Genomic DNA, 107927 nt, shown 5'->3' with positions numbered 1-107927 from the left:
CTTTATGTGCCCCGTTTTCTCTATTCTCACTTAACGGGGCAGATATCATTACTTTATGTGCCCCGTTATTCCCTTTCCTCCCTTAACCGGGCACATATCTTTTCTTTATGTGCCCCGTTTTCTCTATCCTCACTTAACGGGGCAGATATCATTACTTTATGTGCCCCGTTATTCCCTTTCCTCCCTTAACCGGGCACATATCTTTCTTTATGTGCCCCGTTATTCTCTATCCTCCCTTAACCGGGCACATTACTCTTCTATATGTGCCCCCTTTTTCAGAATGCGAGAAAAGAGGTCACCAATGAGCCGTATTGGCTCCGTTTTTTATGAATTCTGTCCCCATTCAAGCTAGATCATTGTTTATTCGGGCAGTGAAAGACCATTTCAGTTCCCTTACGAGCTCGATTCATGCTAGTTCGAGCGTTGAAACCCGATTTCAGATCCCCTTGAAGCTCAATTTCTGTTAGTTCAGGAAAATAATCTTGCTATTACTGGTTATCCAAAAATGTAATAATAGGAAAAGCGTGAAAAATCATATAAAATATAATCATTCACAAATTTGTCACAAGGGGTAAAGAGAATGGGTCAGACAGTTGCGCAGCAAGAACGGAAGCTTCTTGGAAAAATATTATCACTTTATAAACTTATTCAGACTAATAATGATGAGGATACAGCAGAAAAGGTAAGAGAGCTTGGAAGGAAAGCGATTGAAGAAGAATTTTCAATCGCTTTTTGCGGCCATTTTTCAGCAGGGAAATCGAGTATGATCAACAGGCTGATCGGCGATAACATCCTGCCATCAAGCCCAATTCCAACAAGCGCAAATTTGGTGAGGATAAAATCGGGCGATGAATATGCAAAAGTCTTTTTCAAACATGGAGGATCAAGGATTTATCCAGCCCCCTATGATTATGAAACGGTTAAATCATACTGCAAAGACGGTGATCAAATCCATGCTATAGAAATCAGCCATAACGGCGCTGAATTTCTGGAAGAAGCAGTCATCATGGATACGCCAGGAATTGATTCGACTGATGACGCTCACCGAATTGCTACTGAATCGGCATTGCACCTGTCAGACATAGTGTTTTATGTGATGGATTATAATCATGTCCAGTCTGAGTTGAACTTCCTGTTTACGAAAGAATTGACAGACGCTGGGAAAGAGCTGTACTTGATCATTAACCAAATCGATAAACACCAGGATGCTGAACTGTCATTTGAACAGTTCAGAGAAAGTGTTAAAACTTCTTTTGCTGATTGGGGAGTCAGACATTCAGGAATCTTTTACACTTCTTTAAGGGATGAGACTTCACCATACAATCAGTATACGGAGCTCAATAATTTCATCATAGATCGAAAGAGCAAGAGGAAAGAAATCCTGCCAGTGTCAATATTCAAATCAATGGAAAAATTGGTAGAGGACCATTTGGCACACATGCACCAACAGGTTGAGGAAATGCTTAGGGAACTTGAGTCCGTCCTTGAAGGCGTTCCAGAAAGCGAGCGTCAGCAGCTTTCAATAAAGCTTGAGGAGATACGAGAGAAAAAGCAAAAGCTGGAACAAGAAAGAAATCCGGAGATGGAATTTGTATCCGGAATCAACAACATTCTTAAAAATGCTTATTTGATGCCATTCCAGACTAGGGAGCTGGCTGAAGCTTATCTTCAAGCTCGGCAGCCGGATTTTAAAGTTGGCTTGTTTTTCTCGAAACAGAAAACGGAACAAGAAAGAATAACCAGGTTGGAAAGTTTTTATCAAGACCTTGAAGAAAAAGTGCAATCCCAGCTGGATTGGCATATCAAAGACTTTTTGACCAAACTCTTCAGGAAGCATAATCTTAACCAAGCAGAGCTGCAAAGGATGGTTAGTGGCTTCCAGGTGGAGTTTGATAAAGAATTGCTTTCCAACTCAGAAAAGCCAGGAGCAAGATTGTCTGGCGAATATCTATTGAACTATACAAATGATGTTGCAGAAGCGTTGAAGAATCTCGCCCGCAGAAAACTTGAACCAATAAAGAAAGCCTTCCTCAACAATGTGAAAGTAAATGATGATGAAGAACTAGAAACACTTTCAAATAAAGAAACTGAACTAGAGAAACTGTTGGCTGCATGGGAAGGATTAAGGAGAATACGAGATGTGCTTAATGAACAAAGACGTAATGTAACCGAGTTATTATATGGCGATGTAATCATTGAGGATAGGAAGGAAGATTATAGTATTTTCCAGCCAATAGATAGTGAATCAGAAGTTGTCACAACTATTGATCCAGCCGAGGCAGATATTGAAGTGAAGCGTCCCAAATCAGATGATGCCAGTCAAGCTGCCGAGGAAAAACATGTTAACGGAATCGATCATTACCATGAAAAACATCAGCACTTATTAGATAAGCTGGAAGTTACATCGGCAGAGATAGAAAATATCCCGGGATTGAAAAAAATTGCACGGGAATTGAAAGAAAAGGCAGCCAGAATAAAGGAAAAAGAATTCACTGTAGCCCTGTTCGGTGCTTTCAGTGCAGGGAAGTCGTCTTTTGCCAATGCCCTTGTAGGTGAAAGGATATTGCCCGTATCACCGAATCCGACGACAGCAGCGATTAATAAAATAAAGCCCGTAACAAAACAGAATCCACATGGAAGCGTGATTGTCAAAATCAAGAATGGCGATACCATACTAAAAGAGGTTGAGCGTTCGCTCGGTTTGTTCGGCCAGTCATCACGAGATTTCCAGCATGCTCTTGAACAAATAAATGGCCTGAAATGGGAAGATACCGGCTTCAGTGCTGTTGAAAAGACCAACTATGCGTTCCTGCAGGCATTTGCAAAAGGCTTTGCTGATTTTAAAGACCTTTTTGGAGAAACGTTATTTGTGGATCTGGATTCCTTCAGAGGATATGTGGCGGAAGAAGAGAAATCTTGTTTTGTTGAATGGATAGAAGTTTATTATGACTGTGAACTGACGAGGGAAGGAATCACCCTTGTTGATACTCCTGGAGCGGACTCCATCAATGCCCGCCATACTGGGGTCGCATTCGATTATATCAAAAACTCGGATGCAATATTATTCGTTACTTACTATAACCATGCATTCTCGAAAGCAGACCGAGAATTCCTGATTCAATTAGGGAGGGTCAAGGACACCTTTGAGCTTGATAAAATGTTCTTCATTGTCAACGCGGTTGATTTAGCGTATTCCGATGAAGAGCAGCAAGCCGTCCTTGATTATGTTGAGGGCCAGCTCGTTCAATACGGGATCAGGAAACCTCATCTATTCCCTGTTTCCAGCTTGAAGGGGTTGAATGCAAAACTTGAATCAGCATCTGGCGGGGACCAGCTTTTTAATCGGTTTGAACAAGCATTTTATTCGTTTATCGCCCAAGACCTTATGAATATGGCTGTTGAAGCTGCTGAGGGAAAGTGGCAGCAAGCCGTTCATTTAATAGAGGAAATGATCAGGTCTGCCAAAGAAGACAATGCAGCCAAGGCTGAAAAACAAAGAAAGCTGAAGTCTGAACAAGAAGAAATGCATAATATTTTATCCAGAAAGACGGCGGATCTATTAGGAGAGCGCCTCGTTCAGGAAGCGGATGAACTGGCATTTTATATTCGCCAGCGGGTGTTCATCCGATTTGGAGACTTTTTCCGGGAATCCTTTAACCCTGCTCTCCTGAAGGATGATGGCCGTAATTTAAAAAGAGCCTTAGAGACTGCGCTTGATGAATTGATCGAAAGCATCGGCTTTGACCTGGCTCAGGAAATGAGGGCGACTTCTTTAAGAGTTGAAGCGTTCATTGACCGCAATTTAAAGGAACTTCAGCAGGCTTTTATTGCGGAACTATTAAAAATCAATCAAACTGTTTCGATCACATTAATAGATAATAAATCATTTGCAGGACTCGAATTTGAGACTGCCTTCCAAAAAATTGACCGCGGTCAATTCAAAAAAGCACTCGCTATGTTCAAAAATCCTAAATCATTCTTTGAGAAAAATGAAAAGAGATTAATGGCTGAAGAACTGGAAAGGCTTTTACAGCACCCGGTCGAAGATTATCTAGAGACAGAGAATCTGAAGTTAAAAAACCACTATATCCAAGAATTGAGCTCTGCTTTTGAAAAAATTCAGGAAGATTTTTCGGAGCAAATCAATGAATATTTCGAAGGAATTACTACTGCGCTGGAGAACAATTTTTCAATTGACGAGGTTAAATCAGCACTGGAAAAGATTAAAAATGATTGATGAGGGTTGTATTGTAGGATGAACAATGACCGATTCCATGCGTGTGCTACCTGCATTAATTTTCGGACGGAAAAGGCTGAAGGGCGAATGAAGTATTTTTGCGGCAGGCTTGGATTTGAAACAAAAACCACTTATCGATTCGACTGCTGGGATCCAAAAGAAAACGTTAAAAGATTAATGGCGAAAAATAACCCGAAAACAGGGGAGTGATTTCCATGCAATACTATGTAGATTCAGACTGGTTAAAAGAGCATCTCGAAGACAGCGATGTAAGAGTCATAGACTGCAGATTCCAGCTTGGCAATCCTGATGCAGGCAGGGTTCAGTATGAACATAGCCATATAACTGGCGCTGTATATTTTGACCTTGAAAAAGACCTTTCGGGAACCGTTGGAACACATGGGGGCAGGCATCCTCTGCCAAATTTCAGCCAATTGAAAGCCAGGCTGGAAGAGTCAGGGATTAATAATGATACGACTCTCGTGGCATACGATGCGAAGGAAAGTGCATTTGCATCAAGATTCTGGTGGCTGTTGAAGTATCTTGGCCACGATAAGGTATATATTCTGAACGGTGGTTTTGAAGCATGGACGAAGGCTGGAAATCCAGTTAATGACCAGATTCCAAAATACTCACGTTCTGAATTCATCATCTCGAAAAATAAGGAAATGCTTGCTTCATATGAAGAAGTGAAAGATCTCGCCCTCAATGGGAGTAAATCTGCAATCCTTATAGATTCACGGGAAAATAAGCGCTTCCTGGGCATAGAGGAACCGATTGACAGAATCGCTGGCCATATACCGACGGCCATTAACAAGCCGTGGATGGAAGGTTTGGAAAATGGATATTTGAAATCAAAACTACAACAGGAAGAAAGATTTGCTGGTCTTGATAAAGAGCAGCCAGTCATCGTATATTGCGGATCAGGTGTAACTGCGACGCCAAATTTCATTGCTTTAAAAGAAGCAGGTTTCAAGAATGTCAGGCTTTATGCTGGAAGCTACAGCGATTGGGTTTCATATGAAGATAACCCAGTAGGGAAGGGAAATGCAGGGAGCTGAGGGTTTTGAAAAAAATAGCGGAAGTTTTATGTTATAATAGAAAAGTTGAGCCACATGAGAGTCTGCCGGTTTATGGCACCGGAAGGCCGATTCGGAAAATTAATCATAGATGGAGGTTTCAGCTTGGAAACTAATAATAAAACTTCACTTATGCTCGTAGACGGAATGGCACTATTATTCAGAGCATTTTTTGCCACAGCCGTTTCCGGACAATTTATGATAAATTCTAAAGGTGTTCCTACAAACGCAATCCATGGTTTCGTGAAGCACTTTGCGACAGCGATGTCTCAATTCAGACCGACACACGCAGCAGTATGCTGGGACATGGGAAGCAAGACGTTCCGCACGGAAATGTTCGAATCTTACAAAGCGAACCGGCCGGAAGCCCCAATCGAGTTATTGCCGCAGTTTGACCTTGTAAAGGAAGTTGTAGAGGCGTTTGATGTCCCTAATATCGGGCTGCCAGGATATGAAGCGGATGACTGTATCGGTACAATCGCCAGGACGGCGAAAGAAGTCGAATCAGTTTCGATTCTGACAGGTGATAAGGATATTCTCCAGCTGATTGATGACCGTGTTTCGGTTATCCTGCTGCAAAAAGGCTATGGAAACTATGTTGTTCACAATCGCGAGACGCTTTACGCGGAAAAAGGGATCTGGCCAGAGCAAATGATCGATTTGAAGGCTTTCATGGGTGACCCTAGCGATAACTATCCTGGAGTTCGCGGAATTGGTGAAAAGACCGCAGTAAAATTGCTTCAGGATCATGGAAATGTCGAAGGTGTTATAGCGAATTTGCATCAACTGACAAAATCGCAGCGTGCGAAAATTGAAGCAGACCTGGAAATGCTGCATTTAAGCAGGCAGCTGGCTGAAATAAAATGCGACGTACCTGTTGAATGCCGGATGGATGAAGCCTTCTTCAGGATTGACCGAGAAAAGGTTCTTTCCAAGTTTAATGAAGTGGAGCTCAAGGGCCTTCACCGCTTGTTCGAAAATGAAACAATGTATGCATAAGATGGAAAACGGCTGGATTTTAAACAGCCGTTTTTTTATTTGCTTCATTTTTCTCATCCCATCTTATGTTCGGACCCTCACAAGACGGCCTCAATTACGCTGTCCAAAAGGATGATTCAATCACTGATCGTGAGCAGACCGATTTACTTTGTGTTCTTTTTTTTGGCAGCATTCTCCAGCTTTGATTTCGGCTCTTCAGAAAACCCTGCATCCTGGCCGTAGCCCTGCGGATTGACTCCTGGAGCCTTTGTTCCTCTGTTTCCCTTTTTGCTCATAAAAACACCTCCAGAAATTTTTTTGTTTAAAAATCATTAGAATTGTGAATTAACCTTTATAGGTTGTCTAATTAATACAGCTTAATTCTTATTATGAACTGCCAAGAATAAAAGCACTCATTTTTCTTCAAAATAAGATGGAGGTGACTGACGATGAATAAAGGTGTAGCTATTGCTCTATCAAGTATCGGGCTTGCACAAGCCTTAAAAATACCTGTTCATTATGCAAAGACAAAGGAATGGAAACCTGATTTGTTTTTTGCGTCCGGCGGCATGCCAAGTTCCCATTCAGCCGGTGTATCATCATTAACTACTTATATCGCCCTTCAAAAAGGCGTGCGGACAGTGGATTTCGCCCTGTCCCTTGTATACGGCATGATTGTTATGTACGATGCCCAGGGCATCAGAAGGCAAACAGGGGAGCTTACCTTAAAAGTGAATGACCTTGATGAATTAATCGACAAAATCAATGAAGACGATCCAGTCGAGTTCGAAGAAAAAGCTCCTGATCCACTAAAGGAGATGCTTGGACATCAGCCAAAAGAGGTTCTTGGCGGCGCACTGCTTGGCATGCTCATGGGATTTGCTGGTTACCAATTTTCAAAAAAACGGTAGAAAAACCATGAAATTTAGGGTAAGATTTTATTAGAAGATGGCTTGAAGAGAGGATTGATTCAGTCAGTGCGGACAGTTGAAGATTATTTGCTTCATTTAAAGAGCAAAGGGTTTCAGTTGCGTGAGGACGCGGTGGGCTTTATTTATTTCGGGCAGCAATATACGAATTCAACGGATGAGGTCACAAATGCAGCAATTGAAATCACCCTTAAGGCTCAAAAGGATTTTGATGGAAGCTTTTATATTTCATTGCTGGAAACGTTCGCTTCTAATAAAATAGAGTCCCGGAAAGCAGCACTTCGATTCGTAAAAGAAATTGAACTGCTCGCAGTATAAGAAAGGGCTGGCTCCTTAGCAATCATGCTTTGGAGTCAGCCTCTTTTTTTGTGATTCTTTTTCTAACCAAATGTTCAAGCTTGCCTGATGGCAATTCGGCGAATACCATACCTGCGAATATCAAGGAACAGCCAACCAAAGCAATGTATGTCAGCCTTTCACTTGCCCAGAAATAAGCAGTAATCGCAGCAAATACGGGCTCCATAGCAAAAATAAGGGCGACACGGGTCGCTGTTGTGTGCTTCTGGAAATTTGTCTGGATAAAAAACGCCAGTGCAGTAGCCAGTATGGAGGTTATCAATAAAGCCACAAGGACATTAGCTGAATAAATGACCTCCGGATTGAACACCCTTTTCCAATCTTCGAAAATCACGGAAAATATGGCTGATAAAACCGCAACAGTAGAAATTTGCACTGTCGTCAATAGGAGTGTAGGGTAGCTGCTGCTGAATTTTCCAGTAAACACTATATGGAGTGCGAATCCCGCGGCACAGATAAGTACGAATCCATCTCCGATATTTAGGCTTGATACATCCGACATTGTCAAAAGATACAACCCTAAAGTAGCAGCAGCGACTCCGGTAATCGAATTGACGCCAGGCCGCTGCTTTAAAATCCCGATCATCAGCAAAGGGACAAGCACAACGCTAAGCCCGGTGATGAAACCCGCTTTAGACGAGGTGGTATACAAGAGGCCAAGTGTCTGGAAAGCATAGCCGATAAACAGCCAGAAGCCGAGCATCATACCTGATAACATCAATTTTTTATCTAGTTTCTTTAGCTGGTCCTTCTCGAACACTATAAGCCAAAGGCCGAGAAGGACGGCAGCTGCAGTAAAACGGACTGCGTTGAAGGAAAATGGCTCAAGAAATGAAATGGCACTTTGGACGAGCACGAAGGTCGCTCCCCAGATGAGAGCAACAAATAATAAACTTAAATCTGCGAAGATGGATGCTTTAATCATTCTTCTGTTCCTTTCATACTGTTGTCTCTGACTGCCTTTCTGGCCAGTTCATCTGCTGTTTTGTTCTCTCCTGATGGAATCCATTTCATGAAGAACAGGTCAAATTGTCCGGCAAGCTCCAAAGCTTGTGCCAGAAGAGGAGCATATAGTTTATTCTTAACAAATTCTTTTTCGACAGCTGCATTTACGAGCTGAGAATCGGTCCTGAATGATACGACATTGAAGCCTTTTTCCTGGCAAATTTCCAAAGCTTTTATAAAGGCATAATATTCAGCTTCGTGGTTAGACATGACGCCAAGAGGAATTGAATACCTGAAAACCTCTCCTGAACTTTTTATGAAAATGCCTGCTCCGCTGGGACCTGGATTGCCGGCACTTGCGCCGTCAATGTATACTTCGATCAAAAAGATCCCCCCTTGTTGTTTATACACATAATAGATAGTGTATCATAATAGCATTATTATCATATAAAAAAATGCAGATGATCCTCAAAGTATTCATGGTACGTTTTCATTGTAACTGGCATAAAAAATGGGTAAGATAACTAAAAATATAACAAAAATGCCAGGGAGGACTTAAATCCTGATGAGATTGGGGTTGAAAACATGAAATATAAATTAGAATGGGAATTTAAATCTAAAGGAATCGAAACGATCCTGTTCAGCTCCGATTTCCTGGATGGTGAACTCGCTCTGCAAGCTGCTGAGGATTTGGAGAAATCGGGTAAGGCCGGCGGAATTTTTTTCATAGATGAAATTGGGACTTCATGGAGTATTAAAGAAATGCGTAAGCTGCTTGCAGAAGTAGAAGAGGAACCCCATGACCTGACTGTTTATTTCGATGGAGGTTTTGACAGGGACTCCAATAAAGCAGGACTTGGTGCGATTATCTATTTCAAGCAAGGGAAGAAAAAATACAGGCTCCGTGCAAATGAAGTTTTTGATGAGCTTGAAACAAACAATGAAGCGGAATACGCCGCACTTTATTTTGCTTTGACGATTCTCGAGGATATGGGCGTCCGAAATATGTCTTGTGAATTCACGGGAGATTCCCAGGTAGTATTAAAGCAGCTTGAAGGAGAATGGCCTTGTTATGAGGAGACTCTGAACCGCTGGCTCGATCGGATTGAGAATAAGATTAAGGAGCTCGGCTTACACCCTAAATATCATCCCGTTGGCAGGAAAGAAAATAAAGAGGCGGATAAATTGGCTACGCAGGCCCTGCAGGGAAAAATGATCAACAGTAAAATGCAAATATTATAAGCCAATGGGAAAGGCGGGAAGAGATTGACACGGAAGGAAATCCTTGCAGAGGTAGAAACATTGCTCAGTACGTATTGCAATGGCTGCTTCCTGAAGAAGCACCACCAGCTTGAGAATGGAAAAAGATTTGCTCACAGATTCTGCATCACGGAATGTACGGTCGGAAACCAAATAAAGTCATGCGGAAGCAAACTGAAATAATGTATTTAATATGCAATGAAAAAGGCTGGCGCAAGCGCCAGCCTTCAATTTTTTTATTTATAGTTTCACTACGTTTGCAGCTTGTGGTCCACGGTTTCCTTCGACGATTTCGAAAGAAACTTCCTGGCCTTCTTCTAAAGACTTATAGCCATCACCCTGGATTGCTGAGAAGTGAACGAATACGTCGTCCCCGCCTTCTACTTCGATGAAACCGAAACCTTTTTCATTATTGAACCATTTTACTTTACCATTTTGCATGTTAAACTTTCCTCCCATGTCTTTCGAGACACATTACTGTGCCAAAGTTGAATATTATCATCTAATGGAAACACCTGCACTTTGACATGGCAAATATTTATTAAATGATGTATTAAATATACAATATTGGGCAATATTCAGTCAAGAAATGTAAGCGTATTCTAAATAAATAATCAAAAAATTAAGTTAATTTAAAATAAACAAATAATATCTCGTCTAAGTTTCTATTTACGGAAAAATTTGTTATTATTTCTTTAATAGTCTATTTCATATTATTGTTTCTACACAAAAAACTTTTATGAATTTTTACGATGATTATAACTTGCTATGTTCAGTAAACATTTAAGAAATCTATTACTGCTTGAAACTAAATATCCATCTGTAATACAAATAATCTTCGCTATAATAGTTTCTTAATAAAAAAGCTCAGAGGAGGGTATTTATGAAGAAGACCACTCCATCAGCGTTAACGTCCTTAACTGATATCGAAATAGAAAATTTATTAGATTCAATCAGGAATGGGAATACCATTCGGGACCATACACCCCAGATTGCAGTAAATAACAAGCTTGAAGAGATTTCTAAGAAGATTGATGACGCTTCGAGGCAAATTGAAGAAATCTTTGACATCGTTGCCAAAACAGGTGTTGTACCTGTAGAGGAAATCAAAAATGAGATTATGCCGGTAATCAGGCAGGCTGCCGAGATTCCGCATATTTATCACTTATTCTATGAGTTGAAGTCTAAAGATGAATATACATACAGACATACTGTCTGTGTCGGGATAATTGCAACATTGATCGGCAAGTGGCTGAATTTGAGCCAGGAGGAGCTGCTAGACCTGTCTATTGGCGCAACCTTGCATGACATTGGGAAAGCGCGTGTGCCGGCAGATATCCTTAATAAACCGGGCAGGCTGACACAGGAAGAATACAGGGAGATGAAGCGCCACACAGTCTATGGCTACAGGCTGCTTCAGGATATTCCGGAAATTAGTGAGAGAGTGGCATTGATTGCCCTTCAGCATCATGAACGTGAAGACGGCGGGGGTTATCCTTTCAGTTTACGCAGTGAAAAGATAGACAAACTGGCAAAGATCGTTGCAATTGCTGACGTCTATCATGCAATGTCGTCGTCAAGAGTATACCATCAGGCAGAGCCTTTCCATATTGTCATTTCTCAGATGCAAAATGATGTATTTGGCAAGTTTGATCCGCAAATCATGCTAGTTTTCCTATTTCGGATTATGGACAGCCTGGTAGGCCGCAGGGTACTTCTGAGCAGCGGCGAAGAAGGGACAATCCTGATGGTCGATCCGTATGAGCCATTAAGAGCACTGATCAATACCGGGGATTCACTGATCGATTTGAGGCTGAATCGAGGGTTAAGGATATCCAGAGTCCTAAATGATTCCATCGTCGGGGTATAATCCACGGAACCTTGTCATATCTTTTAATAGTCAATTATGATTTTAAAAGGGTGAGGGCATGTACCGTTTTTCGATTGATGATGAGGATTGGATCATCATATTTTCCCCGCATCTTTCCCTTGATCAACGTGAGAAGGAGGAAATCATTCGTTCCATTGCCATCATGGGTCCTCAATGGGCAGCATTCAGCCATGGCGAATCATTCGTGATTTTTCAGCAGCTGGTTGGTGCAATAGTGGTGCGGATTGAAAAAGTTCCTTCATTGATCTTGACCGTTTCAGCAGTCGTTTCCAGGGATCGATGGTACATCAATGACCAAAACATAATAGAGCCATATGAGAATTAACATTTTGAAGGCAGCTGAGCAATCAGCTGCCTGTTTATATTTTTTTGCTGAGTGAAATTACTAGAATATTAGAGGACATATTTTTTTACACTTCTTTATCCTTTATTGCAATATTGGTGAAAATGAATATGAGATAAAAGTCCTTTACGCACATATCGACAAACATATAAAATAGAGTTCGAGATTAAAAATCCGCCAAAACTTTTCAGGGTTCTTCATTAACTTTGGCATTGCAAACAAAAGGTAAAGTTGAGCTCGGAATAAAGTAATATTGCAAACTGCGTAAAGTAACCCTTTGTAAAAGGACACAAATAATTTCCTAGAGGGTTATCTTGCGAAATCTGTCTTTATTAAAGAGCCACAGGAGGAGAATATGAAACTGATCGTTGCGGAAAAGCCTGACCAGGGCAGAACGCTGGCCTCCGTCTTCAAAACGAAAAAGAGGGAAGGATTCATAGAAATCCTGCCCAATGATATCTTTCCTAAAGGTGCCTATGTTTCCTGGGCGATTGGCCACTTAACAGAACTGTCAGCCCCGGAAAAATACAATCCTGTCTGGAAAAAGTGGTCACTAGAAACATTGCCGATCATTCCTGAACAATTCCAATACGAAGTAGTCAAATCAAAAGCGAAGCAATTTGCCATTATAAAAAAGCTGGCAACAGACCCGAACGTTTCTGAAATCATCCATGCAGGCGATGCTGGGCGTGAGGGAGAGCTGATCATCAGGAATGTCCTCCGTCTTGCGGGGTGTACCAAGCCGATGAAAAGGCTGTGGATTTCCTCACTGACCCCGAAAGCGATCAAAGAAGGATTCCAAAAGTTATTGAATGAATCGGATACAAAGAACCTGTACTTTGAGGCTTATACTAGAGCTTGCGCAGACTGGGTGGTCGGTATGAATGCTTCCAGACTGTATACAATCTTACTGCAGAAAAAAGGGTATTCGGACGTGTTTTCCGTCGGCAGGGTACAGACACCAACTCTAGCATTGATTGTAAAAAAAGAACTTGAAATAGAAAAATTTGTTTCGGAACCGTTTTGGGAAGTGAATGGCAAGTTCAATATCAATGGCAAGAAATACAGCGGCAAATGGGAAAAGGATGGAGACTCAAGAATTTCTTCAAAGGAAATGGCCGAAAAAATCGCCGCTTTTTGTAATGGTAAAGCAGCGGAAGCGGCCGAAGTCACTTCTGAAAGGAAGGAATTCCTTCCTCCGCTATTGTATAATCTGTCAGCAATTCAGGCGGAAGCCAACCGCCGGTTTAAAATGTCCCCCAAAAAAACCTTGGATATTTTACAGGGTCTCTATCAAAGGGGCATTGTCTCTTATCCCCGTTCCGATTCAAGATATGTAACTCCTGGTGAAGCGGAAGGGTTTCCGTCGATTATAAACAAACTGCAGGCAATCACTGATTATCAGCCGTTCTTCCCGCTGCCAGTTGCCTCTATCAAAAATAATAAGCGCTATGTGAATGAAAAAAAGGTTACTGATCACTATGCGATTATCCCAACGGAACAAGTGCCAAACCTGAGCAGGCTTTCAGGTGATGAGCTAAGACTCTATGATTTGCTCGCAAGGACCTTGATTGCCGCCCATTATGGACCTTATGCAGCTGAGTATACAACAATCAAGACCGTCGTCGATGGCAGGGCTGAATTCATTTCAAAGGGGAAGGTCCAGCTGGATGAAGGCTGGAAGAAGGTTCTTCCCCAAAAAGAGTCCGATAAGGAACCAGAACTGCCGGCTGTCCAGCAAGGTGAAACTGGAACTGTTTTGAAAACAGAGGTAAAAGAAAGCAAGACACAGCCACCCAAAAGACTGACAGAAGGCCAGTTGATCACCTTAATGAAGACAGCAGGCAAGCATATAGAGGACAAGGAACTTGAAAAAGTTTTGATGAAGGCTGAAGGACTTGGAACGGAAGCGACAAGAGCGGGAATCATTACAATGCTTAAGGACCGAGCGTATATCGAGGTGCGTAAAAATCTTGTGTATGCAACAGCCAAGGCGAAAATCCTGGTTACGGCTATTGGTGGACAAGTTCTGGCATCACCAGAAATGACAGCCAAATGGGAACAAAGACTGCATCAAATTGGTGAGGGAGAGGCTTCTCCAAAGCAATTCATTGAGCAAACATCAAAGATGATCAAACATCTGGTAAGTGAAACTTCTGAAGGATCAGCTGAGTGGACATTTTCAGATGAATTGACTAGCGCCTTCGTCCCCGGAAAAAAGAGCGGAAAGACTAGACGGAGCAGCAATCTGGGCAAATGCAAAAAGTGCGATGGGATGGTCGTGGATAAAGGATCATTCTATGGCTGTTCTAACTATCAAAAAACAAAATGCAATTTCACTCTTAACAAGCAAATCCTTGGAAAAACGGTTACTCAACAAAATATTAAAAAACTGCTTGCAGAAGGAAGCACTGAAGTGATCGAGGGCTTCCAGAGCAAAGACAAGACCTTTGCCGCTAGACTACATTGGGATGCACAGGAGAATAAATTAAAATTTGATTTAGCAAATGAGCCTGTCAAGCAAGAACGTTAGCGCCTTGTCACATATGGCCTTCTATAGTACACTTTAATATGGCTATTGTTTATGCATTGGAGGTCCAGGGATGCCAACACCTAGTATGGAAGATTATATTGAACAAATTTTTATTTTAATTGAACAGAAAGGCTATGCCCGGGTGGTGGATATCGCTGAGGCATTGTCGGTCCATCCCTCCTCGGTAACAAAAATGGTTCAGAAGCTCGATAAGGACCAGTTTTTAGTCTATGAAAAATATCGGGGGCTGGTGCTGACCCCTAAAGGGATCAAAACGGGCAAAAGGTTAGTTTACCGCCATGAATTACTTGAACAATTATTGAAAGTGATAGGCGTAAAGGAAGAAAACATATACAATGATGTCGAAGGAATCGAACATCATCTTAGCTGGGATGCAATCGACAGAATTGGCGACCTTGTACAATTCTTTGAAGAAGACGAATCGCGGGTCGAATCATTAAGGGCCATCCAAAAACAAAACGATGAAGAATAAATTAAACACCTGACAGCCGTCAGGTGTTTAATTTATCTTGGCTGTGTAAATGCGAATATTTAGTGGGGCAGAAATCAACAGGCAAGCATATCACCTTCATTGTTTACTGCTTTAATAAATATCAGGAAAATGGTCAAAATCGACTCCAGCCTCAGACACTAGAGATGCAGAGCCTTCAGCATCTTCATTTATATTGACCCCGGATATCGTGCCAGATGAGGCTTCGAGCAATGCCTTGCGATAGGAAATGATCCTCCCGCTTGAAGTTTGGAAGCTAATGATTTCACCAGCATGGTTTTTATGTATGGCAACTAACTGTTCTTGTTCCATTTGGAATCTCTCCTTTCACCCTCCTAGTCTTGCACTTTATCAAGAAAAATAAACTTAAGAGGAATTCATGTATCCATAGCGAAATAACTATTAGGAGAACAGTATTGATATGGGCAGGTGAGCTTATGAAATCTTTCAATTGGGAAGTGGAGTCAGAGAAACAATGGGACGGATTGGCTGCATCCTGGAATTCACGGAGCAGGGGGATGTGGCAAACAGGCAGTCGAAAAGATATTGTCCCATTTATAAGAAAATTTGTTCCTCCAGGTTCCCATGTCTGTGATTTAGGCTGCGGGGATGGCATCGGCTCTGAGAAATTAGCTGAAGCAGGTTATGTTGTCACCGGGATTGATGTATCTGAAGAAATGCTCGAGAAAGCAAGGCTGAATCCGCTCAATGGAAATATTACTTTTTGTAAAGCCAACATATCGGACAGTGGAAGTCCGGACCACGCATTTGATGCAGTCATGGCAATCAATTCGCTTGAATGGACAATCAGTCCCTATGAATCTTTGGAAGAAATGGGGAGAATCCTTAAACCGGGCGGTTATGCCTGCATAGGCATCCTCGGTCCGACTGCAGGTCCCAGAGTGAACAGCTACAGGAGATTATACGGAGAAGAAGTGATTTGCAATACTATCATGCCTTGGGAGCTTGAAAGGCTAGCAGAAGAAAACGGCTGGAAAAAGACAGGCGAGTATGGAGTCTTCAAAAAGGCAGCCTCAAAGCATTCGCTCGGGTCCCTGCCAGTTGAGCTTCAGCAATCTCTCTCTTTCATGTGGGTGTTTATGTTTAAGCTTTTGAAATAACTTGTTTTCAGGCGTGGATTTTTGTCAAGAATTCCCACGTCATAAAGAGTTCTTACTCAATCAAATAAATCGAAAAATTTCTGAATCAATTTTGCTTTGTAATGTTAAACGACAATGTTAAGGGTAGAGCTTTTAAATAAGGAGGCAGTTAGTATGAGCCGTTATTCAATCGAGGACTTTGTAAACAACACAAAACAACAAGATAAGGGTGAAGGATTGTTTGAAATCGAAACACCTCGGATGCTTGAAATCAATCTGAACGGACAAGTATGGTCCAAGGCAGGAGCGATGGTATCCTACCGGGGAAATATTAAGTTCGAGCGGGAAGGCATCCTCGAGCATGGTCTTGGCAAGATGTTTAAAAAGGCATTAACTGGTGAGGGAACTTCTCTAATGAAAGCGGCTGGAAATGGAAAGCTTTATTTGGCTGACCAGGGAAAGAAAATTTCCATCCTGAATTTACAGAACGAAGCAATATATGTAAACGGCAATGATCTGCTTGCATTCGAACCATCTATCAGTTGGGATATCAAGCTGATGCGCCGTGTTGCCGGAATGATGTCAGGTGGATTATTCAACGTCAGGCTGGAAGGTACAGGGATGGTAGCGATCACATCACATTATGAACCATTGACATTGCTTGTCAGTCCGGAAAATCCTGTCTATACAGATCCTAATGCCACAGTAGCATGGTCAGGCACTCTCCAGCCAGAATTCGTCACGGACATCACATTAAAAACTTTCCTTGGCCGGGGCAGCGGAGAATCGATCCAAATGAAATTCAGTGGGGAAGGCTTTGTCGTCGTCCAGCCATTCGAAGAAGTTTACTATGCCCCGCAAAGCTAGAAAATGCAGTATACTGTAATACTGCCAACTTAAATGTTTGCAAAAAGAACCTTATAGAAAGTGAAAGGCATCGAAAAGAAATCGATGCCTTTTTTAATCCCATTTATAAGGGGTTTCCTGGTATACATAGTAATTGAGCCAATTGGAAAAGAACAAGTGGGCATGGGATCGCCAGAGATTAAGTGGCTGTTGTTCAGGATTGTCTCCCGGAAAATAATTTTCCGGCATATTGATACTAATGCCTTTAGCCCTGTCACGCGCATATTCTTCTCCAAGGGTTGATGCTTCATATTCTAGATGGCCGGTGATCATGATTCTTCTTCCATCCCTTGAAGAAATAATCAAGGGTCCCGCTGCCTCAGACGACGCCAGCAGTTTCAGTTCTGCTTTATTAGTTAACTCCTCTATTGAAACATCAGTATTCCGGGAATGAGGTGCCAGGAATTCATCATCAAATCCTCTTAACAGTTTTTCCTTCTTATCCAGTACCTGATGTTTGTAAATGCCAGAACACTTTGTAGGAAGCTCGTATTTTCTAATTCCATAATGATAATATAATGCGGCCTGGGCACCCCAGCAAATGTGCAAAGTGGATGTAACATTAGTGATTGTCCAGTCCAGAATCTCTCTCAGTTCACCCCAATAATCTACTTCTTCAAAATTCAAAAGCTCAATTGGCGCACCGGTAATAATCATTCCGTCGTATTTCTTTTCTTTTACCTGGCTGAAGGTCTGGTAAAACTCCTCAAGATGGTATTGTGATGTGGTTTTAGATTCATATGTAGCAGTTTTCAAGAATGTTATATTCACCTGAAGAGGTGTGTTTCCAAGAAGACGCAACAGCTGTCTTTCGGTTTTTTCTTTTTCAGGCATCAAATTTAAGATAAGTATATTAAGTGGGCGGATGTCCTGCCGTTCTGCGCGGCCTTCATCCATGATGAAAATATTTTCATCCTCAAGTATCTCTCTCGCGGGAAGATGCATGGGAATTTTAATCGGCAAAAGATTACCTCCCTTTAGTGAGCTGAATTTTAGTAATTTTTATTATAATCTGATTTCTTTTGCGGAGCAATTGACTAAAGGGAAATTTTTATGACAGTAACATTTTTTTTACCAGATTGCTTTGCTGTGATGGTAAAATATAAGGTGGTAAGCATATAGAGAATATCTGGGGGGATTGGGAATGGAAACAAATATTCAAGTTAAGTCAGATATTGAAATTGCTCGTGATAGTAAAATGAAGCCAATTGTTGAAATTGCAGCCAACATTGGCCTTGATGCCGGTGAAATTGAGCTGTTTGGAAAATATAAAGCTAAGCTTTCCTCGGAAGCTTTAGCTAAACTTAAGACAAAAGAAAGCGGTCGGGTCGTTCTTGTTACCGCGATTAATCCAACTCCAGCTGGAGAAGGAAAATCCACAGTGACTGTAGGACTTGCTGATGCATTGAACAAGCTTGGACGGAAAACAATGATTGCGATGCGCGAGCCTTCTTTGGGCCCTACGATGGGGATCAAGGGCGGAGCTACTGGAGGCGGTTTTGCACAGGTTCTTCCAATGGAGGATATCAACCTTCATTTCACAGGAGACCTTCATGCGATCACCACTGCGAATAATGCCCTGGCAGCATTGATTGACAACCATCTTCAGCAAGGAAATCTGCTTAATATTGACCAGCGCAGGATTGTATGGAAAAGGGCGCTTGACTTGAATGACCGCGCGTTAAGAAAAGTTGTCATCGGTCTTGGCGGACCCTTACAGGGGGTTCCGCGGGAAGATGGCTTTGATATTACCGTTGCTTCAGAAATCATGGCAGTCCTTTGCTTAGCCAGCGATCTGAAGGATTTGAAACGAAGACTGGCAAAAATGGTTGTAGCCTATAACTATAACAGGCAGCCAGTCACTGTTGGCGATTTGGGAGTTGAAGGGGCATTAACACTCCTGCTTAAGGAAGCTGTAAAGCCAAATCTTGTACAGACAATCGAGCATACTCCGGCATTGATCCACGGAGGGCCGTTTGCGAATATCGCCCATGGCTGCAATAGTGTGATTGCTACTGAAGCTGCATCCAAGCTTGCAGACTTTGTCGTGACAGAAGCAGGATTTGGGGCTGACCTTGGAGCAGAGAAATTCCTGAACATCAAAGCTAGAACTGCTGGAATCGAGCCTGCAGCAGTTGTGATTGTTGCAACGATACGTGCACTGAAAATGCATGGCGGCATGAAAAAGACTGAGCTTGTAAATGAAGATGTCCAGGCATTAAGAGATGGTTTTACGAACCTTAAAAAGCACATTGAAACGATTTCAAGCTTTGGTCTGCCATATGTAGTGGCGATCAATCGATTCATCACAGATACTGAGCTTGAAACAAATACCTTGATTGAATTGTGCGAAGCAGCAGGAATACCGGCTGCACTGACCGAAGTATGGGAAAAAGGCGGCGCCGGGGGCGTTGAACTTGCTGAGAGACTGTTGGATGTGATCGAGCATAGCGAGAATACATTCGCTCACTTATACGATTTATCAGATTCACTGGAAGAGAAGATTCAGACAATTGCTCGCCAGGTGTATGGTGCTGATGGAGTCGAATTTTCACCAAAAGCGAAGAAGCAGCTGGCAGAATTTGAAGGACATGGCTGGGGCATGCTTCCTGTATGTATGGCGAAGACTCAATATTCGTTATCCGATGATCCGCAGAAACTTGGAAGGCCATCTGGATTTACAATCACTGTTAGAGAATTGAAGCCATCTGTAGGTGCTGGATTCATTGTCGCTTTGACGGGTGAAGTAATGACGATGCCTGGGCTGCCAAAGCTGCCAGCAGCATTGAATATGGATGTTGATGAGGATGGAAACGCAGTAGGATTGTTCTAGGAAGAATAGGAGTGGAAACTCATGTTTGACCCGACAGCATTTGAAAACATTAAGGTCGTAGTCGAAGGTGAAATTTATGACAGGGATTTAAGCGGAGAAATTGTCGTTACTGACCGCAATGATTGGATCAATACCGCAAAGCTGTCGCGTAAATATGAAATTTCATTCAGTCTTGCCGGTTATGAATCTTCTTCATTGTCAGCCACGATGACGATCCAAGCAGGTCTTGAGAATCTCGCTGCTGAGCTGTTGGGAAGTGAAAGTGCAAATCAGCTGGCGGGATGTATGGTCGGTATTTCTTTTTCACTCATTCATCATAATGAAATGAGCGTTTATCATGCTGTCCAGGAAGTACTTGAAGACATTTGGGGCAGGGACCGGGCGATTAACCAAATCGCCCAGCTTGCTCCGCTTGAAAAAAAATCACTAGTAAAAAATAGAGCGACTGTCTCCTTCAACCGCCTGGTTTACGAGGATCAAATCGATGACCTGACAGAAATGATTGACTATACGATGGCTTCACTGGAAAACCTGAAAAAATTATTAGGTGAATAATATTTCCTGCCTCTCCAGGCAGGAATTTGTGTGTAGTTTTCAGAATAATCTATTAACGTTACGATTTTAGACAAAAATGAAAAGGGGGAGATTATTTGAAGAAAATCGCATGGGTTACCGACAGTACAGCCTATCTGGATGAGGAGTTAAAGAACCACCCGGACGTTTACCAAGTCCCAATGACGATCGTATTAGATGATGTAGAGTATTTGGATGGCAAGGACTTGACTGCAGATGAATTATATAAAAGGTTAAAGACACTGAAAAATCCAGCTAAAACTTCACAGCCTCCTGTAGGTGTTTTTATGGAGTTGTACGAGCAGCTCCAAAAAGATTATGATGTAGTCTTTTCAGTCCTTTTATCTTCAAAGCTGAGTGGTACTGTGGCATCAAGTGTCCAGGCTTCACAGGCTGTTAATATTCCTGTCATCAACTTTGACTCAAAGGTGTTGTCTTATCCGCTTACATCCCAACTAAAGAAGGGAATCGCTTTAGCGGAACAAGGTCTGGAAATTGAGGAGATTAAGGAGAAGCTTGAGATCCTGCGGGATTCCAACGAGACCTATGTTATGATCGGCAGTTTAGAGCAGCTTCATCGAAGCGGACGCATGTCGGGAGTACAATTTTACCTGGGGAGCATGCTGAGTGTTAAACCAATCATCAGTATCGAAGATGGCGGGTTGAATACGAAGGACAAGGTCCGAAGCGATAAAAAGGCAAAGGAAAAAATATTTGAGTATTTGAATTCAGCCCATCAAAAACATCGAATCAAAGAAGTTTACATTCTGTACGGCCTGCACAAAGAGGTAGGCGATGAATGGCAGAATCAGCTTGAAACCCAGTTTCCTGACATTAATTTTTTCAGCTGCCCAATTGGCGCCGTTATAGGAGTCCATGCCGGCGAGCATACCGTTGGAATCAGCTGGAATAACGCAGAAGTTTAAGTGCCATTTTGGCACTTTTTCTTTTTTTCGAGAATTCCAATAGGTTATGTACGGTGGCGAAGAGTTGAAATTGCCAGGCAGCAGCCTCTTATCGTACTAAACGTTACAAATCATAGTCGAAAATGTCAGATAGGTTGAGAGAAAACCATTGCAGGATGGACAAAATTCTCTTAAATCACTTTATCTAAATACATTCAATACAGACCTGGGCCTTCTATATGGTAAAATGATTTCGGTAGGAAAGAAGGTGCAGTAATGAAAGAAATAATAGATGCAGCAGAATTGTTTGTAAAAACAGAGCTTGGCAAGGATTCTTCAGGCCATGACTGGCATCATATCGACAGAGTCAGGAAGAATGCCCGCCTCATTTGGAGCAAAGAACAGGTTGGCGATTGGTTCATTATCGAAATGGCAGCCTTGCTACATGACATTCCGGATGAGAAATTGAATGAGTCAGAAAAAGCAGGATGGGCAAAGCTTGATTCCTTTTTGCAAGGACTTAAACTGGATAGCCATACTGCGCAAAAGATAAAAGATTGTATTGAAACCGTCTCCTTTAAAGGTGGCAGGGAGATTAATCTGAATAGCATCGAGGCTGAAATTGTACAGGATGCTGACCGGCTGGATGCATTGGGGGCAATCGGGATTGCCAGGACCTTTGCATTTGGCGGCAAGAAGGGACATCCGATCTTTGACCCTGGCTTGAATGTCCGGGAGGAAATGACGCTTGAAGAATATCGTACTGGGAACAGTTCTTCGGTCAATCATTTTTACGAAAAATTGTTGAAGCTAAAAGATAAAATGAATACTGCTCATGCAAAGCAACTGGCGGAGGAGAGGCATCATTTCATGGAAACCTTCCTCGCCCAATTTTACAGTGAATGGAATGGTAAGGCATGAAAATGATCACGATCGAAAACGTGACGAAAACATACGGAGAAAAAGAATTATTTAAAGGAGTTTCCTTTACGATTGGCGAGCGGGAGAGAGTCGGCCTGATCGGAGTTAATGGAACCGGCAAATCTTCATTGCTGAGAATTGTCGCTGGCCTTGACCAGCCTGATTCAGGCAATATTATTTTTCCGAAGGACTATAAAATTTCATTTCTATCTCAGCAGCCAGAGATGGAACCTGACCGCAGTGTCCTCGATCAGGTTTTCAGTGGGGAAGCTCCAATTCTTAAATTGATGAGAGATTATGAAACGGTCCTATCACAACTGGGCAGCAACCCTGATGATACAGCGCTACAGGAGAGGCTGTATCATATTCAGAGGCAAATGGACAGTTCTGATGGATGGGATGCCAATACTGCTGCTAAATCAATTTTAATGCAGTTAGGTATCACTGATTTTTCATGGAAAATGAATGAGCTATCCGGCGGACAGAAAAAAAGAGTTGCCCTGGCACAAGTTTTGATTGAGTCGCCAGATCTGTTAATTCTGGATGAACCTACTAACCATCTTGATTATGAAACAGTCAAATGGCTTGAGGACTATTTATCGAGGTATTCAGGTTCACTGTTACTTGTAACCCACGACCGCTACTTCCTGGACAGGGTGACGAACAGGATGTTTGAACTGGACGGCGGCTCTTTATACAGCTATAAAGGGAACTATGCGAGCTTCCTTGAGGCGAAGGCCGTCCGCGAGGAAAATGAAGCTGCTACCTTTGAAAAAAAGAAGAACTTATTCAGGCAGGAGCTTGAGTGGATCAGACGTGGAGCGAAGGCGAGGACGACTAAACAGAAAGCCAGGATCCAGCGTTTTGACCAGCTTGATGAAGAGGTATCAAATGTCAAATCATCTGAAAAGCTTGAAATTTCTTTAAGCGGGAGCAGGCTAGGTAAGCAGGTGCTGGAGTTAAAGGAAGCCTCCAAGAAATATGATGGCAAGGTCATCCTAGACCGTTTTAGTCTGTTGATTAAACCGGGCGACAGATTGGGGATTATTGGGCGGAATGGCACAGGGAAGTCGACGCTGCTGAATCTCCTGTCCGGCAGGATCCAGCTTGATTCTGGCGAAATCATTACTGGTCAAACAGTCAAAATAGCTTACTATACACAGGAAAACGAAGATATGAATGAGAGCAAACGGGTGATCGAATATCTGAAGGAAACGGCTGAGATTGTCCAGACAACTGATGGCAAGACGATATCCGCTGCCCAAATGCTCGAAAGGTTCTTATTTCCCCCATATGCACATGGTACTCTCATCAGGAAGCTGTCAGGCGGTGAAAAGCGCAGGCTTTATCTGTTAAAGCTTTTAATGGAGGAACCGAACGTCCTGTTGCTGGATGAGCCGACGAATGATCTCGATACTCAGACACTGACTGTATTAGAAGATTACCTTGAAGACTTCCCAGGGGTAGTTATCTCAGTTTCGCATGACCGGTACTTCCTTGATAAAGTCGTCGACCAGCTATTGGTACTTGAAGGGGAGGGCAGGACAGCCCTGTATCATGGGAATTATACAGAATATCTCGAAAAGCGGCCAAAACCAGAAACGGAATTCTCTGCTCCGAAAAAGGAGAAAGCTGAACCTGTCGAAAAACAAAAGAAGAAGAAAATGAAGTACATGGAGCAAAAAGAGTGGGATGAAATAGATGATAAAATTGCTGAAACGGAAAATCGCCTTAAAGCAATAGAGTCAGAAATGGCGAACATCGGCAGCGATTTTGAAAAGGGACAGGCATTGGTGAATGAAGAAACGGAACTAAATGATCAGCTTGAACATCTGATTGAAAGATGGAGCTATTTGAGCGAACTTGCTGAAAATGAATAAGGCCTGGATTCCAGGCCTTTTCTATTGTCTAGAGTACAATGTCAAATACTTTTTTAAGTTTTTGGCAACTCAATGTCCGTCATAAAAGTAATGACGGATGATAAAAGAGGAAATCACGGAAATACTGTCCCTCATCAAGGCGATGACAATAATTTAAGAAGCGTCTTGAACGGAAATCAACAGACTAATTTTCAAAGAATAAAAGCCTGTAGGCAGGCTCGATATTCATCGAATTTTGTCTACAGGTGAGGCCATCTCTTCCAGAGATGGCCATTACTTAATCATTATTTCGCCGTTGGTCCGTTTTTTTCTTCAATCTCGGACGGTAAGTTAGGGATCTTCATTCTGCGGCCAAATGTATTAAGTGGCTTCGAATGCTAACTAATTCCTGTTATGTTAAAATGGCTTCATTCCTGAAAAATGAAAAGGGGTGGGAATATGAAAATTTTATCCATTGAACCAACACCAAGCCCGAATACAATGAAAATAAATCTTGATAAAGAGCTCCCGATGGGGAAAAGCAATAACTACAAAAAGGATTCTGCAGCTGGAGCACCAGACGTGGTTGTTAAAATACTGGACATTGAAGGGGTAAAAGGTGTTTACCATGTAGCTGATTTTCTTGCGGTCGAAAGAAACGCTAAATTCGACTGGAAAGCAATACTTCCTGAGGTAAGAAAGGCTTTTGGAGAGGAATCTGAAGGGTCAGGAGACGGGGCACCTGCGATTAATGAGCATTTTGGAGAAATAAAAGTGCTTGTGCAGGTGTATAAAGGAATCCCGATGCAATTGAAATTGACCGACGGAACAGAAGAAAAGCGATTTGGCCTTCCCGACCTATTTGTCAAGAGTGTCGGCCAGGTCCAGAGTCCTGAGGATAATATCGTTATGGTCAGGAAGTGGAAGGAACTTGGAGTCAGGTATGGGGAGTTTGAACAGGTAGGCAATGACGTTGTCGAAGAGTTTTTAGCAGCGTATCCTCCTGAAAGGCTGGAAGAACTGGTCAAGCTTGCGCAAAATCCAGCCGTGGAAGCTCAAGTTAAATCTGCCAAGAAGAAGCGGAGGATTTCAGAAGCTGATTTAAATAATTCTGACTGGCGTGTAAGGTACCAGCTTCTTGAACAAATGGAAGATCCGACAGTTGATGACCTTCCTATGCTTGAAAAAGCATTGAAAGATGAGAAGGCATCGATTAGAAGGCTGGCAACAGTATATCTTGGCATGATCGAGGATAAAGAAGCTTTGCCTTTATTGTATAAAGCGTTAAAGGATAAAACTGTAACTGTTCGAAGAACTGCAGGTGACTGCCTGTCAGATTTAGGACACGCAGAAGCGGTGAATCAAATGATGTCAGCCTTAAAGGACCCAAGCAAGCTTGTGCGCTGGCGTGCTGCCATGTTTCTTTACGAAGTGGGAGACGAACAGGCGCTGCCTGCCTTAAAAGCAGCAGAGGATGACCCTGAATTCGAGGTAAGCATGCAGGTTAAATTGGCAATTGCCCGCATCGAGCAAGGAGAGGAAGCGAAGGGCTCAGTGTGGAAGCAGATGACAGAGGCAAGGAAACAATAAAGATATTATGTTAACAGCCGGGCGTTTTAAGCTTACCGGCTGTTTTTATTTTAATTTTGAGACCCAGCTTATGTATCCGCTTACTTATTTTTAACAATTGAAATTTTTAGAAAATTATTGCAAATCATTTTAAAAAAGGTTATTGTAGTGAATAAAAAATCGGGAGGGACATCTAATGGAGAAAGATTTAAGGATAAAAAGCCATGTATTCAGTGATGATGCCAGAAAGGCGCCAAATAGGGCGATGCTTAGGGCGGTAGGTTTCAAGGATGAAGATTTTAAGAAGCCAATGATTGGGATTGCGAGTACATGGAGTGAAGTAACTCCCTGCAACATACATATTGATAAGCTTGCAGTAAAGGCAAAAGAAGGTGCAAGAGAGGCTGGGGGTGCGCCGCTGATTTTCAATACGATCACCGTATCTGATGGAATATCGATGGGAACAGATGGGATGAGGTATTCGCTTCCTAGCCGTGATTTGATTGCTGATTCGATTGAAACGGTTGTTCAGGGAGAGAGCCTTGATGGTTTTGTCGCCATCGGGGGCTGTGACAAAAATATGCCTGGCTGTATGATGGCGATTGCCCGGATGGACTTGCCATCGGTCTTTGTATATGGCGGAACGATCAAGCCAGGGAAACTCGATGGCAATGATATTGACATAGTTTCAGCCTTTGAAGGGGTCGGTCAATATAACAAGGGAGCGATAGGTGAAGCAGGACTCCATAAAATTGAATGCCACGCATGTCCGGGATCTGGTTCGTGCGGAGGCATGTATACAGCCAATACAATGGCGAGCGCAATAGAAGCCCTTGGAATGAGCATGCCGGGTAGTTCATCGAATCCTGCAGAAACCGAAGCCAAACGCGAGGATTGCTTTACGGCTGGGGAGGCGGTCTACAAGCTGCTTGAACTTGACCTGCGCCCAAGACAAATTTTAACGAAAAAGGCCTTTGAAAATGCGATTACGGTGGTGATGGCTCTGGGAGGCTCAACAAATGCCATCCTTCATTTAATGGCGATTGCCCATGCAGCCGAGGTCGATCTCAGGCTTGAAGATTTCAACAGGCTCCAAGAACGAGTTCCACACATCGCTGATCTAAAACCGAGCGGCAAATATGTTATGCAGGACCTGTTCGAGGCTGGGGGCGTTCCGGCTGTGATGAAACTTTTGTTAGAAGAAGGATTGCTGCACGGTGATTGTTTGACGGTCACTGGAAAGACGATTGAAGAAAACCTAAAAGAGTTCCCTGATCTAAAGCCTGGCCAAAAAGTCATTCACCCCGTTTCTCAGCCGCTTAGGAAGGATGGGCCACTTGTTGTATTAAAAGGAAACTTGGCACCTGATGGAGCTGTCGCTAAAGTATCTGGATTAAAAGTTAAGAGCATGACAGGGCCAGCAAAAGTATTTGATGATGAAGAATCAGCATCCAAAGCGGTTATGGCGGATAAGATCGTCGCAGGAGATGTCCTGGTCATCCGCTATGAAGGGCCTAAGGGAGGGCCAGGGATGCCGGAAATGTTATCACTATCCGGAATCCTTGTAGGTAAGGGTCTCGGTGAGAGTGTTGCACTGCTGACGGATGGCAGATTTTCAGGGGGTAGCCATGGTCTTGTTGTCGGCCATATTGCCCCGGAAGCACAGGTTGGCGGTCCTATCGCGTTCATAAAGGACGGCGATATGATTACGATTAATAGTGAGCAGAAACTATTATCCGTTTCGTTAAGCGAAGAAGAGCTTGAGGCTCGCAAAAAAATGTGGAACCAGCCTGCGTTGCCTTCAAGGGGAACACTGGGTAAATATGCAAGGCTGGTATCCTGTTCCTCCAAAGGGGCAGTAACCGATCTATTCGAAGAAAAAGCCGTTGAACAGCCTGTCCATTCCTGACCAGGTAGGTTATTTTATTGCGTTGCACATTGATAATATAGTATGCTAACACTGCAACTATCGTTGGGAGGGATCCTTTTATGTCAATGGCATATGAAGAATATATGAGACAAATGGTCAAGCCGATGCGCGAGGAACTAACACGCGCTGGCTTTAAAGAATTGCTTACTTCGGATGAAGTTGAACAATTCGTTGACAATGCTGAAGGGACAACACTTGTCGTGGTCAACTCTGTATGTGGCTGCGCCGCAGGACTTGCCCGTCCTTCAGCTACACAGGCAATTTTACGAAGCGAAAAGAAACCTGACAATCTTGTTACAGTTTTCGCTGGACAGGACAAGGAAGCTACAGCAAAAATGCGTGAATACTTCACAGGTTTAGAACCGTCTTCACCTTCAATGGCCCTATTGAAGGGAAAAGAAGTAGTCCATTTCATTCCCCGACATGATATCGAGGGACAGCCAATGGAAGCAATCATGGATAACCTAATCGCTGGATTTGAGGCTAACTGCTAAAACTAATGGAAAGGATGTCATCTGACGTCCTTTTTCTTTTGATATGAGGTGTGATTTGTGTTTGTGACAACGGCAGGGAGGACAAACGAAGAAATGATAGCTCAGGCAAGGGAAATTGCTGATGAGCTGAAAGCAGATTTTGTTCCCAGAAAGAAAAGGTCTGTCATCGCCATACAAAAAATTATCCAAGAAGACTGTCTTGTAGTTGGAAAGGAGCGTCTTGAACTATATCCGTTTGGTGAGAAAGAACCCTTCTTTTTTCATCCGAATTCCGCCATGTTCCGGATCAAAAGGCTGATGAAGGGGGAAAGTGATCCCTTAATTGAAGCTGGAAAGCTGGAAGCAGGGATGAGTTTCCTCGATTGTTCCCTCGGCCTCGGCTCGGACAGTATTGTAGCCAGCTTTGTCGCGGGTAAAACCGGATCTGTTATAGGCATTGAAGCAAGACAGGAACTAGCCTTTTTAGTAAAAAGCGGTCTCAAGACATGGGACTCCGGATACAAATCGATTAACCAGGCAATGTATAGAATCAAAGTTAACGAGGGGTATTCATTGGAATTCCTGAAAAAACAAGAAGATAATAGCATCGACTGTATTTACTTCGACCCGATGTTCGATGAATCGATTTTAGAATCGGATGGGATTAGAGGGCTTACACATTTTGCAGTATATGAAGGACTCTCAAAAGAAACCATTGACCATGCAATGCGGGTAGCCAGGAAGCGTGTAATTCTCAAAGACCACTTTCGGAGCAAACGATTTGAAGAATTCGGTTTCCAAGTTTATCAGAGGAAATCAGCAAAATTCCACTTTGGGGTAATAAAAAAAGAATGAGGGCTGAAACCTAACGGGTTCGGTTCAGAAGTACACAGTGATAAATAACAGCAAAAAAAGTAACTTAATTAGCAACAAAAGTAGCAGTAAAAAGGAGCATATTCGTTATGCTCCTTTTTTCATTATTGATTTAAGTTCATCAATTGACTTGAAAATTCTTGAATATACATCTTTGATATTATCAGTAGTTTTTTTATCATTATACAAACCGTAATTCCAACTTTTTAACGTGCCATCTTCTTGTGATTTAAGAACTCCAACCGCATAACTATTGCCAGCAGCCCAACTCCAATTCTCATCGTACTTTGTTTCCTTCACAGTAAAAGGAATATGATTTTTAGCTGAAATGAAAAAGAATGGAATAGTTGAATTTAAATAAACATCCGCATAATGGCTTTCAGAAGCCTCTGAAAGATTATCTTCTCTAATAAAGACTGCATCATAAGACTTCAGTTCCTCACTTGTCATTTCATCAAATGAGACTTCTGTAAATATAATTTGTTCCTCTTTTACTTCTGGTGGTTCCCCAACCACTGCTATTCTTAAAGAGTTTCCTTCATACAGCTCGAAACTTGGGCTTGAAGTACAAGCTGTAAGAGCTACCGTTAGAATTAGTAAGATAAAACATAAATATCTCTTTCCTTTTAATCTTTCCATATGCAACCCCCCTTTAACATATTTTAACATAATATCCCAAACACCTTGTTAAATAGATTAATAAGTCGAGCAGTTTACTCGACTTATTGCATATAGATTATTTCTTTTAAATTAAACTATTTTTTTGCAGTAGAAGCACTGTTGATTGGAGTGGAAGGCGCGCAGACTCCTACGAAAATGCTAACGCATTTCCCTCGTGCCTGGGCAGGTTCGATGAAGCTCCACCAATGTCCTGCGGGCTCAGCGCCGGCCCCGCTGAAAGCGAAGCGCCTGGAACGGAAATACAACAGCCCCGTTTCTCCTCCAACCAAAAAAGACTGTAAACAAACACGATTTTTTTCATCGAGTTTGCCTACAGTCTAAAAGATTAGGGTGAAGCCTCATTCTTTATTTTTGACATTGGTTGCGGCAATTACCATTAGTTTTAAAATGAGGTTTGTCCATAACTCTTCATAAATGCTCTTATATTAATCCGCAATTGACAAATAAACAAAATAAGCTAGCATGATAAAACTTGTTGCAACTATGATCCATGTCCACTCCATAAAATTACCTCCCTATCATTTGAAGTTCAGTTCAAATAACCTAATATTTTCTTTTATCCATTATCGAAAAATTTGAAACCCTTTGCCCATTTTTACGTATAAACAAGTTATAATATTGCTATAGAATATATTTTTCTTTTTATCCTTGCCAAAACATCCAATAATTAACCGTGCTCTTAAATATTTTAAAGTAATAATGCAGCTTGATAGTTTAGCTGATAATTATTTATTCTGATACGTAAGGAAGTGATCCACATGCCAGCATGGCTGCGCAAATCGCTCGTCGTCATGATCTCCATCTTTACTTTTGGGATGGTATCGCCTGCCCAGGCGAATGGATTCCTGACAACTACAGGTGAACGGGCTGAAAAATCCTCCTCTGCCGAAACATCTTATTTTGATAAGCTTGATACCCCAGTCGATGAGGAAGCAGAAAGGGATAAATTCATAGGCTGGGCGATGAAAGAAGCCGAGCAGCAATCTTTTCAAAAGTTTGGTACAAAGATTGGCCCTGTCATTGAGGACGAGTTCAGGCAGACAATCCTGCCCAATATCGAAAAGGCAATTGAAACGGTATCGATCCAGTACCCTGGGGAAAAATTGAATTCCCTTCGAATTACCGAGATGCCTGGCGGAGGAGAATCAGAAAAGATTTTCCACATTATCGACGACAATGGCAAGGATATCATCCGTTTCCATGTGAGGAGGGATCAGCCGCCGAAGGAAGGTTTCTGGTTTAATTTCCATTACCACACTTATCACGACAGCTTCCAGACTCATTATGAACTCGGCAGGATCTTCTGGGATAAAAATACGCCGCCTAAGTGGAAAAGCTAATATATTTGAATTTAGGACGAAATTGTGAAAAAATATTTATAGCAATTACGAAACCTTAATGAGAATTAACCGTATGTATAACGAAATAAATTTTTGGAGGTAGAAAAAATGGCAATCAGTTTATCAAAAGGCCAAAAAGTAGATTTAACAAAAACTAACCCTGGTATGACAAAGGTAGTTGTTGGCTTAGGATGGGATGTTAATAAATATGATGGCGGAAATGACTTTGACCTTGATTCATCTGTTTTTTTATTAGGAGAAAATGGCAAAGTAACTTCTGAAAGCGACTTCGTATTCTACAACAATACGACAGGTGGAAACGGATCCGTTGTACATACTGGTGATAACCGGACAGGAGCAGGGGAGGGGGACGATGAAGCAGTCAATGTTGATTTGTCTGCAGTGCCGGCAGAAGTGAAAAGGATTGCGTTTACCATCACGATCCATGACGGAGAAGGTCGCCGCCAGAACTTTGGCCAGGTATCTAACTCTTATGTAAGAATTTTGAATGCAGGTTCTAATGAAGAACTTATCCGCTATGACCTCGGCGAAGACTTCTCGATTGAAACAGCAATCGTTGTTGGAGAGCTATATCGCCATAACAACGAATGGAAATTCAGTGCGATTGGCAGTGGATACCAGGGCGGATTGGCAGCACTTGCTACAGACTTTGGGCTCCAAATAGGGTAAAATTAAATATGCTGGTTAATGAAGGCCCGGCCGATGCCGGGTCTTTCTATAGAGAATATACACAACAAAGTGGGAGGAACTACAAGAATGCCTGAAATATTACAAGGATTTATAGATACTTATGCCCAGTTTTTTGATTGGGATATGTGGGTTAGAGTTTTAAGCGACCCAGTTAGCTGGGGATTGATTGGTACACTGGTGATCCTGGAAGGGCTTCTCTCAGCAGACAATGCACTGGTTCTAGCGGTTATGGTTAAGCATTTGCCTGAAAAACAAAGGAAAAAAGCATTATTCTATGGATTGCTTGGTGCTTATATTTTCCGTTTCATCGCAATCGGCATTGGTGTTTATTTAATAGAATTCTGGTGGGTTAAAGTACTTGGAGCTGGCTACCTGGCCTGGCTGGCAATTAAATACTTCATGGATAAGAGAAAAGGTGAAGACCCAGATATCGAGGAAATTGAAGGGGTTAACCAGGGCGGTTTGCTTATCCGCTTGTTCGGTACGTTCTGGGGAACAGTTGCTGCTGTTGAGATAATGGATATCGCGTTCTCAGTTGACAGTGTCCTTGCAGCATTTGGTATCAGCCAGGAAGTCTGGGTGTTGTTGCTTGGGGGTATGCTTGGTGTCTTGATGATGCGAGGAGTCGCCGGTATATTCCTGAAATTGATTGACCGCGTTCCTGAGCTAGAAACGACTGCCTACATTTTGATCTTGATCATCGCTGTCAAGATGTTCGCTGGAGTGTTTGGTATCCACATTGATCACATTTACTTCTTTATTCTATTGCTTGTTACATTTGGAGCTACATTCGTGGTCCACTATATGAACAAGAAAAAAGCTGAAGAGAATGAGCAGCAAAAGAACGTACAATAATTAAAGACTTACTTTCCGGGGAACTGACTTATGTCTGCTCCCTTTCTTTTTATCTATATCACCCAAAAAGGGGAATTTTTCCGTGAAATTGTTCTCGAATCTTTATGAAAAAGAATTAGACAGCCTTTTCTTTGTAAAACCAGCCAGGTTCAATAAACATACTCAACGAGATGAACTTGCATATGCCCTAGGAGCAACCTTGTACATGCCAGCAACACGAGAAAATATCCATCAGGAATTGCTGCTGAAAAAGCATGATGGACTTGCATCTATGGTTATTTGCCTTGAGGATTCTATTGCTGACCATGAGGTTGACAAGGCAGAAAAGCAATTGGTTGCAGAATTAAACCACCTAGCCGATGCACTTGGCAAAGGATATCTATCTCAGGATGAACTGCCGCTGATTTTCGTCAGGATCAGAAGCCTTGATCAACTCGAGAATATCGCAGAGGCAGCTGGTGAAGCGTTAAAGGTACTAACCGGTATTGTCATTCCCAAGTTCGAACCTGTCGCAGGAAAAAAGATTTTAAAATTTATCAATCAATTAAATACTACTGGAGACCTTTTATATGCAATGCCAATTTTAGAAACAAAGAAAATAATAGAAAAAGAAACTAGATTGGAAGAATTGCTCGCAATTAAAGCAGCTGTCGATGAATTCAGGGAACTGATTTTGAATGTCCGCATCGGCGCAACCGATTTCAGCGGCCTATATGGGATCAGGAGGAACGCAGATACAACTGTTTATGATATCGGTGTAATCCGCGATTGCATTTCAGATATCGTCAATGTCTTCCTCCGTTTTGACAGTCCATATGTGGTGTCAGGTCCTGTTTGGGAGTATTTCTCCTCGACGCAAAGAATATTAAAGCCGCAGTTGAGACAGACTCCCTTCGGACAGGAGGGCTTGAAGTGGCGAACTGAATTGATCGATAGGCATATGGACGGATTGATCCAGGAAATCATGATGGATATCGCAAATGGATTAACTGGAAAAACAATCATCCATCCGAGCCATATTAAAACAGTCCATGCATTGAATGCTGTCAGCTACGAAGAGTACATTGATGCGAAAAACATTGTAGAAGAAGCTGAGAATCACAATGGAGTCAGAAAAAGTGCCTTCGCAAATAAAATGAATGAAATTAAACCGCACTATTATTGGGCACAAAAGATTTTGCGGAAATCACAGGTATACGGGGTGCTTCAAGATGGAATCACAAACATCGACTTACTTAAACAGGAAATATTCATATCAAATTCTTGATAGCCTTTCAATCGACTTGGAAATTGCCGAGAACCCATTCAACCTCCCCATTGAGGAGTTGTTTGTCATGGCTGCGAGGAGGAATAAAAAGCGGTCGTTCTTGTTTGTCAGCAAAATTTTAGGAAAGCATATGCCAATCGATCCTGCGAAAGGCATGCTTACAGGATCGCTGCTTGCCGACCAATATGCCATCAAGACGACAGGAATGAGTTACTCAAAAGAATTAAAGCTTCAGGAGCAATTTATGAAAGATAACCCTAGTATACCTGACGCATTCATACCTGAAGAAATCTCTCCTGTAATTATTGGATTTGCCGAAACCGCAACGGCTCTTGGACATGCTTTTTTTGCTGCATTCACAAAGGCTGATTATTTTCACACGACTAGGGAAATAGTTGCTGAAGAAATCCCGGTAATCACATTCGAGGAAGAACATTCCCATGCGACGTCCCATCGTTGTTATATTGCCAGTGAGCTATTGGATAATAAGAGGGAAATTATCCTTGTCGACGATGAAATGTCTACTGGGAAAACGGCAATTAACATAATCCGCTCCATCCAAGCCGAATTCCCCCGAGATGTTTACTCAGTTGTTTCCATTCTTGACTGGCGGTCGGATGAGCATGCAGAGAAATTTAACGAACTCGAGAATGAACTGGGAATTAAAATTAACTGTGTAAGCATGTTAAGAGGGAAGTTTTCAGTATCGGGGCATTCTCCGGAAGCGGAAATCCTTTCGGAACAGCAGACATTCAATATGCAGGAGCCGGTAATTGAAAAGATACATGTGGAGCAAATGTCTTCAGAGGGCATTTCCAGTTTTTACGGTGGAAAACTTGAGGGTATCCCTTTTTCTGCTCTAAGCGGAAGGTTCGGAATGAATGAGCAGCAAAGAGTTTCACTAGACAAGACTCTTTCCAATCTGGCAATCAGGCTATCGCAAAAGTCCCTGGGAAAAAGGACTTTGCTTGTTGGCACCGGTGAATTCATGTATATCCCGATGAAAACGGCGGCCTTTATGGAAGGAAATGTAAGCTATCAGTCTACGACTAGAAGTCCTATCCATATCGTCGATAAAGAAGGGTATGGTGCTCGCTATGGTATGGCGTTCCCTAATCCAGAAGATCCTGAGATTCAGCATTACCTGTACAATGTGAGACCATTACAGTATGACGAAGTTTTTATTCTCTTTGAACGGGAAGTACCTGATGAGTGGCTGAAGCCAATGCTTGAAGAGTTTCGAAAAACAGGCATTCCTTCTATTAATATTGTTTTCTATCATAGCCGGATGGTGAAAGAATGATGGATGATGTTAAGTTTGGATCGTACGAAAAAGAAGATGTGACTTTTCTGCTTAAGGATTTATCAGGAATTGACTTGGAAGGGTCCGCGGAGATCCGGGAAAAACAGGTGCAGAATGGCAGGCATTATAGTGAAACGCTGCCGATCGAAGAGAAGCCAAGCGATGAATATATGGATTTATTCTGGAGCCTCCTCGGTTCTTCCAAGATGGAAGTTGCACTATTGACAGGCATCGTAGCTGAGCAGATTTATAAGACAAAAGGCAAGAATACGGTCCTAGTATCATTGGCCCGTGCTGGTACCCCAGTGGGAGTGTTAATTAAAAGGTATATCGAATGTAAGTACGGTGCGAGTCTTCCTCACTACAGCATTTCAATCATCAGGGGCAGGGGAGTGGACGAAAATGCCATCCTTCATATACTTGACCAGCACAAGGGGAGGGAAATCCAATTCATTGATGGGTGGACAGGAAAAGGTGCAATTTCTCGGGAACTCCAAAAATCGTGCATGGAAATTTGTGAACAATACGGAATCCATTTGGATGACAATATCGCCGTCCTTGCAGACCCAGGACACTGTTCAACCTTGTATGGCACAAGGGAAGACTTCCTTCTCCCGAGCGCTTGCCTGAATTCAACGGTCTCAGGCCTGATCAGCAGGACGGTGCTGAATGAAGATTATATTAAAAAGGGCGACTTTCATGGAGCAAAATACTATAAAGAATTCGAGGATATAGATGTTTCAGCAGACTTTGTAGAAATCATCAGCCGTGAATTCCCCGCAGTTTATAGTCTTGCAGAAAAAGGATTATCCAGGGAAATGGCGGAAGATCAACTTGCCGATTTTAAAGGTATGGATACTGTAAATAAGATTGCCAGTGAATTCGCTTTTAAGAATATAAATCTTATAAAACCGGGAGTTGGGGAAACCACAAGAGTTTTGTTGCGGAGAGTACCTTGGAAAATACTCATTAAGGATTTCAATAACCCTTATATTGAGCATATTCAACTGCTGGCGAAAGTGAAAGGGGTCGAGCTGGTCCACTACCCAGATATGGATTATGCCTGCTGCGGCCTAATAAAGCAGATAAAGGGGTGAAGCACCATGATGTTTGCAACCGACCTGGACAGGACGATCATTTATTCAAGGAAAGCACTGGAGGATTTAGGACCTGCTTTGAATAATCAGATGGAGGCGGTCGAAATAAAGGAAGACCAAAATCTTGCCTTTATGACTTGCAGAGCGTTAGAGATTCTCCAGGAAATCGCTCAGGAACTGCTTCTTGTACCAGTAACAACAAGAACGACTAAACAGTTCGAGAGGGTATTTATTTTTAAGGAGCGTATTCCTGTTAAGTATGCGGTCACATTTAATGGCGCAGAAATTTTATATGGTGGCAAGCCGCTGCGCGACTGGCGGGAGAATATATCCGGAAGACTGAAGCAGGAGTGTGCTTCAATGGATGAATTAAAGGATATACTCCTAAAGGATATCTTTCATGTTAACGGAAAGCTCAAATCTGCAGAGGGACTTTTTCTTTATTACTTGCTTGATGAAAAGCTTGATGCTCAGCAAGTGCTGGATTTCAAGAGAGCTGCATCTGCATATGGTTGGAGAATATCATATCAAGGACGGAAGCTGTATTTTATGCCTAATCCGATCAGCAAGGGAGAAGCAGTATCCTTTATAAAGGATAGGGAGGGAATAAATACACTGATAGGAGCAGGTGACTCGCTTCTGGATGAAGACTTTCTGGTGAAGTGTGACCATAGTTTTATACCCGCGCATGGTGAGCTTGCTGAACAAACTGAACTGATGACCTATATTTTTACAGAACAGCAGGGTGCTTATGCTGGAGAAGAAATACTAAGGAAAATTAAAAGGATTATTTCATAAATTTATTAGTTCCGCTATATTTATTCACTGACCTGCGGATGAACAGAAATAAGCAGGTGAAAGCACCATAAACAAGTAAAAAAAGACCGCTAAATTGCATAAAACCTGCTTGCATAGGCATGATCAATATAGCGAAAATGAAAGAATAGAAGAGCAAGTCAAATAAAACAAGGCCTCCGGAGGACATTGCCTGCCTGACATCCCGTAGCTCGAGCTGCAATTCTTCGGCTGGCTGCCTTTTGTATAAGAAACGCATATGAAGTCCACCTTCCTGATCTTAGTACTCAACTATATGCAAGGACAGGAATAAAGGTGAAAAATCAGGAAACGTGGAATTAATTGAAACTTTTTTCCGTTTTCATACGTACTAGCTAATACAAATAGAAATACAAGACTCCATGTATGGTATGATGGTAAATATAGGCTGGGTTGTTAACTCGGATTTGAAAAAGCAATTGAATTGCTTATAACTTTAGACTTTCGCGCTTAGTGGGAAGTGACTTTTATGTATCCATCGATAAACCAAATAAAAATACATACACTGCCGGTTACATATGACAATTGGTTAGGCCTTTTGGAAAAGGCGGCAAGTGAGCGCCCGCTTTTTCAGAAAGATGGTACATCCATGCATATCGGCCAGGTGCTTGCCCGGTTCATTGGCATACCACTTGATGAAGATGAGTATTACAATCAGCTGTACGATTATGTCCATAAACACAGCATAATCTTATTAAGTGATGATTCGCTTGATAAAACAATTGATAATGCTCATTTTCAATCAATCCAAAAGATTATCAATATAAATAAGGACCAAAATCTCTCCATCAATCGTTTTGTCGCATTCCTGGACGGTGAAAAATTGTTAATATCGGCTGGTAATTCGCTGGTTCACCGGAAAATAAGAGAAGCAGCGATCCAGATGGTGGAATTTTTTGCAAGTAGAGAGGAAGGCGGACTTAAGAGTCCAGAGCTGAGAAGGGTCCTTGTCGATGTCGTAAAATGGTCGTTCAACCACCTGGAAAATGCTTTAAAGGATGCAGATCCGGAAAAAAGCATGCCAAGTTTCCTATGGTACGGGAATTACAAGAAAAGCCATCAATATTTCCTTTACTTCCTAATGAAAGTTGGCTGTGACCTAGTATCATTCACCCCAGATGGAAATGACGTTTTTTCGATGGTCGACCCAGGGAAAGAGCAGACCTTCGTCCATGTCTTTCCTGAAAAGAAAGCACCGGAGCCGTTTCCTGCCGAAAAGCGGAAGCGTACAGCAACGGTTGCATACAGGGCATCCCGAGAAATAGAAACTATCCTGAACCATGAAGGATCTGGTTTATATAAACCATGGCAGTTAAGGGATTATGCTCCTTCAGCAATTACTTTGAAAACAACCTATGACGAATTGTTTTTGCTTGCCAGGGAAAAAGCGATGATCCGTCCGAATTTTGAAGTTAAAAGCGGAACCGTCAAGATTCCGGCTTTGTTTTCAAAAATAAACGGGGTCAGCAGGAATCGCAGGGAGTACTGGGACCGTCTTCATGGATTGATGGGACATGAGAATACATTGCTGATTAAAAGCTTTCCATTTTCCTCCGGAGCGAACAGCGATTTTCGGTTCCATTACCGCAATGCTCTGGGGAAAGACGGGCTGCTTGATCCGGAAAAAATGGCCGGTACCCACTACTGGAAGTATAACCATTTGCCGACGGGCCTCCAAAAGGGTCTGGCAGAAGCAATCAGAAATCTTTGTGTAAGCCCGAAGCTTAAGCCGCAGCATCGTGAAAACGAAGAAGAGCTGAGGATTTATCTTTTTACCCAGTCGATGCAGGTGCCGGAAAACATCTTAAAGATGCTGCAAAAATTTGATTATTCCCAGGAAGTACCTAAGGTGATTTTATATAATAATGAAATAAATGGGACGATGACAAGGTCTGATGCAGCACTGTTGCTGCTGCTGAATCAATTTGGTGTCGACCTGGTCATCTACAATCCACCTGGCCACAACGATATTGAGAATTTCATCGAAGGAAGCGCTTTCGATTCTCACTGGCTTGAAGATGTCGTTTTTGAACAGGAATTCAAGGAACCATCCATTATTAAAAAAGTAATTTTTCAAGGGATTTTAAAAAATTTAAGGGGAGATTGACATGATGAATCCAACACAAAATCAAGATGTCAGCCTTGTTACTGCTAATCCAGATGATAAATTAACCGAGGCATCGGTATCAGATTTAAAGCTTGCACTAAGGAACGAGCCGGAAGTGCAGAATCTGGCGCGCAGCATCGATGAGCGTGACCAGATTCAAATCCTTGAGTTTGGTAAAGAGCCAGCAGTGGAGATTTCAAGATTTTCTGACCAAATCCTTAGCAATATGCGTACCACAAAGGTCGAAGACTCAGGTGAGCTTCTGAAGCAGCTTGGCAAAATCATGGACCGATTTGACAAAAAGGATTTTGAGAAAACATCCGGAGGCCTATTCGGCAAGCTTTTCAAGAAGAGTGAAAAGCTGGTTGAGAAGCTTTTTGGCAAGTACCAGACGATGGGCAAGGAGATTGATAATGTATACGTGGAAATCTCCAAATACCAGAGCGAAATGGTTGAATCAACAACTATGCTTGATCGTATGTATGAGCAAAACTATCAATTTTATATGACACTAGAAAAATATGTAGTGGCTGGCGAGCTAAAGGTAAATGAACTCAAAACAAATCAGCTGCCGCAGCTTGAAGCAAAGGCAGCTTCAGGTGACCAGATGGCTTCTATGCAGCTTGACACTCTTCGCAATGCAGTCGAACTTCTTGAGCAGAGAATTTATGATCTCGAAATGGCAAAAATGGTCGCCTTGCAGACAGCACCGCAGATCCGACTGTTACAGCGAGGAAATACAAAGCTGATCGGGAAGATCAACTCGGCATTTGTGACGACAATTCCTATCTTCAAAAATGGCTTGATTCAGGCCGTGGCTGCCAAGAGGCAGAAGCTTGTGGCAGACTCCATGAATGAGCTTGACCGCCGCACAAATGAGATGCTTGTGAGAAATGCACAGAATATTTCAAGTCAGAGTGTCGATATTGCACGATTATCAGGGGCCCCTAGCATTAAGATCGAGACGATTGAAGAAAGCTGGAATATCATCATGAAGGGCATGCAGGAAACAAAGTCCATAGAGGAAGAAAACAAGCGCATGAGAGAAGAAGGAACAAAACGTTTGATGCAGCTGCAGGAAAATTTTAAAAAAGTGAAGCAGCAATAAAGATAGACTGCTCATTTTTATAAATAAATCTAAAAAAATACTTACAAGAGGTGAAGGTAATGGCAATTAACTTACAAAAAGGACAGCGTGTAGATTTAACTAAAGGAAATCCGGGACTTTCAAAAATTATGGTTGGACTAGGCTGGGATCCGGTTCAAAAGAGCGGCGGGGGCGGCGGACTGTTTGGCGGCTTGTTCGGCGGCGGCGGCAGTGGAGCGAATGTCGACTGTGACGCATCAGTCATCATGCTGGGAGCGAACGATAAATTGCAAAACAATAACGATGTTGTTTATTTCGGCAACCTAAAAAGCAAGGATGGCAGCATAATCCACTCTGGAGACAACTTAACGGGTGATGGGGATGGAGACGACGAGCAAGTTTCTATCGAGCTTAACAGGGTTCCAAGCCATGTTGAAAAGCTTGTATTCGTCGTAAATATCTATGATGCCGTGAAACGCAAGCAGCACTTTGGCATGATCCGCAATGCGTTCATTCGCGTGGTGAATCCTTCAAACAACCAGGAAATGATCAAGTATAACCTTACAGATGATTATAGTGGCAAAACCAGCTTGATCGTAGGGGAACTATACCGCCACGGCAATGAGTGGAAATTCGCCGCAGTAGGAACTGGAACAAATGCTTCCGGCCTGAGCGAAGTTGTCCGTTCTTATACTTAATCTTTAAGTGGTTCTAATTAAAAAAATGCTGTTGAAATGAGGGGTGTATGTAATGGGAATCAACCTGTCAAAAGGTCAACGGATTGATCTGACAAAAACAAACCCTGGGCTTACGCGTGTAATTGTAGGCTTAGGATGGGATACAAATCGCTATACCGGCGGCAGCAGCTTCGACCTAGATGCCTCCGCTTTTCTAGCAGATGAAAATGGCAAGTGCAAGCAGGATTCCGACTTTATCTTTTACAACCAGCTGCAGCATCCGAGCGGCGGTGTAGAGCATACAGGTGATAACAGGACAGGGGAAGGCGACGGAGACGATGAGCAGATCATCATCGATTTCTCCAAAGTACCTTCAAATGTACATCGGATTGCGATCGCTGTTACGATTCATGATGCGGAACAAAGAAACCAAAACTTTGGACAGGTCTCAAACGCTTTTGCCAGAGTAGTAAATGAGGAAAACGGCGAGGAAATACTTCGATTTGACCTAGGTGAAGACTTCTCTGTTGAAACCGCGGTAATCATTTGCGAACTGTACCGCCATAATAATGAATGGAAATTCAATGCCATTGGCAGCGGTTTTTCAGGAGGGCTAGGTTCTCTTTGCCGAAACTTCGGACTTGAAGTTTAATAAACTCTTTTGCTAAACAATGTTGCTCTTCGAATACAGTAGAAAGCAACAATCAATGCAGTAACAACCTTTAATAACAGCAAAGACTCATCCACATGTGGGTGGGTCTTTTTGATGCCCTTATTCAGGATTTTCAAGGACAAAACTGGCTCTAATCATTTGATAAGAGCAAACCATTATTTCATTTCAAAAAATGATCATGTGGATTTTTTCTGAATTGTTACCTTCCTAAAATTCTCAGCCTGCAGCCCACCAATCATATGTTATAATTTTAATAGAATCCGATCGTAAAAATCCCATCATAATTCACTTATATTACCCTTATAACATCTAAAGTCTGCATACCTCAGGAAAGGGAGATAATGAATGCGAAAAATGATTCAAATCCTCATTGTTATCATACTTTCCTTCACCCTGCTTGGGAGCTCTAATGCCAATATGGATGGCATTTTCCTATATGAATATCCAAAACAATCATTGCTATATGCTTCACTTGATGATGAAACTGCAGGCATTGCAGGAAAATTGGTCATCCTTCCTGAGGAGGAGTTTGATCAGCAGGAGGCTGCCAGCATTATCGGAAGATTAATGCTCCTTCCAGATTCTATGATTAGAAAAGCTGTTGACAGCAATATCAAGGTGAAGTTATTTGAAGGCAATTTGACGGACAATCCATCTGCCAGGCATTTGAAAGGGATCATTCCCCGGGGTTACACATCGAGTCGTACATGGGATCAGGTACCTGGAGTCGGAGGTTCCAGGATTGTTCTTGTGAAGATTGGCAGCAGTGAGAAAGGAAAAGGGCACGGTTCTGTAAATCTCGAGCTCCATGAACTCGCTCACTCCCTTGATCGCCATGTTTATGGGCAAATCAGAGAGGAAGAACGGTTCTTGAAAATCTGGAAAGCTGAAAGCCGACTGCTGTTTCCTGGGCGGGCTTACTTTCTCGATTATCCAGAAGAATATTTTGCCGAAAGCTTCGCGATGTTTTACATCGGAGGATTGCCTGCAAGGCTTCTGAAGGAAGCAGCACCTCAAACTTATCAATATATTGAAGGTCTCGAGTAATAGGAATATGGAATTATTTTACTATATTATAAGATTACTAATGCAAGTATAGCAGGAATTATGCCATAGCGCGGCAAAGTATTAGTAGTATCCATTTGAGAGTTTTCTATGAACCATTTAATTGCTAAAATAAAATGAATCAGTGCACGTTTTGAAAGGCAGGGAAATTCATGAAACAGTATTTAGAACTTTGTGAGCATGTATTGAACACCGGTATAAAAAAGGAAGACCGTACAGGTACTGGCACGATCAGTACATTTGGATATCAAATGCGGTTTGACCTCCAGGATGGATTTCCACTGATTACTACTAAAAAACTACACCTGAGATCAATCATCCATGAACTTCTTTGGTTTTTGAATGGGGATACAAACGTAAAATATCTCCAGGAAAATGGTGTCCGCATCTGGAATGAATGGGCCGATGATAATGGGAACCTCGGGCCTGTTTACGGTCATCAATGGCGTTCTTGGGCAGGTGCAGGCGGTGAGACTGTAGACCAGATCTCAGAGCTGATCCATACGATCAAGACAAATCCCGATTCCCGGAGAATGATCGTTAATGCATGGAACGTAGCTGAAATCAATAAGATGGCCTTGCCACCTTGCCACTGTATGTTCCAGTTTTATGTTGCAGATGGCAAGCTATCATGCCAGCTCTACCAAAGATCTGCGGATGTGTTCCTCGGAGTCCCATTCAATATCGCTTCCTACGCATTGCTTACAATGATGGTTGCGCATGTTTGCGACCTTGAACCAGGCGAGTTCATCCATACTTTCGGGGATACCCATATTTACACCAACCATTTGGACCAGGTCAAGCTTCAGCTTACACGCGAGCCTAAACCGTTGCCGCAAATGAAAATCAACCCTGAAGTCAAATCAATTTTTGATTTTAAATATGATGATTTTGAATTGGTAAATTATGAAGCACATCCGCATATTAAAGGGGTTGTCAGTGTATGATTTCACTTATTTGGGCAATGGATGAAAACCGCGTCATAGGGCTGCATAACCAGCTCCCATGGAGGCTCCCTGAAGATTTGAAATTTTTCAAGCGTGTCACTATGGGGCATCCGATCGCAATGGGTAGGAAAACGTACGAGTCAATTGGCAAACCCCTTCCTGGAAGAGAAAATATCGTTATTACACGAGATGAAAATTACAGTCCTGATGGCTGCGTGGTCATGAATTCAATCGAGGAATTTATGAAGTATGCCGGTGAAAAGGATGATGAGGTATTTGTCATCGGTGGTGCGGAAATATTCAAGGAAGTATTGCCGAAAGCGGACAGGCTATATTTGACGATGATTCACGAGCAGTTTGAAGGTGATACCTTTTTCCCGGTTTTTGACATTGATAAATGGGAATTAGAAACAAGGGAAATTGGGTTGAAGGACGAAAAAAATCCATATGACTACGAGTTTTTAATCTATAAGCGCAAATAATTGGTTAAGCAGTCCTTAAAAGGGCTGCTTTTTTTATGTGCGCCCGGCATGGGTGCAGTCTATAGGGTGCAAGTCCCGAGCCATGAAGGCAGTAGTAGTGGTTAGCTTAACGCAAGGGTGTCCGTGGTGACGCGGAATCTGAAGGAAGCGAGCGGCAAACCTCCGGTCTGAGGAACACGAACTTCATATAAGGCTAGGTACCATTGGATGAGTTTGCGTAACAAAACAAAGTCCTTACTGCCCAAGATGGTACAGAGTAAATGAAGCAGATAGATGGAGGGAAAGACTGTACTCTTACCCGGGGAGGTCTGGTTGAAATGCCAAGTACACTTGGTAACCTATCTAGCAATAGATAGCTGAACAACCAGAAGTCAGCAGAGGTCATAGTACCTTACCTACTCGAGATGGTAAGGGAAGGACTGAACAATTAGGAAGAACGAGAGCTAGGCATACAATTCCTGTGTAGAAGCAGACAATCCGAAAGGACTTACTTGAAGGAGGAAGTGGTGAATTCCACAGGGGACTTCATGAGGGTGGAGCAGGAATAACATAATTAGACTTCTACGTTCACGTCGAAAGGGAAATATCACATGTTAATGGATCTGATTCTGTCACGGGAAAACTTAATAGAAGCACTTAAACGTGTGGAGAAGAACAAAGGGAGTCACGGCATAGATGGAATGTCCGTAAAATCCCTACGAAGACATCTCTATGAGAACTGGGACACTCTCTGTGATTCTTTAAGGAAAGGTACCTATCAACCTAACCCAGTACGTCGAGTCGAAATCCCGAAACCGAATGGTGGAGTAAGGCTACTAGGAATACCTACCGTGACAGACCGGTTCATTCAACAGGCTATCGCCCAAGTTCTAACCCCGCTTTTTGACCCAGCCTTCTCAGAACATAGTTATGGGTTTAGACCAAACCGAAGAGGTCATGACGCAGTTCGTAAAGCAAGGGGATACATAAGTGAAGGTTATAGATGGGTGATAGACATGGACTTGGAGAAATTCTTTGACAAAGTTAATCATGATAAGTTAATGGGGATATTGGCAAGTAGAATCCAAGACCGGTTGGTCTTGAAACTAATACGGAAATATCTCCAAGCAGGAATCATGATAAATGGTGTAGTCTATGATGCAGAAGAAGGAACACCACAAGGAGGTCCCCTGAGCCCTCTTCTTTCGAATATCCTTTTGGATAAGCTCGATAAAGAGTTAGAAAGGAGAGGTCACAAGTTTGTCCGCTACGCCGATGATTGTAATATTTACATGAAATCGAAGAAAGCTGGAGAACGAGTGATGAACTCGATTACATGCTTCATTGAGCAGAAATTAAAGCTCAAAGTAAATAGAGGAAAATCAGCGGTTGATCGCCCATGGAAACGAAAGTTCCTCGGCTTTAGCTTTACGGTTAATAGGATACCGAAGGTTCGTATAGCAAATGAAAGTATCAAAAGGCTTAAAGCTAAAATACGAGAACTAACCTCCCGTTCTAAACCAATTCCTATGGAAGTTAGAATCGAGAAACTAAATCAATATCTTACGGGATGGTGTGGATATTTTGCATTGGCTGATACACCGAGTAAATTTAAAGAATTTGATGAGTGGATTAGAAGAAGACTTCGTATGATTGAATGGAAACAATGGAAGAATCCGAGGACAAGAGTAAGAAAACTCAAAAGTCTAGGTGTCCCTGACCAAAAGGCACACGAATGGGGAAACTCCAGAAGGAAATATTGGAGAATAGCCTCTAGTCCAATTCTACACAAAACCCTCGATAACTCTTATTGGAGTCATCGAGGGCTCAAAAGTCTATATCAAAGATATGAATTTCTACGTCACACTTAATTGAACCGCCGTATACCGAACGGTACGTACGGTGGTGTGAGAGGTCGGGGGTTAATCACCCCCTCCTACTCGATTGTTGGCTCTGTTAAACAAGGCTGTTGATTTTCGTTCCAGGCGCTTCGCTTTCCGCGGGGCTGGCGCGGAGCCTCCTCGTCGCTTCGCTCCTGCGGGGTCTCACCTGACCAGCTAAGCCCGCAGGACATTGATTGGGCTTCCTCGAACCTGCCCACGCACGATGGAAATGCGTTAGCATTTTCGGAGGAGTCTTCGCGCCTTCCACTACAATCAACAGGTATTAAAAACAACATTGGGCTTTAACAGAGCCTTAGTGTTAAGGAAATTATAAAATTGTTTAGTTCTGGATAACTGCATGTAGTATTCTTAATACAGTTCCAGCGCCTAGCCCCTCGAGTCGCATGTCTAGCTGAGGCTCCTAACTCCTCGAGACGCTTCGGTCCTTGCCAATGAAGTCAAAGAACGACTTCACTGTCAGGCCTTCCAGCGCTTTTCGGAGTTGAACAGTCGCCTTCGCTTTACGAATTGTCTAGTTGCGCCTCCTAGAAACTCCGAAACTTCAACTCCCCCGGCAGAAGCAAAAAGCGCTTCTTTGTTGGAGTCTCCAGTTTCTGCGTTTCTGGACAGTCGGCTATACATTTCGATTTCGCTCCTACCAATGAAGTCAAAGAACGACTTCACCGGTCGGCCCTCCAGCGCTTGTCGGGGCTGAACGAGGCGCTTGCGCTTTTAGTTCTGGATTAATTTCTTGCTACATATAGTTTTAGCTCATCAAATCCTTTATAATGGCTACAGAATAGCCTGAGGAGGAAACAATGCTTCGACTTATTGCATGTTTTTTGTATATGGGTGGCTACCTTGTATGCAGCTTACCCAAGCTTTCAAGAATTAGAAAATTGCCCCAAGATATGGCGCCCGAAAAAAAAGACAAGTTGATCAATGAAACACCAAAAAATTGGTCCAAAACTTTCATGGCATTGACAGGCTCAGAGGTAGTGGTTGAAGGGAAACATCTTATCCCGGAAGGCCCGGTTCTCTTTGCCAGCAACCATGAAGGGAATTTTGATATTCCTGTACTCATCGGAGCTATTGACAAGCCTTTTGGCTTCATTTCAAAAATTGAAGTGAAAAAAGTGCCGATATTATCCTCGTGGATGGAAGCCATCAACTGTGTGTTTTTGGATCGGAGAAACCGTGAAAAGGCATCGGAATCAATCATGTCTGGTGTGGAACTTTTGAAAAAAGGGCACTCTCTTGTTATTTTCCCTGAAGGAACGAGAAGCAAGGGCGGGCCAGTTGGAATTTTTAAAGCTGGCGGTTTCCGTCTTGCAAAAGATTCGGGAGTTCCGATTGTACCAATTTCAATTGAAGGGACATCGGATGTATTTGAGAAAAATGGCCGGCTGGTCAAACCCGCTAAAATTAAAGTCATCATCTCTCCTCCTCTGTATAGCCGCCAATACAAGGACAAGGATTTAATTACCCTCGCCGGAGAAGTGCGGGACATCATTATCGATGTTCGGAATGCAAAGCGGATTGCATCTTAAGTGAAGGCTGTTTTCACATAGAGTGTTATTTTGTATAAAGATTTTTCCGCGCAAAGGTTCCGTCGTGAACATCAAAAGCCCCTGCCATGTCTGCAGGGGCTTTTCATTTTATTACGAATACTGGCTGGATGAAATTCATTGATAACTATTCGAATTGTGCGAGGCTTTCCATCATTTGCTTGAATTCAGCAGGGATGCAAAAATCATCGGCTCTGAAATTATCTCGGATCCATCTTACCATCTCAAGCGGACTGTTGAAGTATTCTCCGCTAGTGTCACTTTTCCGAATCATGTAGCGTCCATTGTCCTCATCTACCGTAACCTCTACAGGCAAAGCCCCATCAAAACTGTTCAATGAAAATTCCATTCATTCTTCCCTCCAGGATCTTTTCGTTATTATATGTTATTTTACTACCATTCTATTCAATCTTAAAGTATAAGATTTTAAATATTAAAAAAATTCACTCGATATTTTTCTTTTTCATGATATAATGGACAAATTAATATTTTTGGCGAAGAGAGGGTGACAATTATGGAACAAGAAACATTGAAGAAAAAATGGGTGAATGTTGAAGATATTCTTATAGCCCATCGGCATCTTAAGGAGATTGTTGCCCATACACCATTGCAATTGAACCAGCGCTTATCAGAAAAATATGAGGCTGATATCTATTTGAAACGTGAGGATCTGCAGCATGTCCGTTCCTTTAAGTTAAGGGGAGCTTATTATTCAATGAAGCTATTGTGGGATGCAGGGCTTGACAGTGGAGTAGTTTGCGCCAGTGCGGGCAATCATGCTCAAGGTGTAGCATACGCCTGCAGGCAACTGGGTGTGAACGGGAAAATCTTCATGCCGGCGACAACACCAGGACAAAAGGTCAGTCAGGTAGAGATGTTCGGGCGTGAATTTGTTGAGATCGTTTTGACGGGTGATACCTTCGACGATTCCTATCGTGAGGCCAGGGCATGCGCCGAAAGGGAAGGCAGGGAGTTTATCCATCCTTTTGATGATGAAAAAGTAATAGCTGGCCAGGGAACTGTTGCAGTCGAAATTTTGAACGACTGCCAGGAATCCGTTGATTACGTCGTCGCAAGCATCGGCGGAGGGGGATTGATGGCTGGGTTGAGTACATACATAAAAAGTGTATCACCAGCGACACAGCTGATTGGTGTCGAACCGAGAGGAGCCGCTTCGATGGGAGCTGCTTTTGAACAAAATGGTGCTTTTCCTCTTGAACAGATTGATACTTTTGTCGATGGTGCGGCCGTTAAATGTGTGGGCAGCAAAACATATGAGATCTGCAGGGAAAACGTCGATGGACTTGTTGAGGTTCCAGAGGGGAAGGTTTGCACAGCAATCCTCGAGCTATATAATGAGCATGCCATCGTCACTGAGCCGGCAGGTGCTCTGCCTATTGCAGCCCTTGATCTGCTGAAAGATCAAATCAAAGGTAAAACTGTTGTCTGTGTTGTCAGCGGGGGGAATAATGATATTGGAAGGATGCAGGAAATCAAGGAACGCTCGCTGCTTCACGAAGGACTGCTCTATTACTTCATCGTCAATTTCCCTCAGCGTGCCGGCGCATTGCGTGAATTCTTGGATGATGTACTGGGTCCCGGTGACGATATCACAAGGTTTGAATATACGAAGAAGAACAACAAAGAAAGCGGCCCCGCACTGGTAGGCATTGAGCTTAAGAATAAGCATGATTACCCGAGGCTAATCGCCAGCATGGATAAAAAGGGTTTCACATTCATGGAATTGAACAAGGACAATCAGCTGTTTAATTTACTGGTATAATATTAATAATAGATAATTAAGGAAAGATGTTATAGAATAGGGAATGTCACACAACGTTGGTTTTTGGCGTGCTTTGTGAATTTCTTATGAACTTTCACGGCTTTCCTCCATTTCGGGGAGTAAAAGTACTATAATCATAGTAGATTTACAAAATGAAGAAGGAGATGTTGATATGTTATCAAACATCGGAGTTCCTGGATTAATCCTAATCCTTGTTTTAGCATTAATTATTTTTGGACCAAAGAAGCTTCCTGAAATCGGCCGAGCCTTTGGCCAGACTCTTCGCGAATTCAAGAAATCAACTCGTGAATTGACAAGCGATGTCATGGAAGAATTTGAAGAAGAAAAGAAGGAAATCACGAAAATTACTAAATAAGGTGTAAGATGCTTTTGTCTTACACCTTTTTTAATCAAGGCGGCTTCGTACACACGGAGCCTGCCTGATTCAAAAAAAGCACCACAAGGAATTGGCAGGGGATTGGTATGGAAGATAAAGAATTGAATCTGGTCGATCATCTTGATGAACTGAGGAAAAGGCTGATTCTTTCAGCGGTGGCCTTTATTATCTTTTTCGGCATTGGGTTCTTCTATGTTGAAGATATTTATAATTTTTTTGTGCGTGACCTGGACGTAAAGTTGATTGTTCTTGGTCCGAGCGATATTGTTTGGATATACTTTATGCTTGCCACCATAATTGCGATTGCAGGTACTATACCGGTGCTGGCCACCCAGATTTGGCTGTTCGTGAAGCCTGCGCTTAGACCGATCGAAAGGAAAATATCACTTTCGTATATCCCTGCATTATTCATCCTGTTCCTCGTGGGTCTTGCGTTTGGATATTTTGTCATTTTCCCGACGGTCCTGAATTTCCTCGTAGAACTAAGCGGGGATATGCTCGTCACGAACTTTACGGCAGAAAGGTATTTCAAGTTCATTATGCATATGACGATCCCTTTCGGTATATTGTTCGAATTGCCGGTTGTCGTCATGTTCTTGACATCGCTCGGAGTCATTAATCCCTATGTCCTTGTTAAGATCAGAAAATACGCATACTTTGTGCTGATCATCATATCAGTCGTTATTTCGCCGCCTGATTTCATGTCGGATATAATTGTTACGATTCCGCTGCTGCTCTTATATGAAATCAGCATCAATCTTTCGAAAGTTGTCTATAAGCGGAAGCTGAAGAAGGAAAAAGAATGGCAAGAGAAATATGGTGACATTGAAGAAGATAATAGTGAGGAATCCTCCTTGTAAAAGACTGTCAGAATTATTCTGGCAGTTTTTTTTATGTTTTCTCCTTCTTTTGTACAGCGGCACTATATTTCTCTCATTTGAATTATTGATTCCGCATAAGCTTTAAATAAGGTGTCCACTTGCTGCTATTTTTTAAGAAAGTCAAAAACACATAGGATTGATGAGATTATGCACGAAATGGCATTAATGGGTGAAGTAATAGACATCATCAAGGAGGATGCGGCTTCAAAAAGAATAATAAAAATTGACATGGTTGAACTATTAGTCGGAGAAATCAGCAATGCAATGCCAGACGCACTTAAGATGGCGTTTGAAGTTTATAAAGAACAAAATGCCTATTTTTTTGAGAAGAATGCGAGGATCTTTATCCAAATTGAAAAGGCACTGGCAGAATGTATCCTGTGCTCAAAATCTTACGTGCCAGACAACAACAGGATTTCCTTTTGCCCTGTCTGCGGCCTTCCTTCTGGCAAAATCATTTCCGGTGAAAGTTTTCAAATTCTATCTTACGAGGGGAGTGGGGATGCTGATGAAAGTAACGTTGCGCACCGATGTGCTGACCAATAATAATAAAGCTGCTGATTATAACCGGGAATTATTCACCACGACGAAAACACTTGTCATAAATTTGATGAGTTCACCAGGGGCAGGGAAAACTACACTGCTCGAAGAAACGGTCAGTGTGTTGTCGAGAAAATACCGTATCGCTGTAATAGAAGGGGATTTGGCGACTGAGAAGGATGCGGACAGAATCAGGAAAGCTGGCGCAAAGGCTGTCCAAATCAATACACATGGAGGTTGCCATCTCGATGCAAGGATGATTGCCGCAGTTCTTCCGGAATTCGATTTGGAGGAAGTCGACGTTTTATTTATTGAAAATGTCGGCAACCTTGTCTGCCCTTCGGGGTATGACCTTGGACAGATGCACAAAGTGGCGGTCCTGAGCGTGCCTGAAGGCAATGATAAAATTCCGAAATATCCAGTGATGTTCATGCGGACCGAATTGGTGCTGCTGAATAAAATCGATTTGCTTCCATATCTTGATTTTAACGTCGAGAAGGCAAAGAGGGATTTGGAAGGGATCAACCTTTCCTCTAAACTGATTCCTGTTTCAGCCAAATCAAAAGAGGGGCTGTTAGACTGGTTTAACTGGATAGAAGAGGCATATAAAACATGTCAGCAATGACCGTTGCTGTTCTGGGGAGAGTACAGGGAGTCGGGTTTCGGCCATTCGTCTTTAAAATAGCCAATAAACATCGAATCATTGGTACGGTTCAAAATAATATGGATGGTGTGAAAATTCATATTGAGGGAATGGAGACGGATCTCGAGGCATTCCTATTTGACCTGCAGGAAAATCCTCCAAGACTTTCAATCATAGATGATGTCATCATCAAACCGGCAAAAGCAGTTGGTTATAAGGATTTTTCTATAATACCCAGTGAACGGGCTGGAGCATCAATGTTAGTGCTGCCCGTGGATTCAGCTGTTTGTAATGACTGCCTGAAGGAAATGAATGACCCAGCAAATTTCCGTTTTGATTACCCTTTTATAAATTGCACTCAGTGTGGACCACGCTACACGATCATCAGAGATCTTCCATATGACAGGACATTTTCCTCTATGGATACTTTTCGCATGTGTCCTGATTGTGAAAAAGAATATAAAGACCCGCTGAACAGAAGGCATCATGCCCAGCCAATTGCCTGCCCTAATTGTGGACCGGCCGTTACGCTTTACAGTCAACAAGGAGCATTGAATGGGAAATCAGCTCTCAATAAAACGAAAGAGCTGATTAAAGGTGGAGCGATAGTGGCAATCAAGGGATTGGGAGGATACCATCTTTGCTGTGATGCTGCCAATGAAAAAGCAGTAGCTTTATTGCGGACGAAAAAGATGCGGCCCTCAAGGCCTTTGGCAATCATGGCTGCAGATATCAAGGCAATAAGTGAAATAGCTGCTTTAAATCATAGTGAAGTGAGTCTGCTTAAAAGTCCCGAAGCCCCAATTGTTGTACTCAGGAAAAAAAATGGGTACCATCTGCATGAAAATATAGCCCCAGGAATGAGTACAATAGGCGTCATGCTGCCATATACCCCGCTCCATCATTTGTTGTTTAAAGAGAACGAAATACAGTATTTGGTGATGACTAGCGCAAATCCTTCTGGACTGCCCATTTTATATAACGATGAGAATGTCTTCGATTATCTGGACGATATTGCTGATTATTATCTTTGCCATGACCGTGAAATCCTCCACCCTGTAGATGATTCAGTAATCCAGGTTGTGGATAACCACAATGATTTTATGAGAAGGGCAAGAGGATATGTGCCAGATCCCATTCATTCTCGATTCAATGTTCATGGAATTATCGGCTTTGGCAGCCAGGAAAAATCAACCTTTGCACTGGGAAGAAACAGCCAGATATTTGTTGGGCCGCATATAGGCAGCTTGGAGAATTTTGAAACAATCGAACATTATAAAAGAGAATTGAGCAACCTTTTAAATTGGATACAAACACCATATCTTACTGCCGCAATAGATTTACATCCGGGATATGCTGCGAGAGAAATACTAAAGGCTTATCCATTCGCAGAAGTTATCGAAGTCCAGCACCATCATGCCCATATGGCAGCATGTATCGCGGATAACGAGCTTAGCGGGGAGGTATGGGCAATCATCCTTGACGGCACAGGCTATGGGGAGGACGGGAATATATGGGGCTTCGAGATTTTACATGGGAATGAAGTTGAGTATGAGAGGATGGCTCATTTAAGCTATACGCCCTTGCCTGGAGGGGAGAAAGCGATAAAAGAACCGTGGAGAAACGCGGGCGCGATGCTTATGGCTCAATGGGGAGAAGAAGGAGAAGCCTTGGCTGCAGAATTATATCCGTCCAAGACTACCGAACTATTTATCTTGAAGACGATGATGAATAAAAAGATTAACAGTCCGCTTGCTGGCACGTGCGGAAGGCTGTTTGACGCCGTCAGTGCGATATGCGGGCTTGGTGAAGTTTCAACATATGATGGCGAGGCTGCGATAAAACTCTCAGAGCTTGTTGAAGGTGTCATGGGTTGCGATGAAATATATTCATTTGAGATTAAGGAAGGCAACGGACTATTAAGCTATGATTTTAGCCTAATGCTAAAACGAATCGTACATGAACATTTAAGCGGCAAAGCAGCAAGCGAGATCAGCCTCAAGTTCCATGAAACGATTGTCCAGGCACTTGTCCAGGGGATGGAGAAGCTGAAAAAAAAATCAGCATTTGCCACAAGGAAGATTGTTTTGTCTGGCGGCAGTTTCCATAACAGATATTTAAAAACTAGACTTGCAGCGGAATTATCTGATCGAGGGTTTGAGGTATATTCACATAAAAAACTGCCCTGTAATGATGGTGGTTTGAGTTTTGGCCAATTGATTGTGGCTGCTGCAAGGAGGGGGAAATAATCATGTGTGTTGGTGTCCCGGCGAAAGTGGTCGAAAAAAACGAGTTTATGGCGGTTGTCGATGTGATGGGCTCTACAACAAATGTTGGGATTATTTTTGTTCCTGAAGTACAAACCGGCGATTTTGTGATCGTCCACGCCGGACAGGCGATGTCAATCATCGATGAGGAATTTGCTATGGAAAGTGTTGAGGAATGGAGGAAGCTTGCAGATGCTAGAACTCCTTAAGCAATCGTCAAATCCAGAAATATGCAGGCCGCTGGCTGAGGCTGTAAAAGAAAAGGCAAAAGAGTATTATCGAGTGCATGGCAGAAAGCCAGCATTCATGGAGGTCTGTGGGTCACATACAATGGCACTCGCAAGGTCAGGAGTCAAGCAGGCATTGTTAAACGAGGTCAACCTGATTTCTGGACCTGGATGCCCAGTTTGCGTTACAGACCAGAAATCCATTGATGCGATGATCGCGCTGGCAGAAGGTGAAGGGCGCATCATCTGCACCTTCGGGGACATGATGAGGGTGCCAGGTTCTAGGTATACTCTTATGTCTGCCAAGACAGCAGGAAAAGATATTCGAGTATTGTATTCACCAATGGAAGCCATAAAAATTGCCGAGCAGCATCCAGATAAGGAAATCGTCTTTTTAGGAGTGGGCTTTGAGACAACAATTCCGATTCTCTCCCTGCTGATTGGGGAAGCGGATCAACGAGGTCTTGGGAACTTTTCAATATGGATGGCGACAAAATTGGTGGAACCGATACTAAGGTATTTACTTGATCAGGGAGAGACCCAGATTGATGGTTTTCTCCTGCCGGGGCATGTATCGATTGTACTCGGTGAGGGCTCGTATAGCTACTTGGCCGATGAATATAACATATCTGGTGTGATTACAGGCTTCGAGCCCGCAGAATTGTTAAGCGGAATATATAAACTCATCGACATTGCTGCCAGTCCTGAAGCAAAGATATTGAATGACCACAAGAGCATTGTAACGAAGCAGGGTAATATCGTCGCCAGAAAGTGGATGGCTACTTATTTTACACATTGTGATGAGGCATGGCGGGGAATAGGCATCATCCCGAAAAGCGGCCTTGATTTTAAGCCAGGGTATGAAAGATATAATGCGAAGAAACGGTTTAACGTGCGAATGGAAGAACCTCGAAAAACGAAGTGCAGATGCGGGGAAGTCATACGTGGGCTGGTCTCTCCTAATGAATGCAGCCTATTCGGCAAGGCGTGCAAGCCGCTGAATCCAATTGGCCCCTGTATGGTATCAGCTGAGGGAAGCTGCTCTGCTTATTATCAATACATGAGGGAGAGTATTTAATGGGAAAAATAATCAGCCTGGCTCATGGCGATGGCGGTGAGTTAAGCCACCGATTGATTAAGGATGTATTTGTGAAGATATTTGGAAATAATGAAGAATCGTTGTTTGATGCTTCAGTCGTGGACATTCCAGGCAGCCTGGCAGCGGTAACGACGGATTCCTTTGTGATAAAGCCAATTTTCTTCCCGGGTGGATCAATCGGGAAGCTTGCTGTTGCCGGAACCGTCAATGATTTAGCTGTAAGCGGAGCAATACCTTTATATATTACCTGCGGTTTCGTGATCGAGGAAGGGTTTCCGATAAGTGACCTCAAGAAAATCGCAGAGGATATGGCTGAAGAAGCATGTAAGGCAGGTGTCAAAATAGTTGCCGGGGATACAAAAGTAGTAGAACGCGGCAGCGCAGATGGCGTGTATATAAATACCACCGGGATCGGAGCTTATTCCCGGAGCTTTGGCAACAGACTCTCCTTCAAAGAAGGAGATGCTGTGATTGTGACTGGAACAATCGGTGATCACGGGATTGCCGTTCTTGCAGCTAGGGGTGATCTGGGCATCAATGTACCGGTCAAAAGTGATTGCGCTTCTTTGAACAAAATGCTGGATAAAGTCTATCAAAACAGTGAAGGTGTACAAATTGTCCGGGATCCTACCCGCGGGGGGGTTGCTACTGCTCTAGTAGAACTCGCAGAGGATTTTTCTTTGGACATCCTTATAAAAGAGGAGCTTTTACCTGTAAAAGATCAGGTACATGGGATGTGCGACCTTATAGGGTACGATCCATTGTATTTAGCGAACGAGGGGAAAGCAATACTGATTGTTTCAGCTGACGAGAAAGAAAATATACTTGAAATACTTACATGTTTTCCGGAAGGCAAGGATTCTGTTGTTATTGGAGAAGTGACCGGCACAGAAAAAGGGCGGCTGCTTTTAGAGACTCCTCTTGGTTCAAAAAGGCTGCTGTCTAGGCTTGCAGGGACGATGCTGCCAAGGATATGTTAATTTCGCAAGGACTCAGCAAAAGGATAGATAAGAATGTAACAAGGATTTTATTGTCCGGTAAACTCCATAAAAAAATTTATTTATCCGCGCAATCAGACACATTTCGACCGTGATTTAGGGTATAATATAATCAAACGGGTATAAAAGAGGATTGATATTTTGTTATTCAAAAGCCTAGAGTTCAAAAATGTTGTTGGACAGAAGGTTAAAGTCGTGGAAATTCCTGTGTTAGAAGAAGAGAGTCCCTATTATTTTATGATCCAAGTCCGTTTGCAAACTTTCATAACAGCGATCTATCAGGAACGAAACGCAAGGAAGTTTTATTCATTCAAAGAGTATTTAAAAAGAGTTATGAAATGGCCGGATTTTGAACAATTATTCAAATCGGCCGAGCTGAAAAATAACGCATAAGGTTTTATCTTTGAAGCGCCTATAATGGCGCTTTTGTTCTTTTATAAAGACCCTTTTTTAAGATGTTTTCATACCTTGTTATTTTATATAACTTTTTACCTTTTTCTTCTGTATTGCTTTATTTATGATGTAACTCAAAAGAATTCGAGAACGCTGCAAATTTATCAAAGATGCCAAGCTTTGCTTTTATAAAATCTGGAAGAGATAGAATATTTTTATTTGCATTTAGGAACATGTATAATAGTAGTAGTGTTTTTTTGATAGGATGTGAGTTTATGGCTAAAATTAAAATTGTCACGGATTCTACCTGTGACCTGAATGATGAAATCATCAAAAATATGGGCATTATTGTTGTCCCATTATCTATTTCCATTAATGATGAGAACTATTTGGATAGGGTGGACATTACTCCAAAAGAATTCATGGAAAAAATGAAAGCTTCACCTGAATTGCCAAAAAGCTCCCAGCCGCCTGCTGGTGAATTTATGAAGGTGTATGACCAGTTTGGCAGTGAAGGGTATGAGATAATTTCTATCCACATGACCGGCGGCATGAGCGGAACTGTACGTTCTGCAGAAAGTGCTGCGCAAATGACAAGTGCAAAAGTGAACGTAGTCGATTCCCGTTTTATTTCCAAGGGATTGGCTTTCCAGGTTCTAGAGGCAGCAGAAATGGCTGCCGAGGGCAAAACAGCCGAGGAAATTTTGAAGAGACTGGATAAGGTCCGTGCCCACACTCGCTTGTTCGTTGTGGTCGATACACTTGAAAATTTGGTAAAAGGCGGCCGAATCGGAAAAGGCAAGGCTATGATCGGTTCCCTTTTGAATATCAAACCAATTGCTTCACTGGAAGGAGGGGAATACACACCTGTTTCCAAGGCTAGAAGCCATTCACAGGTCGTGAAATTCCTTAGAAACCAGTTTGTCGAGGATGTAAAAGGAAAGACAATTAAAGGTGTAGGACTGGTGCATGCGGAAGGTTTGGATTTGGCTGTTAGGGTTAAAGAGGCAATAAATGAATCCACAGGGTATGGAGCTTTCGCCATCGAGGAAACCACACCTATCGTAAGCACCCACACTGGTGCAGGTGCAATAGGTTTTATGTATTACTTCGAATAGAACAGGGTCCTGAATCATCTGGTTCAGGATTTTTTTATCTATTTGTTCGCTTAGATGGTCATTTTTCGTCTGGAAAATAAAATTTGAGAGCCACTAAATTCCATGTTAAAAATTAATCATAGCGTCAATTGTATTTGAATTACCTTAAAGTTTTCTGGGAAAATCCTTGTTTAAACAGGATTTTTATGTCATTACGTCGAATAATCTCATTAATTCACTCTTGAATGGAACGGATTGTGACAATGTACATATGAAGCTCAATTTAAAGGACTTACCATTGTTCAATAAAATATTGATGTTTTCGTTCTTGATCACCACGATTGTTGTTGTATCTACGATCGGAAGCAGTTTTTACCTGCAGTCCAAACAGCTGAAAAACAAAATGGAGGACAGAGTTGAGGGGGTGGCTGGCCTCTGGTCATCCACTTTTTCTCCTGATGATATTAAACAGGCTGCTGAATTTAGAGATATAAATAATTCCTCAACCATCCGGCTTGTGAAGCTGCTCACGATGGTCGGTGATAAGAGTAATTCCTTCCTTGGAGCATATCTTATCTTGCCGCAGGAGTACCATAATAACAAGGTTTATGTCCTGGCAGCGTCCGATATTTATAAAGAGTACTCTTTTAACTCGCTGATGTATTATGATGCTGGAGAAGAATTTTTAAGTGGCTATAGAGAGGCCAGAGACAATAAGTCCATCGCGAGTACAGATATATTTGATGATCAATACGGAACTTGGATTTCTTCCTTTGCCCCCATTATTGATGAAAAGGGAGACGTCGTAGCCATTCTCGGCATAGACTCAAAAGCTTCTGTCATAAGGGAAAACCAGGCGGAAATATTGTTTATCCTGCTTTTGGAAATGGCCTTTCTTCTTGTTGGCGTATATTTGGTGTTGAATTGGGGTTTTAAAAAAGTACTGAAGCCAGTAAATGATTTGTTTTACGGCATAAAAGAAATCAGTTCAGGAAATTTTAGCGTCCGCTTGCCGGTGCATGACCAATCAGAGTTGAGCTTGTTGAGCGACCGCTTTAATGAAATGGCATCCCAGCTTTCACAATTATTCGAAAGAGTATCGGCGGCTTCAAAGCAATTAGGCCAAACTTCGCTCAAGGATCGAGATTCACTGCTCTTAGAAGAAGCGATAAACACAATGGAAGATATATTTGAGCGGACGAAATTACAACAGGAGCTGCAGAGAGCGGAAAAAATGAATGCCATTGGACAGTTGGCGGCATCTGTTGCCCATGAAATCAGGAATCCCATGACTGTAGTTAAAGGTTTTCTGCAGATTTTCCTCGCGAAAGATATGAGTGAAGAAGAGCATATGTTTTTGAAGCTTATGATCGAGGAATTAAACAGAGCTGAAACCATTATCAATGATTATCTAAGCCTAGCAAAACCTGATCTTGGCAAACTTGAACTCATAGACAGCAGGGATATGGCAGAAAAGGTAATGGACCTGATGACCTCGTATTCAATGATGTCGAAGAATATTTCCCTGCATACGGAGTTGAAAACGAATGTTAAGATAAGGGGCAATAAAAACGAATTAAAACAAGTGCTGATCAATATCCTGAAAAACGGCATCGAGGCGATGAAAGACGGCGGAAAGCTAAGCCTGATTTTAGAAAAACAGGGTACTTATGGAGTTTTCATCATCCGGGATACCGGTATAGGAATGACTGAGGAGGAACTTTCCAGGCTGGGAACAGCATTTTATTCGTTGAAGGAGCGCGGTACGGGCATGGGTTTGATGGTCTGTTACCAGATTGTTGAGCGGATGAAAGGACATATAAAGGTCTCAAGCAAAAAAGGAGAAGGAACTACCTTTGAGATAATGGTCCCGATATTTTCAGAAAGCCCTGAGTAAATGTTAACGGCTTTACTTGTGAGGTGCAAAACGGTAATCGCAGACCATATCAAATAGCAAATCACATAAACTTCTTAGAATATTTCACAATTAAAAAGGCTTAGAGATATTTGCATCTCTTAGCCTTTTTTGAATTTTCCTATTTTCACTAAACTCGTAATCTTTAACCGTTCATTAGACGCTAAAGCGAGTTTGATAAATAAGCGGAGAAGTTTCTCTTAATCTGGAAATAGCATCGAAAATAGCTTGAATAGACGGAAATATTCCGACTATTAACTCGAAAAACGTGAAAATGATTAATTTTGCTTTGCTTAATCGGAAAATTTCCGCTTATATACCCCTAACCAGCTCAATTCTGCAAACTAACCGAAAAATCTCCGCTTAACTTAGTGACTCAATTAAGGAAAAGGCTTCTTACTAAATTAAAAAACATTTTCATATGTGTTTTACATTTTTTGAACCTTTAAAGTTAACCCGTTAAGTAAATTTCAGGGCTTTTAAAGTTTTTGCCATTATTTTCTGCACCTTCAATATAATTTTAGAAGGGGGTGTCCGGTATGGCAAAAAAAGTGCTTTTTTTTAGTGATTTTGGAATTGATGATAATATCGCGATTGTTTATGCATTCTTTAATAAAGAACTCCAAATCGTCGGAGTAGTCGCCGATTATGGAAATGTGTCCAAGCAGGATGCACTACGAAATGCGGCCTATATACAAGAGCTTACCGGCATACGTGATGTACCTGTTTTTGCAGGAGCAGAACTGCCGCTGACAGGAAATCTGCCTGAGTATTATCCCGACGTCCATGGGGTTGAAGGGTTAGGACCAATCATTCCAGACATTGATATTGATGTTTCGATTGAGAATTTTCATGGTATCCAGGAAATCATCGAAAAAAATCCAAATGAAATTATTATCGTGAATGTAGGGAGATTATCTTCGCTAGCTGCTGCGTTCATACTTTATCCTGAAACGATGAAAAAGGTTAAGGAGTTTTATCTAATGGGCGGGGCATTCAATGAACCGGGAAATGTTACCCCGGTTGCAGAGGCGAATTTTCATGGAGATCCTTATGCAGCTAATATTGTCCTCACTCAGGCAAAGAATAAAGTGAAAATCATACCATTGAATGTTACAAGCGGGGCAATCGTGACACCGGCGTTAATCAATGAGCTTGACACCCATTACCAGGCGGTCGGCAGCAAGGTGGGAAAATTAGTAAAACCAATGTTCGATTATTACTACAAATTTTATAAGACCAGGACGCCGGGCTTAACAGGCGCTCCTCTGCATGATGTGCTAACATTTTGGGCAGTTGTGAATGATGAGCACATGACATACCGTGATATTCCAGTAAAAATTATCGTGAATCTTGGTGAAGCATTTGGACAGAGCATTGGAGATTTCAGGAACACAGTAGACAAAGTAGATTATCCAGTCCACAAAGTAGCTCTCAATTTCCCTTATACCGAGTTTATCAAGGACTTCTACAAAACGATGAAAAACTCCCAAAATAGAAGTGATTTAGTCTAATTGTACTGCTGAATTCACATTTTTAACGCATCTTTTTCTTTCTTCTCTCAAATCCGTCTGCTAGAATGGTTGTGGAGATTATCAGAGAGAATGCAGGTGATTCTATGAAAAAGAATATTTTGTTCATCATTTTTGCTGTTTTAATTGTATTTGTTGCAGGCTGTGGAAATGGCGGCCTTAAAGATGCCAAGAATTATCCAATTGAGGATTTTTCTTTTACAAACCATGAAGGCGAAGCCTTTGGAAAAAAAGATTTAAAGGGTAAAGTCTGGGTTGCTGATTTTGTGTTCACAAACTGTGCGGATGTATGCCCGCCAATGACCGCGAATATGGCAAAGCTGCAGGATATGATTAAAGAGGAAGGGCTTGAGGATGTTGAAATTGTTTCCTTCAGTGTGGACCCTTCAGTCGACAGCCCTGAGATCTTAACAGAGTACGGGAAAAAGTTTAATATCGATTTCGCAAATTGGTCCTTCCTGACAGGATACACCCAGGAAGAAATTGAAAAATTTGCTCTTGAAAATTTTAAGACATTAGTTAAGAAACCAGAGACAGGTGACCAGGTCATCCATGGAACTGATTTTTATCTTGTCGATCAGGACGGTAATATGAGAAAGTACTATACAGGACTGAAGGAAGTCCCATTTGAACAAATAATCGAAGATATTAAAGCACTTCAATAGGCCGCATATGTGGCCTGTTTTTTTGCCTTTTGATTATAATATAAGTATAGAGAGACGCAGGTTCATCCATTAAAATTTAATGGAGTTGGTCTAAGTGATATAATGGGATTACTTTTAAAGGCAGGTGAACAAGATTGAAGAAAAAACTCACCTTACTTTATTTCTGTCTGGCCGTCTTATTAGTCTCATGCAGCCAGATTGACAGCTTGCAAAAAGGGAACTTTAATAAAGTTAAGGAAACGGGAGTGGAATTGAAGAATGCCCTGCCGGATTCATTTTTCCCGAAGGATTTACATATTGTCGCCGCAGGTGATTCACTTACCCAGGGTGTCGGGGACAGTACAAATTCCGGAGGGTATATACCATATCTCGCCGACCAGCTAGAAAAAGAAAAGACGATCAAGAATGCAAACTTTGAAAATTTTGGGGTCAGGGGAAACAGGGCAGACCAGCTGCTTGCGAGGCTGGAAAGCAAGAATATGCAATCGTCCATTCAGGATGCGGATCTGATCATCTTGACGATTGGCGGAAACGATTTGATGAAAGTGGTAAAAGAGAATTTCTCCAGCTTGAAACTGAACTATTTCAAAGCAGAAGAAAAAGTTTTCGAGGAAAACCTTCAGACCATATTCTCAAAGATCCGAATCCACAATCCCGAAGCACCGATTATATTAATCGGTCTGTATAATCCCTTTTATAATTGGTTTGCAGATGTGAAGGAAATGAATCAAATTGTAGACGAGTGGAATGGAAAAAGTCGGCTAATCGTTGAGAACGATCGGAATGCTTACTTTGTTGATATTCATGATATTTTCCTTAATAATGAAGAGAATTTGCTTTACACGGATTATTTTCATCCAAATGACAGGGGTTACCAACTGATCGCTGACCGGGTGTATGAGATCCTTGACCAGCAAGTCATTGAGTAATTGATTTGTTGATATTCCTTCTAATCATAAAAAAAATGTGAATTTTTATGGTTTTAGTAGTTCATTGCTAAGGAATATGGGGAAATGTATAAATAATAATCTGTTAAAACAGCAATGGAAAATAGCAAGGGAAGAGGAGCTACAAGATTGATGAAAAACAGATGGAAAATTGGATTTTTTATTTTACTGGGAATAATTGTCGCAGCAATCCTGTTTTTATGGATCTTGGCAGTTTCTCCAGCGGAGGAATCAAAGATAGAACCTGCGAAGAAAAGTGCAGATTCCGATGATGTTGCTTTTCAAGTATCAACAAACAAGCGTGATCTGAACAGGGTGATCAATCACTATATCGAGGAAGAAGGCAAAAAAAGCAGTATCGACTATCAGGTTTTGCTGACTGATGAAGTTGAGCTTTATGGAACTCTCCCTCTATTCAGTCAGGAACTGGAATTAAGGCTGACATTCGAGCCGCAGGCACTGAAAAATGGGGATCTGATCCTTAACCAAAGGGAGATTTCGGTCGGTAAGCTGCGCCTTCCTGTTTCGACCGTGCTAAAATTCGTCAGTGACAGCTATGATTTGCCTGAGGCCGTCAACATACAGCCTGAAGAGGAAAGAGTCTATGTTTCGATGCAAAGGCTTAAGCTCAAGAGTGATATTAAGGTTCGTGTAAATGAATTCGACCTGAAAAAAGATAATATTAAAATTACATTGCTTGTTCCAGCTGACTAAGGTGCTCCCAAGGGAGTACCTTTTTCATTTCAGCTATGCTCTTAAAATGGAATGAGGCCGGATGACCGGCCCCTCATCAACCCTGTAATAAAAGCACCTCAAGAGGCGGTTCACCTTTTGCAGTACCCACAGCAACGATAGAATACGCGTTGTTAGGTTCAAGTCTGACTTCTGGAATTGTCAGCACAGTGTTCTTTGTTCCCGCCACTCTTGCCTCCAGCGTAACCGTCATAGGCGTTAGGGCAAGGTAGGTAGTAGCTTGTTTGAAAGAAACGTTAGGAAAAATGATATCCCCGTTTTTCCCTGCTATATCAACAGCCGGTGCATCAGGTGATAGGTGAATGAAACGTACTTTTGTTTCTCCGACAGGTGTTTGCGGCTGGTCCTCGAAAGTCAGGAGCCTAAGTTTATTTTCTGGTCCTGAAATTACCGCTGTATATATCCTTCCAGGCTCAACAGTGATTTTTTTGCTAATGACAGTTTTTGCATCTGTCCCTGCAGGATAAACGTCCACCTGATATTTACCTGAAGGCAGCTGCATATGGCTGCTGTTGTTTTTATAAGCAAAGTCACGGAGCACGCGGCTGCCATTAACATATATATCTACGGTTTTCACGTCAGGGGAAGCATGCAAAAACCGCAGCTTAGAAGGCATGGCAGTTGCCGGATTGGCAGATACCGTATCAGAGCGCATCATCTGGATTGCTTTTTTCAGATTGCGGAGGTGTTTATGATAATACATGACATGCATATTTGGATCCAGGTATTTATAGTAATCTGCTAATAAACCGTACATAGCGGCTTTTTGCAAATAATCATTCTGGTTTCTTGAATTGGCCATACCCCTCACTCCTAATGTGTTCAATATTCCTTTATAAAATATGCAAAATGGGCATGTCAGGTGTGAGCGGGGTAATTCGGCGTTTTTTTCAGTAATAGAAAAAGACGATAAATAGGAAAACCGGGAAGTTAGCCAGTAATTTAAATTAATCCAACATCATGTGAAATCCTTTTTAATTTTTAGGCTGTGTTAAAGGTCATTGTTGATTTTTAAGCTCTGTTGATTGGAGTGGAAGGCGCGAAGACTCCTGCGGGATGAACGGGTCAGGGGAGACCCCGCAGGAGTGAAGCGACGAGGAGGCTCCCCGGGCCGCCCGCGGAAAGCGAAGCGCCTGGAACGCAAATCAACAGCCAAGTTTAACAGAGCCTAATTTTAAAAAAGGAATGGAATTAAGAAAAACATCTTTACATCAGGAACGATTTTCCATATACTATAAATAATTAATCGAGAGGCAGGTGGAGTGCAATGAGCAAAACGTTAATTGTTTTTAAGCTGACTATTACTTATTGCGCGGCCCACTAACCTAAGCGGACGGTAGACGATTTGTCTTTTTTTCTGCATGCTTATGAACCACGGGCCGTGTGTGCCTGTGGTTTTTTTATATTTTCTAAGTATGATGGAGGAAAAATACAAATGACTAAACTTGAAAGTATCGGAATGACATCTGACATGACCAGTAATTTCGAAGAATATAAACAAAAAGGGTTCGAACTAGGCAGGATTGCCCTTGAGCATAAGCATATGTATAGGGTGTGGCTTGAGGACGGAGATTACCTGTGCACCCTTGCCGGCAAGTTGACTTATGAGGCAGTTGGCCGGGAAGACCTGCCAGCAGTCGGGGATTGGGTTGCGGTGAAAACCTCGGCTGGAGAAAAGAAAGGAACCATCCAGGGAATTATGCCAAGGAAAAGCAAGTTTTCCCGAAAGGCTGCGGGAATGGTTACGGAGGAACAGATTGTAGCAGCCAATATAGATACAGTATTTATTGTGAATTCACTTAATGATGACCTGAACCTGCGAAGAATAGAAAGATACTTGCTGCTTGCCTGGGAGAGTGGAGCAAACCCGGTTATCATATTGAGCAAAGCTGACTTAACAACTGACCTCGAAGATAAAATGGATCAAGTGTCAGCAGTAGCTCTAGGAGTTCCGGTCATTGCGGTAAGTGTGCTTAACGAAAACGGAACTGACGAATTGCAGAGATTTCTTGCGCCCGGAAAAACGATAGCCCTTATTGGTTCGTCGGGTGTTGGCAAATCAAGCCTTGTCAATTCTTTGACTGGTTATCAGAAGCAGGCTGTACAGGATATCCGTGAAAGCGATGATAAGGGAAAACACACAACGACACATAGGGAAATGATTATGCTTCCAGGAGGCGCCGTACTTATTGACACTCCTGGAATGAGGGAAGTCCAATTATGGACGAGTGATGAGGGAATCAGCGAAAGCTTCGCTGATATCGAAGAATTTGCATCAGCATGCAGGTTCCGCGATTGCATGCACAATAATGAGCCAGGGTGTGCAGTCCGGGAGGCCATCATTGAAGGCGAACTCGATGAAGATAGGTTTGCCAGTTATAAAAAACTGCAAAGAGAGCTGGCTTATATTGACAGGAAGGTCGATAAAAAAGCACAGGCAGAGGAAAAGCGCAATTGGAAAAACATCAATAAAGAAATTCGCCAAAAAACCAAATTCAAAGGGAAATAAATTCAGCCTCTTCTTCGGAAGAGGCCATTTTCTTGTGAAATAAGAAAGCATAATATCCTCTTCGAGAATTGTCAGCTCCATAATAAGTGAGTAGGGGTTCAGAATGTGTTTTTTGCTTTAAAAGTTATACAATAGGGAATAAGTATTTGAGTAGGCTGCTTTTTTGTTAGTCTTTATTCGCAAATTTGTTATTTTTACACATTCCTTGGAATAAGAACAACTCGAAAAGCGCCCGAGGCTAAAGATCAATACTGGATATAAAGTTTATACGAAAAGCTACAAGCACTGCGATAACAGGCTCACGTTAAGAAGGAGCATAAAAAGAAGAGGTGTTGAAATATGGAAAAGCAAAAGCTCGAGCATTCGACATTTGCCGGGGGCTGCTTTTGGTGCATGGTCAAACCATTTGATGAACAGCCAGGAATAGAAAGCGTCGTTTCAGGCTATACCGGAGGCACAACTGTGAACCCTACATACGAGCAGGTTTGTACCAACAAAACTGGACATTATGAAGCAGTTCAAATAACCTTTGATCCTGCTGTTTATCCTTATAAAAAGCTGCTGGAGCTTTTTTGGCAGCAAATAGATCCGACAGATTCAGGCGGACAGTTTTATGACCGTGGCAGGTCATACCAAACAGCTATCTTCTATCATAGTGAAGAACAGCGGATCATCGCTGAAGATTCGAAAAGGGAGCTTGAAGAAAGCGGACGGTTTTCGAAGCCGATTGTTACCGAGATTTTACCGGCAAAAGAATTTTATCCCGCTGAGACTTACCATCAAGGTTTTTATAAGAAAAATCCGGAAAGATACAATGCTTATCAAAAGGGATCTGGCAGGGAAGCATTTATCAGGAATCACTGGGGGGAATAATTCATGAAGAAGAATCAGGAGGAGTTAAAACATAGGCTGACTCCAATACAGTACGAAGTTACACAGAACAACGGCACAGAGCCGCCGTTCAGGAATGAATATTGGAATGACCTGCGAGAGGGGATTTATGTTGACATCGTCTCAGGAAAACCATTATTCAGTTCGCGCGATAAATTTGATGCAGGCTGTGGCTGGCCTAGTTTTACAAAACCGATCGAAGAGGAAGAAGTACTTGAAAAGCAGGATTTAAGTCATTTTATGGTACGTACAGAAGTGAGAAGCAAAACGGCTGATTCCCATTTAGGCCACGTATTTGATGATGGGCCAGGTGAAAATGGACTTCGGTACTGCATCAATTCTGCTGCACTAAGATTTGTGCCCAAGGAGAAAATGGCAGAAGAAGGCTATAGTGATTACCTGAAACTCTTTAAAGATTAACCTTATAAGGAAGGATTGATATACATGTTTAAAAAGCTATTCGGGAAAAAAGAAGAAGCTGTTAAAACGGTTCAGCTGCTGGCACCTCTCACCGGTACAGCCGTTGACCTCAGCATGGTGCCTGATCCCGTTTTTTCAGAGAAAATGATGGGAGACGGACTCGCGATTGAACCGTCGGAGGGTATTGTCGTTTCTCCTGTTGATGGTGAGATCATGCAGATCTTCCCAACGAAGCATGCGGTGGGAATCAGGGCAAAAAACGGTGCCGAGATACTGATCCATATTGGCCTGGAGACAGTTTCGCTAAAAGGTGAGGGCTTTGAAACTCATGTCAAGGAAGGAGATTCGGTGAATGCGGGAGACAAGCTGGTCACGTTTGATTTGGCAATCATCAGCGAGAAGGCTAAGAGCAGGGTAACTCCAGTTATTATTACAAACACCGATCAAACAGCCTCCTTAAAGAAGTTAACAGAAGGCAAAGTGGAAAAAGGAACAACACCTATTCTAGAGGTCACATTTAACTAGCCTTTTTTCAAATAAATTGCTGCTTTTATACTATAAAAGTTTCATTGGTTTAAGAACCTCGCGGAAATAGCTGAGACTTAAGAAGATTGTGGGATATAAGCTTAATCCGAGAAGCAACAATCAATTCGAAATCAACCATTGAATAATTGAAAAACAGCCGCTGAAACGTCAGCGGCTGTTTGCATTTTGGGTACTCTCTGCATTTTTTGAAGTCATGCCTCCGGAAAGGATGAATTTCATTGCATCCTCAGGTTTAACATCAATAATTTCAACATCCTGTTTGGGGATCAGGAAAGTGAATCCGGCTACCTGGAATGTTTGTGGAATGTAGACGGCAACATACTCTGATAAGGGTTCATAGAATGCTTCCACGTTATCAGTGGTAATGAATCCAAGACTTTTCATATTGGTCCCCGGAACAGTGACTACTGCTACTTTAGAGAATGACTTTTTCTCGCCAAGAAAAGAATGGACAGTATCCTTAATGACCGAATAAACGGTTTTGACAAAAGGGATTTTCTCGAGCAGTCTGTCAATTAACTTTATGATGCTTCCAGTGATGAACCTGGTTGAAAGCCATCCTAGAATTGTAATCAGCACAAGAGTTGTCAGCAGGCCAATTCCAGGAATATACCGTTCTTGTAAATGCGGCTTAAGCACATTTCCAAGCAGGCTGTCTAAAAACATGAAAGTTTTATAGATGACATAGACAACAAGGATGATTGGGACGATGGTCAGAATCCCATTAATGAAATTCTTTAAGATACTTTTCATTTTTTACTCCTTACTCTAAACGTATGGAAGTATCATACACCTTTTCAAAATATATTTCTATAATCCTTTGCAGATTAATTTCCCTTCGCTTTTGCGACGATGATTGATGAAATTTCCACAACTGACTTTTCGGATTTGTTACTTGCAGATACATCTTCAATCACTTCAAATCGGACAGTGTGGTGTCCTTGTTCAAGTCCGCTTGCAATATATAAGTACCTTTCCCGTGTAAAAGGCCACCAGGTGGATAGCGTCCTCACATATTCTCCATCTATGTAGACATTCATCATCCCGCCTTCCTCACTGCGGATTGCGTTCAGGCCGAGGATAGGTCCCTCAAATCTGTATTCAAGATAGTCTCCAGGCCGCATGGTAACATAAACCCCATGATCGTCAATAAAACCAAGGTTAGCTGCGATGTCGTCTTTTTCATCAAGATAAAAATCATCTTTGCTTGTTAAAGATTTAGGAAAGCTGGCAATTTCAGCTTCATTCCTGATATTTTTTTTGATCATTTCTAGGATGGTGTAGGCATAAAGTTGGTGCCCCTTGCCATTAGGGTGGACCATATCTGTGGTCAGATGTTCGGTAAGCATCCCCGATTCTTTGAAAGGAATCCTCATATCGACCATTTTGGCCCCATAATGGACAGAGACTCTCTTAATTGCTTCAGCATACGGTTCCTGTTTTAATGAGCTTTCGATTATCGTAATAATTTCAGCGCCTTGATGCCGCTCCTTTGCATCTCTGACTAGCTTTTCATAAAAGAAAGTGAATGTATCAGGATCCATATATTTTCGATCGTTCTCGCCGAAGACAATAAAAATCAAGTCCATATTCTGGGACTGGTGCGACTTTTGGAATTTGTAAAGCCCCTCGAAGGCTGTTGCACCGCTTTGGACCACCAAATGACGCTTGCCCCTGGAGCCAGAATAATCTTTTAACAAGACCTCAAGCTGGCTGTACCATCGCAATTCTTTTTTCTCCGCTCCCGCACCTCTTCCGATGCTGTCGCCGATAATCAAATAATTGAAGGATGAACCGTCAGCGATCTTTTCATATACATTTAAATCTTCGGAAAGATAATGCTCAGATTGAATAGCCAAAAGGTAAAGGATTGCAACTCCTATGAAAAATACACTAAATATCTTTCTGTTGTTTAAATTCATGTTGGTATTCGAGCCTCCGGTAATACATCGTATACTCAATTTTTACCCTAATACGGAAACAAAGGAAAGATTTATTTTCATCATTTTAAAAAATCAATTAATTTTTAAAAATAGGCAAATGCACAAACGGGTCAAGTACCCATATCATACCGTAAAGGGAAAGCAATTCAAAAACCAATGAGGAGTGATTTTGAATGTACGGATATGATAATGCCCCAATGCCAGTTCAAGGAGTTCAAGGAGTTCAAGGTACTTTCTGCCATGGAGGTTATCCTTATGCAGGAGTAGGTGGAGCTGGATGTGGTTACGGCGGCTTCGCTTTGATCGTAGTACTATTCATTTTGTTAATCATCATCGGTGCTTGCTGCAGCCACATCTGGTAATTGCGGCAAAACCATGAATAAATAAAGTACAAAGGTTAAGCATGAGAGGTTGCCTGCAGCTGCTGGCAGCCTTTTTTTATACTCTCTATAAACACGAACATTATATATAAGTAATTAATTAAAGTTCGTATTTTACATTGACGCCCCCCTGGTTTTTTTGTTATATTTACCAAGGGTTAAGCAAAAAAACAAATTGGCGGGGGATGCGAAATGAATACAAACTATGATGTGATTGTCGTTGGAGCAGGGCCGGCAGGTATTTTTACATGTTACGAATTATCGTTAAAGATGCCGGAAGCAAATATCCTTCTTGTCGACAAAGGACATGACATTTATAAAAGAAACTGTCCGATTTTACAGAAGAAGATTGAAAAATGCCCGCCGCCAGCAGGTAAAAAGGATTTTGCAGGCTGCCTGCCGGCATGTTCGATCACAAATGGTTTTGGCGGTGCAGGTGCTTATTCGGATGGGAAATTTAATATTACGAGTGAATTTGGCGGCTGGATGACGGATTACCTCCCAGATTCAAAGGTTGTTGAACTGATCAAATACGTAGACGAAATCAACCTTAAGCATGGTGCGACGGATAGCATTACTGATCCGCTGACAGATAAGGTCCGTGAAATTGAACGCAGGGGCTATGCTGCAGGTCTTAAGCTGTTAAGGGCACAGGTCCGCCATCTGGGGACTGAACAAAATCTCGAAATCTTAAAAAATATATTTGAATACTTAAAAGATAAAATAGATATGGCATTCAAAACTGAAATTGAAGACTTGATCACGGAAAAAACTCATGACGGGCATATGGTCAAAGGTGTGGAACTTAAAAGCGGGGAAAAAATCCATGCCGAAAAAGTCGTTGTTGCTCCGGGCCGTGACGGCTCTAAGTGGCTGACACAGCTTATGAAAAAGAGAAGGCTGAAGATGATCAACAATCAGGTCGATATCGGCGTAAGGGTTGAAACTTCAAATGTTGTCATGGAGGAAATAAACGAACATTTATACGAAGGAAAGTTCATTTTCAATACATCAGTTGGTACAAGTGTCAGAACATTTTGCAGCAACCCCTCTGGCCATGTGGTTGTTGAGAATCATTCAGGTATCATGCTTGCGAACGGCCACGCCTATAAAGATCCTAAACTAGGAAGCCCGAATACTAATTTTGCATTGCTTGTATCACACACCTTCTCTGAGCCATTCGATAAGCCGAATGAATACGCCCATGAAATATCCCGGCTGGCAAACAGCCTTTCTAACGGCGGACTGATCGTCCAGAAGTACGGCGATATTTTAAAAGGGCGCAGGTCAACGGAAAAAAGGATTAAAGAAGGGTTTTTAGAGCCAACTATGAAGGAAGCAGTACCTGGAGATTTAGGGCTGGTGCTCCCGTACAATACGCTAAAAAGCTTGATTGAAATGACGGAAGCCCTAAATCAAGTCTCGCCGGGACTTGCTTCAGACCACACATTGTTCTATGGAGTGGAAGCGAAATTCTATTCGGCTAGGCCCAAGCTTAATGATAAGTTTGAAACAGAAATCAGCGGCCTGTATGTTGGCGGAGATGGAGCCGGGATCACAAGAGGACTTGCCCAGGCGAGCGCTTGCGGAGTATGGATCGCCACAGACATAATTGAGAAAACAAAAGCAGGAAGAAAAATGGAACCTGCATTCGTTTAAAATTGCTTACTCCCTGACTTTTCTTTGCTACAATATGAATATATATATAGAAGAGGCGGGGAGAGAATGTTTGCACCAAAATTGATACCAGGCGATGAGATTAGAGTTATTGCTCCATCCACCAGCATGATCATTTTAAAGGAAGCACAAATTGACCTGGCAGTTGAGAGGCTGACGAATCTGGGCTTCAAGGTGACTTTTGGAAAAAATGCAGATGCGCATGACGAGTTTTTCAGTTCCTCGGTGTCCGAAAGGATTGAGGATTTACATGCTGCGTTTGCAGATCCAAACGTAAAAGGGATTTTAACGGCAATTGGCGGCTATAATGCAAACCAGATATTGAAATATATTGATTACAATCTGATTTCATCCAATCCAAAAGTCTTTTGCGGCTATAGTGATATAACGGCTTTACAGCTGGCAATCTATCAAAAAACGGGTCTTGTAACCTATTCTGGACCTCATTTTTCCAGTTTCGGTGTTAAACACGGCTTTGAATATACGCTGGAAGCATTTTTAGAGGCAGTTACGAATGATGCCAGTTATGAAATATCACCCTCGGCCACTTGGTCTGATGACGCCTGGTATATCGATCAGGAGGAGCGGACGTTCCATGAACAAAACGGCTACAACATCATTCAGGAAGGTGAAGCTGAAGGGAAATTGATCGGCGGCAACCTTTGTACGATGAACCTGCTTCAGGGCACTGAATTCATGCCCTCCCTCAAGGACAGCATCCTGTTCATCGAGGATGATGAGGAAAGCCACTCAAGGAGCTTTGACAGAGACCTTCAGTCACTGTTGCACCTTCCTGATGCAGGCTCGATTAAAGCGCTTTTGATCGGACGCTTTCAAGTGAATTCAAAAATCACTGATGAGGCTTTGAAGAAAATCATCATGAGCAAGGAAGAACTGAAAAACATTCCAATCATCGCGAACGTTAATTTCGGCCACGTCCAGCCATTTGCGACATTGCCAATTGGCTCTGTAGCGACTGTAAAAGCATTGGACGGCCAAACCGAAATATTCATTGAGCAAAAAGAATAGTATCTACATTCTTAAGGGCACCTTTTAAAGGTGTCTAAGACTGAAGACAAACTCGAGGAATCGAGCTTGTCTTCAGTCTTTTTTTTGGTTAGAGGGGAAATGGAGCTGTTGATTTTCGTTCCAGGCGCTACGCTCACGGCACGCGAAGCATCCGGGAGTGGAAATCAACAGGCCGAATAAACAAAGGCTTCCCTTTAAGGACTTTTTTCAGTGGCCTCGAATATTGCCCGGTCTTTCTCTTTTTGGGGGATAAAAATCAAAGAATTTAGTGGACAGGACAATGGGCATTGTGACGGAAAATTTTCATCTATACGAAAGATTCTTGCTTTCTTTTCATACAATCTACAGAATGTCCAACTATTTATTCGAATGTGGTGAAACGGAGTGAGATTATGAAGCCGTCCTACTTGATCAAACCTGCCCTGGATGAAAGCTACCCAGAGATTGACCATGGAAAAGGAGTCTATCTTTTTGACAAAGATGGAAAGAAATATCTTGATGCTGCTTCCGGGGCTGTTACAGCAAATATCGGACATGGAGTTGCTGAAGTAATTTTAGCGATGCATGAACAGGCTAAAAAGGTTTCGTTTGTCTATAGGTCACAATTTACGAGTGAGGCAGCAGAACTTCTGGCCAGTAAGCTAGCTGACCATTTGCCTGGCGACCTTAACTGGAGTTTTTTTGTGAACAGTGGCTCTGAAGCAACGGAAACAGCGTTGAAAATTGCGATTCAATATTGGCAAGAAAAGGGGATCAAGTCGAAAACAAAAATCTTATCGAGGTGGATCAGCTACCATGGAATCACTCTGGGAGCCCTTTCTATGTCCGGCCATCCGGGCAGGAGAGCGAGGTTTGTTCCGCTGCTTGAGGAATTTCCGTCGATTTCACCCCCTTATTGTTATCGATGTCCATATCAAAGTTCAGCTCCTGAGTGCGGATATTTGTGCGCCAGGGAACTTGAGGGGGCAATAAAAAGGATTGGTGCAGACCATATTGCCGCATTCATCGCCGAACCAGTGATTGGCGCAGCTGGAGCGGCAATTTCCCCACCGGAAGACTATTATAGAACAATCAAAGAAATCTGTGAAAATAACAATATATTGTTCATCGCTGATGAAGTCATGACCGGATTTGGGCGTACGGGGACCATGCTGGCATGTGAGCATTGGGACGTAATCCCGGATATCGTCGCGCTTGGCAAGGGGATGGGCGCCGGATACGCGCCGATTGCTGCCGCAGTAGTAAGTGACCGTGTCATGGAGCCGATTCTTGATGGATCAAAGGTCATAATGAGCGGGCACACACTAAGCGCAAACCCGCAATCATGTGCTGCTGCCCTGGCCGTCCTCGAATATCTGGAGAATAATGAAGTGTTAAAAGAAGTAGATTCAAAGGCTATTTATTTAAAAAATAAGCTCGATAAGCTGAAATCACAGTTCTCCATTATAGGTGATGTGCGCGGAAAGGGACTGTTGCTGGGACTTGAGTTCGTCAGGCTGCCTGACGCAAAGATCCCTTTTGATAGAATCGTGAAATTAACTGACATGCTCGTGAGGACAGGAAGGGATAACGGGATCCTGCTGTATCCTGCTGGCTCAGGTATGGATGGGCAGTCAGGAGATGCGGTGATCATCGCACCGCCGCTGACCATCACCAAGCGAGAAATTGATGAGTTAATTGCACTGCTGAAATCAACTTTAGCTGAAGTTTATAAAACACTGGGATTGTCAGAAGGAAATGGAGTTGAATAGTAAGATGGATAACCCATTCGGAAAAATAGCCACATTGAAACAGGCAATGGAGCACTTTCACGACGGAATGACCTTGATGTTTGGCGGCTTTGGCGGTGTCGGTTCACCGCCATGCCTGATCGACGGCATCCTTGAAAAAAACATCAAAAACCTTGTGCTGATCGGGAATGATACAGGTTTTCCGGAAATTGGCATCGGAAAGGTAATCAGCAGGGGCAGAGCAAAAAAAGTCATCGCATCACACATTGGCTCAAATCCAGTAGCAGGAGAACTCATGACCCAGGGCAAGCTTGAAGTTGAGTTCTCTCCTCAGGGCACATTGACGGAAAGAATCAGGGCTGGCGGCATGGGCTTGGGTGCGATTTTAACAGACGTGGGTGTTGACCATGAATTCGTTTCAAAAGACAAACGGAAGATGAACCTTAACGGCAAGGATTATCTGGTTGAAACAGGACTGACTGCTGACGTTTCAATTGTATATGCAAAAAAGGCTGATCCATATGGAAATCTCGTTTTTGATAAAAGTGCGCGCAATACAAATCCGCTGGTCGCGATGGCTGGGAATTTTACGATAGCAGAGGCGGAGGAAATCGTTCCGCTTGGAAGCCTGGACCCCGAAGAAATCGTGACGCCTGGTGTATTTGTCGATATGGTGATTCCTTCAGAAGGGGTGAATTGGAAATGGGCATGGGAATAGACGTCAGGAATAAAATGGCCAAACGCGCCGCCGAAGAAATTTCGTCGGGAATGGTCGTCAACTTAGGGATCGGCATTCCTTCCCTTGTCCCCAACCACCTTCCAAATGATATGAATGTCATGTTCCATGCTGAGAATGGAATTGTCGGTATGGGTGAATCTCCAGTAAAAGGGCATGAGGATGAAAATTTGTGCAATGCCGGCGGTTTTCCGGTTACAGTGCTGCCTGGATCCTCCTACTGTGACAGTGCTGTGGCATTTGGGATGATCCGGAGAGGCAGGGTTGACCTCACAATACTAGGATCCTTGCAGGTAAACAAAAATGGGGATCTCGCCAATTGGATTGTCCCTGGAAAAAAGGTGCCGGGAATGGGCGGGGCGATGGAATTAGCTCAGAAAGCAAGAAGAGTAGCAGTTTTGATGAATCATACAGATAAGAACGGCAATCCCAAAATAGTAGACTCGTGTACCCTGCCGCTGACAGCTTCGAACTGTGTAGATTTAGTGGTGACAGATCTTGCCGTTTTCAAGATAATCGACCGTTCATTAATTCTTGCTGAAAGATTTGCGCCGTACACAATTGCTGAGATTACTGCCAAAACCGCATGCGATTTTTCAATCGCAGAGGACATCCGAGTCATCGATTACTAAAAGGGGCTGATATCGTGCATTCTGCTGAGGAAAAAGTGCGGAATTACATTACCGAAAACAGGATCAGAGGAACAAGGTTATTGCAAAAGCTTGTCCAGGAGCCAAGCACCAGAGGGAATGAAAGTGGAGCTCAGGCTGTAATCGTTGAAAAATGCAGGGAGCTTGGCCTGGAGATGGATATTTGGGAAATAGGCGGTGAAGGACTGCTCGCCCACGAGGCATTTTGTTCAGACAGAAAGGACTTCAGAGGGAATCCTAACGCCGTTGGAATCTTGAGAGGGACTGGTGGAGGAAAATCAATGATTTTGAATGGCCATATCGATGTTGTTCCTGCCGGAGACAATAATGATTGGGACCTAGACCCCTTCAGCGGCCATATCGAGTGCGGCAAACTGTATGGCAGGGGATCAACGGATATGAAGGGTGGTACAGCATCTCTATTAATGGCGATGGAGGCTATCAAGAATTCGGGAATAAAGTTAAAGGGCGATGTTATTTTTCAGAGTGTCATTGAAGAAGAAAGTGGCGGTGCCGGGACACTGGCTGCTGTGCTGCGAGAGTATAAAGCGGATGGGGCGATCATTCCCGAGCCAACAAACATGAAGCTATTTCCGAAACAGCAGGGATCGATGTGGTTTCGGGTCTCAGTCAAAGGTAAAGGGGCTCATGGAGGTACCAGGTATGAAGGAGTAAACGCGATTGAAAAAGCAATGCTTGTGATTGATAGATTGAGAAAGTTGGAATCTGATAGAAACGCGAGGATTACAGATCCCTTTTTTAAGAGCATTCCTATTCCTATACCGATCAACATCGGGAAAATTCATGCAGGGGACTGGCCTTCTTCCGTCCCTGATCTCGCGATAATTGAAGGCAGGATGGGTGTGGCTCCAAATGAGACGCAGGAAAACGCAAAGCTTGAAATGCTGAATGCCATTAACCATCTGTGCGAGGAGGATTTGTGGCTGAAGGAAAATTCTCCTGTTCTGGAATGGTTCGGGGCTAGCTGGCTGCCGGGAGACCTGGATCCTGAACATGAATTGATTGAGGTTCTATCTGAAAGTTTCATAAACGTGAAAAATAGTTCTCCATTGATCGAAGCTTCTCCCTGGGCAACAGATGGCGGAGTACTCTCTAAAGTTGGCGGGGTTCCTGTAGTTGTCTTCGGACCCGGTGTCACGGAAACAGCACATCAGGCGAATGAATACATCAGGCTTGAAGATGTTTTCGATGCAGCTGAAATCATAGCCTTGTCGCTGTTAAAATGGTGCGGGGTCAGTGAACGGAAATGAGGAGGAATCAATAAGTGGGAGATATTAATTTAAAAACAGCTATTCCTGGACCAATGGCTAGGGCTTTACTTGAAAGAAAAGAAAAGAATGTTCCTGTTGGACCGTTTAACACCATCAAAACGTTTGCCGAAAAGGGTGAAGGAGCGTTATTGAAGGATGTCGATGGCAACACATTTATAGATTTCGCTGGCGCAATCGGAACACTGAATGTAGGCCATTGCCCGCCGACAGTCGTGAAGGCGCTCCATGAACAAATAGATCGCTATCTCCACCCATGCTTCCATGTCATGATGTATGAACCATATATCGAACTGGCAGAGCTGCTGAATAAACTCACTCCAGGAACCCATGACAAAAAAACATTCTTCTTAAGCAGCGGTGCAGAGGCAGTAGAAAACGCAATAAAGATTGCCAGGAAATTTTCTGGCCGAAAAGGAATCATTTCTTTTGAACGAGGATTCCATGGCAGGACTTATATGGCCATGTCTCTCACAAGCAAGGTCAAGCCATATAAATACCAGTTCGGTCCATTTGCTCCGGAAACATATAAATGGCCTTACCCGGTCTACTCTCAAGAAACCAGCATGGCGCCTGAAGAATTGGATACTTATATGCTGAAAAAGTTTGAAACGTTTTTTCTAAGTGAAGTACCTGCTACAGAAATAGCCGCTGTCATCCTTGAGCCCGTCCAGGGAGAAGGTGGATTCAACATCCCTTCAAAAGCTTTTGTTCAGGGTGTGAAAGAGATTTGTGAAAAATATGGCATCCTGTTCATTGCGGATGAAATTCAGACGGGTTTTGGCAGGACAGGGAAAATGTTTGCGATGGAACACTATGGAGTCGTGCCTGACTTGATGACGATGTCAAAATCAATTGCTGCCGGACTGCCGATCAGCGCTGTAACAGGAAGAGCGGAAATCATGGATTCAGCTGGAATCGGTGAAATCGGCGGTACTTATGGTGGAAGTCCTCTAGGTTGTATTGCGGCCATAGAAGTCGTTAAAATGATAGTTGAGCAGAAGCTTCTTGAAAAGGCAAATTCCTTCGGCGAGAAGTTCCAGGAAAGATTCGGAAAGCTGGCTGGCCGTTTTAATGTGATTGGCGATGTCCGCTCGCTTGGCGCAATGTGTGCCATCGAATTCTTTGATGGAGAAGGCAGACCCAATTCGCAGCTTGTCCAGGAGATACTCAAGAAAGCCCATCAGAGAGGCTTGATAATAATGAGTGCGGGCCTTTACGGCAATGTCATCAGGCTTTTAGCTCCACTTGTCATTACGGATGACCAAATAGAAGAGGGATTTGGGGTGCTTGAAGCGGCGATTGTTCAAAGCTGCCAGCAATAGGAGGTTAAACGATGAAACAAATGTTATGGATCAATGGTGAGAATGTTGAAACCGAAAAATATCGTCCGCTTTATAATCCATTTAATGGTGAAAAAATCGCTGAAGTGGCGGAGGCAAGCAATCAAGATGTCGCCAGGGCGATTGATGCTGCTGAGAGAGCAGCCAGTGCGATGGCAGGGATGGAAGCGCATAAACGAGCAGATATCCTTCAAAAGGTAGCTGATTACATCCAGGAAGATCGAGAAGAATGTGCGAGGATAATTGCCGAAGAATCCTCCAAACCCTTGAAGGCTGCGCGTGCTGAAGTTGACCGTACGATCATGACCTACAGCTTCGCATCGCAGGAAGCAAGGAGGATTCATGGTGAAACGATCCCACTCGATGCCGCACCCGGCGGCGAAGGAAGAGTGGCCTACACGGTAAAGGAACCTCTCGGTGTAATTGCCGCCATCACACCATTCAATTTTCCGATGAACCTTGTCGCACACAAGGTAGGGCCAGCCTTGGCTGCAGGTAACACAGTCGTCCTTAAGCCCGCAAGCCAAACGCCTCTGTCTGCATATAAAATCGCTTCTTATTTCCACAGGGCTGGCCTTCCAGCAGGTGCGTTAAATGTGGTTACAGGCAGCGGCAAAAGTGTTGGAGATGTTTTGGTCTCGGACGACAGGGTCAAAAAGGTGACTTTTACCGGAAGCCCTGCGGTTGGCAAATACATTCGTGAAAATGCTGGATTAAAGCGAGTGACGCTTGAACTAGGATCCAACTCTGCCTTGATTGTCGATGCAGGAACTAATCTGAAAAGAGTAATGCCAAGAATTGTTTCAGGTGCATTTTCCAATCAGGGGCAGGTGTGCATTTCCATCCAGCGTATTTATGTGCAGGATACGATTTCTGAGGAGTTTATTACCCTATTTATTGAAGAAGCGAGAAATCTGAAGGTGGGCAATCCTCTCGATGAGGAAACAGATATAGCCGCGATGATCAGTGAGAACGATGTGACGCGGGCCAAGTCATGGATACAAACGGCAGTTGAAAATGGAGCGGAGCTGGCACTTGGAGGCGACAGTGAGCAGCAGGTCCTCACCCCGACAGTGCTTCTTAACGCAAAACCAACTGATAAGATCTCCTGTGAAGAAGTATTTGCTCCAGTCGTTCACATAAATACCTTCAGTGAATTCGATGAAGCAATCGCTAGAGTGAATGAGTCACAGTTCGGTTTGCAGGCAGGGGTTTATACTAATGACCTGCAAAAAGCTTTCAAGGCATCAAAAGCATTGCATGTCGGCGGTGTGATGATCAACGACATCCCTACTTTCAGAGTAGACCATATGCCATATGGCGGCGTGAAAATGAGCGGAACGGGTCGAGAGGGCATTAAATACGCAATTGAGGAAATGACCGAGCTGAAGCTGGTATCATTTAAGCTTGACTAAATAGCAGCCTGGCCTTTTGGCCGGGCTTTTCAACTAGTTACTTTCAAAACCTTTGTTGCTTTATATACAGAGAAAAAATGGAGGGAAAGGGTATGCATCCTGGCCAAACATTGAACATATCAGAAGAGAAATTTAAAATGAGCGTTTACCTAGACAAACAAAACCGCCGGATCAGAGTAGATGATTATTTAGGCAATTTATTAAGTGTGTTGGATAAAGCTGAAAAGCTTGCAATGCAAGAGAATGCAGATAAGTTGATTATTAAGGGCAGGAAAGAGCATTTCATACAGCTAATTGAACATGGATACAGGTTTGAGGCCAGCATTGATGGCTATTTTCTTGGTTCTGACTGCTTTTTCTTTTCAAAGTTCTTAAGTGATGAACGCAAGAAAAGCGCAAATTGGATGCAGGAAGATGGAATCATCAAAAGTATCTATCACCTGGCGGAACCATCACAAACAATTAACCCTCCAAATGATTATGTCCTCAAAAAAATGGATGAATCATACGCGGTGGAATTGGCTCAGCTTTATAAAACTGTTTTCCAAATTTACCCTACTCCATTGAATGATCCAGAATATATTGTCCATACAATGCAGGAAGGAACCATTTATTTTGGCTTTGTGCTTGATGGACATGTGGTGAGTGCAGCATCGGCAGAACTGAACACTTTTTATAAAAATGCAGAGTTGACAGATTGCGCCACTCTTAAAGAGCACAGGAAGCATGGATTGATGAAAATCCTTCTCGATCGTCTTGAGCAGGAGCTTATTGGAAATGGGATCTATTGTGCTTATTCAATTGCAAGGGCATTATCTTTTGGCATGAACGCTGTTTTGCACCAGCTTGGCTATGCGTATCGAGGCAGACTTGTTAACAATGTATACATTTATGATAAAATTGAAAACATGAACGTCTGGGTAAAAGATTTGGCAAAACCGCCAAATTTCGGGCAATAAAAAGACAGTTTTTCGGCACGCTGTCATATACTTAATATGGGAGTGTGATGAGAGTGAATTCTATTTCCAATGTGACTGAAGAGATTTTAAGCGCCATTCTAAAATGCATTGATGAAGCAATTCATGTAGTGAATACGGATGGAATAACGATTTTTTATAATGAAGTGGCTGCAAAGCACGATGGACTGGACCTAAAGGAAGTGGTCGGCAAACCGCTGCTTAGTGTTTTTCCTTCATTAAATGAGCAGTCTAGCACACTTTTGAAAGTTATTGAGACGAGGAAGCCAATCTATAATGAAACTCAATCCTTTGTTAACCTTCACGGGCGAAAGATTGAAACTGTCAATACAACTCTGCCAATTTTTGTACAAGGTGAGCTTATTGGCGCGGTTGAAATCGCAAAGGATTATTCCCGAATCAAACAGCTTTCAGAACGGCTGGTCGAGATACAGAAAAGCATTAATCATCCAAATGGCAAGGCTTTAAAACAGCAGACAGTCTATAAATTCAATGACTTGCTTACAAATAACCAACATTTTGCAATGATAAAAAAGAAGGCTGAGAAACTGGCAAAGTCTGATTCTCCTATACTTGTATATGGCGAAAGCGGTACAGGAAAGGAACTTTTCGTGCAATCGATCCACAATGCCTCGAATCGGTCGGGAGGGCCGTTCATTGCTCAAAATTGTGCTGCAATTCCGGAAAACCTATTAGAAAGTATCCTCTTTGGTACTTCAAAGGGAAGTTATACCGGTGCGGTGGACAGGCCCGGTCTGTTCGAACTTGCGAATGGCGGTACACTTTTTCTTGATGAATTGAATTCCATGCCTTTCGATCTTCAGGCAAAGCTATTGCGCGTCCTTGAGGATGGTGCCGTCAGAAGAATAGGGAGTACAAAGGTCATCTCTGTCAACGTCAGAGTCATTTCGGCTATGAATGTATATCCTGGTGAGGCAATGGAGCAAAATCAGCTGCGAACAGACTTATTTTACCGATTGAATGTTCTGACATTCGAATTGATGCCTTTAAGACAGAGGAAGGAAGATATCTTGTATCTGTCCGAAGTCTTTATCAGCCAATATAATAAGAAACTGCGAAAACACATTACAGGTTTGGACAAAAATGTAAGTGAGATTTTTTTAAGCCATCCATGGCCTGGAAACGTAAGGGAATTAAAGCATACGATTGAATATATGATGAATGTTAGCGAAGGTGTGAAGCTGACTGAACACGACCTGCCTGTGATGCTAAAAAAAATGAAACCGATTGAAAATAGTGATAAAAGAACGCCTTCGACATTTGTCTTGAGAGATCATTTAAAAGAGGTTGAACAGGAACTCATCAGCGAGGCTCTGGCCATTTGCAAGGGCAATGTGCAGAAAGCATCCGCGCTTCTCGATATCCCGAGGCAGACCTTGCAATATAAAATTAAAAAACTGAATCTATAGGTTCACCCTTCTAATCTGCCGGAAATTCAGCAGGTTATTTTTCTTTTTTAAGGACAATTTTCTCCTTTTTCCCTTGAGTTTTTAAGGTTTCGAGCTTTTTTCTGAACAATCAGTTATTTTGGCACGAAACTTGCATTGATATAAATTGCACATTACAAAAGGGGGAACTGGGATGAAACAATCTTTATATAAACCTTCAAGACATTGGAAGGACATTGAATTATGGAAAGATGTTACGGAAGAACAATGGAATGACTGGCTCTGGCAGCTTACCAATACAATCCGGACACTTGATGATCTGAAGAAGGTCATTAACCTTACACCTGAAGAAGAAGAGGGAGTAAGGATATCCACGAAAACAATTCCATTAAATATCACACCTTATTATGCATCATTAATGAATCCAGATGATCCCCGCTGTCCGGTAAGGATGCAATCAGTACCAATCTCTCAAGAAATACACAAGACGAAGTATGATCTCGAGGATCCTCTCCATGAAGACGAAGATTCTCCAGTACCGGGATTGACCCATCGTTATCCTGACAGAGTCTTATTCCTTGTGACCAATCAATGTTCAATGTATTGCCGTTATTGCACACGCAGAAGGTTTTCCGGCCAAATCGGCATGGGTGTGGCTAAGAAGCAGCTCGATGCGGCAATCGAATATATCAGTAGGACACCAGAAGTCCGGGATGTGTTGATCTCAGGGGGCGACGGACTTTTGATCAACGACAACATCTTGGAGTATATCCTGAAAAACCTGAGGGAAATCGACCACGTTGAAATCATACGCATCGGGACACGGGCACCAGTAGTATTCCCGCAGCGGATAACTGAGAATCTTTGTTCCATCCTCAAAAAATACCATCCAATCTGGCTAAATACACATTTCAATACATCCATTGAAATCACTGAAGATTCAAAGCGGGCTTGCGAAATGCTTGCAAACGCAGGCGTCCCGGTTGGCAATCAATCAGTCATCCTTGCAGGAATCAATGACAGTGTCGCAATCATGAAAAAGCTAATGCATGACCTCGTAAAAATTCGAGTACGTCCATATTATATTTACCAATGTGACTTATCTGAAGGCATCGGCCATTTCCGTGCCCCGGTGACAAAGGGTCTTGAGATTATCGAAGGGTTAAGAGGCCATACATCCGGCTATGCTGTCCCGACATTCGTGGTTGATGCCCCTGGCGGAGGCGGGAAAATCTCCTTGCAGCCCAATTACCTGATATCCCAGAGTCCGGAAAAAGTCGTCCTACGCAATTTTGAAGGTGTTATCACCTCTTACCCTGAGCCTGAAAACTATGTTCCAGGCAAAGCGGAGGGTTACTTCAAACAAGTGTACCCTGACTATGAAAATAAAAAATCGAACACTGGAATCGCAGCAATCATGAACGACAGTGAATTCAACCTGGTTCCAGAGGGTCTGCGCAGAATTGACCGAAGAGAACAGTACGAGGTCGATCCGACGCATGCGTCATTAAAAGATAAGCGGGAAAAACGAGATGAACTGAAGGAAAAGAAGTTTTTGTCACAGCAGAAAAAAACTGCTGAAGTACCAGATGGGCAGGGAGCAGTCCCGTCTACAAATGAATAGGAGGGTACCCGATGGGAAATTGTGACTGGTGCAGCAGCGGAAATATCAAAGCAGTAACAGACAGTGTATACTGGGAGCTTCCTGATGGAACGAAAGCAATCCAGATCACGGATACTCCGGCGATCCATTGCCCTGACTGCGAAATGACCTACCAAACGGAATTAATTACAAAAGAGATTGAAGACCAGCTGTTTTTAATCAATACCAAGAACCTCGGGAAGGTGATTACCTTCGAGGACTTAATGGCCCAGCCAAGGCTGCTGAAGCGAAATTACTTCGATTTTTCATCATGATATACCATTGTGATAAATCTAACCTAAAGAATAGTTATGTTCACAAAAGTTTCACTTTCCCCTTTTACCCAGCTTCTTTCCAATCATTATAATAGACTGGGGAGTATTCATTGGGAAGTGGGGAGAAGACCATGTACATCGCTTTAACAATCATGCTGGTCGCAGCCATGTTCGTCCTGTTCATGTGCGGATATTACGTGAGGCTGATCAAGGAAAAATTCGGAATGAACTGGCTGCATGCCGTGCCGATCACGGTAGCGATTCTTATGTTCAATATTATATGGGCACTGCTGGAAATGGCAAAATCATCTAGATGGCAATAACCTTAGAGCACCTTCTATATTAGGGAGGTGCTTTTGCTTTTATTGTACTTTAATATCTTTAGTGATGATTTTGCATTAAAGTGGACGGGCAGGGATCCAATCCGTTATAGTATTTGCAAACTAATATTTACAATAGGCAGGCGTTCATATATGTATAAAAGCTTTTACCACTTCCTGATGAAATATCGCACGGCATCTCCTAAGGATCAAATAAGTGCATTCGCAAACTCGGCATATGATGATCTTGCGTTTCCAAAAAACTCAGAGGACTATGACGAACTAAGTTCCTATCTGGAGTTGAACGGACATTATCTGAAAACCATGGCAGTCTTTGATGAAGCGTGGGAGTTATACCTGATTTCAGAAAGTTAAACAATTGATTTGAGGACTTCTGCTCATACGCGGAAGTCTTTTTTTTATTACATGGTTATTGAAATTGAAAGCGTTTTTTAAGTCAGAGTCGTAAAACATTGAATCCATTCTCTTTCTAGGCGTGGCGATTTTCAGAATAATGCATATACTGTTGTAATCACAATTCACGACTCATCGTTGAGAGGATGGAGGACATGGAAAAACGGAAGAAACCTAAATTTAACATCGGTGATACAGTCGTGATCACTATCTATGGGACTGTGGGGAAAGTGACAGATATAAAATGGCTTGACGGCCTTCATGTATATGAGATTAACAAAAGCGAGGGCTTGTATTTGGAAACGAGTTTGCAGATGCTTTCGGAGTATGATGGGAAGCTGCTTGATAAAGAACAAATCGACATCGAATACAAATATTTCTTCGGGGATTTAGTCCAGGTTAAAGGATATGGGGCAGATCTTTTCAAGGTCGTAGGTTTCAGGACGGAAATCTGGAGATATAAAGAAGATGCCTGGGAGGATGTCATATATGAACTATCCAGGATCAAGGATGGAGAATGGCTTGAAGCAGGAGAAGAAGAATTGACACTCGTTGCGGACTCTGAGAGTGCTGAAACCTTTATACAAAAGCTGGGCTTGTTGTTTTCTGCTAATAAAGAGGTGAGGCCTTCTGTCAACCTCGAGAAAAAGTCCCCTCAGCCACGTGCAGGTGAAAAGGAAGAATTACGAAAGATCAATCAAAGAAGGATGACAATAGATAATCTGCTTGATATATATAATGACTATCGGATTTTATATAAATGCTTCAATGATGAGGAATATGCTCATGTGATGAGAGTGATTCTTCGCAAGCTCCAGATCCTCGTCAATAATGACGGCAAAAGTCACGTTTAAAATAAGCCTGTGAACTTTAGCAGCACATAAATTGAACCTGGTACACTGACAGCCAGAATCAATTTAAATAAAAAATTCACGATATTTCCGAACAAGTCAATAATCACACTGTCTTCTTTGTTTACATCTTCCACAAACATCTCAGCAAATGTATTTAGTCTCTCCATAAGAATCGCTCCTTAATTTTGATTTATTCAATTCTATGCTTGTCCAATTCAGTTAGAACTTAATCATTATTTCCAAGTGCAACAGCCACAATGTTTAAAAGAGCCTAAATAAAAGTGGGTGCTTGGCATTAAACATGCATTCTTCACATACATTTTGAATAAAGGGGGGCGAATCTGTGAAAGAGATTGAGGTTTTTATCGATACAGAAGAAATTGCTGAATTTTTCTTTCATGAACTTGTAAAAAGGGGATACGTTCCCACGGAAGAGGAATTAGAAGAGATGGCAGATATCACATTTGAATATCTCATCGAAAAATGCATTATTGATGAAGAGCAGGATATAGACTAATTGACAATTCTTGCAAGGCGGATTCAGATGGGTCCGCTTTTTTATTTTAGGCTCTGTTAAAGCTCAATGTTTTTATTTAACCCTGTTGATTGTAGTGGAAGGCGAGAAGACTCCTCCAAAAATGCTAACGCATTTCCATCGTGCGTGGGCAGGTTCGAGGAAGCCCAATCAATGTCCTGCGGGATCAGCTGGACAGAAGAATGATCAACTTGCTTGGAAATCAACAGGCAAGTTTAACTCAGCTAAATGAAAAAAAATTTATGAAGAGTGAAACTCTGGGAAGAAATAACCGTATACATAACCATGGCAGATAAAATGGAGAATAGGGAGGAAATGTGAATGTCATTTTTCAATAAAGTGTTCGCAAGTGTGGGAATTGGTGGGGCTAAGGTTGATACGAGACTGGAAAAGGACCGAATCATGCCTGGGGAAGAAGTGCGGGGAGTTGTCCAAATCCGTGGCGGCAGCACAGAGCAAAATATTGATGACATCTATCTGAGTTTACATACAACATATATTAAAGAAGCCGATGATAAAAAATATACAGCTACAGCGCAAATTGATCGTTTCAGGCTGACTCAGTCATTTGTGATCATGGAAAACGAAACGAAAGAAATGCCTTTTTCATTCAGGCTTCCCCTGGAAACACCCTTGTCAATGGGAAGGACAAAGGTTTGGGTGAATACAGGAATCGATATTAAAAATGCTGTGGACCCTACTGATAAAGATTATTTGACGGTTGTTCCCAATCCGCTCATGGACGGGATTTTAAATGCAGTGAGCGGACTTGGATTCCGCTTAAGAGAGGCTGAGTGCGAACAAGCACCTAGACATCTCCGCAGAAACCTGCCATACGTTCAAGAGTTTGAATTTGTTCCAGTCTCTGGGCCATTCAGGGGCAGGCTGGATGAATTGGAGCTTGTTTTTTATCCAAAGAATGAAAATGAAGTTGAAGTCATGATGCAAGTTGATCGCAGGGCACGAGGTCTTGGCGGCTTCCTTTCAGAGGCAATGGGAATGGATGAAACATATGTCAGGATGACAATCCATGCTGCCGACCTGCCTTCATTGAAGCAAAAAATCCAGGCTGCTGTAGAACGCTATTGCTAAGTTAAAACCCAATGAAGAGAGGACGATGAAGCATTCTGCTTCATCGTCTTTTTGCTACGCCTTGCTCTTCCTGCCGGTCGCAGAATAATCTTTCCCGTGTGCTTCCTGTTCTGCAACGATTGCTTCAGGTGAGATATGGTTATTTTTCTTAGGTGAATTGATGCGGTTCCGGTGTTTCTTTCCCATTTTCATTTCCCCTTTATGAGACGGATTTTTGTAGTGCCAATGCTAAGGAATTTTTTGATTTTGCTTTGGTAATGCTATCTCTAGCATTCCCGTTATTAAAATTGTCATGAAACTGAAGATTTTCCTGCTTAGCTATATTGTGGTATAGTTTTTAGGTAGCAACCCATAGGATGGAGGATTTTGAATGAGTGTACATATTGGCGCTAAAGAAAATGAAATCGCAGAAACGGTATTGCTTCCAGGCGATCCATTAAGAGCGAAATACATAGCTGAGACCTTTCTTGAAGATGCAAAGCTTTATAATGAAGTAAGAAATATGTTCGGCTATACCGGAACTTATAAAGGAAAGAGAATTTCCGTTCAAGGTACAGGAATGGGCGTGCCATCAATTTCAATTTATATCAATGAATTGATGAATAGCTATAATGTCAAAAACCTTGTGCGAGTAGGCACCTGCGGGGCAATCCAAAAGGATGTTAAAGTAAGGGATGTAATCCTTGCAATGAGTTCTTCAACAGATTCACAAATGAACCGCTTGACTTTTGGCGGCGTCGATTTTGCTCCAACGGCAGACTTCGATTTATTATATAAGGCATATAATGCGGGTCTTGAAAAAGGCTTGAACCTTAAAGTCGGCAATGTTTTCACTGCAGACCAGTTCTACAATGACAATGCTGAATTAGAGAAATGGGCACAGTACCAAATTCTCGCTATAGAGATGGAAACGACTGCACTTTACACATTGGCCGCAAAATACAATCGCAATGCACTTTCCATCCTTACAGTCAGCGACCATATCCTGACTGGTGAAGAAACGACTTCTGAAGAACGCCAAACAACTTTCAATGACATGATTGAAGTGGCACTTGAAGCTGTAATAAAAGAATAAAATATTGAAAGCCCTTTCCCGACGGAAAGGGTTTTTCTTTTTTTTCAAATGACTGGGTTAAAGGTCAATGTAGATTTTTAAGCTCTGTTGATCTTCGTTCCAGGCGCGAAGACTCCTCCGAAAATGCTAACGCATTTCCATCGTGCGTGGGCAGGTTCGAGGAAGCTTAATCAAAGTCCTGCGGGATGAACGGGTCAGGGGAGACCTAGGTGAAATGATTCTCGTGAGGAATCATTTGCACCCCGCAGGAGTGAAGCGACGAGGAGGCTCCCCGGGCCGCCCGCGGAAAGCGAAGCGCCTGGAACGCAAATCAACAGCCAAGTTTAACAGATAAATTTTAAAGTTTGGTTTTTTTAAATATTAGACATAATGGAAATAAGGTATGAATGGGAAAAAAGGCCATACGAAAGTCTATTAAAAAATGATAGAATAGGGTATTGCACTAAAAAGCTGAAGAATGGTGGATCACATGAAAAAGATTTTAATTTTATTTACTTTTCCGATACTCCTGGCAGGCTGCGCGCCGGTTGAACCATATTTAGAAAAAATTCCATACATTGGTAAAAATTTTACTGAACAAGACCAGTACGCTGATGAATCATCCAACCCTTCGGAAGAACCGCAGCAAGAGGACAATGGCACAAATGACAATCAAGAAGTGGACAACCCAGCAGAAGATGAACCAACACTAGAAGCCGCGTATTTTAACGTCATCCAAAATACAGACGGAAAGAACGTCATCCAGAATCCGCAAAATACATTATCGCTTGTAAATAAAATTTTTGGATTGCCTGCAGATTATATTCCAGGTGATCTCATCCGTCCAAATGTCCAATTTTCCTTTGGGGACGAGAAACTTGAAAAAAGCCTGATGAGAAAAGAGGCGGCAACCGCGCTTGAGCAAATGTTTGCCGGGGCTAAAAATGATGGGATTGAATTAGCCGCTGTCTCCGGATACCGCTCGTATGGCCGCCAAGATACTCTTTTTAATGCTGAGGTACAAAAAGTTGGCGAGGAAAAAGCGCTTGAGGCTGTGGCGTTGCCAGGAAGCAGTGAACATCAGACAGGTCTTACGATGGATATCTCAAGCAAGTCAAACAATTTTAACCTCAATGAACAATTCGGTTCCACGAAAGAGGGAGTCTGGCTGGTTCACAACGCACATAAATATGGATTTATCCTTAGATACCCTAAGGGCAAAGAAGGCATCACCGGATACATGTATGAACCATGGCATTTCAGGTATGTAGGCATTAAGGCTGCCACTGAGATTTATACTAACAAATGGACATTGGAAGAATACTTCGAGAACGTCAAAAAAATATAAGTTTTATGGCCTGGCTGCGTTGCCAGGCTATTTTTTATGTTTGTACAAATGCATTGGTCGCAAAGTATAGTGTATAAGAATGAATCCATTTCGAAAGGTTCCCTTTCAAAACTTTTCAATTGTGACAAATTTGACAGAATTTTTCTCGGAAAAACAATAAATTAAAAGAATAAGCAAACTTTCCAGTTGATAAATATACTATACAGGGGTATAGTAATTGTTATAGAAAGTCTGAATTTAACGTTTGACTAATCGAAACGGGGTGGATTTATGAAAGAGCAAATGACCGTTGATATTACCGGTATGACTTGCGCCTCCTGCTCCACAAGGATTGAAAAAATCCTAAATAAAATGGATGGCGTTGAAGCAACGGTAAACCTTGCGATGGAAAATGCCTCAGTCACATATGAACCTGAAAAAGTTAAACCTGAAGTTATATTCAATAAAATCAATGACCTGGGGTACGGAGTCAGGAATGAGAAAATGGACCTTGACGTTTTCGGAATGACCTGCGCTGCATGTTCAACGAGAATTGAAAAGGTTCTGAACAAGATGGAAGGAATGGTTTCAGCAAATGTCAATCTTGCAACCGAAACAGCTGCTGTTGAATTTAACAGTGCGCTCCTTTCTGCAGATGAAATAATAGCTAAGATACAGGACCTTGGCTATGATGCCAAGGAAAAAGTGCAGCGTGAGGCGAAAGCACAACATAAAGAAGAAGAAATCAATGCGAAGAAACGAAAGCTTTCTATCTCGATCCTTTTATCTCTTCCACTTCTTTATACAATGATCGGCCACGCCCCATGGGATACAGGATTGCCGATGCCGCATTTGTTAATGAACCCATGGTTTCAACTCCTATTGGCAACACCGGTTCAATTTTGGATTGGCGGGCAGTTTTATGTCGGCGCTTATAAGTCTTTGAAAAACAAAAGCGCGAATATGGATGTCCTTGTCGCACTAGGTACTTCAGCAGCGTATTTCTACAGCCTTGCAGAAGCGATAAAAACAATAGGGAATCATGGATATATGCCGCACTTATATTTTGAAACAAGTGCCGTATTAATTACCTTGATCCTTGTTGGAAAGCTTTTTGAAGCTCTTGCAAAAGGCCGGACTACTGAGGCGATTTCAAAGCTGCTCAGCCTGCAGGCTAAAGAAGCGACCGTCATCAGGGATGGTGAGGAAGTTAAAATCCCGATTGAAGAAGTGAAAGTAAACGATACGATCATCGTAAAACCAGGCGAGAAAATTCCGGTGGATGGCAAGGTTATATCTGGGCAATCCGCAGTGGATGAAGCGATGATTACCGGCGAATCAATTCCAGTCGAAAAATCACCTGGCGATTATATGATTGGGGCAACAATCAATAAAAACGGATCCTTGACGATGTCTGCTACAAAGGTAGGCAAAGATACTGCCCTTGCAGGAATTATCAAGGTAGTCGAGGACGCGCAGGGAAGTAAGGCTCCAATACAGCGTGTGGCAGATCAAATTTCAGGTATCTTCGTTCCAATTGTTGTTGCGATTGCGATCGTGACTTTCCTTATATGGTATTTTCTTGTAACCCCTGGAGATTTTGCTTCAGCGTTAGAAACAGCAATTGCAGTACTTGTTATTGCTTGTCCTTGTGCACTTGGGCTGGCCACTCCGACGTCAATCATGGTCGGCACAGGGAAAGGTGCTGAAAACGGCATTTTATTCAAAGGCGGGGAGCATTTAGAGGCTACTCATAAAATTAATGCGATTGTTCTTGATAAAACAGGTACAATTACAAAAGGGAAGCCTAGTGTCACAGATATTGACATTTTCGAAGATGAAGAAAAGGTCCTTAAATATCTGGTTTCAGCGGAAAAAGCCTCCGAGCATCCTCTTGCCGAAGCGGTTGTCGAATATGGCCATTCACAAGATATTGAAATTCTTCCAATGGAAGAGTTCTCAGCGATTCCGGGACATGGAATTAAAGCATCTATTAACGGTGATAAGGTTTTTGTTGGTACCCGTAAGCTTATGAGAAAAGAAAATATTGAGTATGCGCTGTACGAACATAGGCTTGAGAAGTTGGAAACAGAGGGAAAAACTGCAATGTTGATTGCAATTAATGACAAAGTTAACGGAATTGTTGCAGTAGCTGATACAGTAAAGGATACTGCACGTATTGCAATTGAAGAGCTTAAATCGATGGGTATTGAAGTTTATATGCTGACTGGCGATAATAACCGTACAGCCAAAGCGATTGCTGCCCAGGTGGGCATTGACAATGTAATTGCTGAAGTTTTGCCAGAAGAGAAGGCTAATCATGTAAAAGAACTCCAACTTAAAGGCAAGAAAGTCGCAATGGTTGGCGATGGTATTAATGATGCTCCTGCACTTGCGGTAGCCGATATCGGAATTGCCATTGGAACTGGAACGGATGTGGCTATTGAGGCTGCAGATGTTACGATTTTGGGTGGAGAACTTACGCTGATTCCAAAAGCTATTTCATTGAGCAAGAAAACAATGAAAAATATTCGCCAAAACCTATTCTGGGCCCTTGCTTACAACTCAGCAGGCATTCCCGTTGCTGCCCTAGGCCTTCTTGCACCATGGCTAGCCGGAGCTGCAATGGCATTCAGTTCAGTTTCTGTAGTGACTAACTCCCTTCGTTTGAAGCGGATTAAGTTATAAATTAAAATAAGAGAGGAAGATTCATAATGGAAAAAACAACTTTAAAAGTATCAGGCATGACTTGCGGCCACTGCGAAAAGGCTGTAAAAAACGCACTAATGGGCGTTGATGGTGTGGCGAGTGTGATCGTTTCATTATCAGAAGGAACGGCAGAAGTTGAGTACGACGGTTCAAAAGCAGAAGTTAACAAAATGAAGTCTGCAGTTGAAGATCAAGGCTACGATGTAGAATAGTAACATAAAGCAGCGGTTTCTGAACCGCTGCTTTTTATATGCGTGCCTATTTTTCTGTTAATTTGGAAGTAAAAATGTTATTCTAATCATTAAGGATTTTAAGCTTGATTGAAAGTGGTGAAAAGGGTTGGATCAGCAAAATATTAATGAAGAAAACAAAGAAGAAATAAAGGGTCAAGAAAAAATAGCAGAAGCAGAGACCAAAAATAGTTTTCTTCGGATAAAAAAGTTCCACTTTGCAATGCTGTTGTTCTTTCTAGTCTTTTTAACAGCAGGAATCACTACCTTTGCGCTTGCTTTCGGTGAAGACAAGCCCGCAGTGCAGGTAATCAGGGATAGAGAAGAGTTTGCAAAGCTTTATGATGCTTATGACACGTTGAAAAATGATTATTATCAAGACGTCGACCAGGAAAAGCTTATCAATGGGGCTATAAACGGTATGCTTGAATCACTCGACGATCCGTATTCGGACTATATGAGCCAGGAAGACGCTAAGAATTTCCATCAAAGTCTTTCATCTTCATTTGAAGGGATCGGGGCGGAAATACAGGAGCGGGATGGCCATATTGTCATTGTCACTCCGTTGAAGGGTTCTCCTGCTGAAAAGGCTGGTCTGCAGCCAGAAGATAAAATCATGTCTGTAGATGGGAAGAGTCTTCAGGGCATGAGCACTACTGAAGCGGTTGCCCTTATTAGAGGCGAAAAGGGAACGGACGTTAAATTGTCAATCCTTCGCCAGGGGGCTGAACAACCGGTTGATGTCACAATCACTCGTGATACAATCCCGATTGAAACAGTATATGGTGAAATGCTCGAAGGCGGGGTTGCCAAAGTCCAGATCACCAATTTCTCGCAAAATACAGCCAAAGAGCTAGTCAATGTTCTGAATGACTTGCAAAAGCAAGGAATGAAGGGCCTTGTGCTTGACCTTCGCCAAAACCCTGGCGGTCTGCTTGATCAGGCTATTAAAATTTCCAGCCTGTTTGTCCCTGAAGGGAAAGTGTTGTTTAAAGTAGAAGACCGTGAAGGCAATGTCGAGGAGTACGCATCAGAGAATAGCAATAATAATAATCTGCCTTTAGTCGTTGTCATCGATAAAGGCAGCGCAAGTGCTTCAGAAATTCTTGCCGGTGCAGTTAGTGAATCAGCCGGAGTTCCTCTTGTAGGGGAAAAATCTTTCGGCAAAGGCACCGTTCAAAGAGCAGAAGATTTCTCAGATGGATCGAACATGAAATTTACAACTGAAAAATGGCTAACGCCTGAAGGCAATTGGATCCATAAAAAAGGCATTAATCCGGATCATGAAGTACCAATGCCTGAATATGCTTCGCTGCCATTCATCGATCCGGAAACAGAACTGAAGGAATCTACTGCTTCTGAACAAGTCAAAGCAGCTCAAAAAATGCTAAAAGCACTTGGCTTTGACCCTGGAAGGGAAGATGGCTATTTTGATGAAAAGACAAAGGAAGCTGTCATCGCATTCCAGAAGTCCAAGGAACTTGAAGAAACTGGAGTTCTGAAAGGAAGTTCAACTATCGAATTGATGAATACACTCCGCGAACAGATCAAGAATGAAGATCCACAAATAAAAAAAGCTATCGAAGTCTTGAAGCAGGAAATGAATAAATAAACAGAATCTCCAGCTTATGCTGGAGATTTTCCATATTACATAAAAGAAGTAAGGCGGCGGAAAAAGCATGAAAAAAACTGAGGTTTATATATTATCCGGGTTCCTCGGCACAGGCAAAACCACTTTATTAAAGCAAATTTTACAGCATGAAAAAAAGAATGACCGGACGATTGCAGTCATGATGAATGAGCTCGGGAATGTATCTATTGACTCAGATGCGGTTGAGACAGATGTACCTTTAAAAGAACTGCTGGGAGGATGTATTTGCTGTACAATCCAGGATAAGCTTGAATCTCAGCTGCAAGGTTTGCTATTTGACCATAATCTCGATGCAATTTACATCGAAACGACAGGAGCGGCACATCCGGTTGAAGTTCTGGATGCCGTCCTTTCTCCATTGTTTGCAGAAAAGCTAGATATCAGAGGAATTGTTACAACTGTTGATGGCACTTTATGGCTGAACAGGAATACTTTCAACCCCCAGGTGCATCAGCTTTTGCTTGAACAGGTCAAGCATGCCGATATTGTTATAATCAACAAATCGGATCTGCTTTCAGAAGCCGAGCAGGCTAAAATCAATTTGGAAATACAATCCCTTAATACAAACGCAAAATGTATTCTAAGTTCTTTTTCAAAAATTCCAATGCAACTTCTTGAATCTATGTCGCACACAAAAAAAGCAGATAGAGCAGGTGCGCATGTCCAAATGGATTTAAGATTGACTACATTTGTCCATCAGTTCCAAAATCCTGTCAGCCAAAATGGATTTGAAGACTTTTTAAGATCGTTGCCTGAAACAATTTATCGGATCAAGGGTTATGTTTTGTTTGACCATTCCCAATATCCAGACTTGTTTCAATACTCCTATGGCATGCCGCTGTATATGAAGGAATATATGAAAATGCCGTTGAATCTCGTTTTTATTGGCCAGGTTACTGATTGGAGCGGAATTGAAGTTCAATTGAGAGAGCTAGAAGGATAAACCAGTTTTTCTTTATAGTGCATGGGGTAGGTAATACATATATATATTCGATGGAAAGGATGAAAAATATGCCTTGGACAAAGAATGATTACCCAGTTTCAATGAAGAATTTAGACCCTAATGTGCGTGAAAAAGCAATCGAAATTGCCAATGCGCTTATAACGGATGAGCATTATGAAGATGGGAAAGCTATTCCGATCGCAATCGATAAAGCAAAAGAATATATAGCAAACCATAAAAACGATTAAACCTAACCCAGCCAACGCTGGGTTTTTTATTTTTGGCTTTATTAAAATAATAGTTGGCCATAAAATTATGGATTGAAGCAGAAATAGACAGGCAGATTTAAATTGATTAAAGATCATCAAACTGAATAGTAAAAAGCCAAAACGCAAAAACTTTCATGAAGCTAGTTTTTAACAATGTATTATTGACTGACTGATCGCAGTCAGATGAGTTACATAAGGGTTATGACTCCGGATGCTCATTCCTAAAGAAAAAGAGTTGAGTGAATTGAAAGTAAAGAAAATTCTTCTGGTTATTTGCATTTTCTTTCTCGTTAATGCAAATGATGTCGAAGCAAAAAAGCAGTCCCGCAAAAACGTAATCAAGATGACCCAGTGGGAAGAAGTAAATAACATTCTCCCGAGGTACAGCAAGTTTACCGTTGTCGATTTAGAAACGGGAATGAAATTCCGTGTCCAGCGAAGGGCCGGGAGCAACCATGCCGATGTCCAGCCGCTTACATCTAAGGATACAGCAATTATGAAGGAGATTTATAATGGCAAATGGAGCTGGAAGCGCCGGGCAATCATTGTCGTTTCGGATGATGGAAAAATAGCTGCATCTATGCATGGAATGCCTCATGGCGGCGGGGCACTGAAAAATAATTTCCCTGGCCATTTTTGCATTCATTTTAACGGAAGCACCACTCACAGAACTAACTTTATGGATTTGTCGCATAAGCTGATGATTCTGAAATCGGCTGGAAACCTTGAAAAATATATTCAACAAACAGACCCATATGATTTGGTCAATGCTTATATTGCAGGAATCAAACAGCAGGACTCGAAAATTGTCTCCTTGATTTCTCTTCAGGAATTGGATTGGAGTAAAATTCTTCCTTCCATTGAAAATATCAGGATTTCCAGAATGGAAATATTGCCTCCTGAAGACATCGGGGACGAATTGTCTCTTACCGTTCCAGTGGAAGTTAATTGGCAAATAAATGGGGTAGGCGGAAGGAATTTTACAGGGGTAATAAAACTGGTAAGGTTCATGCCGAATGAGCAATGGAAAGTGGATTCAGTTCAGTTCCTTAGCGAGAATGGATTGTATCCTGGTAAATAAAAAGCTTGAGGAGAGAGTTTCCTCAAGCTTTTTTAAGTCATTATTTAATGTTCACCAAATTTAGCGAATGTTTTTTCATCTTCAATTAAACCGCATGCTGCACATTGAATTTTCAGTTCTGGGCCTCTATATGGAAGATGGAATGGCTCGAGCTGCTCATTTGTGTATTGTTCTACTACTTCACCTGACTGCGGGTTCAATTTTACAGCCTGAGGAATTTGAGAAATCATATTGAATCTTGTACGGTTTGTTTTGCAGTTAGGGCATCGGTAAGGTGTGCTCATTAACATTCTCCTTTTTTGCTGTTTTCGCATTGATTGTTGCTTATCGGATCAAGTTCTTCGACTACCCTTCATGTATTCCAGTTATCTTCGAGATGCTGAAAATATAGAAGTCGAGGCAAGAGCAACAAATTTTACGAAAAGAGCCTTAGTAATTTTGTTTTATATTTTGCAAAGTAAAGCAGAATTATGTAAATATACTAGAGAGGGTTTGAAACGCCAATAATTAACTGGAGGCAGAAGATGGATACGGTAGACTATGAAATATTATTGAGTGAATATAGAGGGTTATGGAATAATCGCAGGCTCGAGTCAGAACAAAGTTCAGAGAATATCCTGAAAGAAGCGATTGTGAGGGATCTAAAGGATGAAAACGCCCATCCTAGGGCAAGGAGAACATTAATGGAAAAATATTACCTTGCTACAAAGAGAATTTTAGATTCATCGATAGCTTGTGAAAGTAAACTTACGCTGATCCGTATTCACATGGAACAGGCGGAAAAAATTCAGCAAGCAAGAGATTAAAGCTTCTTAGGTGGAAGAGGGAGAATGTTCCTTCTTTTTCTTTAGCCGCACTAAAAGTAAGAATGCGAGAAATATGTCAAAAAAAATATATGTAAACTATTGCATTTATACCCCTTATGGTATATTATGAATAATGTAAGTTCACTATTGAACAAGATTAAAGAAGAGGTGAAAAGTAGTTGCTCACAGGATTTATCATCAGTCTCTTTTTGGTCACTTTGTACTTTAACCGCTATGTTCCAGTAAGGAATGTACCAGCCGTTAAAGGTAATGATAACGATGCAGTTTTCGTTGACCTCCGCGATTATCAGGACTCAGCGAAAAACCCGGTGAATGGTGCAATAAATATTCCATGTGGTTATTTAAAAAGATATATAAAAGAAATCCCGAACCAAGAGATTGTCATCATTGCCTCCGATGAAGTCGAAAAGAATTTTGGCGCAAGACTCCTAAAAAAATATGGTTACAATGTAAAAGGATATACAATTACAGGTCCATCACAATAGGAGGTGGCAAGAATGGAATACAATAAAGAAATTCTGAATCGTTTAAAAAGAATTGAGGGTCAAGTTAGAGGAAGCATCCGCCTGATCGAAGAACAAGATGAGTGCAAATCAGTTGTTACGCAGCTATCGGCAATACGTTCTGCAGTTGACCGTGCCATTGCCTTGATTGTAAGCAAAAATCTTGAGCAGTGCTTGATCAGTGATTTGCAGGAAGGCAAGGAGACATCCCAGGCAGTCAACGATGCAGTAGAACTTCTTGTCAAGAGCAGAAAATGATTATTGTGTTCTTGACAAGTTTATTTTTGTCACTTAAAATACCCTTATGGGTATTGAGGGATTATTCATTCCATCCCAGTTAACAAAGATTATTTACTAACACATTAAAATTAATGAGGTGCATATGGATGGATGTTGTTATTAATGTTTTGATTGTTGTTCTTGCAGTCGCATTTTTATGGAGCAGATTGGCTCCAACAAAAGGAGTAACCAATATTACGACAGCGCAATTGCGTGATATGATGAAATCAAAGCAGCCTGGAACGGAATTCATTGATGTAAGGACTCCTGGAGAATATAAAGGCAACCATATCAAAGGTTTCAAAAACATTCCGCTTCAACAGCTGGGCAGCAGAACTAGTGAATTATCACAGGATAAAGATGTAGTTGTCATTTGCCAGAGCGGCATGCGCAGCAGCCAGGCGAGCAAGCTGCTAAAAAAGGCAGGATTTAAAAATATAACTAATGTAAAGGGCGGCATGAGCGCCTGGTAATATAGTGAGGGGGAAAAGATTATGCGTCAGATGACACCGGAAGAAGTACAAAATGGATTAGGTAAAAATGAATTTGAGGTTGTAGATGTACGTGAAGTAAGCGAAGTAGCTGAAGGTAAAATACCGGGAGCAATCCATATTCCACTGGGGCTTCTGGAATTCAGGATGAATGAGTTGGATAAGAATAAAACCTACGTTATGGTTTGCCGTTCAGGCGGACGCAGCTCAAGAGCTGCCCAGTTCCTTGAGTACTACGGATATAATGTGATCAACATGCAGGGCGGTATGATGAGCTGGAATGCTCCTACAGAATAAGATGAAAAAAAGAGATGGCTTATGCTGTCTCTTTTTTTTACTTAGGCTCTGTTCGAAAACAGCTTTGACTGAAAACACGCTTGCTAGACTAGATAGTTAAAGGTTAAAATGATAGAAAGGATAAAAGATTTCGACAATTAGTAACAAGGAGGAATTCTAATGTCAGCTTTAGGCCGCTTGGAGTTAGAACTTGTTCATAATGAATTGGTCATTGAACGGATTTTCGACAGTCTTGTAAAAGGGTGCTGGGTAGAAGAAGGTGATCTCAAATGCATAGTTTCCGCTCAATGCATCGAGTTTAATGGAGGATTCCATGAATCTTATTTTAAAATCACCCTAACGAACGATACACTTCAGATTGAGTCTGATAGCCCATGGGAATTGGAAGTTCTTACAGAAGAATTAAAAGAAATAGCAGTGAAAAAACAAGCCTTGATGAAATAATATTTACATAAATTATTGCTTGCCGTCCTAACAGGCAAGTTTTTTTTATTTAGTGCTTTTCTTCCCTAAACAGGATGATTCGATTTCATAGTTTTCTCACAAACTACAGATATAATTATGTGAGATACTAGTGAAAGAAAAGGAGTAAAACATGAAGTGGATATTTACGATGATTGCGGCTGCTTTCACTATAATGTTATCAGCTTGTTCTTTTGAATCTTTTGAGCCGATACCAACTAATTCTTCAATTATTTCAACAGTGAACATAAAAGACATGACAATTTCATTTTATAATATGGATCAGGGGAGAAAGTTACCTGATTGGGAAGTGGACCGCCCTTATATCGGTGGAGTCATCTTTCCCGATAAGGATACTTTTTTGCTTTATGGAAAGACCTTGGAAACAGTAGATTTATACTCGCTAAGCAAAGGCAAAAAAATTAAATCATGGGATACTGGTAAAGGAATCGTCAATGCGTTATTAGTCCAAAACGGAAAAGAAGTAGCTTTTGCCGATCAGGAACGAGACAGCATCCGTTTTTACAGCCTTGAAGGAAAAGAAACAGATGAGCTCAAAACCGAAAGAGAGCCGTTAACAATACTAGAGGCTGAAAATGAGAGGAAACTGTACGTCATTAGTTTCAATCAACAAATGTTGAGCATCATCGACTTGAAAAACAAGCAGAAGCTTCCAGGCTTTGAGATTCACTCAGCAGCTGCGGGCGCTTTATTAAGCCAGGAAACTGGCGAATTGTGGATTGGCGGTCACGGAGAGGGAGCTACAGTTGAAGAACGGATTCACGTCTATGATATCAGTAGCGGCGAGTTAAAGAAGGAGATATCTGCACCGGTGATGCCGGTTAATTTCACTAAGGATGAAGAGAATATTTTCGTCCTAAGCCATGGATCCAATATGGTATATAAATTGGGAGAAGATGGCCAAAAAAGGGATTCGATGAAAGTCGGGGCAAATCCGTTTGAAATAGAACTGTTTGCTGAAAAGCTTATTATTGCAGGATATGACAGTAACGATATTTATATAGTGGAGCCGGATCGGCTGGAAATCGAAAAAACGGTGAGTGTGGGTAGTGGGCCATTCCAAATAGTCACAAGGGAGAGGTAAAAAGAATGAATCCCATAAATGTTCTAATAATCGACGATGAAGAAGATATGCGCAATCTGGTACAAATGTATCTTGAGAATTCAGGCTTCCGCTGTGTCCATGCATCGAATGGGGCAGATGCGATGAAAATACTGCAGGGACAAGAGTTTGACCTCGTGATCCTTGATATTATGATGCCTTTTGAAGACGGATTTGCAATCTGTGGTAAAATACGTTCCTTTTCCCAAGTACCAATTATATTTTTATCAGCAAAAGGGGAAGAATGGGATAAAGTAAGGGGCCTGCAGATTGGTGGGGATGATTATATCGTAAAACCTTTCAGCCCTGGCGAACTTGTCGCCAGGATCCATGCTGTATTGAGAAGGACATCACTTGTAAAGAATGATGAAGAAACCGTGGCACTTGGTAAGATCGCTATCGATATTAAAGGAAGAAGAGTCAGTGTTGAGGGAGAACATGTTCCGCTGACCCTTAAAGAATTTGAGTTGCTGGTCTTTCTTGTCCAGCACCATGGCCAAGCCCTGAGCAGGGAACAGCTTCTTGAATTCGTTTGGGGCATGGATTACCAAGGAAGCTTAAGGACCGTCGATACGCATATTAAAACTCTCCGAATGAAGCTGGGCACAGGTGACCATATCCAAACTATCTGGGGTGTTGGCTATAAATTTGAGGTGCCGGCAACATGACTTCTTTCTCGGATAGCCTGTTTAAAAAACTATGGCTGACGGTTACCGCGACGATATTAGTTACAGTCTTGTATTCATTCTTATTATCATATCTTTTTTATGAAAAGCTTTATGTCGATATCGTTGAACAATCACTAATTGAAGAAGGCAACCGGCTAGCCAGTGATTATGCTGGCGGACCGTTGACAGATGAATTAAAGCAAAGGGTAGAATGGTACAATGAGAAATCTGAATCCGAGGTATTTCTCGTCAGCAATCCAAAAGAACTGAGTGCATGCCTTCCATATGCTATTGATTATGAGACATTGATCGGAAAAGAAGAGCGCGATCAGCTGTTGAAGGGAGAGCCAGTCCTTAAAGCGGGCTTTGAGGAAAGGTTCGACCGTAAAATCCTTGCCGTTGCAATCCCACTGCTGGATAACAGCAGGCTGGAAGGTATCATTTATTTATATGTCCCGCTTGCCAAAATTTCTGAACTGACTGTCGACTTTTCCTTTTTATGGTTAGTGGGCGGTGTGGCTTTCATTATTATTGCTGCTTTTCTGGGATTCAAAATGCTCCACCGTCTTACTAGGCCGCTTGCTGCGATGAAGGAAGCGGCTGAGAAGGTCTCAAAAGGAGACTATTCTGCAAGGGTGGATATCCATTCCAATGATGAAATTGGCGAGCTAGCAAAAGCATTCAATCATATGTCTGAATCCATTCAGAAAGAAGATGAAAAGAAGCGGGAATTTCTTGCTGATGTTTCCCATGAACTGAGGACTCCAATCAGTTATATCAAAGGGTATAGTGAGGCATTGGAGTCTGGGATGATTAAAACACCGGCAGAGCAAGGGAAGTATTTAAAGCTCATCAACCGGGAATCAGGAAGGATGGTTAAAATCGTTGCTGATTTGCTTGATTTATCAAGGCTTGATGCAGATGAATATCATCTTGTGAAAAGTCCTTTCCCTCTTGCTCAGCTGCTCGAGGATTTCATCACTAAATATGGTCCTGCAATGGATGAAAAAAATATCAGTTTATCACTAAATTTAGATCCCGATATTATTATCCATGGGGATGAAGGAAGGCTCGAGCAGATTTTCCAGAACATTATCGATAATTCTATCCGCTACACCGAGGATGGAGGTAAGATTTCAATCAAGCTTTCCAAACATCGTTTCGGCAGTGTGGTCGACATTCAGGATACAGGCATTGGAATTCCCGAAGAAGACATTACCAAATTGACAACCCGGTTTTACAGGGTTAATAAAGCTAGGTCCAGAGTCAATGGTGGAACTGGGCTGGGATTAGCTATAGTAGATAAATTAGTGAAGCTTCATGATGGGAAACTGGAAATATCGAGCAAACTCGGCGAAGGGACAACTGTCAGGATTTACTTTCCGGACGTACAGTTCTAGGCATGATGCGTCCAACTTTTAACACTTTCATAAGTTATAATTACACTGTACTAATATAGCTAAGGGGTTAAATCGATGAAAAAATTATTGGTTATTATAATGGTGACTTTCGCAGGACTGTTCACAGCAGCCTGTTCACAGCAAGAGGTCGAAGAGGAACCACAGTTTCTTGATGTGCAGCTGACAGCCATTCCGGATAAAGCTCAGGTGAATGAAGAAATTACATTTGAAGCAAAGGTCACTTATGGACCGGAAGAAGTTAAGGATGCGGATGAAGTGAAATTCGAAATTTGGCGGGCGAATGCCGAGGAACACGAAAAGATATTAGTAGAGCACAGTGAAAATGGCATCTATCGACTGAAGAAATCATTTAAAGAAGAAGGTACCTACTACCTTGTTTCTCATGTGACTGCACGAAGCATGCACAATATGCCTAAAATTGAATTTATTGTAGGAAATGCTAGCGAGCCAGAAGAAGGAACTTCCTCTGAAATAGATGATAAGGAAATGAATAAGGATGAACATAGCGAACATTGATTAAAAGCGGCAGATGCCGCTTTTTTTATGTAATAAAACATGTTTTTTGTCATATAAGCGAAAAAAATGTAACATTTCCAGACTCTCAGAAAAGCTGTCAATCATGACTTTTTTCCCATTTATGGAACTGCTGGATATGTCATTTATAAAGTGGGAAGTATCACCAGTAAAAATTTATAGTCCATATATTTATATAATCCCTTGATAAATCTAGGATTATTAAAAAAGTGCATTTTTTTGCTATGATTACTATTTGCAGAATAATAGTTTTCCCAAAAACAACCAGGTTTATTACAAAAAATCCATGATATGATGAGGATGCAAGAGAGAGACAAACTAAATTTTCGGGAGGAATTCGAGAATGAAGAAAAAAATGATCCTATCAATTGCGGCAGCTGCAGCCTTACTAGCAGCAAATCCTGTAATGGATAAAGCAGATGCATCAACTGTACAAACTAAAGTTTACTATTATCAGAGCGGCAATCTGAACAACGAACAAATAAATAGTATTCTACAAAAATATTTAAAAAACTACCAATTTTCTTGGAAGCAACAACAACCTGCACAAACTCAAGTTCAGCAGCCAGCAAAGACACCAGCACCAACAACAGTTAAAGAACCAGCAAAAACACCAGCACCAGCACCAGCACCGGCTCCAGCTAAAGCGCCTGCTACACAGCCAGCTGCAGCTCCAACTTCTTCAGCTGTAAGTGCTTATGAACAAAAAGTAGTTGAACTAACGAATCAGGAAAGAGCTAAAAATGGTTTGAAACCGCTTGCTCTTGACACTGAACTTAGCAAAGTTGCAAGAGAAAAATCTCGTGATATGCAAAGTAAAGGCTATTTCAGCCACACAAGCCCAACTTACGGTTCACCATTCGACATGATGAAGAAATTCGGCATCACATATCGTTCTGCAGGTGAAAACATCGCTATGGGCCAACGTACTCCTGAAGAAGTAGTAAAGGCATGGATGAACAGTGAAGGCCACCGTAAAAACATTCTTGGTGCGAACTATACACACATCGGTGTAGGTCATGTTGCTACTGGAAACTACTGGACACAAATGTTCATCGGAAAATAATGTGATACATTAAAGAACAGCCTAATAACAGGCTGTTCTTTTTTATTATGCTCTATTCATAAAATTTGTTGCTGTTACACTCACGAATATTATCAGGTTTGATGATTTTTAAAAGTTCTTCTTGTTCAAGAAAAAAATCTCGATGTCAAAAATAATAAAAGATGGATCGTTGATTCGGTATGCAACAAATACCATAAACCAGCTTACATACAATTTTTACGATATATCTATTTCAGAGTATTGCAAATCCACAATTTTAGGAAATCTTAACTCCAGTATTCCATCTCTATGTGCAGCTGCAGCACCTTTCCTCTTTACAGTTGCTGGCAATACTAAAGTGTGTTTGTCAGAAATGTCAGGAATGTGCTCAATAATCACTTGATTTGAAGTATAGAACAGTTTCATTTGCTTCAACATAGCTTCATCTTTGAGTGGCAGTCTCACGAAAACAAAATCATGAGTTTCGAACATGTCTGCATTTATGCTGTTAGAGGGCTTCAATGGATCATTTGTGTTTTTTTCCATTTGTTTTAGCCACTCATCAGGCTTAAGCATCCCCTTCATATTTGGCTGGAGCATCTTTCCCATCATTTGCTGTACATATTTTTCTATCTCATCCGGTTTCATTTCTAAAAATTTTTTCTGAGTATTTTGGTCAAATGGCATTAGATTCCATGGAAACAATTTTATCCCGCCTTTCCAGCAAACCAACATCGATATTGATATCTTATGCAGGCACCTGCCCAGCTGTTAATCAAAAGGAGCTAGCCAATGCTAAAAGTTGCAAATCCTCTGGCTTCTTTTTAGTATAGTGATAAGTAATCTAATGAAGATGAGGGGTACAGGTTGTGGGAGATAAAACTGCTTTGATTACCGGAGGGGCAACCGGTATAGGTAGGCGTACAGCGTTGCAGCTTGCTGCCGAAGGCATAAACTTGATCATCAATTATCGGAACAGCAAAATAGAGGCTGAAGAGCTGGTCGCTGAAATAACCAAGCGCTACCATACAAAAAACATTTGTATTAAGGGTGATATCACACAATATGAGGATTGTGAAAATATTGTTTCGCAAGCCATGAATGTATTTTCTTCAATTGATATCATTGTGCATAACGCCGGACCTTATATTTCAGAAAGAAAAAAAATGGCCGATTATGAAATCCATGAATGGAATTATATGATCAATGGAAATTTAAACGCTGTTTTTTATTTATCAAATTTGCTAATACCCTCTATGCGCAAACGGAAATGGGGAAGGATCATTACAGTAGGTTTTGACCGTGTCGAGTCAGCACCGGGCTGGATTTACAGGTCAGCATTTGCTGCGGCAAAATCAGGACTCGCATCATTGACGAAAACACTAGCACTAGAAGAAGCAGAATATGGTATTACTGTGAATATGGTTTGTCCTGGCGATATCATTGGTGATTGGAAGGAAAAAGCAATCGAAGAAGCCAGAAATGAACATGATAGTTCTGTCCCTGTAGGCAGGCCTGGAACGGGAGAAGATATTTCGAGAGTCATCAGTTTCCTTGCTAACGATCATTCAAGCTTTATTACAGGCAGTATTATACCCATCACAGGCGGTAAAGACGTACTAGGTAAAATTTATAGAGAAAAGTAATTAGATATGGGATTTTCGTTAACAAAAAGCGATAGCTTGAATAATATAAAATTTACCTAATCAGTAACTTTTGTTTGGTGTCCGAATGGTAATAGACTATAATTATATTATGTAAACAAAAGCTCTGGTTTGACTGCTAGGGCTTTTTTCTTGAAGCCGAAAAATATGAATAATGCAATTATAGTGGGGAAGACTATTAGAAAATAATAACCCATACGGTAAGAATTATCTAACTATTGTCATGATTCAGCTAATTATGTCTAGATTAACGGTGAGATTTAATAGGCAGAAAATAAAATAAAGAGGTGATAAAAAATGGGAACAGGCTTTAATCTTAACAGAATTAATCCCAACCAGACACAGATTTTCTTTGAAGATGGCAGGTATGAAACCTTGACAGATGCAGAGCTAGAAGCTTTTTTATCAGAGGCCTCATTATCCGACAGGGAAGGCTTACAAGGACAGGATCCATTGAATTGAAAAATGCCCTGGGCAACAGGGCATTTCTTGTTTTTTTATTAACTTATGCTTCAAGCAATTGAACAGTCTCTTCCTCGTGTGCTGCATTTCGTTTTAAATATAATGTATATTGGTCTTTAGGAATTTCATATAAATCATAAATATCTTCATTAGCGTTCAACTGCTCATAGATTGCCTGGCGAGTTTCGTTGGCTTTTACGACATATGGAAGTTTTTCCGCAGCCTTAATGGAACGGATGTTTACTTTTCTTATGCGCATGAAGATCGTTTCCAGGTTAAGTTCATAAAACAATTCCTGAAAAAATGCGTCTTTTGCCACATTGTTATAGCCTTTGCCATGGTATGGCTTTCCTAACCAGGTACCTAAGAAACCTGCGCCATCCTGGATATCAAAAAGATTGATCGTGCCAATTGGGGCACCCCATTCATCCAGGATTGTGCGAGAAATCAACTCGCCTTGTTCTTCAGCTTCAATCGTTTGTTTTGTGATAAAAACAAACTCGTCGTATGAATGAGCCTTATGGCGCACAAAAGGGAAGACCTCCGGATGTGCCATCAGCTCAAATAATTCATGACAATCATGAAGATCGCGTTTTTTGAGCATTTTGTATCCCTCCACTTGCAGGGCAGTCCTATCCCGTGCGAATGTAACAACACGGCCACCCTCGAAATTTTTTGTAAGTTGCTAAAAAATTTCGGGGTGGGAATCGAACCCACTAGAACCAGGATACTGGTGGCGCACCATTTGCCTTCCCTAATCACTTCAATCTATTAAGTTTTATATCGTCTTTCCAAAGAGTATCATACTAGATATTTTCAAAAAAGAAAATAGGTTTTTCACCATTTTTTTTTGCGTTTTTTTGCCAATAATCTACATGACTTTTCGACTATTCTCGAAAGACAAATTGGCCGTTGATCATGGTCCACATCGGCTTTGCGCTGTAATGGAACGGATGATGGCTCCAAAGGACCAGATCCGCATCCTTGCCGGGTTCAATGCTGCCAACCCGATTCTCCACACGTAAATTCCTCGCCGGCAATATCGTGATTCCCTCAAGGGCTTTCTGTTCAGATAAACCCTCGCGTACAGCAATTGACGCACATACATTCAAA

116 protein-coding genes (1 of these 116 cut by a window edge) are annotated in these 107927 nt (G+C 42.0%); 97 read left to right on the top strand and 19 right to left on the bottom strand.

The genetic code is table 11. From position 1 onward, the window contains the following. The first annotated feature begins 580 nt into the window (after nt 1-580). From M3204_RS08365 to M3204_RS08350, 3 genes are all read left to right on the top strand, one after another. Nucleotides 581-4237: a dynamin family protein gene (locus M3204_RS08365; RefSeq protein ID WP_251480747.1), complete on the top strand. Its 3657-nt coding sequence runs from the start codon at nt 581-583 to the stop codon at nt 4235-4237. Nucleotides 4238-4452: 215 nt separating this feature from the next. After that, nucleotides 4453-5298 carry a sulfurtransferase gene (locus M3204_RS08355; RefSeq protein WP_251480745.1) on the top strand — a complete coding sequence of 282 codons (846 nt, stop codon included), beginning with the start codon at nt 4453-4455 and terminating at the stop codon, nt 5296-5298. 150 nt (nt 5299-5448) lie between these two features. Then, nucleotides 5449-6315, top strand: coding sequence for a 5'-3' exonuclease (locus M3204_RS08350; protein ID WP_251480772.1), 867 nt, complete (start codon nt 5449-5451; stop codon nt 6313-6315). Nucleotides 6316-6458: 143 nt separating this feature from the next. Here M3204_RS08350 and sspL read toward each other — a convergent pair whose 3' ends face one another. Beyond that, on the bottom strand, nt 6459-6590 hold the full coding sequence (gene sspL / locus M3204_RS08345) for a small, acid-soluble spore protein L (protein WP_251480744.1): 132 nt from the start codon (nt 6588-6590) through the stop codon (nt 6459-6461). A gap of 153 nt (nt 6591-6743) precedes the next feature. On the opposite strand from sspL, the gene M3204_RS08340 reads away from it, so the two are divergent. After that, nucleotides 6744-7205 (top strand): divergent PAP2 family protein, encoded by a 462-nt coding sequence (locus M3204_RS08340; protein ID WP_251480743.1) that lies wholly within the window; start codon nt 6744-6746, stop codon nt 7203-7205. Between the two features lie 66 nt (nt 7206-7271). After that, nucleotides 7272-7541, top strand: a complete 270-nt coding sequence (locus M3204_RS08335) for a DUF6123 family protein (protein ID WP_251480771.1) — start codon at nt 7272-7274, stop codon at nt 7539-7541. Nucleotides 7542-7563: 22 nt separating this feature from the next. Here the strand turns inward: M3204_RS08335 and M3204_RS08330 are convergent, their stop codons facing one another. Then, nucleotides 7564-8505, bottom strand: coding sequence for a DMT family transporter (locus tag M3204_RS08330; protein ID WP_251480741.1), 942 nt, complete (start codon nt 8503-8505; stop codon nt 7564-7566). After that, entirely contained in the window at nt 8502-8909 is a 408-nt protein-coding gene (locus M3204_RS08325; RefSeq protein ID WP_251480739.1) for a reverse transcriptase-like protein, read from the bottom strand. Before M3204_RS08325 ends, M3204_RS08330 begins: the two co-directional genes overlap by 4 nt. A gap of 201 nt (nt 8910-9110) precedes the next feature. On the opposite strand from M3204_RS08325, the gene M3204_RS08320 reads away from it, so the two are divergent. Further along, nucleotides 9111-9767, top strand: coding sequence for a reverse transcriptase-like protein (locus M3204_RS08320; RefSeq protein ID WP_251480737.1), 657 nt, complete (start codon nt 9111-9113; stop codon nt 9765-9767). A 24-nt stretch (nt 9768-9791) separates the two neighbouring features. Continuing rightward, nucleotides 9792-9968 (top strand): zinc-finger domain-containing protein, encoded by a 177-nt coding sequence (locus M3204_RS08315; protein ID WP_251480735.1) that lies wholly within the window; start codon nt 9792-9794, stop codon nt 9966-9968. A 57-nt stretch (nt 9969-10025) separates the two neighbouring features. On the opposite strand, the gene cspD is transcribed toward M3204_RS08315, so the two are convergent. Further along, the gene (gene cspD, locus M3204_RS08310) at nt 10026-10226 is read right to left on the bottom strand and encodes a cold-shock protein CspD (RefSeq protein WP_023627628.1); all 201 of its coding nucleotides are present in this window, start codon (nt 10224-10226) and stop codon (nt 10026-10028) included. Nucleotides 10227-10668: 442 nt separating this feature from the next. Between cspD and M3204_RS08305 the strand changes: the two genes are divergently transcribed. From M3204_RS08305 to mntR, 4 genes are all read left to right on the top strand, one after another. After that, entirely contained in the window at nt 10669-11655 is a 987-nt protein-coding gene (locus M3204_RS08305) for an HD-GYP domain-containing protein (protein ID WP_251480734.1), read from the top strand. A gap of 58 nt (nt 11656-11713) precedes the next feature. Next, complete coding sequence (locus M3204_RS08300; RefSeq protein ID WP_251480732.1) at nt 11714-12001, top strand: hypothetical protein; 288 nt, start codon at nt 11714-11716, stop codon at nt 11999-12001. Nucleotides 12002-12374: 373 nt separating this feature from the next. After that, entirely contained in the window at nt 12375-14552 is a 2178-nt protein-coding gene (locus M3204_RS08295) for a DNA topoisomerase III (RefSeq protein ID WP_251480730.1), read from the top strand. Between the two features lie 70 nt (nt 14553-14622). Beyond that, on the top strand, nt 14623-15045 hold the full coding sequence (gene mntR / locus M3204_RS08290; protein WP_251480728.1) for a transcriptional regulator MntR: 423 nt from the start codon (nt 14623-14625) through the stop codon (nt 15043-15045). Nucleotides 15046-15156: 111 nt separating this feature from the next. On the opposite strand, the gene M3204_RS08285 is transcribed toward mntR, so the two are convergent. Next, entirely contained in the window at nt 15157-15375 is a 219-nt protein-coding gene (locus M3204_RS08285; protein WP_251480726.1) for a DUF3892 domain-containing protein, read from the bottom strand. Between the two features lie 125 nt (nt 15376-15500). Between M3204_RS08285 and M3204_RS08280 the strand changes: the two genes are divergently transcribed. Next, entirely contained in the window at nt 15501-16184 is a 684-nt protein-coding gene (locus tag M3204_RS08280) for a class I SAM-dependent methyltransferase (RefSeq protein WP_251480723.1), read from the top strand. 153 nt (nt 16185-16337) lie between these two features. After that, nucleotides 16338-17030, top strand: a complete 693-nt coding sequence (locus tag M3204_RS08275; protein ID WP_251480721.1) for an AIM24 family protein — start codon at nt 16338-16340, stop codon at nt 17028-17030. Between the two features lie 93 nt (nt 17031-17123). Here the strand turns inward: M3204_RS08275 and metA are convergent, their stop codons facing one another. After that, nucleotides 17124-18032, bottom strand: a complete 909-nt coding sequence (metA, locus tag M3204_RS08270; protein WP_251480719.1) for a homoserine O-acetyltransferase MetA — start codon at nt 18030-18032, stop codon at nt 17124-17126. 181 nt (nt 18033-18213) lie between these two features. Here metA and M3204_RS08265 point away from each other — a divergent pair, with 181 nt between their 5' ends. The 9 genes from M3204_RS08265 to M3204_RS08225 all read left to right on the top strand — a co-directional run bounded on the left by M3204_RS08265 (nt 18214) and on the right by M3204_RS08225 (nt 28987). Next, entirely contained in the window at nt 18214-19902 is a 1689-nt protein-coding gene (locus tag M3204_RS08265; protein WP_251480717.1) for a formate--tetrahydrofolate ligase, read from the top strand. Between the two features lie 21 nt (nt 19903-19923). Then, entirely contained in the window at nt 19924-20457 is a 534-nt protein-coding gene (locus tag M3204_RS08260; RefSeq protein WP_251480715.1) for a hypothetical protein, read from the top strand. A 95-nt stretch (nt 20458-20552) separates the two neighbouring features. Continuing rightward, entirely contained in the window at nt 20553-21401 is an 849-nt protein-coding gene (locus M3204_RS08255; RefSeq protein WP_251480713.1) for a DegV family protein, read from the top strand. A gap of 255 nt (nt 21402-21656) precedes the next feature. Continuing rightward, the gene (locus tag M3204_RS08250; protein ID WP_251480711.1) at nt 21657-22301 is read left to right on the top strand and encodes an HD domain-containing protein; all 645 of its coding nucleotides are present in this window, start codon (nt 21657-21659) and stop codon (nt 22299-22301) included. Next, nucleotides 22298-24181 (top strand): ABC-F family ATP-binding cassette domain-containing protein, encoded by a 1884-nt coding sequence (locus M3204_RS08245; protein WP_251480709.1) that lies wholly within the window; start codon nt 22298-22300, stop codon nt 24179-24181. Before M3204_RS08250 ends, M3204_RS08245 begins: the two co-directional genes overlap by 4 nt. A 438-nt stretch (nt 24182-24619) precedes the next feature. After that, the gene (locus M3204_RS08240) at nt 24620-25750 is read left to right on the top strand and encodes a conserved virulence factor C family protein (RefSeq protein WP_251480707.1); all 1131 of its coding nucleotides are present in this window, start codon (nt 24620-24622) and stop codon (nt 25748-25750) included. A 175-nt stretch (nt 25751-25925) separates the two neighbouring features. Next, the gene (ilvD, locus tag M3204_RS08235) at nt 25926-27638 is read left to right on the top strand and encodes a dihydroxy-acid dehydratase (protein WP_251480705.1); all 1713 of its coding nucleotides are present in this window, start codon (nt 25926-25928) and stop codon (nt 27636-27638) included. Between the two features lie 80 nt (nt 27639-27718). Then, nucleotides 27719-28153, top strand: a complete 435-nt coding sequence (locus tag M3204_RS08230; protein WP_251480703.1) for a BrxA/BrxB family bacilliredoxin — start codon at nt 27719-27721, stop codon at nt 28151-28153. 57 nt (nt 28154-28210) lie between these two features. Further along, entirely contained in the window at nt 28211-28987 is a 777-nt protein-coding gene (locus M3204_RS08225) for a class I SAM-dependent methyltransferase (protein ID WP_251480701.1), read from the top strand. A 105-nt stretch (nt 28988-29092) separates the two neighbouring features. Here M3204_RS08225 and M3204_RS08220 read toward each other — a convergent pair whose 3' ends face one another. After that, a complete protein-coding gene (locus tag M3204_RS08220) occupies nt 29093-29644 on the bottom strand; it encodes a hypothetical protein (protein WP_251480698.1) in 552 nt (183 codons plus the stop codon). A gap of 800 nt (nt 29645-30444) precedes the next feature. Here M3204_RS08220 and M3204_RS08215 point away from each other — a divergent pair. From M3204_RS08215 to M3204_RS08185, 7 genes are all read left to right on the top strand, one after another. Continuing rightward, complete coding sequence (locus M3204_RS08215) at nt 30445-31026, top strand: YpjP family protein (RefSeq protein ID WP_251480696.1); 582 nt, start codon at nt 30445-30447, stop codon at nt 31024-31026. A gap of 108 nt (nt 31027-31134) precedes the next feature. Next, nucleotides 31135-31716, top strand: coding sequence for a TerD family protein (locus M3204_RS08210; protein ID WP_251480694.1), 582 nt, complete (start codon nt 31135-31137; stop codon nt 31714-31716). Nucleotides 31717-31803: 87 nt separating this feature from the next. Further along, complete coding sequence (locus M3204_RS08205; RefSeq protein WP_251480692.1) at nt 31804-32592, top strand: TerC family protein; 789 nt, start codon at nt 31804-31806, stop codon at nt 32590-32592. Between the two features lie 82 nt (nt 32593-32674). Continuing rightward, nucleotides 32675-33859, top strand: coding sequence for an HpcH/HpaI aldolase/citrate lyase family protein (locus M3204_RS08200; RefSeq protein ID WP_251480690.1), 1185 nt, complete (start codon nt 32675-32677; stop codon nt 33857-33859). Further along, complete coding sequence (locus M3204_RS08195; RefSeq protein ID WP_251480688.1) at nt 33804-35162, top strand: phosphoribosyltransferase family protein; 1359 nt, start codon at nt 33804-33806, stop codon at nt 35160-35162. The genes M3204_RS08200 and M3204_RS08195 overlap by 56 nt, the downstream gene beginning before the upstream one ends. After that, a complete protein-coding gene (locus tag M3204_RS08190; protein WP_251480770.1) occupies nt 35162-36259 on the top strand; it encodes a cysteine protease StiP family protein in 1098 nt (365 codons plus the stop codon). The genes M3204_RS08195 and M3204_RS08190 overlap by 1 nt, the downstream gene beginning before the upstream one ends. Nucleotides 36260-36265: 6 nt before the next feature. After that, nucleotides 36266-37057, top strand: a complete 792-nt coding sequence (locus M3204_RS08185; protein WP_251480686.1) for a hypothetical protein — start codon at nt 36266-36268, stop codon at nt 37055-37057. Here M3204_RS08185 and M3204_RS08180 read toward each other — a convergent pair. Then, complete coding sequence (locus tag M3204_RS08180) at nt 37047-37313, bottom strand: hypothetical protein (RefSeq protein ID WP_251480684.1); 267 nt, start codon at nt 37311-37313, stop codon at nt 37047-37049. The genes M3204_RS08185 and M3204_RS08180 overlap by 11 nt on opposite strands. A 249-nt stretch (nt 37314-37562) precedes the next feature. Between M3204_RS08180 and M3204_RS08175 the strand changes: the two genes are divergently transcribed. From M3204_RS08175 to ltrA, 8 genes are all read left to right on the top strand, one after another. Continuing rightward, nucleotides 37563-39200, top strand: coding sequence for a YceG family protein (locus M3204_RS08175; RefSeq protein WP_251480682.1), 1638 nt, complete (start codon nt 37563-37565; stop codon nt 39198-39200). Between the two features lie 4 nt (nt 39201-39204). After that, nucleotides 39205-40308 (top strand): toxic anion resistance protein, encoded by a 1104-nt coding sequence (locus M3204_RS08170; RefSeq protein WP_435367709.1) that lies wholly within the window; start codon nt 39205-39207, stop codon nt 40306-40308. Between the two features lie 59 nt (nt 40309-40367). Beyond that, a complete protein-coding gene (locus M3204_RS08165) occupies nt 40368-40985 on the top strand; it encodes a TerD family protein (protein ID WP_251480678.1) in 618 nt (205 codons plus the stop codon). A 52-nt stretch (nt 40986-41037) separates the two neighbouring features. Next, nucleotides 41038-41616 (top strand): TerD family protein, encoded by a 579-nt coding sequence (locus M3204_RS08160; RefSeq protein WP_251480676.1) that lies wholly within the window; start codon nt 41038-41040, stop codon nt 41614-41616. A 366-nt stretch (nt 41617-41982) separates the two neighbouring features. Continuing rightward, complete coding sequence (locus M3204_RS08155) at nt 41983-42684, top strand: anthrax toxin lethal factor-related metalloendopeptidase (protein ID WP_251480674.1); 702 nt, start codon at nt 41983-41985, stop codon at nt 42682-42684. A 170-nt stretch (nt 42685-42854) separates the two neighbouring features. Then, nucleotides 42855-43649: a thymidylate synthase gene (locus M3204_RS08150; RefSeq protein WP_251480672.1), complete on the top strand. Its 795-nt coding sequence runs from the start codon at nt 42855-42857 to the stop codon at nt 43647-43649. After that, nucleotides 43646-44131 (top strand): dihydrofolate reductase, encoded by a 486-nt coding sequence (locus tag M3204_RS08145; RefSeq protein ID WP_251480670.1) that lies wholly within the window; start codon nt 43646-43648, stop codon nt 44129-44131. Before M3204_RS08150 ends, M3204_RS08145 begins: the two co-directional genes overlap by 4 nt. Before the next feature lie 590 nt (nt 44132-44721). Then, nucleotides 44722-45981: a group II intron reverse transcriptase/maturase gene (gene ltrA / locus M3204_RS08140; RefSeq protein ID WP_251480668.1), complete on the top strand. Its 1260-nt coding sequence runs from the start codon at nt 44722-44724 to the stop codon at nt 45979-45981. Nucleotides 45982-46470: 489 nt separating this feature from the next. On the opposite strand, the gene M3204_RS08135 is transcribed toward ltrA, so the two are convergent. Continuing rightward, nucleotides 46471-46677, bottom strand: a complete 207-nt coding sequence (locus M3204_RS08135) for a hypothetical protein (protein WP_251480666.1) — start codon at nt 46675-46677, stop codon at nt 46471-46473. 134 nt (nt 46678-46811) lie between these two features. Between M3204_RS08135 and M3204_RS08130 the strand changes: the two genes are divergently transcribed. After that, nucleotides 46812-47543, top strand: coding sequence for a lysophospholipid acyltransferase family protein (locus tag M3204_RS08130; RefSeq protein WP_251480664.1), 732 nt, complete (start codon nt 46812-46814; stop codon nt 47541-47543). 145 nt (nt 47544-47688) lie between these two features. Here the strand turns inward: M3204_RS08130 and M3204_RS08125 are convergent, their stop codons facing one another. Beyond that, on the bottom strand, nt 47689-47910 hold the full coding sequence (locus tag M3204_RS08125; RefSeq protein WP_251480662.1) for a hypothetical protein: 222 nt from the start codon (nt 47908-47910) through the stop codon (nt 47689-47691). Nucleotides 47911-48075: 165 nt separating this feature from the next. Between M3204_RS08125 and ilvA the strand changes: the two genes are divergently transcribed. From ilvA to M3204_RS08045, 16 genes are all read left to right on the top strand, one after another. Next, nucleotides 48076-49344 carry a threonine ammonia-lyase IlvA gene (ilvA, locus tag M3204_RS08120; protein ID WP_251480660.1) on the top strand — a complete coding sequence of 423 codons (1269 nt, stop codon included), beginning with the start codon at nt 48076-48078 and terminating at the stop codon, nt 49342-49344. A 172-nt stretch (nt 49345-49516) separates the two neighbouring features. Further along, entirely contained in the window at nt 49517-49720 is a 204-nt protein-coding gene (locus M3204_RS08115; RefSeq protein WP_251480658.1) for a twin-arginine translocase TatA/TatE family subunit, read from the top strand. A gap of 107 nt (nt 49721-49827) precedes the next feature. After that, a complete protein-coding gene (gene tatC, locus M3204_RS08110) occupies nt 49828-50601 on the top strand; it encodes a twin-arginine translocase subunit TatC (protein WP_251480656.1) in 774 nt (257 codons plus the stop codon). A 168-nt stretch (nt 50602-50769) separates the two neighbouring features. Next, the gene (locus M3204_RS08105) at nt 50770-51168 is read left to right on the top strand and encodes a hydrogenase maturation nickel metallochaperone HypA (protein WP_251480654.1); all 399 of its coding nucleotides are present in this window, start codon (nt 50770-50772) and stop codon (nt 51166-51168) included. Then, a complete protein-coding gene (hypB, locus tag M3204_RS08100) occupies nt 51131-51787 on the top strand; it encodes a hydrogenase nickel incorporation protein HypB (RefSeq protein ID WP_251480769.1) in 657 nt (218 codons plus the stop codon). Before M3204_RS08105 ends, hypB begins: the two co-directional genes overlap by 38 nt. Then, on the top strand, nt 51775-54054 hold the full coding sequence (hypF, locus tag M3204_RS08095; protein WP_251480652.1) for a carbamoyltransferase HypF: 2280 nt from the start codon (nt 51775-51777) through the stop codon (nt 54052-54054). Before hypB ends, hypF begins: the two co-directional genes overlap by 13 nt. A gap of 2 nt (nt 54055-54056) precedes the next feature. Then, nucleotides 54057-54281, top strand: coding sequence for a HypC/HybG/HupF family hydrogenase formation chaperone (locus M3204_RS08090; RefSeq protein ID WP_251480650.1), 225 nt, complete (start codon nt 54057-54059; stop codon nt 54279-54281). Beyond that, nucleotides 54265-55377 (top strand): hydrogenase formation protein HypD, encoded by a 1113-nt coding sequence (gene hypD, locus M3204_RS08085; RefSeq protein WP_251480648.1) that lies wholly within the window; start codon nt 54265-54267, stop codon nt 55375-55377. The genes M3204_RS08090 and hypD overlap by 17 nt, the downstream gene beginning before the upstream one ends. Next, entirely contained in the window at nt 55377-56378 is a 1002-nt protein-coding gene (gene hypE / locus M3204_RS08080; RefSeq protein WP_251480646.1) for a hydrogenase expression/formation protein HypE, read from the top strand. Before hypD ends, hypE begins: the two co-directional genes overlap by 1 nt. Before the next feature lie 159 nt (nt 56379-56537). Continuing rightward, on the top strand, nt 56538-56789 hold the full coding sequence (locus M3204_RS08075; RefSeq protein ID WP_251480644.1) for a DUF2535 family protein: 252 nt from the start codon (nt 56538-56540) through the stop codon (nt 56787-56789). Between the two features lie 275 nt (nt 56790-57064). Further along, a complete protein-coding gene (locus tag M3204_RS08070; RefSeq protein WP_251480643.1) occupies nt 57065-57907 on the top strand; it encodes a DegV family protein in 843 nt (280 codons plus the stop codon). Between the two features lie 166 nt (nt 57908-58073). Continuing rightward, nucleotides 58074-59783 carry a sensor histidine kinase gene (locus tag M3204_RS08065; RefSeq protein WP_251480641.1) on the top strand — a complete coding sequence of 570 codons (1710 nt, stop codon included), beginning with the start codon at nt 58074-58076 and terminating at the stop codon, nt 59781-59783. A gap of 557 nt (nt 59784-60340) precedes the next feature. Continuing rightward, nucleotides 60341-61315, top strand: a complete 975-nt coding sequence (locus M3204_RS08060) for a nucleoside hydrolase (RefSeq protein WP_251480638.1) — start codon at nt 60341-60343, stop codon at nt 61313-61315. A 104-nt stretch (nt 61316-61419) separates the two neighbouring features. After that, nucleotides 61420-61998, top strand: a complete 579-nt coding sequence (locus M3204_RS08055) for an SCO family protein (RefSeq protein WP_251480636.1) — start codon at nt 61420-61422, stop codon at nt 61996-61998. A gap of 134 nt (nt 61999-62132) precedes the next feature. Further along, entirely contained in the window at nt 62133-62927 is a 795-nt protein-coding gene (locus M3204_RS08050) for an SGNH/GDSL hydrolase family protein (RefSeq protein WP_251480634.1), read from the top strand. A gap of 150 nt (nt 62928-63077) precedes the next feature. Then, nucleotides 63078-63659 (top strand): YpmS family protein, encoded by a 582-nt coding sequence (locus M3204_RS08045; protein ID WP_251480632.1) that lies wholly within the window; start codon nt 63078-63080, stop codon nt 63657-63659. Between the two features lie 76 nt (nt 63660-63735). Here the strand turns inward: M3204_RS08045 and M3204_RS08040 are convergent, their stop codons facing one another. Continuing rightward, nucleotides 63736-64500, bottom strand: coding sequence for a DUF4397 domain-containing protein (locus tag M3204_RS08040; protein WP_251480631.1), 765 nt, complete (start codon nt 64498-64500; stop codon nt 63736-63738). 633 nt (nt 64501-65133) lie between these two features. Between M3204_RS08040 and rsgA the strand changes: the two genes are divergently transcribed. The 4 genes from rsgA (at nt 65134) to M3204_RS08020 (ending at nt 68043) form a co-directional block, all read left to right on the top strand. Continuing rightward, on the top strand, nt 65134-66207 hold the full coding sequence (gene rsgA / locus M3204_RS08035) for a ribosome small subunit-dependent GTPase A (protein ID WP_435367703.1): 1074 nt from the start codon (nt 65134-65136) through the stop codon (nt 66205-66207). A 339-nt stretch (nt 66208-66546) separates the two neighbouring features. Continuing rightward, nucleotides 66547-67080 carry a peptide-methionine (S)-S-oxide reductase MsrA gene (gene msrA / locus M3204_RS08030; RefSeq protein ID WP_251480628.1) on the top strand — a complete coding sequence of 178 codons (534 nt, stop codon included), beginning with the start codon at nt 66547-66549 and terminating at the stop codon, nt 67078-67080. Nucleotides 67081-67083: 3 nt separating this feature from the next. After that, nucleotides 67084-67518 carry a peptide-methionine (R)-S-oxide reductase MsrB gene (gene msrB / locus M3204_RS08025; protein ID WP_251480626.1) on the top strand — a complete coding sequence of 145 codons (435 nt, stop codon included), beginning with the start codon at nt 67084-67086 and terminating at the stop codon, nt 67516-67518. Between the two features lie 24 nt (nt 67519-67542). Continuing rightward, entirely contained in the window at nt 67543-68043 is a 501-nt protein-coding gene (locus M3204_RS08020) for a PTS sugar transporter subunit IIA (protein ID WP_251480624.1), read from the top strand. A gap of 168 nt (nt 68044-68211) precedes the next feature. On the opposite strand, the gene M3204_RS08015 is transcribed toward M3204_RS08020, so the two are convergent. Continuing rightward, entirely contained in the window at nt 68212-68817 is a 606-nt protein-coding gene (locus tag M3204_RS08015; RefSeq protein WP_251480622.1) for a DUF502 domain-containing protein, read from the bottom strand. Nucleotides 68818-68891: 74 nt separating this feature from the next. Further along, nucleotides 68892-69986 (bottom strand): SGNH/GDSL hydrolase family protein, encoded by a 1095-nt coding sequence (locus M3204_RS08010; RefSeq protein WP_251480619.1) that lies wholly within the window; start codon nt 69984-69986, stop codon nt 68892-68894. Nucleotides 69987-70204: 218 nt separating this feature from the next. On the opposite strand from M3204_RS08010, the gene M3204_RS08005 reads away from it, so the two are divergent. The 16 genes from M3204_RS08005 (at nt 70205) to M3204_RS07930 (ending at nt 86147) form a co-directional block, all read left to right on the top strand. Further along, nucleotides 70205-70369: a YjcZ family sporulation protein gene (locus tag M3204_RS08005; RefSeq protein WP_251480767.1), complete on the top strand. Its 165-nt coding sequence runs from the start codon at nt 70205-70207 to the stop codon at nt 70367-70369. A gap of 210 nt (nt 70370-70579) precedes the next feature. After that, the gene (locus M3204_RS08000; protein WP_251480617.1) at nt 70580-72046 is read left to right on the top strand and encodes an NAD(P)/FAD-dependent oxidoreductase; all 1467 of its coding nucleotides are present in this window, start codon (nt 70580-70582) and stop codon (nt 72044-72046) included. Nucleotides 72047-72112: 66 nt separating this feature from the next. Next, the gene (locus M3204_RS07995; RefSeq protein WP_251480615.1) at nt 72113-73093 is read left to right on the top strand and encodes a S66 family peptidase; all 981 of its coding nucleotides are present in this window, start codon (nt 72113-72115) and stop codon (nt 73091-73093) included. Nucleotides 73094-73485: 392 nt separating this feature from the next. After that, nucleotides 73486-74844, top strand: coding sequence for an aspartate aminotransferase family protein (locus tag M3204_RS07990; protein WP_251480613.1), 1359 nt, complete (start codon nt 73486-73488; stop codon nt 74842-74844). 4 nt (nt 74845-74848) lie between these two features. Further along, nucleotides 74849-75541, top strand: coding sequence for a CoA transferase subunit A (locus M3204_RS07985; RefSeq protein ID WP_251480766.1), 693 nt, complete (start codon nt 74849-74851; stop codon nt 75539-75541). Beyond that, complete coding sequence (locus M3204_RS07980; protein ID WP_251480611.1) at nt 75526-76191, top strand: 3-oxoacid CoA-transferase subunit B; 666 nt, start codon at nt 75526-75528, stop codon at nt 76189-76191. Before M3204_RS07985 ends, M3204_RS07980 begins: the two co-directional genes overlap by 16 nt. Nucleotides 76192-76205: 14 nt before the next feature. After that, entirely contained in the window at nt 76206-77480 is a 1275-nt protein-coding gene (locus M3204_RS07975; RefSeq protein ID WP_251480609.1) for a peptidase, read from the top strand. A gap of 53 nt (nt 77481-77533) precedes the next feature. After that, nucleotides 77534-78823: a 4-aminobutyrate--2-oxoglutarate transaminase gene (gene gabT / locus M3204_RS07970; protein WP_251480765.1), complete on the top strand. Its 1290-nt coding sequence runs from the start codon at nt 77534-77536 to the stop codon at nt 78821-78823. A gap of 11 nt (nt 78824-78834) precedes the next feature. Continuing rightward, on the top strand, nt 78835-80256 hold the full coding sequence (locus tag M3204_RS07965; protein WP_251480607.1) for an aldehyde dehydrogenase family protein: 1422 nt from the start codon (nt 78835-78837) through the stop codon (nt 80254-80256). A gap of 92 nt (nt 80257-80348) precedes the next feature. Then, complete coding sequence (gene ablB, locus M3204_RS07960) at nt 80349-81215, top strand: putative beta-lysine N-acetyltransferase (RefSeq protein ID WP_251480605.1); 867 nt, start codon at nt 80349-80351, stop codon at nt 81213-81215. A 47-nt stretch (nt 81216-81262) separates the two neighbouring features. Further along, entirely contained in the window at nt 81263-82663 is a 1401-nt protein-coding gene (locus M3204_RS07955; protein ID WP_251480604.1) for a sigma-54 interaction domain-containing protein, read from the top strand. A 172-nt stretch (nt 82664-82835) separates the two neighbouring features. After that, on the top strand, nt 82836-84266 hold the full coding sequence (ablA, locus tag M3204_RS07950; protein ID WP_251480602.1) for a lysine 2,3-aminomutase: 1431 nt from the start codon (nt 82836-82838) through the stop codon (nt 84264-84266). Between the two features lie 11 nt (nt 84267-84277). Then, complete coding sequence (locus M3204_RS07945) at nt 84278-84559, top strand: YokU family protein (RefSeq protein ID WP_251480600.1); 282 nt, start codon at nt 84278-84280, stop codon at nt 84557-84559. A 131-nt stretch (nt 84560-84690) separates the two neighbouring features. Next, complete coding sequence (locus tag M3204_RS07940; protein WP_251480598.1) at nt 84691-84882, top strand: hypothetical protein; 192 nt, start codon at nt 84691-84693, stop codon at nt 84880-84882. A gap of 150 nt (nt 84883-85032) precedes the next feature. After that, a complete protein-coding gene (locus tag M3204_RS07935; RefSeq protein WP_251480596.1) occupies nt 85033-85254 on the top strand; it encodes a YozE family protein in 222 nt (73 codons plus the stop codon). A gap of 194 nt (nt 85255-85448) precedes the next feature. Next, on the top strand, nt 85449-86147 hold the full coding sequence (locus M3204_RS07930) for a hypothetical protein (RefSeq protein ID WP_251480594.1): 699 nt from the start codon (nt 85449-85451) through the stop codon (nt 86145-86147). Here the strand turns inward: M3204_RS07930 and M3204_RS07925 are convergent. Next, the gene (locus M3204_RS07925; RefSeq protein WP_251480593.1) at nt 86144-86314 is read right to left on the bottom strand and encodes a hypothetical protein; all 171 of its coding nucleotides are present in this window, start codon (nt 86312-86314) and stop codon (nt 86144-86146) included. The genes M3204_RS07930 and M3204_RS07925 overlap by 4 nt on opposite strands. Before the next feature lie 176 nt (nt 86315-86490). Between M3204_RS07925 and M3204_RS07920 the strand changes: the two genes are divergently transcribed. Both M3204_RS07920 and M3204_RS07915 read left to right on the top strand, forming a co-directional pair. Continuing rightward, nucleotides 86491-86664: a YozD family protein gene (locus M3204_RS07920; protein ID WP_125480955.1), complete on the top strand. Its 174-nt coding sequence runs from the start codon at nt 86491-86493 to the stop codon at nt 86662-86664. A gap of 339 nt (nt 86665-87003) precedes the next feature. Then, nucleotides 87004-87774: a sporulation protein gene (locus M3204_RS07915; protein WP_251480590.1), complete on the top strand. Its 771-nt coding sequence runs from the start codon at nt 87004-87006 to the stop codon at nt 87772-87774. A 54-nt stretch (nt 87775-87828) separates the two neighbouring features. On the opposite strand, the gene M3204_RS23660 is transcribed toward M3204_RS07915, so the two are convergent. Continuing rightward, nucleotides 87829-87960 (bottom strand): hypothetical protein, encoded by a 132-nt coding sequence (locus M3204_RS23660; protein WP_285856827.1) that lies wholly within the window; start codon nt 87958-87960, stop codon nt 87829-87831. Nucleotides 87961-88144: 184 nt separating this feature from the next. Here M3204_RS23660 and deoD point away from each other — a divergent pair, with 184 nt between their 5' ends. The 8 genes from deoD (at nt 88145) to M3204_RS07875 (ending at nt 97038) form a co-directional block, all read left to right on the top strand. Further along, nucleotides 88145-88849, top strand: coding sequence for a purine-nucleoside phosphorylase (deoD, locus tag M3204_RS07910; protein ID WP_251480587.1), 705 nt, complete (start codon nt 88145-88147; stop codon nt 88847-88849). Between the two features lie 469 nt (nt 88850-89318). Further along, the gene (locus tag M3204_RS07905) at nt 89319-90176 is read left to right on the top strand and encodes a M15 family metallopeptidase (RefSeq protein WP_251480585.1); all 858 of its coding nucleotides are present in this window, start codon (nt 89319-89321) and stop codon (nt 90174-90176) included. Nucleotides 90177-90446: 270 nt separating this feature from the next. Continuing rightward, nucleotides 90447-92843: a heavy metal translocating P-type ATPase gene (locus tag M3204_RS07900; protein ID WP_251480583.1), complete on the top strand. Its 2397-nt coding sequence runs from the start codon at nt 90447-90449 to the stop codon at nt 92841-92843. Nucleotides 92844-92869: 26 nt separating this feature from the next. Then, nucleotides 92870-93076 carry a copper chaperone CopZ gene (gene copZ, locus M3204_RS07895; RefSeq protein WP_251480578.1) on the top strand — a complete coding sequence of 69 codons (207 nt, stop codon included), beginning with the start codon at nt 92870-92872 and terminating at the stop codon, nt 93074-93076. Nucleotides 93077-93203: 127 nt separating this feature from the next. After that, on the top strand, nt 93204-94706 hold the full coding sequence (locus tag M3204_RS07890) for a S41 family peptidase (protein ID WP_285856826.1): 1503 nt from the start codon (nt 93204-93206) through the stop codon (nt 94704-94706). A gap of 67 nt (nt 94707-94773) precedes the next feature. After that, nucleotides 94774-95688 (top strand): CobW family GTP-binding protein, encoded by a 915-nt coding sequence (locus M3204_RS07885; protein ID WP_251480575.1) that lies wholly within the window; start codon nt 94774-94776, stop codon nt 95686-95688. A gap of 68 nt (nt 95689-95756) precedes the next feature. Further along, entirely contained in the window at nt 95757-95936 is a 180-nt protein-coding gene (locus M3204_RS07880) for a hypothetical protein (RefSeq protein WP_251480572.1), read from the top strand. Nucleotides 95937-96201: 265 nt separating this feature from the next. Then, the gene (locus tag M3204_RS07875; RefSeq protein ID WP_285856825.1) at nt 96202-97038 is read left to right on the top strand and encodes a hypothetical protein; all 837 of its coding nucleotides are present in this window, start codon (nt 96202-96204) and stop codon (nt 97036-97038) included. 44 nt (nt 97039-97082) lie between these two features. Here the strand turns inward: M3204_RS07875 and M3204_RS07870 are convergent, their stop codons facing one another. Next, entirely contained in the window at nt 97083-97322 is a 240-nt protein-coding gene (locus M3204_RS07870; RefSeq protein WP_251480568.1) for a DNA alkylation repair protein, read from the bottom strand. Between the two features lie 240 nt (nt 97323-97562). Between M3204_RS07870 and M3204_RS07865 the strand changes: the two genes are divergently transcribed. The 11 genes from M3204_RS07865 to M3204_RS07815 all read left to right on the top strand — a co-directional run bounded on the left by M3204_RS07865 (nt 97563) and on the right by M3204_RS07815 (nt 104709). Continuing rightward, nucleotides 97563-97844, top strand: coding sequence for a hypothetical protein (locus M3204_RS07865; RefSeq protein WP_251480565.1), 282 nt, complete (start codon nt 97563-97565; stop codon nt 97842-97844). Nucleotides 97845-98023: 179 nt separating this feature from the next. Next, the gene (locus M3204_RS07860; RefSeq protein WP_251480562.1) at nt 98024-98350 is read left to right on the top strand and encodes a sulfurtransferase; all 327 of its coding nucleotides are present in this window, start codon (nt 98024-98026) and stop codon (nt 98348-98350) included. A gap of 12 nt (nt 98351-98362) precedes the next feature. Beyond that, on the top strand, nt 98363-98626 hold the full coding sequence (locus M3204_RS07855; RefSeq protein WP_251480560.1) for a metal-sensitive transcriptional regulator: 264 nt from the start codon (nt 98363-98365) through the stop codon (nt 98624-98626). Between the two features lie 128 nt (nt 98627-98754). After that, nucleotides 98755-99120: a rhodanese-like domain-containing protein gene (locus tag M3204_RS07850; protein WP_251480557.1), complete on the top strand. Its 366-nt coding sequence runs from the start codon at nt 98755-98757 to the stop codon at nt 99118-99120. 21 nt (nt 99121-99141) lie between these two features. Next, the gene (locus tag M3204_RS07845) at nt 99142-99435 is read left to right on the top strand and encodes a rhodanese-like domain-containing protein (RefSeq protein ID WP_251480555.1); all 294 of its coding nucleotides are present in this window, start codon (nt 99142-99144) and stop codon (nt 99433-99435) included. 159 nt (nt 99436-99594) lie between these two features. Beyond that, nucleotides 99595-99879, top strand: coding sequence for a hypothetical protein (locus M3204_RS07840; protein WP_251480553.1), 285 nt, complete (start codon nt 99595-99597; stop codon nt 99877-99879). A gap of 151 nt (nt 99880-100030) precedes the next feature. Next, nucleotides 100031-101002 carry a WD40 repeat domain-containing protein gene (locus M3204_RS07835; protein WP_251480552.1) on the top strand — a complete coding sequence of 324 codons (972 nt, stop codon included), beginning with the start codon at nt 100031-100033 and terminating at the stop codon, nt 101000-101002. A gap of 5 nt (nt 101003-101007) precedes the next feature. Continuing rightward, a complete protein-coding gene (locus tag M3204_RS07830; RefSeq protein ID WP_251480550.1) occupies nt 101008-101688 on the top strand; it encodes a response regulator transcription factor in 681 nt (226 codons plus the stop codon). Next, complete coding sequence (locus M3204_RS07825; RefSeq protein ID WP_251480548.1) at nt 101685-103088, top strand: sensor histidine kinase; 1404 nt, start codon at nt 101685-101687, stop codon at nt 103086-103088. Before M3204_RS07830 ends, M3204_RS07825 begins: the two co-directional genes overlap by 4 nt. Nucleotides 103089-103163: 75 nt before the next feature. Then, complete coding sequence (locus M3204_RS07820) at nt 103164-103625, top strand: FixH family protein (RefSeq protein WP_251480546.1); 462 nt, start codon at nt 103164-103166, stop codon at nt 103623-103625. 361 nt (nt 103626-103986) lie between these two features. Next, nucleotides 103987-104709, top strand: a complete 723-nt coding sequence (locus M3204_RS07815; protein WP_251480544.1) for a CAP domain-containing protein — start codon at nt 103987-103989, stop codon at nt 104707-104709. Nucleotides 104710-104925: 216 nt separating this feature from the next. On the opposite strand, the gene M3204_RS07810 is transcribed toward M3204_RS07815, so the two are convergent. Then, nucleotides 104926-105393: an Hsp20/alpha crystallin family protein gene (locus M3204_RS07810; protein WP_251480542.1), complete on the bottom strand. Its 468-nt coding sequence runs from the start codon at nt 105391-105393 to the stop codon at nt 104926-104928. A gap of 164 nt (nt 105394-105557) precedes the next feature. On the opposite strand from M3204_RS07810, the gene M3204_RS07805 reads away from it, so the two are divergent. Continuing rightward, a complete protein-coding gene (locus tag M3204_RS07805; RefSeq protein WP_251480540.1) occupies nt 105558-106334 on the top strand; it encodes an SDR family oxidoreductase in 777 nt (258 codons plus the stop codon). Nucleotides 106335-106649: 315 nt separating this feature from the next. Then, nucleotides 106650-106814 (top strand): hypothetical protein, encoded by a 165-nt coding sequence (locus tag M3204_RS07800; protein WP_251480538.1) that lies wholly within the window; start codon nt 106650-106652, stop codon nt 106812-106814. Between the two features lie 43 nt (nt 106815-106857). Here M3204_RS07800 and M3204_RS07795 read toward each other — a convergent pair whose 3' ends face one another. Together M3204_RS07795 and M3204_RS07790 are read right to left on the bottom strand one after the other, a co-directional pair. After that, entirely contained in the window at nt 106858-107418 is a 561-nt protein-coding gene (locus tag M3204_RS07795; RefSeq protein ID WP_251480536.1) for a GNAT family N-acetyltransferase, read from the bottom strand. 283 nt (nt 107419-107701) lie between these two features. Further along, nucleotides 107702-107927 carry the 3' end of an amidohydrolase gene (locus tag M3204_RS07790; RefSeq protein ID WP_251480534.1) on the bottom strand. It continues 899 nt past the right edge of the window, so 226 of the gene's 1125 nt are visible here — the last part of the coding sequence; its start codon lies beyond the right edge, outside the window; the stop codon is at nt 107702-107704.

Origin of the sequence: Mesobacillus subterraneus (assembly GCF_023715485.1) — a bacterium.
Lineage (GTDB): Bacteria > Bacillota > Bacilli > Bacillales > Cytobacillaceae > Mesobacillus > Mesobacillus subterraneus_B.
This window is presented reverse-complemented; position numbering and strand designations above follow the sequence as displayed.

What these genes read in the sequence shown, in the direction of transcription:
- M3204_RS07905 (WP_251480585.1), top strand. Translation starts at nt 89,319, where the DNA reads ATGAAAAAGATTTTAATTTTATTTACTTTTCCGATACTCCTGGCAGGC.
- hypF (WP_251480652.1), top strand. Translation starts at nt 51,775, where the DNA reads ATGTCAGCAATGACCGTTGCTGTTCTGGGGAGAGTACAGGGAGTCGGG.
- M3204_RS08010 (WP_251480619.1), bottom strand. Translation starts at nt 69,986, where the DNA reads ATGAATTTAAACAACAGAAAGATATTTAGTGTATTTTTCATAGGAGTT.
- M3204_RS07930 (WP_251480594.1), top strand. Translation starts at nt 85,449, where the DNA reads ATGGAAAAACGGAAGAAACCTAAATTTAACATCGGTGATACAGTCGTG.
- M3204_RS07880 (WP_251480572.1), top strand. Translation starts at nt 95,757, where the DNA reads ATGCCTTGGACAAAGAATGATTACCCAGTTTCAATGAAGAATTTAGAC.
- hypE (WP_251480646.1), top strand. Translation starts at nt 55,377, where the DNA reads ATGGGAAAAATAATCAGCCTGGCTCATGGCGATGGCGGTGAGTTAAGC.
- M3204_RS07820 (WP_251480546.1), top strand. Translation starts at nt 103,164, where the DNA reads ATGAAAAAATTATTGGTTATTATAATGGTGACTTTCGCAGGACTGTTC.
- M3204_RS08060 (WP_251480638.1), top strand. Translation starts at nt 60,341, where the DNA reads ATGGCAAAAAAAGTGCTTTTTTTTAGTGATTTTGGAATTGATGATAAT.
- M3204_RS08265 (WP_251480717.1), top strand. Translation starts at nt 18,214, where the DNA reads ATGGAAACAAATATTCAAGTTAAGTCAGATATTGAAATTGCTCGTGAT.
- M3204_RS08005 (WP_251480767.1), top strand. Translation starts at nt 70,205, where the DNA reads ATGCCAGTTCAAGGAGTTCAAGGAGTTCAAGGTACTTTCTGCCATGGA.
- M3204_RS08160 (WP_251480676.1), top strand. Translation starts at nt 41,038, where the DNA reads ATGGGAATCAACCTGTCAAAAGGTCAACGGATTGATCTGACAAAAACA.
- M3204_RS07965 (WP_251480607.1), top strand. Translation starts at nt 78,835, where the DNA reads ATGAAACAAATGTTATGGATCAATGGTGAGAATGTTGAAACCGAAAAA.
- M3204_RS08260 (WP_251480715.1), top strand. Translation starts at nt 19,924, where the DNA reads ATGTTTGACCCGACAGCATTTGAAAACATTAAGGTCGTAGTCGAAGGT.
- ilvD (WP_251480705.1), top strand. Translation starts at nt 25,926, where the DNA reads ATGGAGAAAGATTTAAGGATAAAAAGCCATGTATTCAGTGATGATGCC.
- M3204_RS08275 (WP_251480721.1), top strand. Translation starts at nt 16,338, where the DNA reads ATGAGCCGTTATTCAATCGAGGACTTTGTAAACAACACAAAACAACAA.
- M3204_RS07925 (WP_251480593.1), bottom strand. Translation starts at nt 86,314, where the DNA reads ATGGAGAGACTAAATACATTTGCTGAGATGTTTGTGGAAGATGTAAAC.
- M3204_RS08245 (WP_251480709.1), top strand. Translation starts at nt 22,298, where the DNA reads ATGAAAATGATCACGATCGAAAACGTGACGAAAACATACGGAGAAAAA.
- M3204_RS07835 (WP_251480552.1), top strand. Translation starts at nt 100,031, where the DNA reads ATGAAGTGGATATTTACGATGATTGCGGCTGCTTTCACTATAATGTTA.
- M3204_RS08000 (WP_251480617.1), top strand. Translation starts at nt 70,580, where the DNA reads ATGAATACAAACTATGATGTGATTGTCGTTGGAGCAGGGCCGGCAGGT.
- ablB (WP_251480605.1), top strand. Translation starts at nt 80,349, where the DNA reads ATGCATCCTGGCCAAACATTGAACATATCAGAAGAGAAATTTAAAATG.
- mntR (WP_251480728.1), top strand. Translation starts at nt 14,623, where the DNA reads ATGCCAACACCTAGTATGGAAGATTATATTGAACAAATTTTTATTTTA.
- tatC (WP_251480656.1), top strand. Translation starts at nt 49,828, where the DNA reads ATGGAAGATAAAGAATTGAATCTGGTCGATCATCTTGATGAACTGAGG.
- M3204_RS07850 (WP_251480557.1), top strand. Translation starts at nt 98,755, where the DNA reads ATGGATGTTGTTATTAATGTTTTGATTGTTGTTCTTGCAGTCGCATTT.
- M3204_RS07865 (WP_251480565.1), top strand. Translation starts at nt 97,563, where the DNA reads ATGGATACGGTAGACTATGAAATATTATTGAGTGAATATAGAGGGTTA.
- M3204_RS08015 (WP_251480622.1), bottom strand. Translation starts at nt 68,817, where the DNA reads ATGAAAAGTATCTTAAAGAATTTCATTAATGGGATTCTGACCATCGTC.
- msrB (WP_251480626.1), top strand. Translation starts at nt 67,084, where the DNA reads ATGAAGAAGAATCAGGAGGAGTTAAAACATAGGCTGACTCCAATACAG.
- M3204_RS07935 (WP_251480596.1), top strand. Translation starts at nt 85,033, where the DNA reads ATGTATAAAAGCTTTTACCACTTCCTGATGAAATATCGCACGGCATCT.
- M3204_RS07940 (WP_251480598.1), top strand. Translation starts at nt 84,691, where the DNA reads ATGTACATCGCTTTAACAATCATGCTGGTCGCAGCCATGTTCGTCCTG.
- M3204_RS08320 (WP_251480737.1), top strand. Translation starts at nt 9,111, where the DNA reads ATGAAATATAAATTAGAATGGGAATTTAAATCTAAAGGAATCGAAACG.
- copZ (WP_251480578.1), top strand. Translation starts at nt 92,870, where the DNA reads ATGGAAAAAACAACTTTAAAAGTATCAGGCATGACTTGCGGCCACTGC.
- M3204_RS07980 (WP_251480611.1), top strand. Translation starts at nt 75,526, where the DNA reads ATGGGCATGGGAATAGACGTCAGGAATAAAATGGCCAAACGCGCCGCC.
- hypB (WP_251480769.1), top strand. Translation starts at nt 51,131, where the DNA reads ATGAAAGTAACGTTGCGCACCGATGTGCTGACCAATAATAATAAAGCT.
- M3204_RS08045 (WP_251480632.1), top strand. Translation starts at nt 63,078, where the DNA reads ATGAAAAACAGATGGAAAATTGGATTTTTTATTTTACTGGGAATAATT.
- M3204_RS07800 (WP_251480538.1), top strand. Translation starts at nt 106,650, where the DNA reads ATGGGAACAGGCTTTAATCTTAACAGAATTAATCCCAACCAGACACAG.
- M3204_RS08365 (WP_251480747.1), top strand. Translation starts at nt 581, where the DNA reads ATGGGTCAGACAGTTGCGCAGCAAGAACGGAAGCTTCTTGGAAAAATA.
- hypD (WP_251480648.1), top strand. Translation starts at nt 54,265, where the DNA reads ATGCTAGAACTCCTTAAGCAATCGTCAAATCCAGAAATATGCAGGCCG.
- gabT (WP_251480765.1), top strand. Translation starts at nt 77,534, where the DNA reads ATGGCTAGGGCTTTACTTGAAAGAAAAGAAAAGAATGTTCCTGTTGGA.
- M3204_RS08125 (WP_251480662.1), bottom strand. Translation starts at nt 47,910, where the DNA reads ATGGAATTTTCATTGAACAGTTTTGATGGGGCTTTGCCTGTAGAGGTT.
- M3204_RS08165 (WP_251480678.1), top strand. Translation starts at nt 40,368, where the DNA reads ATGGCAATTAACTTACAAAAAGGACAGCGTGTAGATTTAACTAAAGGA.
- M3204_RS08055 (WP_251480636.1), top strand. Translation starts at nt 61,420, where the DNA reads ATGAAAAAGAATATTTTGTTCATCATTTTTGCTGTTTTAATTGTATTT.
- M3204_RS08150 (WP_251480672.1), top strand. Translation starts at nt 42,855, where the DNA reads ATGAAACAGTATTTAGAACTTTGTGAGCATGTATTGAACACCGGTATA.
- M3204_RS08350 (WP_251480772.1), top strand. Translation starts at nt 5,449, where the DNA reads ATGCTCGTAGACGGAATGGCACTATTATTCAGAGCATTTTTTGCCACA.
- M3204_RS07915 (WP_251480590.1), top strand. Translation starts at nt 87,004, where the DNA reads ATGTCATTTTTCAATAAAGTGTTCGCAAGTGTGGGAATTGGTGGGGCT.
- M3204_RS07995 (WP_251480615.1), top strand. Translation starts at nt 72,113, where the DNA reads ATGTTTGCACCAAAATTGATACCAGGCGATGAGATTAGAGTTATTGCT.
- M3204_RS08215 (WP_251480696.1), top strand. Translation starts at nt 30,445, where the DNA reads ATGCCAGCATGGCTGCGCAAATCGCTCGTCGTCATGATCTCCATCTTT.
- M3204_RS08280 (WP_251480723.1), top strand. Translation starts at nt 15,501, where the DNA reads ATGAAATCTTTCAATTGGGAAGTGGAGTCAGAGAAACAATGGGACGGA.
- M3204_RS07945 (WP_251480600.1), top strand. Translation starts at nt 84,278, where the DNA reads ATGGGAAATTGTGACTGGTGCAGCAGCGGAAATATCAAAGCAGTAACA.
- ablA (WP_251480602.1), top strand. Translation starts at nt 82,836, where the DNA reads ATGAAACAATCTTTATATAAACCTTCAAGACATTGGAAGGACATTGAA.
- M3204_RS08020 (WP_251480624.1), top strand. Translation starts at nt 67,543, where the DNA reads ATGTTTAAAAAGCTATTCGGGAAAAAAGAAGAAGCTGTTAAAACGGTT.
- sspL (WP_251480744.1), bottom strand. Translation starts at nt 6,590, where the DNA reads ATGAGCAAAAAGGGAAACAGAGGAACAAAGGCTCCAGGAGTCAATCCG.
- M3204_RS07845 (WP_251480555.1), top strand. Translation starts at nt 99,142, where the DNA reads ATGCGTCAGATGACACCGGAAGAAGTACAAAATGGATTAGGTAAAAAT.
- M3204_RS08105 (WP_251480654.1), top strand. Translation starts at nt 50,770, where the DNA reads ATGCACGAAATGGCATTAATGGGTGAAGTAATAGACATCATCAAGGAG.
- M3204_RS08155 (WP_251480674.1), top strand. Translation starts at nt 41,983, where the DNA reads ATGCGAAAAATGATTCAAATCCTCATTGTTATCATACTTTCCTTCACC.
- msrA (WP_251480628.1), top strand. Translation starts at nt 66,547, where the DNA reads ATGGAAAAGCAAAAGCTCGAGCATTCGACATTTGCCGGGGGCTGCTTT.
- M3204_RS08040 (WP_251480631.1), bottom strand. Translation starts at nt 64,500, where the DNA reads ATGGCCAATTCAAGAAACCAGAATGATTATTTGCAAAAAGCCGCTATG.
- M3204_RS08185 (WP_251480686.1), top strand. Translation starts at nt 36,266, where the DNA reads ATGATGTTTGCAACCGACCTGGACAGGACGATCATTTATTCAAGGAAA.
- M3204_RS07855 (WP_251480560.1), top strand. Translation starts at nt 98,363, where the DNA reads ATGGAATACAATAAAGAAATTCTGAATCGTTTAAAAAGAATTGAGGGT.
- M3204_RS08300 (WP_251480732.1), top strand. Translation starts at nt 11,714, where the DNA reads ATGTACCGTTTTTCGATTGATGATGAGGATTGGATCATCATATTTTCC.
- M3204_RS08190 (WP_251480770.1), top strand. Translation starts at nt 35,162, where the DNA reads ATGGATGATGTTAAGTTTGGATCGTACGAAAAAGAAGATGTGACTTTT.
- M3204_RS07985 (WP_251480766.1), top strand. Translation starts at nt 74,849, where the DNA reads ATGGATAACCCATTCGGAAAAATAGCCACATTGAAACAGGCAATGGAG.
- M3204_RS08305 (WP_251480734.1), top strand. Translation starts at nt 10,669, where the DNA reads ATGAAGAAGACCACTCCATCAGCGTTAACGTCCTTAACTGATATCGAA.
- M3204_RS08295 (WP_251480730.1), top strand. Translation starts at nt 12,375, where the DNA reads ATGAAACTGATCGTTGCGGAAAAGCCTGACCAGGGCAGAACGCTGGCC.
- M3204_RS08195 (WP_251480688.1), top strand. Translation starts at nt 33,804, where the DNA reads ATGGAATCACAAACATCGACTTACTTAAACAGGAAATATTCATATCAA.
- M3204_RS07815 (WP_251480544.1), top strand. Translation starts at nt 103,987, where the DNA reads ATGAAGAAAAAAATGATCCTATCAATTGCGGCAGCTGCAGCCTTACTA.
- M3204_RS08180 (WP_251480684.1), bottom strand. Translation starts at nt 37,313, where the DNA reads ATGCGTTTCTTATACAAAAGGCAGCCAGCCGAAGAATTGCAGCTCGAG.
- M3204_RS07825 (WP_251480548.1), top strand. Translation starts at nt 101,685, where the DNA reads ATGACTTCTTTCTCGGATAGCCTGTTTAAAAAACTATGGCTGACGGTT.
- ltrA (WP_251480668.1), top strand. Translation starts at nt 44,722, where the DNA reads ATGTTAATGGATCTGATTCTGTCACGGGAAAACTTAATAGAAGCACTT.
- M3204_RS08250 (WP_251480711.1), top strand. Translation starts at nt 21,657, where the DNA reads ATGAAAGAAATAATAGATGCAGCAGAATTGTTTGTAAAAACAGAGCTT.
- M3204_RS07955 (WP_251480604.1), top strand. Translation starts at nt 81,263, where the DNA reads ATGAGAGTGAATTCTATTTCCAATGTGACTGAAGAGATTTTAAGCGCC.
- M3204_RS08205 (WP_251480692.1), top strand. Translation starts at nt 31,804, where the DNA reads ATGCCTGAAATATTACAAGGATTTATAGATACTTATGCCCAGTTTTTT.
- M3204_RS08220 (WP_251480698.1), bottom strand. Translation starts at nt 29,644, where the DNA reads ATGGAAAGATTAAAAGGAAAGAGATATTTATGTTTTATCTTACTAATT.
- M3204_RS07900 (WP_251480583.1), top strand. Translation starts at nt 90,447, where the DNA reads ATGAAAGAGCAAATGACCGTTGATATTACCGGTATGACTTGCGCCTCC.
- M3204_RS07885 (WP_251480575.1), top strand. Translation starts at nt 94,774, where the DNA reads ATGAAAAAAACTGAGGTTTATATATTATCCGGGTTCCTCGGCACAGGC.
- M3204_RS07830 (WP_251480550.1), top strand. Translation starts at nt 101,008, where the DNA reads ATGAATCCCATAAATGTTCTAATAATCGACGATGAAGAAGATATGCGC.
- M3204_RS08340 (WP_251480743.1), top strand. Translation starts at nt 6,744, where the DNA reads ATGAATAAAGGTGTAGCTATTGCTCTATCAAGTATCGGGCTTGCACAA.
- M3204_RS08285 (WP_251480726.1), bottom strand. Translation starts at nt 15,375, where the DNA reads ATGGAACAAGAACAGTTAGTTGCCATACATAAAAACCATGCTGGTGAA.
- M3204_RS08230 (WP_251480703.1), top strand. Translation starts at nt 27,719, where the DNA reads ATGTCAATGGCATATGAAGAATATATGAGACAAATGGTCAAGCCGATG.
- M3204_RS08145 (WP_251480670.1), top strand. Translation starts at nt 43,646, where the DNA reads ATGATTTCACTTATTTGGGCAATGGATGAAAACCGCGTCATAGGGCTG.
- M3204_RS08240 (WP_251480707.1), top strand. Translation starts at nt 24,620, where the DNA reads ATGAAAATTTTATCCATTGAACCAACACCAAGCCCGAATACAATGAAA.
- M3204_RS23660 (WP_285856827.1), bottom strand. Translation starts at nt 87,960, where the DNA reads ATGGGAAAGAAACACCGGAACCGCATCAATTCACCTAAGAAAAATAAC.
- M3204_RS08210 (WP_251480694.1), top strand. Translation starts at nt 31,135, where the DNA reads ATGGCAATCAGTTTATCAAAAGGCCAAAAAGTAGATTTAACAAAAACT.
- M3204_RS08330 (WP_251480741.1), bottom strand. Translation starts at nt 8,505, where the DNA reads ATGATTAAAGCATCCATCTTCGCAGATTTAAGTTTATTATTTGTTGCT.
- deoD (WP_251480587.1), top strand. Translation starts at nt 88,145, where the DNA reads ATGAGTGTACATATTGGCGCTAAAGAAAATGAAATCGCAGAAACGGTA.
- M3204_RS07840 (WP_251480553.1), top strand. Translation starts at nt 99,595, where the DNA reads ATGTCAGCTTTAGGCCGCTTGGAGTTAGAACTTGTTCATAATGAATTG.
- M3204_RS07870 (WP_251480568.1), bottom strand. Translation starts at nt 97,322, where the DNA reads ATGAGCACACCTTACCGATGCCCTAACTGCAAAACAAACCGTACAAGA.
- M3204_RS08170 (WP_435367709.1), top strand. Translation starts at nt 39,205, where the DNA reads ATGAATCCAACACAAAATCAAGATGTCAGCCTTGTTACTGCTAATCCA.
- M3204_RS08090 (WP_251480650.1), top strand. Translation starts at nt 54,057, where the DNA reads ATGTGTGTTGGTGTCCCGGCGAAAGTGGTCGAAAAAAACGAGTTTATG.
- M3204_RS07795 (WP_251480536.1), bottom strand. Translation starts at nt 107,418, where the DNA reads ATGCTCAAAAAACGCGATCTTCATGATTGTCATGAATTATTTGAGCTG.
- ilvA (WP_251480660.1), top strand. Translation starts at nt 48,076, where the DNA reads ATGGAACAAGAAACATTGAAGAAAAAATGGGTGAATGTTGAAGATATT.
- M3204_RS08175 (WP_251480682.1), top strand. Translation starts at nt 37,563, where the DNA reads ATGTATCCATCGATAAACCAAATAAAAATACATACACTGCCGGTTACA.
- rsgA (WP_435367703.1), top strand. Translation starts at nt 65,134, where the DNA reads ATGACTAAACTTGAAAGTATCGGAATGACATCTGACATGACCAGTAAT.
- M3204_RS08130 (WP_251480664.1), top strand. Translation starts at nt 46,812, where the DNA reads ATGCTTCGACTTATTGCATGTTTTTTGTATATGGGTGGCTACCTTGTA.
- M3204_RS08355 (WP_251480745.1), top strand. Translation starts at nt 4,453, where the DNA reads ATGCAATACTATGTAGATTCAGACTGGTTAAAAGAGCATCTCGAAGAC.
- cspD (WP_023627628.1), bottom strand. Translation starts at nt 10,226, where the DNA reads ATGCAAAATGGTAAAGTAAAATGGTTCAATAATGAAAAAGGTTTCGGT.
- M3204_RS07990 (WP_251480613.1), top strand. Translation starts at nt 73,486, where the DNA reads ATGAAGCCGTCCTACTTGATCAAACCTGCCCTGGATGAAAGCTACCCA.
- M3204_RS08070 (WP_251480643.1), top strand. Translation starts at nt 57,065, where the DNA reads ATGGCTAAAATTAAAATTGTCACGGATTCTACCTGTGACCTGAATGAT.
- M3204_RS08115 (WP_251480658.1), top strand. Translation starts at nt 49,517, where the DNA reads ATGTTATCAAACATCGGAGTTCCTGGATTAATCCTAATCCTTGTTTTA.